Origin of the sequence: Psychromarinibacter sp. S121, assembly GCF_049801035.1 — a bacterium.
GTDB lineage: Bacteria > Pseudomonadota > Alphaproteobacteria > Rhodobacterales > Rhodobacteraceae > Psychromarinibacter.
Genome location: NZ_JBNAGE010000004.1, coordinates 222,243 through 337,585, shown reverse-complemented (window position 1 = coordinate 337,585; position 115,343 = coordinate 222,243). Strand labels below are relative to the sequence as shown.

96 protein-coding genes and 2 tRNA genes (1 of these 98 only partly in view) are annotated in these 115,343 nt (G+C 63.5%); 50 read left to right on the top strand and 48 right to left on the bottom strand.

The features are described 5' to 3' along the window. The 3 genes from ACP156_RS20125 to ACP156_RS20115 form a co-directional block, all read right to left on the bottom strand. Window positions 1-4,248 carry the 5' portion of a cadherin-like domain-containing protein gene (locus ACP156_RS20125; protein ID WP_425053167.1) on the bottom strand. It extends 1,731 nt beyond the left edge of the window, so the window shows 4,248 of its 5,979 coding nt (coding positions 1-4,248); it begins with the start codon at window positions 4,246-4,248; the stop codon falls past the left edge of the window. Window positions 4,249-4,861: 613 nt separating this feature from the next. Then, on the bottom strand, window positions 4,862-5,821 hold the full coding sequence (locus ACP156_RS20120) for a glycosyltransferase family 8 protein (protein ID WP_425053166.1): 960 nt from the start codon (window positions 5,819-5,821) through the stop codon (window positions 4,862-4,864). 297 nt (window positions 5,822-6,118) lie between these two features. Continuing rightward, complete coding sequence (locus ACP156_RS20115) at window positions 6,119-8,392, bottom strand: M10 family metallopeptidase C-terminal domain-containing protein (protein WP_425053165.1); 2,274 nt, start codon at window positions 8,390-8,392, stop codon at window positions 6,119-6,121. Window positions 8,393-9,196: 804 nt separating this feature from the next. On the opposite strand from ACP156_RS20115, the gene ACP156_RS20110 reads away from it, so the two are divergent. Together ACP156_RS20110 and ACP156_RS20105 are read left to right on the top strand one after the other, a co-directional pair. Then, the gene (locus ACP156_RS20110; RefSeq protein ID WP_425053164.1) at window positions 9,197-10,177 is read left to right on the top strand and encodes a glycosyltransferase family 2 protein; all 981 of its coding nucleotides are present in this window, start codon (window positions 9,197-9,199) and stop codon (window positions 10,175-10,177) included. A gap of 31 nt (window positions 10,178-10,208) precedes the next feature. Continuing rightward, the gene (locus ACP156_RS20105) at window positions 10,209-11,747 is read left to right on the top strand and encodes a hypothetical protein (protein ID WP_425053163.1); all 1,539 of its coding nucleotides are present in this window, start codon (window positions 10,209-10,211) and stop codon (window positions 11,745-11,747) included. Here the strand turns inward: ACP156_RS20105 and ACP156_RS20100 are convergent, their stop codons facing one another. Genes ACP156_RS20100 through rfbF form a run of 5 tightly spaced genes read right to left on the bottom strand, consistent with a single transcriptional unit; the run spans window position 11,748 to window position 18,125 of the window. Next, window positions 11,748-12,677, bottom strand: coding sequence for a glycosyltransferase family 2 protein (locus ACP156_RS20100; RefSeq protein ID WP_425053162.1), 930 nt, complete (start codon window positions 12,675-12,677; stop codon window positions 11,748-11,750). Next, on the bottom strand, window positions 12,678-13,847 hold the full coding sequence (locus ACP156_RS20095) for a class I SAM-dependent methyltransferase (protein ID WP_425053161.1): 1,170 nt from the start codon (window positions 13,845-13,847) through the stop codon (window positions 12,678-12,680). Continuing rightward, window positions 13,847-15,025, bottom strand: a complete 1,179-nt coding sequence (locus ACP156_RS20090; RefSeq protein WP_425053160.1) for a methyltransferase domain-containing protein — start codon at window positions 15,023-15,025, stop codon at window positions 13,847-13,849. Before ACP156_RS20090 ends, ACP156_RS20095 begins: the two co-directional genes overlap by 1 nt. Then, a complete protein-coding gene (locus ACP156_RS20085; protein ID WP_425053159.1) occupies window positions 15,025-17,346 on the bottom strand; it encodes an NAD-dependent epimerase/dehydratase family protein in 2,322 nt (773 codons plus the stop codon). Before ACP156_RS20085 ends, ACP156_RS20090 begins: the two co-directional genes overlap by 1 nt. Before the next feature lie 2 nt (window positions 17,347-17,348). Beyond that, entirely contained in the window at window positions 17,349-18,125 is a 777-nt protein-coding gene (gene rfbF / locus ACP156_RS20080) for a glucose-1-phosphate cytidylyltransferase (RefSeq protein WP_425053158.1), read from the bottom strand. Between the two features lie 325 nt (window positions 18,126-18,450). Here rfbF and ACP156_RS20075 point away from each other — a divergent pair, with 325 nt between their 5' ends. Beyond that, window positions 18,451-19,626: a hypothetical protein gene (locus tag ACP156_RS20075; protein ID WP_425053157.1), complete on the top strand. Its 1,176-nt coding sequence runs from the start codon at window positions 18,451-18,453 to the stop codon at window positions 19,624-19,626. On the opposite strand, the gene ACP156_RS20070 is transcribed toward ACP156_RS20075, so the two are convergent. Further along, entirely contained in the window at window positions 19,623-20,750 is a 1,128-nt protein-coding gene (locus ACP156_RS20070; RefSeq protein WP_425053156.1) for a glycosyltransferase family 4 protein, read from the bottom strand. The genes ACP156_RS20075 and ACP156_RS20070 overlap by 4 nt on opposite strands. Before the next feature lie 364 nt (window positions 20,751-21,114). On the opposite strand from ACP156_RS20070, the gene ACP156_RS20065 reads away from it, so the two are divergent. The 3 genes from ACP156_RS20065 (at window position 21,115) to xrtD (ending at window position 25,450) form a co-directional block, all read left to right on the top strand. Further along, window positions 21,115-22,449 carry an O-antigen ligase family protein gene (locus ACP156_RS20065; RefSeq protein ID WP_425053155.1) on the top strand — a complete coding sequence of 445 codons (1,335 nt, stop codon included), beginning with the start codon at window positions 21,115-21,117 and terminating at the stop codon, window positions 22,447-22,449. A 297-nt stretch (window positions 22,450-22,746) separates the two neighbouring features. Then, window positions 22,747-23,658 (top strand): glycosyltransferase family 2 protein, encoded by a 912-nt coding sequence (locus tag ACP156_RS20060; RefSeq protein WP_425053154.1) that lies wholly within the window; start codon window positions 22,747-22,749, stop codon window positions 23,656-23,658. 196 nt (window positions 23,659-23,854) lie between these two features. Beyond that, the gene (gene xrtD, locus ACP156_RS20055; RefSeq protein ID WP_425053153.1) at window positions 23,855-25,450 is read left to right on the top strand and encodes a VPLPA-CTERM-specific exosortase XrtD; all 1,596 of its coding nucleotides are present in this window, start codon (window positions 23,855-23,857) and stop codon (window positions 25,448-25,450) included. Between the two features lie 55 nt (window positions 25,451-25,505). Here xrtD and ACP156_RS20050 read toward each other — a convergent pair whose 3' ends face one another. Both ACP156_RS20050 and ACP156_RS20045 read right to left on the bottom strand, forming a co-directional pair. Then, window positions 25,506-26,789, bottom strand: coding sequence for a glycosyltransferase family 4 protein (locus ACP156_RS20050; protein ID WP_425053152.1), 1,284 nt, complete (start codon window positions 26,787-26,789; stop codon window positions 25,506-25,508). A gap of 5 nt (window positions 26,790-26,794) precedes the next feature. After that, on the bottom strand, window positions 26,795-27,082 hold the full coding sequence (locus ACP156_RS20045) for a hypothetical protein (RefSeq protein WP_425053151.1): 288 nt from the start codon (window positions 27,080-27,082) through the stop codon (window positions 26,795-26,797). A gap of 360 nt (window positions 27,083-27,442) precedes the next feature. Here ACP156_RS20045 and ACP156_RS20040 point away from each other — a divergent pair, with 360 nt between their 5' ends. The 4 genes from ACP156_RS20040 (at window position 27,443) to rpsD (ending at window position 31,815) form a co-directional block, all read left to right on the top strand. Then, window positions 27,443-28,789, top strand: coding sequence for an NAD(P)/FAD-dependent oxidoreductase (locus ACP156_RS20040; RefSeq protein WP_425053150.1), 1,347 nt, complete (start codon window positions 27,443-27,445; stop codon window positions 28,787-28,789). Between the two features lie 140 nt (window positions 28,790-28,929). Next, a complete protein-coding gene (locus ACP156_RS20035; RefSeq protein ID WP_425053149.1) occupies window positions 28,930-29,847 on the top strand; it encodes a lipid A-modifier LpxR family protein in 918 nt (305 codons plus the stop codon). Between the two features lie 86 nt (window positions 29,848-29,933). Beyond that, on the top strand, window positions 29,934-31,004 hold the full coding sequence (locus tag ACP156_RS20030; RefSeq protein WP_425053148.1) for a Hint domain-containing protein: 1,071 nt from the start codon (window positions 29,934-29,936) through the stop codon (window positions 31,002-31,004). Between the two features lie 190 nt (window positions 31,005-31,194). Beyond that, window positions 31,195-31,815 carry a 30S ribosomal protein S4 gene (gene rpsD / locus ACP156_RS20025; protein WP_425053147.1) on the top strand — a complete coding sequence of 207 codons (621 nt, stop codon included), beginning with the start codon at window positions 31,195-31,197 and terminating at the stop codon, window positions 31,813-31,815. Between the two features lie 78 nt (window positions 31,816-31,893). Here the strand turns inward: rpsD and ACP156_RS20020 are convergent, their stop codons facing one another. From ACP156_RS20020 to ACP156_RS20010, 3 genes are all read right to left on the bottom strand, one after another. Beyond that, on the bottom strand, window positions 31,894-32,667 hold the full coding sequence (locus tag ACP156_RS20020; RefSeq protein WP_425053146.1) for an ATP-binding cassette domain-containing protein: 774 nt from the start codon (window positions 32,665-32,667) through the stop codon (window positions 31,894-31,896). Continuing rightward, window positions 32,664-33,731, bottom strand: coding sequence for an ABC transporter permease (locus ACP156_RS20015; RefSeq protein WP_425053145.1), 1,068 nt, complete (start codon window positions 33,729-33,731; stop codon window positions 32,664-32,666). The genes ACP156_RS20020 and ACP156_RS20015 overlap by 4 nt, the downstream gene beginning before the upstream one ends. 79 nt (window positions 33,732-33,810) lie before the next feature. Beyond that, complete coding sequence (locus tag ACP156_RS20010; RefSeq protein ID WP_425053144.1) at window positions 33,811-34,833, bottom strand: sugar ABC transporter substrate-binding protein; 1,023 nt, start codon at window positions 34,831-34,833, stop codon at window positions 33,811-33,813. A gap of 170 nt (window positions 34,834-35,003) precedes the next feature. Here ACP156_RS20010 and ACP156_RS20005 point away from each other — a divergent pair, with 170 nt between their 5' ends. Then, complete coding sequence (locus ACP156_RS20005) at window positions 35,004-36,227, top strand: ROK family transcriptional regulator (RefSeq protein ID WP_425053143.1); 1,224 nt, start codon at window positions 35,004-35,006, stop codon at window positions 36,225-36,227. 2 nt (window positions 36,228-36,229) lie between these two features. Here ACP156_RS20005 and ACP156_RS20000 read toward each other — a convergent pair whose 3' ends face one another. Then, window positions 36,230-38,758, bottom strand: coding sequence for an ABC transporter permease (locus tag ACP156_RS20000; RefSeq protein ID WP_425053142.1), 2,529 nt, complete (start codon window positions 38,756-38,758; stop codon window positions 36,230-36,232). Further along, the gene (locus ACP156_RS19995) at window positions 38,755-39,450 is read right to left on the bottom strand and encodes an ABC transporter ATP-binding protein (protein WP_425053141.1); all 696 of its coding nucleotides are present in this window, start codon (window positions 39,448-39,450) and stop codon (window positions 38,755-38,757) included. The genes ACP156_RS20000 and ACP156_RS19995 overlap by 4 nt, the downstream gene beginning before the upstream one ends. Here ACP156_RS19995 and ACP156_RS19990 point away from each other — a divergent pair. After that, the gene (locus tag ACP156_RS19990) at window positions 39,419-40,126 is read left to right on the top strand and encodes an arylesterase (protein ID WP_425053140.1); all 708 of its coding nucleotides are present in this window, start codon (window positions 39,419-39,421) and stop codon (window positions 40,124-40,126) included. The two genes, ACP156_RS19995 and ACP156_RS19990, sit on opposite strands and share 32 nt — an antisense overlap. A 4-nt stretch (window positions 40,127-40,130) precedes the next feature. Here the strand turns inward: ACP156_RS19990 and ACP156_RS19985 are convergent, their stop codons facing one another. The 5 genes from ACP156_RS19985 to puuE all read right to left on the bottom strand — a co-directional run bounded on the left by ACP156_RS19985 (window position 40,131) and on the right by puuE (window position 45,346). Beyond that, window positions 40,131-41,051: a PHP domain-containing protein gene (locus ACP156_RS19985; protein WP_425053139.1), complete on the bottom strand. Its 921-nt coding sequence runs from the start codon at window positions 41,049-41,051 to the stop codon at window positions 40,131-40,133. Between the two features lie 96 nt (window positions 41,052-41,147). Next, window positions 41,148-42,575 (bottom strand): uracil-xanthine permease family protein, encoded by a 1,428-nt coding sequence (locus ACP156_RS19980; RefSeq protein ID WP_425053138.1) that lies wholly within the window; start codon window positions 42,573-42,575, stop codon window positions 41,148-41,150. 52 nt (window positions 42,576-42,627) lie between these two features. Beyond that, on the bottom strand, window positions 42,628-43,119 hold the full coding sequence (locus tag ACP156_RS19975) for an ureidoglycolate lyase (RefSeq protein WP_425053137.1): 492 nt from the start codon (window positions 43,117-43,119) through the stop codon (window positions 42,628-42,630). Next, window positions 43,116-43,937 (bottom strand): bifunctional allantoicase/(S)-ureidoglycine aminohydrolase, encoded by an 822-nt coding sequence (locus ACP156_RS19970; RefSeq protein WP_425053136.1) that lies wholly within the window; start codon window positions 43,935-43,937, stop codon window positions 43,116-43,118. Before ACP156_RS19970 ends, ACP156_RS19975 begins: the two co-directional genes overlap by 4 nt. Next, window positions 43,934-45,346: an allantoinase PuuE gene (puuE, locus tag ACP156_RS19965; protein WP_425053135.1), complete on the bottom strand. Its 1,413-nt coding sequence runs from the start codon at window positions 45,344-45,346 to the stop codon at window positions 43,934-43,936. Before puuE ends, ACP156_RS19970 begins: the two co-directional genes overlap by 4 nt. Window positions 45,347-45,508: 162 nt before the next feature. Between puuE and uraH the strand changes: the two genes are divergently transcribed. Further along, a complete protein-coding gene (gene uraH, locus ACP156_RS19960; protein WP_425053134.1) occupies window positions 45,509-45,862 on the top strand; it encodes a hydroxyisourate hydrolase in 354 nt (117 codons plus the stop codon). Between the two features lie 152 nt (window positions 45,863-46,014). Then, entirely contained in the window at window positions 46,015-47,244 is a 1,230-nt protein-coding gene (locus tag ACP156_RS19955; RefSeq protein ID WP_425053133.1) for a urate hydroxylase PuuD, read from the top strand. A 16-nt stretch (window positions 47,245-47,260) separates the two neighbouring features. On the opposite strand, the gene ACP156_RS19950 is transcribed toward ACP156_RS19955, so the two are convergent. Next, complete coding sequence (locus ACP156_RS19950) at window positions 47,261-47,851, bottom strand: TetR/AcrR family transcriptional regulator (protein WP_425053132.1); 591 nt, start codon at window positions 47,849-47,851, stop codon at window positions 47,261-47,263. 444 nt (window positions 47,852-48,295) lie between these two features. On the opposite strand from ACP156_RS19950, the gene ACP156_RS19945 reads away from it, so the two are divergent. Genes ACP156_RS19945 through arsB form a run of 4 tightly spaced genes read left to right on the top strand, consistent with a single transcriptional unit; the run spans window position 48,296 to window position 52,408 of the window. After that, window positions 48,296-49,141: a helix-turn-helix domain-containing protein gene (locus ACP156_RS19945; protein WP_425053131.1), complete on the top strand. Its 846-nt coding sequence runs from the start codon at window positions 48,296-48,298 to the stop codon at window positions 49,139-49,141. Further along, window positions 49,138-50,136: an ArsJ-associated glyceraldehyde-3-phosphate dehydrogenase gene (locus ACP156_RS19940; protein WP_425053130.1), complete on the top strand. Its 999-nt coding sequence runs from the start codon at window positions 49,138-49,140 to the stop codon at window positions 50,134-50,136. The genes ACP156_RS19945 and ACP156_RS19940 overlap by 4 nt, the downstream gene beginning before the upstream one ends. Next, complete coding sequence (gene arsJ / locus ACP156_RS19935) at window positions 50,133-51,401, top strand: organoarsenical effux MFS transporter ArsJ (RefSeq protein WP_425053129.1); 1,269 nt, start codon at window positions 50,133-50,135, stop codon at window positions 51,399-51,401. Before ACP156_RS19940 ends, arsJ begins: the two co-directional genes overlap by 4 nt. Beyond that, window positions 51,398-52,408 (top strand): ACR3 family arsenite efflux transporter, encoded by a 1,011-nt coding sequence (gene arsB, locus ACP156_RS19930; protein ID WP_425053128.1) that lies wholly within the window; start codon window positions 51,398-51,400, stop codon window positions 52,406-52,408. Before arsJ ends, arsB begins: the two co-directional genes overlap by 4 nt. On the opposite strand, the gene ACP156_RS19925 is transcribed toward arsB, so the two are convergent. The 5 genes from ACP156_RS19925 to ACP156_RS19905 form a co-directional block, all read right to left on the bottom strand. After that, window positions 52,405-53,337, bottom strand: a complete 933-nt coding sequence (locus tag ACP156_RS19925; protein ID WP_425053127.1) for an L-lactate dehydrogenase — start codon at window positions 53,335-53,337, stop codon at window positions 52,405-52,407. The two genes, arsB and ACP156_RS19925, sit on opposite strands and share 4 nt — an antisense overlap. Before the next feature lie 67 nt (window positions 53,338-53,404). Then, a complete protein-coding gene (locus ACP156_RS19920; RefSeq protein WP_425053126.1) occupies window positions 53,405-54,019 on the bottom strand; it encodes a lysozyme inhibitor LprI family protein in 615 nt (204 codons plus the stop codon). Between the two features lie 41 nt (window positions 54,020-54,060). Continuing rightward, window positions 54,061-55,383: an O-antigen ligase domain-containing protein gene (locus ACP156_RS19915; protein ID WP_425053125.1), complete on the bottom strand. Its 1,323-nt coding sequence runs from the start codon at window positions 55,381-55,383 to the stop codon at window positions 54,061-54,063. After that, a complete protein-coding gene (locus ACP156_RS19910) occupies window positions 55,380-56,849 on the bottom strand; it encodes a GumC family protein (RefSeq protein WP_425053124.1) in 1,470 nt (489 codons plus the stop codon). Before ACP156_RS19910 ends, ACP156_RS19915 begins: the two co-directional genes overlap by 4 nt. Window positions 56,850-56,958: 109 nt before the next feature. Beyond that, window positions 56,959-57,570: a response regulator transcription factor gene (locus ACP156_RS19905; RefSeq protein WP_425053123.1), complete on the bottom strand. Its 612-nt coding sequence runs from the start codon at window positions 57,568-57,570 to the stop codon at window positions 56,959-56,961. A 352-nt stretch (window positions 57,571-57,922) separates the two neighbouring features. On the opposite strand from ACP156_RS19905, the gene ACP156_RS19900 reads away from it, so the two are divergent. From ACP156_RS19900 to ACP156_RS19885, 4 genes are all read left to right on the top strand, one after another. Beyond that, window positions 57,923-59,329, top strand: a complete 1,407-nt coding sequence (locus ACP156_RS19900) for a WecB/TagA/CpsF family glycosyltransferase (protein ID WP_425053122.1) — start codon at window positions 57,923-57,925, stop codon at window positions 59,327-59,329. A gap of 23 nt (window positions 59,330-59,352) precedes the next feature. Then, the gene (locus tag ACP156_RS19895) at window positions 59,353-60,243 is read left to right on the top strand and encodes a UTP--glucose-1-phosphate uridylyltransferase (protein WP_425053121.1); all 891 of its coding nucleotides are present in this window, start codon (window positions 59,353-59,355) and stop codon (window positions 60,241-60,243) included. Between the two features lie 109 nt (window positions 60,244-60,352). After that, window positions 60,353-60,862, top strand: a complete 510-nt coding sequence (locus ACP156_RS19890; RefSeq protein ID WP_425053120.1) for a molybdopterin-dependent oxidoreductase — start codon at window positions 60,353-60,355, stop codon at window positions 60,860-60,862. 36 nt (window positions 60,863-60,898) lie between these two features. After that, entirely contained in the window at window positions 60,899-63,463 is a 2,565-nt protein-coding gene (locus ACP156_RS19885) for an ATP-binding protein (RefSeq protein WP_425053119.1), read from the top strand. Here ACP156_RS19885 and ACP156_RS19880 read toward each other — a convergent pair. After that, window positions 63,460-64,653, bottom strand: a complete 1,194-nt coding sequence (locus ACP156_RS19880; RefSeq protein ID WP_425053118.1) for a polysaccharide biosynthesis/export family protein — start codon at window positions 64,651-64,653, stop codon at window positions 63,460-63,462. The two genes, ACP156_RS19885 and ACP156_RS19880, sit on opposite strands and share 4 nt — an antisense overlap. A gap of 254 nt (window positions 64,654-64,907) precedes the next feature. Between ACP156_RS19880 and ACP156_RS19875 the strand changes: the two genes are divergently transcribed. The 4 genes from ACP156_RS19875 to ACP156_RS19860 are packed head-to-tail and all read left to right on the top strand — an operon-like array spanning window position 64,908 to window position 69,080. Beyond that, window positions 64,908-66,143 (top strand): oligosaccharide flippase family protein, encoded by a 1,236-nt coding sequence (locus ACP156_RS19875; RefSeq protein ID WP_425053117.1) that lies wholly within the window; start codon window positions 64,908-64,910, stop codon window positions 66,141-66,143. A gap of 1 nt (window position 66,144) precedes the next feature. After that, a complete protein-coding gene (locus ACP156_RS19870) occupies window positions 66,145-67,056 on the top strand; it encodes a glycosyltransferase family 2 protein (protein WP_425053116.1) in 912 nt (303 codons plus the stop codon). 12 nt (window positions 67,057-67,068) lie between these two features. Further along, entirely contained in the window at window positions 67,069-68,052 is a 984-nt protein-coding gene (locus tag ACP156_RS19865; RefSeq protein WP_425053115.1) for a glycosyltransferase family 2 protein, read from the top strand. A 23-nt stretch (window positions 68,053-68,075) separates the two neighbouring features. Beyond that, window positions 68,076-69,080, top strand: a complete 1,005-nt coding sequence (locus ACP156_RS19860; protein WP_425053114.1) for a glycosyltransferase family 4 protein — start codon at window positions 68,076-68,078, stop codon at window positions 69,078-69,080. Window positions 69,081-69,258: 178 nt separating this feature from the next. On the opposite strand, the gene ACP156_RS19855 is transcribed toward ACP156_RS19860, so the two are convergent. Both ACP156_RS19855 and ACP156_RS19850 read right to left on the bottom strand, forming a co-directional pair. Next, window positions 69,259-69,334, bottom strand: a tRNA-Ala gene (locus ACP156_RS19855). A 72-nt stretch (window positions 69,335-69,406) separates the two neighbouring features. Next, complete coding sequence (locus ACP156_RS19850; protein ID WP_425053113.1) at window positions 69,407-69,733, bottom strand: TIGR02300 family protein; 327 nt, start codon at window positions 69,731-69,733, stop codon at window positions 69,407-69,409. A gap of 170 nt (window positions 69,734-69,903) precedes the next feature. Between ACP156_RS19850 and ACP156_RS19845 the strand changes: the two genes are divergently transcribed. Continuing rightward, window positions 69,904-70,596 (top strand): M48 family metallopeptidase, encoded by a 693-nt coding sequence (locus tag ACP156_RS19845; RefSeq protein WP_425053112.1) that lies wholly within the window; start codon window positions 69,904-69,906, stop codon window positions 70,594-70,596. Window positions 70,597-70,627: 31 nt separating this feature from the next. Beyond that, complete coding sequence (locus ACP156_RS19840) at window positions 70,628-71,278, top strand: GntR family transcriptional regulator (protein WP_425053111.1); 651 nt, start codon at window positions 70,628-70,630, stop codon at window positions 71,276-71,278. Window positions 71,279-71,359: 81 nt separating this feature from the next. On the opposite strand, the gene ACP156_RS19835 is transcribed toward ACP156_RS19840, so the two are convergent. Beyond that, the gene (locus ACP156_RS19835; RefSeq protein WP_425053110.1) at window positions 71,360-71,833 is read right to left on the bottom strand and encodes a hypothetical protein; all 474 of its coding nucleotides are present in this window, start codon (window positions 71,831-71,833) and stop codon (window positions 71,360-71,362) included. Between the two features lies 1 nt (window position 71,834). Continuing rightward, a complete protein-coding gene (locus ACP156_RS19830) occupies window positions 71,835-72,314 on the bottom strand; it encodes an RNA pyrophosphohydrolase (protein ID WP_425053109.1) in 480 nt (159 codons plus the stop codon). Window positions 72,315-72,515: 201 nt separating this feature from the next. On the opposite strand from ACP156_RS19830, the gene ACP156_RS19825 reads away from it, so the two are divergent. Continuing rightward, entirely contained in the window at window positions 72,516-72,932 is a 417-nt protein-coding gene (locus ACP156_RS19825; protein WP_425053108.1) for a nuclear transport factor 2 family protein, read from the top strand. Next, window positions 72,929-73,822, top strand: coding sequence for a polysaccharide deacetylase family protein (locus tag ACP156_RS19820; RefSeq protein ID WP_425053107.1), 894 nt, complete (start codon window positions 72,929-72,931; stop codon window positions 73,820-73,822). Before ACP156_RS19825 ends, ACP156_RS19820 begins: the two co-directional genes overlap by 4 nt. Before the next feature lie 123 nt (window positions 73,823-73,945). Here the strand turns inward: ACP156_RS19820 and ACP156_RS19815 are convergent, their stop codons facing one another. Genes ACP156_RS19815 through gpmI form a run of 3 tightly spaced genes read right to left on the bottom strand, consistent with a single transcriptional unit; the run spans window position 73,946 to window position 77,940 of the window. Then, on the bottom strand, window positions 73,946-75,283 hold the full coding sequence (locus tag ACP156_RS19815) for a S41 family peptidase (RefSeq protein ID WP_425053106.1): 1,338 nt from the start codon (window positions 75,281-75,283) through the stop codon (window positions 73,946-73,948). Between the two features lie 15 nt (window positions 75,284-75,298). Next, window positions 75,299-76,423 carry a murein hydrolase activator EnvC family protein gene (locus ACP156_RS19810; protein WP_425053105.1) on the bottom strand — a complete coding sequence of 375 codons (1,125 nt, stop codon included), beginning with the start codon at window positions 76,421-76,423 and terminating at the stop codon, window positions 75,299-75,301. Further along, complete coding sequence (gene gpmI / locus ACP156_RS19805) at window positions 76,420-77,940, bottom strand: 2,3-bisphosphoglycerate-independent phosphoglycerate mutase (RefSeq protein WP_425053104.1); 1,521 nt, start codon at window positions 77,938-77,940, stop codon at window positions 76,420-76,422. Before gpmI ends, ACP156_RS19810 begins: the two co-directional genes overlap by 4 nt. A 181-nt stretch (window positions 77,941-78,121) precedes the next feature. Here gpmI and ACP156_RS19800 point away from each other — a divergent pair, with 181 nt between their 5' ends. After that, the gene (locus ACP156_RS19800) at window positions 78,122-78,712 is read left to right on the top strand and encodes a GNAT family N-acetyltransferase (protein ID WP_425053103.1); all 591 of its coding nucleotides are present in this window, start codon (window positions 78,122-78,124) and stop codon (window positions 78,710-78,712) included. A gap of 21 nt (window positions 78,713-78,733) precedes the next feature. Here ACP156_RS19800 and rlmH read toward each other — a convergent pair whose 3' ends face one another. Together rlmH and rsfS are read right to left on the bottom strand one after the other, a co-directional pair. Then, window positions 78,734-79,204: a 23S rRNA (pseudouridine(1915)-N(3))-methyltransferase RlmH gene (gene rlmH, locus ACP156_RS19795; protein WP_425053102.1), complete on the bottom strand. Its 471-nt coding sequence runs from the start codon at window positions 79,202-79,204 to the stop codon at window positions 78,734-78,736. After that, complete coding sequence (gene rsfS / locus ACP156_RS19790) at window positions 79,204-79,572, bottom strand: ribosome silencing factor (protein WP_425053101.1); 369 nt, start codon at window positions 79,570-79,572, stop codon at window positions 79,204-79,206. The genes rlmH and rsfS overlap by 1 nt, the downstream gene beginning before the upstream one ends. Before the next feature lie 258 nt (window positions 79,573-79,830). On the opposite strand from rsfS, the gene ACP156_RS19785 reads away from it, so the two are divergent. Then, window positions 79,831-80,724 (top strand): YihY/virulence factor BrkB family protein, encoded by an 894-nt coding sequence (locus tag ACP156_RS19785; RefSeq protein WP_425053100.1) that lies wholly within the window; start codon window positions 79,831-79,833, stop codon window positions 80,722-80,724. Here ACP156_RS19785 and ACP156_RS19780 read toward each other — a convergent pair. After that, entirely contained in the window at window positions 80,675-82,030 is a 1,356-nt protein-coding gene (locus ACP156_RS19780; RefSeq protein WP_425053099.1) for a mechanosensitive ion channel family protein, read from the bottom strand. The genes ACP156_RS19785 and ACP156_RS19780 overlap by 50 nt on opposite strands. Before the next feature lie 138 nt (window positions 82,031-82,168). Between ACP156_RS19780 and ACP156_RS19775 the strand changes: the two genes are divergently transcribed. From ACP156_RS19775 to ACP156_RS19755, 5 genes are all read left to right on the top strand, one after another. Beyond that, window positions 82,169-82,576 carry a VOC family protein gene (locus ACP156_RS19775; RefSeq protein WP_425053098.1) on the top strand — a complete coding sequence of 136 codons (408 nt, stop codon included), beginning with the start codon at window positions 82,169-82,171 and terminating at the stop codon, window positions 82,574-82,576. A 200-nt stretch (window positions 82,577-82,776) separates the two neighbouring features. After that, entirely contained in the window at window positions 82,777-84,186 is a 1,410-nt protein-coding gene (leuC, locus tag ACP156_RS19770) for a 3-isopropylmalate dehydratase large subunit (RefSeq protein ID WP_425053097.1), read from the top strand. A gap of 82 nt (window positions 84,187-84,268) precedes the next feature. Further along, window positions 84,269-84,874, top strand: a complete 606-nt coding sequence (leuD, locus tag ACP156_RS19765; protein WP_425053096.1) for a 3-isopropylmalate dehydratase small subunit — start codon at window positions 84,269-84,271, stop codon at window positions 84,872-84,874. Between the two features lie 727 nt (window positions 84,875-85,601). After that, window positions 85,602-86,333: a hypothetical protein gene (locus tag ACP156_RS19760; RefSeq protein WP_425053095.1), complete on the top strand. Its 732-nt coding sequence runs from the start codon at window positions 85,602-85,604 to the stop codon at window positions 86,331-86,333. Between the two features lie 47 nt (window positions 86,334-86,380). Further along, on the top strand, window positions 86,381-87,421 hold the full coding sequence (locus ACP156_RS19755) for an endonuclease/exonuclease/phosphatase family protein (protein WP_425053094.1): 1,041 nt from the start codon (window positions 86,381-86,383) through the stop codon (window positions 87,419-87,421). Here the strand turns inward: ACP156_RS19755 and ACP156_RS19750 are convergent. Continuing rightward, window positions 87,353-88,264: an epimerase gene (locus ACP156_RS19750; protein ID WP_425053093.1), complete on the bottom strand. Its 912-nt coding sequence runs from the start codon at window positions 88,262-88,264 to the stop codon at window positions 87,353-87,355. The two genes, ACP156_RS19755 and ACP156_RS19750, sit on opposite strands and share 69 nt — an antisense overlap. Before the next feature lie 204 nt (window positions 88,265-88,468). Between ACP156_RS19750 and leuB the strand changes: the two genes are divergently transcribed. The 3 genes from leuB (at window position 88,469) to ACP156_RS19735 (ending at window position 90,799) form a co-directional block, all read left to right on the top strand. Next, window positions 88,469-89,575 carry a 3-isopropylmalate dehydrogenase gene (gene leuB / locus ACP156_RS19745; protein ID WP_425053276.1) on the top strand — a complete coding sequence of 369 codons (1,107 nt, stop codon included), beginning with the start codon at window positions 88,469-88,471 and terminating at the stop codon, window positions 89,573-89,575. Between the two features lie 114 nt (window positions 89,576-89,689). Next, window positions 89,690-90,664 carry a DMT family transporter gene (locus tag ACP156_RS19740; protein ID WP_425053092.1) on the top strand — a complete coding sequence of 325 codons (975 nt, stop codon included), beginning with the start codon at window positions 89,690-89,692 and terminating at the stop codon, window positions 90,662-90,664. A gap of 58 nt (window positions 90,665-90,722) precedes the next feature. Then, window positions 90,723-90,799: transfer RNA gene (locus tag ACP156_RS19735), tRNA-Pro, on the top strand. A 218-nt stretch (window positions 90,800-91,017) separates the two neighbouring features. Here the strand turns inward: ACP156_RS19735 and ACP156_RS19730 are convergent. From ACP156_RS19730 to ACP156_RS19720, 3 genes are all read right to left on the bottom strand, one after another. Beyond that, window positions 91,018-91,542 (bottom strand): hypothetical protein, encoded by a 525-nt coding sequence (locus tag ACP156_RS19730; RefSeq protein ID WP_425053091.1) that lies wholly within the window; start codon window positions 91,540-91,542, stop codon window positions 91,018-91,020. Window positions 91,543-92,481: 939 nt separating this feature from the next. Continuing rightward, complete coding sequence (locus ACP156_RS19725; RefSeq protein ID WP_425053090.1) at window positions 92,482-93,318, bottom strand: hypothetical protein; 837 nt, start codon at window positions 93,316-93,318, stop codon at window positions 92,482-92,484. A 446-nt stretch (window positions 93,319-93,764) separates the two neighbouring features. Further along, window positions 93,765-94,088: a hypothetical protein gene (locus tag ACP156_RS19720; RefSeq protein ID WP_425053089.1), complete on the bottom strand. Its 324-nt coding sequence runs from the start codon at window positions 94,086-94,088 to the stop codon at window positions 93,765-93,767. Between the two features lie 3,722 nt (window positions 94,089-97,810). Here ACP156_RS19720 and ACP156_RS19715 point away from each other — a divergent pair. From ACP156_RS19715 to ACP156_RS19680, 8 genes are all read left to right on the top strand, one after another. Further along, window positions 97,811-99,070, top strand: a complete 1,260-nt coding sequence (locus ACP156_RS19715) for an ABC transporter substrate-binding protein (protein ID WP_425053088.1) — start codon at window positions 97,811-97,813, stop codon at window positions 99,068-99,070. A 90-nt stretch (window positions 99,071-99,160) separates the two neighbouring features. Beyond that, on the top strand, window positions 99,161-100,030 hold the full coding sequence (locus tag ACP156_RS19710; protein ID WP_425053087.1) for a carbohydrate ABC transporter permease: 870 nt from the start codon (window positions 99,161-99,163) through the stop codon (window positions 100,028-100,030). Then, window positions 100,020-100,844, top strand: coding sequence for a carbohydrate ABC transporter permease (locus ACP156_RS19705; protein WP_425053086.1), 825 nt, complete (start codon window positions 100,020-100,022; stop codon window positions 100,842-100,844). Before ACP156_RS19710 ends, ACP156_RS19705 begins: the two co-directional genes overlap by 11 nt. Before the next feature lie 37 nt (window positions 100,845-100,881). Next, on the top strand, window positions 100,882-101,649 hold the full coding sequence (locus ACP156_RS19700; protein WP_425053085.1) for a glycerophosphodiester phosphodiesterase family protein: 768 nt from the start codon (window positions 100,882-100,884) through the stop codon (window positions 101,647-101,649). After that, window positions 101,646-102,668, top strand: coding sequence for an ABC transporter ATP-binding protein (locus ACP156_RS19695; protein ID WP_425053084.1), 1,023 nt, complete (start codon window positions 101,646-101,648; stop codon window positions 102,666-102,668). Before ACP156_RS19700 ends, ACP156_RS19695 begins: the two co-directional genes overlap by 4 nt. 67 nt (window positions 102,669-102,735) lie before the next feature. Continuing rightward, window positions 102,736-103,605, top strand: a complete 870-nt coding sequence (locus tag ACP156_RS19690; protein ID WP_425053083.1) for a MurR/RpiR family transcriptional regulator — start codon at window positions 102,736-102,738, stop codon at window positions 103,603-103,605. A gap of 1,398 nt (window positions 103,606-105,003) precedes the next feature. Then, the gene (locus ACP156_RS19685; protein ID WP_425053082.1) at window positions 105,004-106,146 is read left to right on the top strand and encodes a cache domain-containing protein; all 1,143 of its coding nucleotides are present in this window, start codon (window positions 105,004-105,006) and stop codon (window positions 106,144-106,146) included. Between the two features lie 226 nt (window positions 106,147-106,372). Then, window positions 106,373-107,677: an amidohydrolase family protein gene (locus ACP156_RS19680; protein WP_425053081.1), complete on the top strand. Its 1,305-nt coding sequence runs from the start codon at window positions 106,373-106,375 to the stop codon at window positions 107,675-107,677. A 1,115-nt stretch (window positions 107,678-108,792) separates the two neighbouring features. Here ACP156_RS19680 and ACP156_RS19675 read toward each other — a convergent pair. Together ACP156_RS19675 and ACP156_RS19670 are read right to left on the bottom strand one after the other, a co-directional pair. Then, entirely contained in the window at window positions 108,793-109,494 is a 702-nt protein-coding gene (locus ACP156_RS19675; protein WP_425053080.1) for a glutathione S-transferase family protein, read from the bottom strand. Next, the gene (locus ACP156_RS19670; protein ID WP_425053079.1) at window positions 109,481-110,089 is read right to left on the bottom strand and encodes an NAD(P)H-dependent oxidoreductase; all 609 of its coding nucleotides are present in this window, start codon (window positions 110,087-110,089) and stop codon (window positions 109,481-109,483) included. The genes ACP156_RS19675 and ACP156_RS19670 overlap by 14 nt, the downstream gene beginning before the upstream one ends. Window positions 110,090-110,219: 130 nt before the next feature. Here ACP156_RS19670 and ACP156_RS19665 point away from each other — a divergent pair, with 130 nt between their 5' ends. Then, complete coding sequence (locus ACP156_RS19665) at window positions 110,220-110,597, top strand: winged helix-turn-helix transcriptional regulator (protein ID WP_109468857.1); 378 nt, start codon at window positions 110,220-110,222, stop codon at window positions 110,595-110,597. A 92-nt stretch (window positions 110,598-110,689) separates the two neighbouring features. Here ACP156_RS19665 and proC read toward each other — a convergent pair whose 3' ends face one another. The 3 genes from proC to ACP156_RS19650 all read right to left on the bottom strand — a co-directional run bounded on the left by proC (window position 110,690) and on the right by ACP156_RS19650 (window position 112,973). Beyond that, entirely contained in the window at window positions 110,690-111,484 is a 795-nt protein-coding gene (proC, locus tag ACP156_RS19660; protein ID WP_425053078.1) for a pyrroline-5-carboxylate reductase, read from the bottom strand. A gap of 3 nt (window positions 111,485-111,487) precedes the next feature. Next, on the bottom strand, window positions 111,488-111,871 hold the full coding sequence (locus tag ACP156_RS19655; RefSeq protein ID WP_425053077.1) for a nuclear transport factor 2 family protein: 384 nt from the start codon (window positions 111,869-111,871) through the stop codon (window positions 111,488-111,490). Window positions 111,872-111,947: 76 nt separating this feature from the next. Continuing rightward, window positions 111,948-112,973, bottom strand: a complete 1,026-nt coding sequence (locus ACP156_RS19650) for a zinc-dependent alcohol dehydrogenase family protein (protein WP_425053076.1) — start codon at window positions 112,971-112,973, stop codon at window positions 111,948-111,950. A gap of 140 nt (window positions 112,974-113,113) precedes the next feature. On the opposite strand from ACP156_RS19650, the gene ACP156_RS19645 reads away from it, so the two are divergent. Then, window positions 113,114-113,578, top strand: coding sequence for an Lrp/AsnC family transcriptional regulator (locus ACP156_RS19645; RefSeq protein WP_425053074.1), 465 nt, complete (start codon window positions 113,114-113,116; stop codon window positions 113,576-113,578). A gap of 678 nt (window positions 113,579-114,256) precedes the next feature. Here ACP156_RS19645 and ACP156_RS19640 read toward each other — a convergent pair. Beyond that, window positions 114,257-115,249: a tyrosine-type recombinase/integrase gene (locus tag ACP156_RS19640; RefSeq protein ID WP_425053073.1), complete on the bottom strand. Its 993-nt coding sequence runs from the start codon at window positions 115,247-115,249 to the stop codon at window positions 114,257-114,259. Between the last annotated feature and the right edge of the window lie 94 nt (window positions 115,250-115,343).

The following is a 115,343-nucleotide window of genomic DNA, read 5'->3' as shown; positions in this document are numbered from 1 at the left end:
ATCGACGCGCGCCTCGTAGCCCGACGACTGCGCCAGGTTGCCCGAGAACAGGCCAGCCGCATCGACAGTCAGCGCGTGCGTGACGGTGCCGATGGTGGTCCAGCTGTTGCCGTCCGTCGAGTACTGGTACAGCCAGCTGTCGTCAGTGCGCGTGACGCGCAGGTACGGCGCGCTGCCGCCCGTGATCTCGACCTGAAGCAGGGCAGAGGTCGACCCGTTCACGGTTTTGCCGACATAAGCGTACAGCTTGCTGCCGGACGAGAAGGTGTCGAAGCGCAGCCAGTTGCTAGCATCCTGTTCGATCAGGATCCCTTGCATCTGGTAGCTTCCCGAAGGCGTCGTCAGGAAGCGCGTCTCGATCTGGAAATCCACGTCGGCGGCGTCCTGCATAACGCGGGCGGTGGTATTGGTCTGCCACGCGTCGAAGGTGCCGTCCGGCGTGTACAGCGCCAGATAGGCATCGGTAGAGGTGCTGCCGAAGCTGACAGTCCCTTCCGCCGGCCCTTCAAGCCGCCAGTTCGACCCCAGCGTGCCAGAGGCGAAGTCATCCGACGCCAGCGGATTCTCGGTCGGCTCTGTCACTTCTACAGTGACCGTCACCGTCGCGTTCTCCGAGTCGACGCCGTCACTGATCGTGTAGGTGAACGTGTCCGTGCCGGTGTAGCCGGTGTTCGGAGTGTAGGTCCACGTGCCGTCCTCGTTGTCGACGACCGTCCCGTTTCCGGGCTGGCCGACTTCGGTGATGGTCAGGGTGTCACCGTCGGGATCGGAGTCGTTGGTCAGCAAGTCCGTGGCGCCGTCCAGCACCAGCGAGCCGTCGGCCTCGACCGTGAAGTTGTCGTCGGCTGCGATGGGTGTCTGGTTTGCAGGCGGTTCGGTCGGCGTGCCGTCCTCGTCGACGATGGGGTCGGACGAGACCTCGAAATAGTCGACCTGCGCCTCGAAGCCCGACGACTGGCCAAGGTTGCCCGAGAAAAGGCCGGCGGCGTCGACGGTCAGCGCGTGATTGACCGTGCCGACGGTGGTCCAGGTGCTGCCATCGGTCGAATACTGGTACAGCCAGCTATCGCCGGTGCGGGTCACGCGCAGGTACGGCGCGCTGACGCCGGTGATCTCGACCTCGAGCAGTTTCGAGGTTTGCCCGTTTACCGTCTTGCCGACGTAGGCGAACAGCTTGGTGCCCGCAGAGTAGGTGTCGAACCGCATCCAGTTCTGGGCGTCCTGTTCGATCAGGATACCCTGCATCTGGTAGCTTCCCGACGGGGTCGACAGGAAGTGCGTCTCGATCTGGAAGTCCTCGTCAGCGGCGTCCTGCATGATGCGCGCGGTGCCGTTGGTCTGCCACGCGTCGAAGGTGCCGTCCGGGGTGCCCAGCGTCAGGTAATAGTCCGTCTCGTCGCTGCCGAAGCCAACCGTGCCCTGCGACGGCCCTTCAAGCCGCCAGTTCGCGCCCAGCGTGCCAGAGGCGAAGTCGTCCGAGGCAAGCGGGTTCACCGTCGGCTCTGCCACGGTCACGGTGACCGTCGCGGTGTCCGTTTCGGTGCCGTCGGTCACGGTGTAGGTGAAGCTGTCGGTGCCCGAATAGCCGCTGTCCGGAGTATAGGTCCAGGTCCCGTCGCCGTTGTCGGTCAGCGTCCCGTTCGAGGGCTGGGACACGCCGGTGACGGTCAGCGCGTCGTCGTTCGGATCGCTGTCGTTGCCAAGCAGGTCATCCTCGGACAGCACCAAGGCGGTGTCCGGGTCGGTCTGGAAGTCATCGTCAACGGCCACCGGCGCCTGATTGGTCGCGATGGATCCGTCCTCGTCCAAGATCGGGTCGGCACTGGTCTCGAAATAGTCGAGCTGCGCGGTATAGCCCGGGGGCTGGTTGTTCTGGTAGGGCGCGGTGCCCGCGAAGGCGCCGACTTCCGTAACCGTCATTTCGCGGGTCAGGGTGTAATTCTGCACCCAGGTGACGCCATCTGCGCTTGTCTCAAAGACGAAGGTGTCGCCGGTCCGGGTGATCCGGAAGTCCGCCACCTGGCCGACGGCGATGCTGCCGTCGAACAGCGGATAGGTGGTCGACCCGTCCACGATCTGCCCAACGATCAGGGTCAGCCCGAGGTGCGTGTAGGCAAGGTCGAAGCGGATCCAGTTGCTTTCGTCCTGCACCACCAGCAGACCGTGTTCCTGGTACATCTGCTGCGGCTCGTTCAGGAAACCGGCGCTGATCTGGAAATCGCCGTCAGCGACGTCCTGCATCAGCCGCGGCGTGGTCATCACGTCCGAGGCAGACACGGCAACGCCGGCGGGCGACTCGATCAGCACGATGGCGTCCGTGCCCGTGGTCGCAAGCGAGGCCGACCCGGTGATGCCCTTGAAGGTCCAGCCGTCATCCAGCGACGAGGCCGAGAAGTCGTCAGAGAAGCCGTCGAAGACCGACGGCGGGCGAACCGTGACGGTGACCGTCCCGGTGTCGGTGACGGTGCCATCGGTGACGGTGTAGGTGAAGCTGTCGCTTCCCTCGAACCCGGCATCGGGCGCATAGGTCCAGGTGCCGTCGCCGTTGTCCAGAAGCACACCGTTTGCGGGCGTGCCAACAGACACGAGGGTCACAGCGTCGCCATCCGGATCGCTGTCGTTCGACAAAAGATCGGCGGTCGAGAAATCCAGCGCCGTATCGGTCTCGGTCGCGAAAGCGTCGTCGGCCGTGACGGGCGCCTGGTTCTCGGCGACATAGCCGCCGTCTTCGTCGGTCAGCGGATCGGTGGACACTTCGAAATAGTCGACGCGCGTCTCGAAACCCGAAGATTGCGCAAGGTTGCCGGAGAACAGGCCGGCGGCGTCGACCGTCAGCGCATGGGTCACGGTGCCGACAGTGGTCCAGTTGCTGCCGTCCGTCGAGTACTGGTACAGCCAGCTGTCGCCGGTGCGGGTTACGCGCAGATAGGGCGCGCTGCCGCCGGTTATCTCGACCTGCAGCATCGCAGAGGTCGACCCGTTCACCGTCTTGCCGATGTAGGCGTACAGCTTGTTCCCGGACGAGAACGTGTCGAAGCGCATCCAGTTCTGGTCATCCTGCTCGATCAGGATGCCCTGCAGCTGATAGCTTCCCGACGGTGTCGACAGGAAGCGCGTCTCGATCTGGAAATCCTCGTCGGTGGCGTCCTGCATGATGCGGGCGGTGGTATTGGTCTGCCAAGCGTCAAAGGTGCCGTCCGGCGTGGACAGGGTCAGATACGCGTCGTTCGCGTCCGATCCGAAGCCGACAGTGCCCTGCGAGGGGCCTTCAAGCCGCCAGTTGGCGCCAAGCGTGCCGGTGCTGAAGTCGTCCGACACAAGCGTGTTGGTCGACGGCTCGGACACGGTCAGGGTCACCGTCGCGGTGTCCGTGTCGGTGCCATCGGTCACCGTGTAGGTGAAGCTGTCGGTGCCGGAATAGCCGCCGGTCGGCGTGTAGGTGTACGTGCCGTCGCCGTTGTCGGTCAGCGTGCCGTTCGACGGCTGGGTGATGCCGGTGATGGTCAGCGCATCGCCGTCACCGTCCGTGTCGTTCGCCAGCAGATCGTCGGAACCGCTCAGCACAAGCGCGCCGTCGGTGTCCACAAGGAACGCGTCGTCGCCCGCCACGGGAAGCTGGTTCGCCGGGGGCTCTGTCGTGATCGTTCCGTCCTCGTCGACGATCGGGTCGGAGGCGACCTCGAAATAGTCGACCTGCGCCTCGTAGCCGGAGGATTGGCCAAGGTTGCCCGAGAACAGGCCGACCGCATCCACGGTCAGTTCATGGGTCACGGTGCCGACGGTCGTCCACGTGGTGCCGTCGGTCGAGTACTGGTACAGCCAGTCGTCGCCGGTGCGGGTGACGCGCAGGTAGGGCGCGCTGCCACCGGGCACGACGACCTCGAGCAGTTTCGAGGTCTGGCCGTTCACCGTCTTGCCGACGTAGGCGTACAGCTTGTTGCCAACAGAGTAGGTGTCGAAGCGCAGCCAGTTGTCGGCGTCCTGTTCGATCAGGATGCCCTGCATCTGGTAGCTTCCCGAAGGCGTCGTCAGGAAGCGCGTTTCGATCTGGAAATCCTCGTCGGTGGCGTCCTGCATGACGCGCGCCGTCGTGTTGGTCTGCCAGGCGTCGAAGGTGCCGTCGGGGGTCCCGAGCGTCAGGTAAGCCTCGTCGCCGTCGGACCCGAAGCCGACCGTGCCCTGAGAGGGGCCTTCAAAGCGCCAGTTAGACCCGAGCGCACCCGTGCTGAAATCGTCGGAATTCGACATGAAACCCTCAAAGATCCGCGGCACCCCGCCGCATGTAGCTGAAAATGGACCTACCGCTCGATCGCCGTCTGTCACGACTTGTCATTGCGGGCAGAATACCACCCCGAGACCGATTTGGCCTCGGAAAAAACATACTTCAGTTTCGGGGTGTTTGGACAGAGGCAGGACCGCCGAAGGAGCATGTACTTTTGGACAGGCACGCGCTGAAACGGGAAATATGATTGCAATTCGGGGTCTTCGCTGGGTGCCCCTTGGCGGCGGCGTGGCGGCGGGGACACGGTCGCCGGGCCGTGGACGATGTTGGGGCTGCGCCTGCGCCGCCTGCCAAATGCGGCCAGTTCTTGGCAAATTCTTGTCCGCCTTGGCATTGCGGCTGTGGCCGACGCGACTTGCGCAACTGGTGTGCTCTGCTTCGGGGCGGAGTATTCAACCGGAGGGCTGAGCCCTGCGATCAGTTGCGGCCCCAGCGCCCAGTTCCTCAGCACATCGATTTGGCGCGTGTATAATGTGGATCTGAAAGTATTGATTGTTTCCGAATAGGAATCTGCCGTCCCTTGCGGGTGCCGTTACTTGATTCGACGGCAGCGTTGGAAAGGCGGGCGCGGGCTGCCGATCAGGGCAGAAGCCGTCTGAGCTTCTTGCTAAGGACGCGCCGCACGCGCTGCGCCTTGTTGGACAGGCGCCGCAGGGGCGTGTCCTTCCATCCACGCCACGCCGACACGTCGCGCGCCTCGTTCCAGCGGTGGGCAAGTGCGTGGGTGCACCCGTCCTCCCATGGTTTCGGGCGGCCCGAGAAGTGGATGATGTAGGGATCCGACACCAGCGCCTCGAACAGGTCCCGATCGTAGGGGCTGCTTTCGGCCGCGCCGTCCCAGTAGACGGCGGCCATCTGGTTCCAGCGCGGATCGATCAGCCTGAACCGGGACCGGTAGACGATGTTCAGCGCGTCTTGGTCGGGGAAGGTCAGGTCGGGGTACTTCCTGAGGCAGTCGATCAATTCATCCACGCCGGACTTGCGCAGCGCCGCGAGGTCGAAGACCAGAACGCCGGACTGGAAATAGGGGACCGCGGTATCGATGCCGTAGCGTACGACGTCGTCCTGTCCCAGCGAGTTCTGAAGCCGTTCGACCTGATTGCTGTCGCTTGGCAGGTCGTGGACCGCAAGCAGCACGTTCCCGTCGAAGGGGAGGTTCCAGAGCTCCTGCAGATCCCGCGTAACGATGATGTCGGTGTCGAGATAGATCGCGCGGTCGACCTCCGTCAGCATGCGACCTATCAGAAGGCGCGCGTATGCCGCGGGGGGATAGGGGCGATTGGACGAGGTGAACAGGTCTTGCAGTAGCTGCATGTCCTCGCCCTGGATCTCGTGCCAAACAAGCCGGTCAGCGCGACCGTCGAACTGAGACGCGATCCTGGTCCGGTTCCCTTCCGAGATGCCGCACGACAGCACGTGCACATCGACGGGCGTATCGGCGTCGCGGGTGGAAAGGACCGATGCGATGGCGACGCCCAAAGGCATGGCCAGGACGTTGTCGGAGGCGAACGTTACGGCGATGCGCTGGTCTTCCGGCATGTTGGGCTGTCTTTTCCGTCGGCACTGTTTGGCGGACTATCGACCGATGCGCATGCCCAGTGCAATGGCAGCGTCGCCGGAGGCGGCCATATTGCTGGTCAGAAGGTCGAAGGCGCATCGCGCGGACCAGCCGTGTCCGGCGGGATAATCACCGGACTATTTGGCGCAACTGCAATCGGGCGCAGTTCCTTGGTTGGTCAGGCACAGCGATGTGCCACAAGACCGCAAGCTTGGAACGAGAAGGGCCGCGCAATCCGGTTTGGATTGCGCGGCCCTGATAGCTTCGGGTGAACGACCTTAGAGCAGGAAGTCGTCCGCTGTCAGTCCGGTCACATCGGCAAGGACGATCCGCATGTCCGACGACCGGTCGCCGTCGACGTCGATGCGGACAACGGTGTTGCCGTCCTTCTCGGTCGTGCGGATTGCCGGGCCGTCGCCGTTGTACCGCTCAAGAAGCCGTACATCGAGGGTGTCGCTGATCAGATCGGACACATCCAGCGTATCGACACCGACGGTGAAGTCCAGGATGAAGTCCGGGTTCGCGGCCTTGCTTTCGTTCACCTTGCTGAAGATGAACTGATCCGCGCCAGAGCCGCCCGACATGGTGTCAGAGCCTTTCCCGCCCTTGATCGAGTCGTTGCCGTCGCCGCCAAGGATGATGTCGCGGCCAACACCGGAGAACAGGAAGTCGTTCCCGGCCCCGCCGTCAAGGATGTCGGCACCCGAACGACCGGAGATGTGGTCGTTGTTGTCGCCGCCGCCAAGCTTGTCGTTGCCCTTGCCGCCGTCGATGGTGTCGTTGCCGGCATCACCGTAGATGGTATCGGCGCCGTTGGTTCCTCCCAGGCTGTCGGCGTTGATCGTGCCGACGATGGCGTCTTCGCCGTCACCCGACAGGTTGTTGCCGCTGCTGATGACGATATCCGAGATCGTACCGTCGAAGACCTGCGAGTAACCGGAGCCGCCCGACGAGCTGGACCAGCCGTTCGCACCGATTTGCAGGAACTCGGAGTTGTCCTCCCAGCTCATGTCGAAAGCAGCTTCGCCGACGACGATCCCGTCGAGCATCGCCACGACAGTGCCGTCACCGAAACCGATCTGCAGTTCGTAGTCGACATTCGCCTGAATGCCGCTGACGGTGAAGACTTCGCTGGTGCTTTCATCCTGGAAGCGGATGACCAGCGAGCCGTTGTCGATGTAGACGGTGAAGTGGCCGCCGTTTGCGAAGTACGACGCATCTTTCGAGATGATGCCGTGCTGACCCGAGACCGTATCGGCATTGAAGGTGAGCGAGATCGATGCCGAGGAAAGCTCCAGGCCTTCTTCGTGCTCGAACTCCATCGCCTGGTTGCCGCCGCTGAACTCGTAATCACCTTCCAGCTTGAAGCTGGCGGTCAGCGAGTCCCAGGACAGATCGGGATCTTCCGCGTCGGTCGTGTCGTCTTCCGGCTCCGTGACGACGGGTTCTTCCACCACCGGTTCTTCGACAACCGTATCGTCGGGTTCGTCATCGCTGCTCGATCCGGTGTCGCCGTTCAGCAGTTCGGTCAGGCGCGTCGTCGCACCGTAGCCGTTTCCGAAGTCGATCACCGAGCCGTCGACCGGAAGGAAGTCCGTCCAGTCCATGCCGTCGTTTTCGACCTGCAGGATGTTCTTGTAGTAGTTGGCGGCCGACGAGTTGGTCGAATAGACGTAGTTGTCCAGAACCGTCGCGTTGCCGTCGTTGATCAGGTAGTTGCTGACGTTGCCGTCGACGACCACACCGCTTGCGGTGTTGGTGACGCGGATGTTGCCGCCGCCGCCGCCGGGCCACGGCAGAACCGTGTTGTTCAGGATCTCGATGCCGCCAGAGCTGTTGGCGACGATGATCGCGTTCGGCGTGCCAGCCATCACGAGGTTTTCCTCGATCAGGATGTTCGTGCCGCCGACAGCGATGCCCTGCAGCCAAATTCCGGGGTCGCCAGTGCTCGGGTCGTCCCAGATCACGTTGCCGCGAATGACGATGTCGCTGGGCCAGCCAGAGGACTGGTTGTAGAACTGGATTGCGTCCGCGTGGGTATACGTGCCGTCGGAATTCAGCGTCGGCGACGCATCCATCAGGAAGTTGTTCTCGATCAGACCGTTCGTGGCATTGCCCGCGACAACCATAAGGTCGCCGTCGACGCCGCCGTCACGCCCGATCTCGTTTCCGGTGACAGTGAAGCCGTTCACTTCTTTGATGTAGAGCGTCGTCTTCATCTCGTTGTCGGTGAAGCTGACGTTCTGACCCTGCAAAGCTTCGACCCAGCTTTCGAGGTAGCTGTTCGTAACTTCGACGTTCGTCGCGCCGACCACGGTGAACCGGGCGGTCGAGGTGATGCCATCGAGGGTGATGTTGGAACCGGTGATCTTAATGACGCCGAAAGACGCACCCAGATCGTTGGCTGCTTGAATAGTTACGTTGGACGAGAAGTTCTCGTCGATCGTCAGGTCGCCATAGTTTCCGTTCTGAAGAACGATCGTATCGCCCCCAGTTGCGGAGTTTAGCGCAGCACTAAGCTGAGAAGAGTTGGATACGTTGATTGTCGCCATTGCGCCGATTTGCCCTATTAAGCGGCCGCAAGCCAAAAGAGTTCACGCTGGCAAAAGCGAGTGCTTTGCCACTGGTGATGCGCCAAAAGCGCATTCCGCGGTTACTGATCAACTGCCAGGCAGGGAGGAGTGGTTTTTATTCTCCTGCCGATTTACACTGTCACCGTTGCGTCAACTGTTTTCTGTCCGGCTACGCGCCCTCGGTTGTCCTCTGTCTGTATTTAGGCCCCTGTGATTTACAAAGCCCTAACATCGGGGCGATTCCTTGACAATTCGGGCCCGAATGTGCGGCGCAAACTCGCTTATTTCCGGAAAACTCCTTTGAAATCCAGATATTTGGCGGAAACCCGCCGGTCGGAGAAACAATGGGAACCAAACAGCGGTCGGCGTGGTTCCGCCGGTGATACCCACAGGCCCGATTGTTGCCACGACCTATGATGCGGATCTTGCGGGCTGGGTAGGCTGAAAACTGCCTTTTCAAAGGGCAAGATGAACAAACGGAAATCTTGAAAGCCGGAATCCTGCGTTTCTCGCCCTTGCGATTCGCCCGCGCGACCGTTGGATTGGCGCTTTGCGGTGGTCGAAACTCCCCGCGTCACGCGATTTGTTCGGCCGGGCGTCCGGGCCGGTTTCCGGAGAGAAACCGGCAATCGCGAAACGCCGATCCGGCAGCTTGGTTATTGTTGCGATGCCGGACGCGCTGCCTAGGTAAATCCGGGGGTGATCGGCCTTGGGTCTTTGCGGGTCTTTCCACCGGGGCAAACCGGCGTCATACCGTCCCTATCAAGGAGCCGACGGATTTCGATGACGGACTTGCAAAGCTTGCCGAAGCCCACGGTTTCAGTGGTGATCCCGGCGTATAACCGGGCCGGTTCGATCGGGCGCGCCGTGGCCAGCGTCGGTGGCAAGCCGGACGGAAGCTATGAACTGATCGTCGTCGACGACGGATCGACCGACGATACCGTGACCCGCGCGCGCGAGGCGGTCGAGATCCACCACGGGACCGCCGGTCGCGTCGTGGTGCAAGAGAACGGCGGCCCCGGCGCCGCGCGAAACCGGGGCGCTGCGGAAGCGGGCGGAGACTATCTTGCCTTCCTCGACAGCGACGACTTCTGGCTTCCGGGAACGCTGCAAACCTGCCTCGACGCGCTGCGAGAAGGTGAAGCGCCGGCGCTTGTGTTCCTGCAAACGGTGGATATCGCCGAGGGCCAACCGGTTGGCGAAGCGGGCGGGGCGGCCGAGCAAGTGCGAACCGCGGGCTTCCTTGAGGCGGTCCGGACCGTGCCCTCGACGCGCTATGGGTCCTGCAATGTCATCGTGCGGCGGGATGTGTTCGAGCGTCTGGGCGGGTTCACCCGCGATGTGACCTGTTCGGAGGACACCGATCTGTTCATGCGGGCGGCGGATGCCGGACCCTGCCTTGTCCTATCGGGCGCACCTTTGGTCGCGCATGTGCAAGGCGAAGGCGAACGGCTGACCGGTTCTTTCCCCGCCGTGCTTCGTGGGTTCGAGTTCATGCTGGATCAGGACCGGGCGGGTTACTATCCGGACCCGAAGACTGCGGGCGCCTTGAAAGACCGGATGCTGGCGCAGTGCGCCGTGCATACTGCGCTGGGCGCCTTCGCGGCCGGACGGGTCGGAACCGCATACCGGCTGTATCTGCAAAACCTGCCGCGCATGGTGCGTTCAGGTTACTGGCGCTGGCTGCTTCGGCTTCCGCTGGTTCCGGCGCTCGCGCTTCTGCGCCCGGCAAGCTACAGGATGCGCTGGAAGAAGGCCGGTTAGAACGGCCACCGAGCACCAAGACAGGACAGGCATGTCAGTTACTTCGACCAGCAAGGTACGCGTACTTATCAATTCGGCCAGCGGCGCGGTCACGCTGCTGATCAACGTCTTCTTTGTTTTCTGGCTGTACCAGTACCTGCTGGCGCGTATCCCGGCGGACGAATTCGCGATTTACCCGGTTCTGATGGTCATCATGATGCTGGGGCCAGTGATCATCTCGTTCTTCGCAAGTGCGATCAGCCGCGAGATCATCGTCGCCTATTCCGAGGGGCGGCGCGACGATGTCACGGTGCTGCATACCTCGATCGTGCTGGCGCTGGCCGGTTTTCTCAGCCTATTCGCCGCGGTCGGGTTCGTTGTCGCATCTCAGATCGATCACCTTCTCACCGTACCGGACAGCATGCTGGTCGAAGCGCGGCTGATGACGATGATGATCGTGCTGGAACTGTGCGTGGGGCTGTTTGCCGGCCCGTTCTCGACCGCGTTCGAAGTGCGTCAGCGGTTCCTTCAGCGTGACGTGGTCACGTTGATGGTCAACATCGGCAAGATCATCCTGACCGGCGCGCTTCTGTTCGGGCTGGGGCCGAACGTGGTCTGGGTGTCGGTCGCCTCGCTGGCCGCCAGCATCGCGAACGCAACCGTCATCATCACCATGGCGCGGCGGATGCTGCCCGAGTTCCGCATTCATCCGTCCCGGTTCACATGGGAAAAGGTGCGGTCCGTCCTGGGCTTCGGGGCGTGGACTTCGCTGGGCACCTTCTCGATGCTGTTCTACCAAAGCGCGCCGCCGATCCTGCTGAACCTTCTGTCCACTCCGGTTCACGTCACCACCTACTTCATCGGCAGCGTGTTCGAACGCCGGATCGCCAGCCTGATGACGGTGGCGCTGGCGCCGGTTCAGCCCACGATGGTCACGATGAGCGCGACCGGCGATTTCTCGCGGCTGGGCAGAACCTATCTGAGGGGCGGGCGCTATGCCCTTTGGGTCGCGATGGCGATTGCCTGTCCGATGTTTGTCTACGCGGACGATTTCATCGCGCTGTATCTGGGCGAGGGCTATCCCGACACGGCGGCGGTGATGCGTATTTTCTTCGCCGCCTTCCCCATCGTTTACAGCGATATCCTGCTGTCCCGCGTCGCGATTGCCACCGGCCACGTCAAAGGGTTCTTCACAGGGGCCATCGTTACCAGCCTGTCCGTACTTGTCCTGCAGTATCTTGTGCTGAAGAACACCGACTGGGGCGCGCTGGGCGCGGCGGCCGTGCTGTCCGGAGGCAACCTTGCCGCGCATGTCTTCTATTTCGTGCCGCTTGGCCTGAGGCTGGCCGGGGCCAGTTTCGGCGATTTCTTCCGTAAGGTTCTGGTGCGGGGACTGGCGCCGTCGGTCGGCGGGCTGCTTATCTGGCTGCCAAGCGAGCTTCTGGAACTGACCCACACGTGGGGCGGGTTCTTTGCCTGCGGTATCGCCGGCGGTCTGGTCTATATCCTGACGGGGATTTTGTTCTGCCTGTCGCCGGACGAGAAGCGCGGGCTTGATAACGTGTTGGCCCGGTTCCGGCGGTCCGCCTGATCAGGCGGGCTTCATGCGTTCGCGCAGAAGGATCTTGCACTCGCCGCCGATGACGCGCCAGTGCCGGGCAAGCCAACCTCCGGCGATGCGCATGCAGGCGAGCTTTTCGCCCAACGGCATCGGGGTCCGGGCCGCGGCACGGAAGTAGCCAAGGCCAAGCCGCGTTGCCGTGGCCGGGAACCGGCCCTTCTTGTTCGGGTCGAACCAAGCGGCAAGCAGCTTTTCGAGGTCTTCGCCCGAGGTCGCCGCCTTTTCGGCAGAGATGACCGAGCCGGAGTCATGCTCGCGGCGCAGAAACAGCGGTTGCGGAACCTCGATGAACCGGCCTTTCAGGCACAGTTCGACCAGAAGCAGGTGATCCGAGCGCGGCATGTTCGCAATCAGGCTCGTGCCTTCCAGTGCAGAGCGGCGCATCAGGCCGAAGACCGGAAAACACATGTGAAGATAGGATTTCAGGTGGTCGCCGGGTCCGATCATCCCGTCCAGCCGCGCCGAGGGGGACTCATCCGACTTCCGCGTCACGGCGTCGTAGACCCGCAGCGGCTTGGCGTTGCAGTCGATCATCAGCGTTTGCGGAAACGCTAGTGCCGCCGAGCCGTCGTCATCGTCCAGTGCCTTGACGCAGGCCGCAAGGTATCCGGGCGCGATCATGTCGTCATAGGCGGCCCAGCGGAAATAGGGGGCCGTGCTTTTGTGGAACACGAAGTTGAAGTTCCCGGCGGCCCCAAGGTTCTCTTTGTGCCGGAACGCCCGGATTCGCGGGTCGCGCCGGGCGTAATCGGCAATGATGTCGGGCGTTGAATCGGTGGACGCGTTGTCCGCGATCACCAGTTCGAAGTCCTCGAAGGTCTGTGCACGGATCGAGTCCAGCGCCTGCGTCAGAAACGCCTCGCCGTTCCAGACGGGCAGACCTATCGAGACGCGCGCCATTTACCCGGCCACCACTGCAAATTCGGGGTCCAGCCCCATCGCGCGGACCTGTTCGGTGATCTCGGCCTCGTAAAGCGCGTTCGAGATCAGGATTAGGTCGGGGCGCAGTTCTTTCAGGTCATCCGGTGAAACCACCGGAAGGGCAACGCCGGGAGCGTAAAGCCCGTGCTTGCGCGGGTTCAGGTCGACCAGCGCGGCGAGCGGGGCGGCAGCCTCGCCAAGCGCGTTGGCGAAGGTGATGCCTTTCGACCCGGCGCCCCAGATCACCGCCTTGCCGTCCAGCTTGGACAGCCGGCCGCGCCATTCGTCCAGCAGGCCGTTCGAGGCAGCCGAGAAGGCGGCCGCGTCCTGCAGGACACCGTTCACGTCGGGCGATACCCAGCCGGCCTCGGGCTCGGACGGGCGGGCCTCGATCATCAGGAACTGGCCGTCATAGCCTTCGGTGATCGAAACGGGCGTGAACCCGGCGCGGCGGAAGGCGGCCTCCATCGCGGGGGCCGTCCAGTAGCCGACGTGTTCATAGATCACGTCCCACATCGAGACCGCGCGCAGCATCCAGCCGGCGTTCGGAACCTCGAAGTAGACCGGAACGTCGCGGTCGCCGATCGCGCGCCGGATGTCCTGCAAAAGCGGCATCGGCGTGTCGAGGTGTTCCAGCACGTGACGGCACAGGATCGCGTCGAACGGGCGGTCCAACTGGTCGGACCGGAAGTACTCCGGCACGATCTCGACGCCGTCGCGGGCGGTGAAGGGCGTTTCCTTGCCTTCCATCGACGGGTCGAAGCCGGTCGCGGTGGCGGCGCCGTGCTTGGACATCAGGTCCAGCATGTGACCGTCGCCACAGCCGATCTCGAACACGTGCTTGCCCTTCAGGTCGAACCGGTCGACCAGACCTTTCGCGAGTTCCTCGGCAAAGGCCTGAAACTTGGGAGAGAAGTGCAGCGCGTTTTCATAGCCCGGCGCGTAGACCATGCGCTCGGGCTCGAAGGCGGCGTTCCAGATCATCGCCGTTTCGGGGCAGATGACCAGATCCACGTCGCCCGCAGGCGCGGCGCGGGCCGCGTCGGCGTCGGGCCACAGCTGGTTGCAGATTACCGGCACGTTGCCAAGCTTGAACACGGGTTTCAGGTCGGTCGATCCGCTGACCGGGCAGTTCGTCGCAAGGCTCATCAGACGGCCACCAGTTCGGGGTTCAGACCCATCTTCGCGAGGTCCGCGCCGATTTCCTTCAGGTAGATCGGGTTCATCACGATCACCGTGTCGGGCGGCGTGTCCTTCAGGCTTTCCGGGCCGGATACTAGGTGGCCGGTGCCGGGCAGATAGCGGCCCTGCTTGAACGGGTTGATGTCGATGACCTGCGCCACCTCCTCGCCCAGACCGTTGGTGGTCAGGAACGACACGCCTTTCGAGCCACCGCCCCAGATGGCGACGCGCTTGCCCTCGGCATGGCGCGACCGGACGAAGTCGGTCCAGTAGGCGCGGATCTCGGCGACCTTCTCGGGGAAGGATTTCGCCAGGGCGCGCACGGCGTCCAGATCGTCCTCTTCCGGCAGCGGCGGGCGGCCGGTGGACGGCTCGGCGTACTGGATGATGTACTGGTCGTCATAGGCCAGATACAGCTTGGTCACGTCCATCCCGGCGCGACGGAACAGGCGCGCGTGGCTGCCCAGCGTGAAGTACGAGCAATGCTCGTAATAGATGTCCCAGAACGCGCCTTCATCCAGCACCCGGCGCACGTCCGGGGTTTCGAAGAAGATGCCGACATCGGTCCGCCCGTCTATCGCGGTGGCGATATCGTCCATGAACTGACCCACAGCCGGAATATGTTCCAGCGTGTGGCGGCAGACGACGAAATCAGGCGTCTCGGCGATGGTCTCGGGGTCGAAATACTCGCGCTGGAACTTGATCTCGTGCCCGTCCGCGCCCGGCAGACGTTCCGGGATGAAACCCGGATCGACGCCCAGCCCCAACGTGCCGGTCTGTTCTGCAAGCTCTTGCAGGAACTCGCCCTTGCCGCAGCCGATCTCGAGCGTCTTCTTGCCCTTCAGGTCGTACAGCGAGGCGACTTCCGACGCGAGTTCCTTCGCGAAGCGATTGAACGTGCCCGAGAAGTGCTGGCTTTCCTCAGTGGTCGAGGCGTAGTCGACCTGCTCCAGCTCGAACACGGAATTGAAGACGAAGCCGCAGTCGTCGCAGAACTTCAGGACCAGAGGGCGGCGCGGGAAGTTCCGCGCCTCCTCTTCACTGTCCAAAAGGATGCAGCTTTGCACCGGGATCGCGTCCAGCCGATAGATTTCGGCCACGGATCCGGACCCGCAGGCGGGGCATTTGTGCAGTTCTTCACCCATCAGTTCGAGACGATCTCGAGGTCGGGGATCGGAACGACGAACTTGCCGCCGCGCGCAAGGAAGTCCTGCTGCTGCCGGATGATCTCGTCGCGGAAGTTCCACGGCAGGATCATCACGTAGTCGGGCTTGTCCGACTTCAGTTTTTCCGGGTCGTCGATCGGGACGCGGACGCCGGGCATGTACTTGCCCTGCTTGTGGACGTTGCGGTCCACCGCGTACTCGATCGCGCGCGAGTTCAGCTGAAGGAAGTTCAGCATGATCGTGCCCTTCGCCGCCGCGCCGTAGGCCGCGATGCGCTTGCCGTCGGCCTTGAGGTCGGCGATCAGCTTGCGCGCGTCGTCGCGAAAGGTGCGGACCCGCTGGCCGAAGCTTGCGTAGTAGTCGAACCGGTCAAGGCCAAGCTCGTGCTCTTCCGCAAGGATCTTGGTCACGGCCTCGGACGGCTCGTTCTTCTTGCCGAAGTACAGCCGCAGCGAGCCGCCGTGGATCGGCAGACGGCGCACGTCGTTCAGGTACAGTCCGTGGCGTTCGAACAGCGTTTGCGCCGAGCCAACCGAGAAGTAGCACAGGTGCTCGTGGTAGATCGTGTCGAACTCGATGAAGTCGATCAGGTCGCGGACATAGGGGAACTCGACCGAGATCACGCCGTCATCGGCCAGCAGCGTCGCCATGCCGGCGACCAGATCGTTCTGGTCAGCGACGTGGGCGACCACGTTGTTGGCGATGATCACGTCGGCCTTGCGGCCCTGCGCGGCAAGCTCGCCGGCAACGCGGGTGCCGAAGAAGTCGTTGATCGTCTCGATCCCCTTCTCCATTGCCGCGGTGGCCGGCTGAAGCGCAGGGTCGATACCCAGAACCGGAACGCCTTTTTCCTTGAAGTTCTGAAGCATATAGCCGTCGTTCGAGGCAATCTCGGCAACAAGGCTGTCGGCACCGAGGCCACGCATCTCGATCAGTTCAAGCGCGTTGTCCCGGCTGTGCTTCAGCAGGTCCTCGGAGAAGGACGAGAAGTACAGGTAATCGTCGCCGAACATCTCTTCGGCGGGACGCGTTTCCAGAAGCTGCACCAAGGTGCAGTCCGGGCAATAGCCAAGACGCAGCGGCACCAGCGACTCGCGACGATCAAGGATGCTGGGGTCCAGCAGGCCGTCCGAGCGGGGCATCAGACCCAGATCGAGGATCGGGTTCAGGCCCTTGTGACCGCAGGAGATGCAGCACACCTCTGCCGCGTCCGCTTCAAAGCCGGGCGCGATGGCGGCCTCGGGAGAGGCGGCGCGTTCGGCCAGCGCTTTCGGCGTGTGCTTCAGCGACTCGTCGATGATGCCGTCGGCGATCAGTTTCTTGATATGGCCGATGCGCTGGTAGCGCGGGCCTTCGAACTGCTCGAGCGTCAGGTCGACGGCCTTGTAGGCTTCATACAGCGACTCGGCGCCTTTGCGGGCGTCCCACTGCGGCTTGAACTGCGGCATCACGCGCTGGATCTTGTCGCAGTTCACGCGGTAGCTGCGCTTGTCCGGGCCGGCATCGTCCGCGAAGGTCACTTCGCAGCCGGGCACGACCGAGGCGACGATCTCTGCCAGTTCCTTGATCTGATAGTTGTGATCGGTGACGCCGACGTTGAACGCCTCGTTCCGGATCTTCTCGACCGGGGTCGACAGGGTCGACAGGAACGCGCGGCTGATGTCCTCGATGTGCGTGATCGGCCGCCACGGGGTGCCGTCCGATTTCATGTGGATGTTGCCGGTGGTCACGGCCCACGCCACGAGGTTGTTCAGCACGAGGTCGAAACGGATGCGCGGGCTGACGCCATAGGCCGTCGCCGAGCGCAGGAAGGTCGGGCAGAAGCCGTCGTCGGCCAGTTCGGCCAGCGCCTGCTCGGACCGGACCTTCGAGATGCCGTAGGGCGTCACCGGGTTGAACGCGCCGTTCTCGTCGATGAAATCCGGGCCGGACGCGCCGTAGTTGGAACAGGAGGACGAGAACACGAAACGCTCGACACCGGCCGCCTTGGCGGCACGGGCGACGTTCATGGTGCCGTCGAAGTTGATGTCATAGGTCGTTTCGGGGCGGAAATCGCCCAGCGGGTCGTTCGACAGCGCCGCAAGGTGCAGCACAGCGTCGAAGCCCAGAAGATCGGCCGGGGTGACCTCGCGCACATCTTTCAGAAGCGTCGGAATATCCGGCATTTCGCCGCCCGGCTCGAAGGTGCAGCGCTCGTAAAGATCGCTGTCGATCCCGGCAACGTCATGGCCGGCCTCCAGAAGCATGGGGGTAAGTACGGTTCCGATATAGCCACGGTGGCCGGTAACGAGTACGCGCATCGTCATTTTTCCCAAACAGCCCAGGGTCGATCCCCGGAGTCCCAAAGTTTTTGCAGTGTGTGCTTGTCGCGCAGCGTGTCCATCGCCGCCCAGAAGCCTTCGTGGCGATAGGCCATCAGCTGACCGTCACGCGCAAGGTTCTCCAGCGGCGCATGCTCGAACATCACCATGTCGCCTTCGATATAATCGAAGACCTGCGGTTCCAGCACGAAAAAGGCGCCGTTGATCCAGCCCTCGGCCGTCTGCGGCTTTTCTTCGAAGGCGACGACCTGATCGCCGTCAAAGCGCATGTGACCATAACGCGCTTGCGGCCGCACTGCGGTGATCGTGGCAAGCTTGCCGTGGCTCTTGTGGTAGGCAATCAGCTTTTTGATATCGATGTCCGACACCCCGTCGCCCCACGTCAGCATGAAGGTATCCTCGCCGACCCACGGCTTCAGACGCTTCACACGGCCGCCGGTCAGCGTCTCGTCCCCGGTTTCCACGAGGTCGATCTTCCACGGCGAGTGTTCCTTGTCGTGGCGCTTCAGCGGATCGGAGTTGTTCATGTCCACCGTCAGGTTGCCCGACAGCGTCCCGTACTCGACGAAATACCGCTTGATGTAGTCGCCCATATACCCCAGCGCGACGGCGAAATCGTTGAAGCCATAGTGGGAGTAGATCATCATGATGTGCCAGAGGATCGGCTTGCCGCCGATCTCGACCATCGGCTTCGGTCTGACGCTTGTTTCCTCTGCGAGCCGGGTTCCCTTGCCCCCTGCGAGAATGGCGGTCTTCATCAATAAACTCTCCGGTTTACGTAAGGATGACGAAATGACATCCACGTTTCACTAGTCAGCGGAATGCGCTTGTTCTGGGTCAATTGTGTGAAAATCGACGGTCAAAAAAATCCTGTGACACTCGAACAACATCCGCACGAGCGCAGGCCGGTCGGGGTCTTTTCCTCCCCCTCCGACCCACGCCGTTGAAACGGAAATACACCGAGTATCTCGCAGATGTTAAGATACTGGGGGTTGGTTCGCGCGAGTCCGGGCATATGGTTGGCGGAAGCGTCCTGATTGTGCGTCGGGCATCAACAATGTCACGTGGGGTGAGTAGATTCAGATGATCAATTTGCACGATAAAGTTGTACGGCATTCAACAGTCGAATCAAACGGGATTAACCGGGGCGGCCACGGTTGGCGGGGGATCGCGCTTTTGCTCCTGTTCTGCGCCGGTCATCTGGTCCTTTCCGTCAGCGGCGCTGCCGCCGATGACCGGGCCCGGCTGAATGCGGCGCTGGCCTCTGCGAAAGGTGGCGAGACCATCGTGCTTCCGGACGGCGACTATGGCCCGCTGACGATCAGTCAGACGTTCAGCAAACCGGTGACAATCAAGTCCGAGAACCCCCGCGGAGCCCGGTTCGGGGCTGTGAAGATCACCGGGGCGAACGTGATCCTGGACGGCGTCCTGACCTATGATCGTTTCACGCTGCACAACGCCTCTGGGATCGAGGTGCGCAACAGCCGGCTCGCCGGATGGGCCGAGGCAATCGGATCGCAAAGCATCAAGTTCCGGAACAACGAGATGGCAACGACGCTGATGCTTCAGAACGTTCTCGCCTTCGAAGTGTCGGGGAATTTCTTTCATGTCGAGGGCGGCATCAACGGTGACTACCTGACGATCGTCGACGAGACGCGAAGCGGCACGATCGCCAACAACACGATGGCGGATGCCGCGCCAGTCATCAACGCGGACGGGTCATACACACACGCTGACGCGATCCAGTTCTATACCACGCCGAGCGCGCGCGACTGGCCAAGCAGCATCGTGATCCGCGGCAACCTCATCTTCGACAATCCGGCAACGGGTGACGCCGGTGTGTGGATGCAGGGGATCGCCGTTGGGGGACGGGACATCCTGATCGAAGAGAACCTGGTAATGGCAGGTACTCCGAACGCCATAATCGTCGCGAACAGTCCGGGCGGCATTGAGATCAAGAACAACACTGTCCTTCCGTGGCCGAACGGCGGCGGCGGCAACATCCGGGTCAACGACACATCCAAAGGCGTGTACGTGGATGGGAACGTCAGCAACTCGCTGGTCAACGAGGGCACCGCCGTAGTGGGGGACAACTTCACCTATGCGGTCGAACCGCACGCCGTTTATTTCCGGAACCTGTTCGAGATGAAGAGGAACGGCATGGTCTGGACCGACTTCGTGCCGAAAAAGGGCTCTCCGATCGACATCGGCACCCGCTACGGTGCGCAGGAGCGGCTGAAAGAGCTGGCCGCGCGTTAGGGCGCGTCGGCGAGGTGGCGGACCAACTGGTCCGCCCTTCTGGCACCAACGTCCATCCAACCGTAGGCTTCGACCGCAGTCGCGCTGCGCGCGCCATAGTCCCGCATGGTGTCGGGCGAGGAGGTCAACGTGCGCAGCGCTTCAACGATCGACTCGGGCCGGTCTGGGTCCACGTCGAGGTTGCACCCGCTCTCTTCTCCGATCCGCCCCGCACCCATGGCGGATGCGATGATCGGCAGGCCATGCGCGGCGGCCTCATAGGTTACCAGCGGGTCGCCTTCCTCGTAGGACGGCAACACGAAGACGTCGGCTTTCTCGTACAGCGTTTCCACGTCGGTCACGAAACCCAGCGTCTCCACGTCGTCGCGGTTCAACTGATCCGCGCATAGCGTCTGGATCACCGGATCGATCGTTCCAGCCAAAAGAAGCCGCCCCTTGATCCCCGCCACGGCCCACGCGCGCAAAAGCTGGTGCAGACCTTTCCGGACGCTGCCGGACCCGACGAACAGGACGGTCGGCCCTTCTTCTGGCACCTCGCGCCGGGGAGGGCGAAGTTGGTCAAGCGCCACCCCGTAGCTGGCGGGCAGGATATGGGATTCATCTATCGCGCCCGCCAGCGAACGTTCGACTCCCGAACTCGGCGCGAAGATGGCGGTGGTCAGCTTCAGCTTTTCGTTTTCTTCGTCGATCCGGGCCTGAGTGATGCCGTGCGCCGGCTCCAGACCTTCTGCCGAATACACGGCATCAAGGATCGCGCGGGCATGTTCCATCCGCGTGTTGATGCCCTCGGCGATGATCGGAAGGCCCATGTCGTGGATCTTCTGATACACGTGAAGCGGTGCGGCGGGCCAAAGATAGGCAATATCCCCCTGCCGGATTTCGGACAGGTAACGGCGGTTGGTCCGGCGCGTGGCGCGGTCGGACACGACGCGATAAGGCGCGGCCGCAAGCGGCCCGGGTAGCGAGGCGCGGTAGTCGAGCCCCTCAAGCTGAGCCCGTGCGCGGTTCACGAACAGGGGACCTGTCAGGCCGCGCGAGGCCATGCCCTGCAACAGCCGGGTACAGGTGTAGCTTGGCCCGACACCGTCACAGGCCATTGGCAGCAGTGTAACCAGCCTTGCCAAGAACTTACCGTCACTCTCTTGCTTCAATGCGGCGCACCTTTCCGCAACGCAGAACGATTGGCAATAAATTGTTCCGGCTCAAACGCCTTAGCGCCACCCATCTTGGGGCGAAGGCTGGCCGTGGGCGCATCGGGCTTGGCTGACTGTTTCCAAACCCGCCAGTTGGGCACCGGTCCGGGCGTGGATTGTTGTCAGAGCCGAGTCGGCTTTGAGTGGCCGATACGGTAGGCATCGCCTTGCGCGCGGTTCTCAATTATGACCGCCCGAATTGACGTGAGTACCCACCGCCAGTTCTTTAGACAGGACGGTGAAGTTGCCCAAAGGGGATTCGGATCGCATGAACCGCATGACGGCAAACCCGGACATGAGAGACAGGCGGCGCGCGTCCGACCGCCCGTCGACGGGTGCCGCTACCAACGCCAACCCGGTCTGGGTGGCGGCGCTGATCGTGTCCTTCATCGTCCCGATCCAGATCCAGCTGGGCGATATCCGGCTGTCCTTCTACCGGATCGTCCTGCTTCTCGCGGTCATTCCGGTGATCCGCCAGCTTTCCGCACAACCGATCCGGTTTCGCTGGGTGGATTACGTGTTCATCCTGTTCTCGCTGTACGGGACGGTCGCGCTGGCTGCGACCGGCTCTTCGATACCGACGCTTGGCATCTTCCTTCTCGAAACCATCGGCCCGTACATGCTGGCCCGGGCGTTCATACGAAACGCCGACCAGTTCAGTACGGCGGCCCGCGTGCTGAGCACGACGATCATCGCGATGATTCCATTCGCGATTTTCGAGAACCTCACGCGGCAGCCGATCCTGTTGAAGATTCTCGATACGGTGTTTCCGGTGCTACCGAACGTGCCGCACGAGCAGCGGCTTGGTCTGGACCGCGCGCAGGTGACATTCGACCACCCGATCCTGTTCGGTATGTTCTGTGCCTTTGGCTTCGCCATGTCGATCTATGCGGCGCGGCGCCATTCACCGCCGAAACTGTCTTTGCGCCGTGGCTCGCTGGTCGGTCTGGCCACGTTCACATCGCTGTCCTCGGGCGCATTCGTGGCGGTCGGGCTTCAGATCGTGCTGATCGCCTACGACCGCATCCTAAGAAACGTGCCCAGACGGTGGTGGATGCTGTGCATCGCGATTGTCGTGACCTACGTCACGGTCGAATTGCTGTCGAACCGGACCGTGGCCGAGATTTCGATCGGTTTCCTTGCGCTGAACCCGGGCACCGCCTGGACCCGGCTGAACGTGAACGGCTGGGCGCTTGAAGCAATCATGGCGCATCCGTTCTTCGGGCTTGGCTTCAACTGGAGCTGGCCGGTTCCGTTTTACATCGTGACCACGTCCATCGACAATTTCTGGCTGGCGATGGGGTTCCGGCAGGGGCTGGTGACGATGGTGCTGCTAATCCTCTCGGTTTTCGGCGTCATGGTCACCGTCGCGTTTACCCGCCAGAAAGACGCGTTCGTGAATGCCTGTCGCGTCAGCTATATCGTGACCTTCGTGGCGCTCAGCCTGTCCGTCGTCACGGTTCACCTGTGGAATTCGGCTTATTGTACCTTCATGCTGCTTCTGGGCTGCGGGATGTGGATGACCGAAACACAGCCGGACTCGTCGGAAGAGGTCGAGCAAGAGCCAGAGGAGGAAAAGCCGGCCGGACTGAGGTTCAGCCGCGATTTGCATTCCAACTATCGCAGGTAGCGTCATGCGCGGTCCTGCGCCCGGGATCTTGAAAGGCTATCGTGCCGATTAACAACAGGGGCGGTAATTTCTGTATTGTCGACATGATGCAGCCGCAAATTCCAATAAAGACTGCGCCCGGATGGCGACTCTGTACGACGCGAGGGGCGCTGTCGACACTATGACTGAACGGCTTGCCAAAGCATGTGTCCGGGAGGCCCGGATTACCATCCCCGGCAAGCACGCCTACTTCGAACGAGACTGACGAATGCCCAACCGGAAGACCCCCACCGCCGGAAAACGGATCAAGAGCCTGTCATGACGGATGCTCCGACCGTTTCCATCGTGCTTCCGGTGCACAATCGCGAGGTGCTTGTCCGCCGCGCAATCGACAGCGTTCTTGCGCAGACCCGGCAGGATTTTGAGCTGATCGTCATCGACGATTGCTCGACGGACCGCACCGTCGAAGTGGTGCGCGAGTATTGCTCTGACCCCCGGGTGCGACTGGAACTCAACACCACGAACCTCGGCCCCGCCGGTGCGCGGAACCGGGGGATCGAACTGGCACGCGGGCGATACGTGGCGTTTCAGGACAGCGACGACCGGTGGTTCCCCGAGAAACTTGCGATGCAGGTTCAGGCGATGGAAGACGCGCCCGACTGTCGGGCCAGCTATTGCGGGGCGCTCTATTACTCGGCGGCGCAGTGCTATTATATCCCCCGGCTTAGCGTGTTCGACATCGGCGACGCCGCGCAGGGCGACATCTCGGAAGCGGTGCTGCACACCAATCCGACTACGCCGCAGACGCTGATGGCGGAACGTACGCTGTTCGAGGATGTCGGCGGGTTCGATACGTCCTTGCGGATCAACGAGGATTGGGAACTTGCCATCCGGCTGGCGCAAAAAGCGAAGTTCGCCTTCGTGGAAGAGCCGCTGGTGGTCATCTACCGGACCGCCAACAGCGTGTCGTCCGACAAGGTGGCGGACACCGCGTTCCGGAAGAAGCTGCTGACCGACTACGCGGACCTGTACGCGAAATATCCCGAAGCCCGCGCCCGGCAGAACTATATCATCGGCGGGCAAAGTATCGAGAACGCGGCAACCCGCGATGCGGTCGAGTACTTCCGCCGCTCTTACCGGGACTCGCCTTCGCTGAAGTCGCTGATCCAGATATGGCGGGCACGGCTATTGCGGCTGGGCGGGGCCAATTCGTCATCCGAGCCGCGCTGACTGCGCTTTGAACTATCAGGGCGGGATAGGGTGAATTGGTTACCTGTTGCTTTGTGGGCTGGGCCGGAAAAGCACCGGATTACACCCAAAACCCGATTGTGATGACCGTCCGGGCCGGCTGGCTTGACATGAAACGAGGGCGTTGCCACAGACTTGGCTCGCATTGCCGCAGAACACCGGATTAAGCCGAATGTCCTTGTCTGAACCGACCAAACACGTTGTGCCACTGTCGCAACGGATCAACGTCTCCGGTCTTCTCTGGTTCATCGCTCTGGTGCTGGTGCCGATCCCGGTGTTCTGGATCGGCTTCGTCTCGCTTGGCAAGGCGTGGATGACGGCCGAGTACAGCCACGGGCCCCTGATCCCGGCGATCTCGATGTACCTGTTCCTGCGCGAGCTTCGGTCACGCCCGGCAGCGCCCGACGGATCACCGGTAAACCGGCGGCCGGGTATATTGGTGCTGATGGCGGGACTGCTGATCGGCGTGCTGGGCAACCTGGTGCAGATCCCGGATATCGCGACCTACGGTCTGATCGTCTGGGTCGGTGGCGTCATGCTGGTGTGCATGGGCTGGATGCAGGGCAAGCACCATTTCCTGCCGGTCGTGCATCTTGTGTTCATGCTGCCGCTGCCGCAGTTCATCTATTGGAAGCTGTCGATCTTCCTGCAACAGGTGTCGTCGGTGATCGGCGTATGGTTCGTCTCGGCTGCCGGAATTCCCGTGTTCCTGGAAGGGAACGTGATCGACCTTGGCGTCTACAAGCTTCAGGTCGCCGAGGCCTGTTCCGGGCTGCGCTACCTGTTCCCGATCCTGTCGTTCTCGTACCTGTTCGCGATCCTGTATCGCGGGCCGATGTGGCACAAGGCGCTGCTGCTTTTGTCGGCGGCGCCCCTGACGGTGCTGATGAACTCGGTCCGGATCGGCATCATCGGCATACTTGTCGACCGCTACGGCATCGGTCAGGCCGAAGGGTTCCTGCACGTCTTCGAAGGCTGGGTGATCTTCGTCTGCTGCATCGCGATCCTGTTCCTGATGGCGATCCTGCTGCAACGGCTGACGCCGAACCCCAAGTCGCTGTCCGAGACGATCGACCTCGATTTCGCGGGGTTTGGCGGCGAAGCGACCCGCATCCTCGGCATCACCGCGTCGCGCGGCCTGATCGTGGCGACGCTTCTCAGCCTTGCCGTGTCCGCGGCGATGGTTCTGACGCCGAGGGCAGAGGGCATGGTGCCCGAGCGCGAGCCTTTCCAGCTGTTCCCGCGCCGGGTGGGCGATTGGTCGGGCTACACGCAAGAGCTTGATCCGGCGGTGGCCGGTGTTCTGGCGGCGGACGACTATTTCAACGGCACCTACATGGCGCCGGGCGAGGGGCAGTCGGTGAACTTCTTCGTCGCATGGTACCAGTCGCAGACGGACGGCACCGGCATCCACTCGCCCGAGGTCTGTCTGCCGGTCGGTGGCTGGGAAGTGTCAGCGATCGAGCCGCGGCAGGTCGACATGAGCGGCACGCCCTACGGCACGTTTACGGTCAATCGCGCGATCATCCAGAAAGAGCTGCAAAAGCAGCTTGTCTACTACTGGTTCGAACAGCGCGGCCGCCGGATGACGAACGACTATCTGGCGAAGATCAGCGTCGTGCGGGACAGCATCCAGCGCGGGCGCAGTGACGGTGCGCTGGTGCGGTTCGTCACCGTCATTGGTCCGGACGAGACCGAGGCAGATGCCGAAGTGCGGATGGAGCGGTTGATGGCGGAAGTCCTGCAGCGGCTGCCGCGGTTCGTCCCCGAATAAACGAAACGCCCGGCGCTGGCCGGGCGTTCGTATCCGTCATGGCACGCAGGGTCGGTCAGACTTCCGCCGGTTGCTCGACTTTCGTCAGGCCCTTCACGGCTGCCGGATGCCCTGCCTTCACGAAGACCCGTTCGTAGGCTTCCAGCAGCGGCGGAACCGAGTGCGCCCAGCTGAGTTCGCGCATCACGCGGCGGCGGCCTGTCTGGCCCATCGCCTTGCCCTTTTCCGGATCGTCCATCAGCTCGGCGATCTTGCGGGCGAAGTCCACGGGATCGTTGTTCGCAGCACAAAGCGCCGCGTCGCCGGCAGAGACCTTGCCTTCGGTCAGATCGAACTGCACCGACGGTTTTTCCAGCGTCATGTACTCCATGATTTTGTTCATCGTGGAGATGTCGTTCATCGTGTTCTTCGGGTCGGGCGCGACGCCGATGTCGATCGCGTTCAGCGCGTCCAGCAGATCGTCGCCGTACAGCGGGCCGGTGAAGGTGAAATGCTCGGTCAGGCCGCGCCGGGCGACGTCGGCTTTGACCTCTTCCAGATGCGGGCCGAAGCCCACGATGACCGAGTGGATGTCCTTGCGGTCCATCTCGTTCACAAGATGGTCGACGGCGGCCACCAGAAGATCCATCCCTTCCTGCTGACCGATCACGCCCACATAGCCCAGCACGGTGCCCGCGCCCTTGCGGTAGTCGGGGTTGCCGGGGCCGGGGCGGAACTTTTCGATCTGCGGGGCAGAGCGGACGACGAAGACGTCCTCGGGCTTCATCTTGCCGCGCCGGATCGCGATGTCGCGGAAGCTGCCGTTGGTGGCGATCGAGACCGAGGCGGTGGCGAAGGTCAGGCGCTCCAGCACCATCATAAGCCGCCACAGCATCCCGCGCTTGCCGAACTTCGCCTCGAACAGCTCCGGGCAGACATCGTGGTGGTCGAACAGGAAACGCACGCCGCGAAGACGGTGCCACCACGCCAGCAGGAACACCAGATCGGGCGGGTTGCAGCCGTGGATCACGTCGAAGCCGGCTTCGCGGCGCACCTTCGACGCAAGGCGGAACCAGTTCCAGATCGCGGCACCGTATTCGCGGGCATAGGCGACGGCGCCGGAATGCGCCTCGGGCGGCATGGGATGGCGCCAGATGCGGATGCCGTCGATTTCCTCGTACAGCTTGTCCCAGCCGCGACCGGTCGGGCAGATCACCGACACCTCGTAGCCTGCCTCTTTCAGCGTCGTGGCCTCAAGCCAGACCCGGCGGTCCAGCGGGACCGGCAGGTTCTCGACCACGATCAGAACCTTCCGGTCGGTGCTGAAGGTCGTCGTTTCCGCGTCGAAGCGTTCGTTCATCTGGGTCACTTCAATTCACCCCGAATGTAGGCCGGGGCAAAAGCGCGGCCCCGTGTCTTTGAATACGGATGCAAGTCTGCCCCGGAATGTGGCGGCAGGCTAACGGTATTAAGTCGCAGGACGACCTGTTTCCGCGACGCCTTGGCCGCGCGGCCAGAGATCCGTGCAAATATGCGGCTGTTCAGCAAGGCCACCGGCGCGAACAGACGGGCGGAGCCGACTTTCAGACGCCGCACCAGGCCTTCACTAAACGAGGACAATGCCGCCGATGCGGTGGTCTTTGTTTCTGTCATTCATCCAGCGCCCCCTCGGCGCGGTCTGGAAAGCAGAAGCAGAGGCCCGGCTGCTGACCGGGATTCGACATTCTACACGCCCTGCATGGCAGGGACTGGTACTGCAAACCCATGCTTGGCAACGCTTAAAACGGCCCGGCACAACTCGTCGCATGATCCGCACCACCCAGAGCGGAAACAAGCCTCGCGAGTGTCCCCAAGAACCACCGCGCAGGCAACCGCAACTTTCCGGCAATCGGGCCGACCGACCCGTGACGATGCCCGGACGACAAGGCGACGCGGCGCTTCGCCTTTTCGCCAGATGGCGTTCGTGATCTAGAGGTGCGGGCGCGGGGCCGCGCCAATCCAAGGAGCACGCGCATGATACCCTTCCCGATCGGTGAAACCTCGGAGATCGAGCACGGCGGGCCGCTGCCGGAGGCGACCGATGCGGTGATCATCGGGGCGGGTGTCGTCGGAATATCGGCCGCGCTGTTCCTGCGGGAACTGGGGCACAAGGTGGTCGTGCTCGAAAAGGGGCGGGTGGCCTGCGAACAGTCGTCGCGCAACTGGGGCTGGATCCGGCAACAGGGCCGCGACCCGCACGAATTGCCACTGATGATCGAAGCGCGCCGTCACTGGCTGGATTTCTCGCGACGGACGAACGAGGCGCTGGGCCTTGTCGAGGGCGGCGTCACCTATCTTGCCGAGTCGGAGAAGGACATGGCGTCGTTCTCTGACTGGCTGACCTATGCGAAGGACCACGATCTCGACACGCACCTGATGTCAGGGAGCGAAGTGGCCGAGATGATCCCCGAGATGGCGGGCCGCTATCACGGGGCGCTGCGGACGCCGTCGGACATGCGGGGCGAACCGTGGGTAGCGGTGCCGACACTGGCGCGGCTTGCGGCGCAGGAAGGTGCCGTCATCGCCGAGAATTGCGCCGCCCGGATGCTGGACATAGAAGGCGGGCGCGTGACCGGGGTCATCACCGAACGCGGCCGCATCCGCGCCGAACAGGTGCTTGTGTGCGGCGGCGCGTGGTCCAGCCTTTTCCTGCAGAACCACGGCGTCCGCATCCCTCAGCTTAGCGTTCGGGCGACAGCGGCGGCCACCAACCGGCTGCCCGAGGTCCATTCGGGCGGCGTGGCCGACAACGGCGTTGCGTTCCGGCGGCGGCAGGACGGCGGCTATACCATCGCGGCGGGCGCGTTCCACGACCTTTACATCGGGCCCGAGGCGTTCCGGAACCTGCCCAAGTATATCTACACGCTGGCAGAACACCCGTTCGGCACGCGTTATCACCCCATGGGCCCACAGCACTATCCCGACGCATGGGGGACGCCCCGGTCTTGGTCCGGCGAAGAACAAAGCCCGTTCGAGAGGATGCGGGTGTTGAACCCTGCGCCCAGCGAAGCGGCAAAGCGGAAATTCCTCAAAAAGTTCCGCGCGATGTTTCCGGGCTTTGGCGAGATCGGGCTGCGCGCGGTCTGGGCCGGTATGATTGATCTGATGCCGGACGTTGTGCCGGTGATCGACCGATGCGAAGCGATCCCAGGCCTTTGGATCGGCACCGGTCTCAGCGGTCATGGTTTCGGAATCGGCCCGGAAATCGGCAGGGTTCTTGCCTACATGATGATGGGCCAGCCGCCGAAACAGGATCTTGTGCGCTTCCGCCTGTCGCGTTTCACGGACGGCTCGAAAGTGCGTCCCGGTCCGGCGTTGTAATCCTTTGCGGCCCGGGCGCGCCCATATCGTGTGTCCAACCTGCCACGTGTCCGAAAATGGACCGCCTGCGCCTATGTGACGCCGGAATCTGTGCCTATAAGGCCAGTGTCGGGGGACACGTGGTTTTTTGGGGACCGAGAATGAAAGTTGCCGCTAAGGCGTTCCTGTCCGTACTTCTGGTATCGTTGATTCTGCTGCCGCAGACCGTGGCCGCGCAGGGACGCGAAACGATTGGCTGGGGCCGGTTGTTCACCAACGATTTTCTCGGCGACAATCAGGACCGCTGGCGCACCGGCGCCTATGTGGTCAGCAAGGTGATCGGCCCGCACTGGGTCGGCGAGCGCCCGACCCGCATGGGCGAGATGCTGGAATTCCGCTTCCGCTCGGAAACGATCGCGCCGTCCAACCTGTCCAATCCCGCGCCGGATGACCGCCGCTATGCCGGCGTCTTCTCGGCCGGCGTCCACACGCATTTCGACCGCAACGGTCTGGAGATGAGCCTTGGTGGCGATCTGGTTGTCGTCGGGCCCGTCACCGGCGTCGGCTGGTTCCAGACCGAGGTTCACAAGATCTTCGGCGCGCCGGTGCCCGACCTGTCGAACGAGCTTCCCAACCACATCTATCCGACGCTGCTGGCGGAAGCCGGTCAGTCGTTCCAGATCACGCCGTCGCTTAAGCTGCGCCCCTTCCTCGAGGCGCAGGTTGGTGTCGAGACCTATGCGCGGCTTGGTTTCGATATGCTGTTCGGCAACGTCGGCCAGCGCGATTTCTTCATGCGTGACGTCACCACCGGGCACCTGTACCGTGCGACAGAGACCAAGGGCAAAGGCTTCTCGGGCGTGCTCGGGGCGGACATCGCCTATGTCGAGAACTCGGCCTACCTTCCCGGCTACGATGGCTATGAGCTTACCGACGCACGGATGCGCGTCCGCGCCGGTATGCACTGGCAGGGCGAGCGGAACTCGATCTTCTACGGTGTGACGTGGCTGAGCGAGGAATTCGAGGCGCAGACAGAAAGCCAGATTGTGGGTTCTGTGCGACTCAACTTCAGATTCTGAATTAGCACCGTTCAAGTCCCTTCACAGGACGGCCCCGGTTTGCGAAGCTGCTGCCAATAAAAAATAAAATTGGCAGGCATACGGGCATGAAAACGGGCTTTCGCGGCACGTTTGTCATCTCTTGGACGCAGACCGAACTTGACGGTCTTGCGGCAGCTCCGCTGTCCTCGCTGGCCGTCGGTGCCAGCTGGCAGTGGCATGGCGAGCCGGAGCGGGTCGATGGACCGCGCGACGTGCTGGTCCTGTTCGGAGCGGAAGAGACGGCAAACCTTCACAAACACGCCAGTCGCGCGGTCGTCCGCGTGACGGGAATGAACGCACCCAAGGGCGCACCGGCAGCGGTGTCGGTGCCGGAAGAGCCGGTGACCGGCTCGGGGTTCGCGGTAACCGACGGGTTGCGGCGCTATGTGGCGACGCTGATCGAACGGACAGAGGGCGCACCGCTGTGCGTGTTCCACGATGATCTGCCTCCGCGCGACCGCGAGCTGTGGGTCACTCACGTCGCCAGCGGGGAACTGGCGCCGCACCGGACCGGCGACCTGGAGCCGTCGGTGATCTGTTTTACCCCGGACACGCGCATCGCCACGCCTTCGGGGCAGGTTGCGGTGCGGGAGCTGGTCGAAGGCGATATGGTGCTGACCAAGGACGACGGCCCGCAGGCGATCCGCTGGATCGGGCGGCGCCGGATGAGCGGGGCGCGGCTGTACACCATGCCGAACCTGCGACCGGTGCGGATCCGGGCGGGCGCCATCGGGATGGACGTGCCGGACGGTGACCTGCTGGTCTCGCCGCAGCATCGAATGCTGGTGAAGGGCGCGCTGGCGCAGTCGCTGTTCAACGAGCCCGAGGTGCTGGTAGCGGCGGCGGATCTGGTCAACGACCACTCGGTCCTGGTCGACCGGCGTCTGCGCGAGGTGACTTATGTGCACCTGCTGCTGGATCATCACTCGATCCTGTTCGCCAACGGGCTGGAATCGGAAAGCTTCCACCCGGCGACGATGGACCTTGACGCGATGGACGAGGCTTTGCGCGGCGACCTTGCACTTCGCGTGCCGGGCGTCGAACGCGACCCCAGCCGCTATGGCGCCTTTGCCCGGCGGATGCTGACACCGTCCGAGGCGGCAATCCTTCGTTACGGCATGGGACGCCGGCCCTGAGAAACACAGCCTTCCGGGCATTGACTCGGGGGATCGCGGCTGTATAAGCGCCCTTCATCCCGGCCTTCAGTGGCCGGGGTTTTCATTTGGTGTTGGTGGCCCCCGCAAGGGGATGCCTGTCTCCCGCAAGGGAAAGGACAACGCCCTTCATAGCCGCCCCGAGGCGGCGCACGAAAGAAGGAGATCAGAGGTGACCAAACGCACCGCTGCCAAGTACAAACTCGACCGCCGCATGGGCGAGAACATCTGGGGCCGTCCCAAGTCGCCGGTGAACCGCCGCGAATACGGCCCGGGCCAGCACGGCCAGCGCCGCAAGGGCAAGATGTCGGACTTCGGCACCCAGCTGCGCGCCAAGCAAAAGCTGAAGGGCCACTACGGCGACCTGACCGAAAAGCAGTTCCGCCGCATCTTCGCCGAGGCCGAGCGCCGCAAGGGCGACACCGGTGAGCTTCTTGTCGGTCTGCTGGAGCGCCGCCTGGACGCCGTCGTGTACCGCGCCAAGTTCGTGCCGACCATCTTTGCCGCCCGCCAGTTCGTGAACCACGGCCACGTGACCGTGAACGGCCAGCGCGTCAACATCCCGAGCTACCGCGTCAAGGAAGGCGACGTCATCGCCGTTCGCGACAAGTCGAAGCAGCTCGCCATCGTTCTGGAAGCCTCGCAGCTGGCCGAGCGTGACGTGCCGGACTACATCGAAGCGGACCACTCGAAAATGACCGCGACCTTCGTGCGTACGCCGGGTCTGTCGGACATTCCCTACGCCGTTCAGATGGAACCGCACCTGGTCATCGAATTCTACGCGCAGAACTAAGGTTCCGCGCCGATCCGATACGGAAAGGGCCGCACCCGAAGGTGCGGCCCTTTTTCGTTGCCGGAATGCGGTCTTCCGTCAGGCGGCGACACGCTCGGGTTCCTTGGCGCCGGTCATGAACGCCACGGCGTCGGACATGGTATAGTCGCCCGGATTGATAACCGTCAGCCGGCGGCCAAGCCGGTGGATGTGGATGCGGTCCGCCACCTCGAACACGTGCGGCATGTTGTGGCTGATCAGGATGATCGGAATGCCCCGCGATTTCACGTCGAGGATCAGTTCCAGCACCCGCCGCGACTCTTTTACCCCCAGCGCCGCAGTCGGCTCGTCGAGGATGATGACCTTGGATCCGAACGCCGCCGCCCGAGCCACCGCGACGCCCTGCCGCTGACCGCCCGAAAGCGTCTCGACCGCCTGGTTGATGTTCTGGATCGTCATCAGCCCGAGGTCCGACAGCTTTTGGCGCGCGAACTTCTCCATCGCCGGGCGGTCCAGCTTGCGCAGCCACTTGCCCATGAAGCCCGGCTTACGCAACTCGCGCCCCATGAACATGTTGTCGGCGATCGACAGGGCAGGGGACATGGCAAGCGTCTGGTAGACCGTCTCGATCCCGTTCTCGCGGGCGTCGATCGGGGACTGGAAGTGCACGCGCTTGCCTTCCAGCCAGACCTCGCCCTCGTCTGGGATCACGGCGCCGGACAGCGCCTTGATCAGCGTCGACTTGCCCGCACCGTTGTCGCCGATCACCGCAAGGATCTCGCCCGGCATCAGTTCGAAGTCGCAGTGGTCAAGCGCCGTGACACGGCCATAGCGCTTGACGAGGCCTTTGCCCTGAAGAATGGGTTCCGTCATGCCGACACCTTTCTGATCCACTGGTCCACCGCGACGGCGGCGATGATGAGGATGCCGATCAGCAGGTAGGTCCACTGTGCATCCGCACCGGCCATGCGAAGGCCCATCTCGAACACGCCGACGATCAGCGCGCCAAGGAACATGCCGATGATCGTGCCGCGTCCGCCAAACAGCGAGATGCCCCCGATCACGACAGCGGTGATCGCCTGGATGTTGCCCAAGACGCCGGTCGAGGCCGATGGCGAGACCGAGCCGAAGCGACCGATCATCACCCATCCCGCAAGGGCGCAGAACAGGCCGGCCAGCGCATAGACCTGGATCAGCATCCGGTCGCGGTTCACGCCGGCAAGCTCGGCGGCCTCTGGGTCATCACCCACCGCGTAGACGTGTCTGCCCCATGCGGTGTGTCGCAAGACGTAGGCCATGATCAGCACCAGCACGATCAGAAGGACCACGCCATAAGTGACCTGCGCGCCGAACAGCTGGAACCGTTCGCCCCAGAATTGCAGCGCTGCGGCCTCGGCCTCGATGTCCTGACTACGGATCGTCTCGTTCGCGGAATAGATATAGTTGGTCGCCAGCCAGATCTGCCAGGTTCCCAGCGTCACGATGAAGGGTGGAATCCGCATCTTGGACACCAGCCAGCCGTTGATAGCGCCCATCGCGGCGCCGCAAACCAGTCCAAGGACGATGGCGAAGGTCGGCGGGATACCATAGCGGAAGGCGAACTGGCCCATCAGCACAGAGCTGAGAACCGCCATCGCACCGACCGACAGGTCGATGCCCGCCGTCAGGATCACGATGGCCTGCGCGCATCCAAGGATGCCGACGATGCCGATCTGCTGGAAGATCAGCGACAGCGTGGACACACGCCAGAAATTCGGGTTGAGCAGTCCGAAGATCACGACCGCCACGACCAGCACGATCAGCGGCACGATGGCCGGTGTCTGGTGCAGGATGTGGTGGATGCGGCCGATCAGGCCCCGGTCGTGTTCGTCGAACTCTGCCAGCGCGTCTGCGCTGCCGCCTCTGGTCGAGGCTTCGTAGTTATCTGCGTTGGCCATGAATTCCTCCCATTCCGGCCGGGACGCGGGCGCGGACGCCCGCGTCATATCTCATACTCTGCCTAGGTCCGCGTACGGATCAACCCCAGCAGAGGTCCATGCCTTCCTCGACCGAGATCGACTCGACGCCGTCAGCGGGCTCGTCGGTCACCAGCGCGACGCCGGTGTCGAAGAAGTTCTTGCCTTCGGTCGGCTCCGGCTTTTCGCCGCTCATCGCGAAGGTGTGGATCGCTTCGATGCCCAGCGACGCCATCAGCAGCGGGTATTGCTGCGAGGTGGCGCCGATCACCCCGTCGGCGATGTTCTGGACGCCGGGGCAGCCGCCGTCGACCGACACGATCAGCACGTCGTTCTCGCGGCCCATCGCCTTCAGCGCCTCATAGGCACCGGCGGCGGCGGGTTCGTTGATGGTGTAGACGACGTTGATCTCGGGATCCTGCGCCAGCAGGTTCTCCATCGCGCGGCGGCCACCTTCCTGGTTGCCCTGGGTCACGTCGTTGCCGACGATGCGGTCGTCTTCCTCGTCGCCCCACTTGTTCGGGTCGCCCAGGTCGATGCCGAAGCCCTGCAGGAAGCCCTGGTCACGCAGCACGCCGACGGTGGGCTGGCTGATGTCGAGGTCCAGCATCGCGATGCGGGCATCGGCGGCAGCGTCGCCCAGCTTGGCGGCGGCCCATTTGCCGATCAGTTCACCGGCAAGGAAGTTGTCGGTGGCAAAGGTCGCGTCCGCCGCATCGATCGGATCCAGCGGAGTATCCAGCGCAATCACGAGGATGCCCGCTTCACGCGCCTGCTCGACCACCGGCACGATGGCCGAGGTGCTGGACGCGGTGATCAGGATGCCTTTGGCGCCATCGGCGATGCAGGTTTCGATCGCGGCGACCTGAGTTTCGTTGTCGCCATCGACCTTGCCGGCGAAGGTTTTAAGCTCGATGCCCAGTTCGTCTGCCTTGGCCTGAGCGCCTTCCTTCATTTTCACGAAGAAGGGGTTGGTGTCGGTCTTGGTGATCAGGCAGGCGCTGATGGTTTCGTGGCTGGCGGCATTTGCAGCGCCGGCGCATGCGATAAGGGCGAGCGCAGTGCCCGCAGCAAGTTTCTTCATGATCTCCTCCCAAAGGTGCAGAATGCAACTTGTGCGGCACGTGAAGAGCGGGCCGCTGCGTCAATCCTGCGCGATTCGCCACCTTTCTGTCAATTAATAAGTCCGCATGATTTATTTATTGACAGACTCACGCATTGCGGGAAAACTGAAAAGGCTTCGAGGAGGAGGCGATGCCTAAAGAAAATCCCAGCTCGATCCTCGGTACGTCTGACACGGGCATCCGCGGGTCGAACCAAGCGGGCATGCGCGCACATAACGAGCGTCTTGTCCTATCACTAATACGACGTCACGGCGCAACGGCAAAGGCCGATATTGCCCGGGCAACCGGGCTTTCGGCGCAGACGGTCTCGGTCATCATGCGCGCGCTTGAAGCGGACGAGCTTCTGATGCGCGGCGAACCGGTGCGCGGGCGGGTCGGGCAGCCATCGATTCCGATGTCGCTTGCGCCTGATGGTGCGTTCTTCTTCGGGTTGAAGGTCGGCCGCCGGTCACTAGAGCTGGTGCTGACGGATTTTCTTGGGAAAGTCCGTGCAAGGGTGCGACAAACGCACGACTACCCGATGCCGGAAGCGACCGTTCGTTTCACCCGCAACGCCCTGACGCGGATGCTAACGGCGATGACCCCCCGAGACCGCGACCGGGTGGCGGGGCTGGGGATCGCCATGCCGTTCAGCCTTTGGGACTGGGCCGACAACCTGTCCGCGCCGCACGAGGACATGGCAGCATGGCGGAATGCCGATCTCGGGCGGTCCATTTCGCGGGTCATCGACATTCCCGTGCTCGTTCAGAACGACGCGACCGCCGCCTGCGGCGCCGAGCTTGTCTTCGGGCGTGACGAAACGCCGGTCGATTTCCTGCACTTCTACATCGGTTATTTCATCGGTGGCGGGGTGGTGCTGAACGGAAGTCTCTACTCGGGGCCGGGCGGCAATGCGGGTGCAGTCGGCTCGATGCCGGTCCCGGCGCAAGAGCCGGGCGGCCGGGATCGCCAGTTGATCGACGTTGCAAGCCTTGGCGGGCTTGAGGAACGGTTGGTCGCGGCCGGGCTGGACACATCCGAGCTTTGGGATACGCCAGAGCAGCTTGAGATGCAGCCCGACGTTCTGTCCGACTGGATCGAAGACGCCGCCGCCGGCATCGCGCATGCCATCGCCTCGGCGGTCTCTGTGATCGACTTCGGAACCGTGATGATCGACGGCTGGATCACGCAGGACATGCGGCGGCGGCTGGTCGAAGCGACGACGACCCACCTGGAAAAGCGGAATATGGCGGGGCTTGCCACGCCCGATGTGCGCGAAGGCAGCATCGGGGCGGACGCGCGTGCGCTGGGCGCGGCGAGCCTGCCGCTGTCGGAACGCTACCTTGTCGAACGGCTCGCCTTTCAAAGCGCCTGACGCTACTCGCGCGCCCGCAGCACTCGCGCGGGTCGCGCAGCAAGGGGCCGCCATGCAAATGCGAGGCCGGCGAGCAGGGTGATGACAACGCCGCCCACGACGATCAGCACTGCCGAGACCGGCTCGAACACAAAGTCGGTCTCCATCACGAACCGGGTCACCGCCCAGCCGGCCAGCCCGCCGGTCGCGATGGCGACCAGCCCCGCGGCCAGCCCGAACACGGCGCTGCGCCAAGCGAAGTTCGCCAACACCATGCCACGCGTCGCGCCCAGCGTCTTGAGGATCGCCGCCTCGTAGGTCCGCGCCCGCTCGCCCGCCGCAGCCGCACCGATCAGCACGATGAAGCCGGTCAGCAGCGTCGCCAGCGCGCCATAGGTGGTGGCCGCCGCGATGCCCGCAAGGATCTCTGCCGCGCGTGCGATGGCGTTCCGGACCGAGATCATGGTGATGTTCGGCCACGTTCCGCCAATCTCTCGCAGCAGTCGCGCCTCTGCGTCCCGTGCGGCGTAGATCGTCGCGATGTGGCTGTGCGGCGCCCCGCGCAGGGCGTCCGGGTTCATCGAAAGGACAAAGCCCATTCCGGCGTTGGAGAAGTCGACTTCGCGGAAGCTGGTGACCTCGGCCGTCACGTCCCGGCCCAGCACGTTGAGGGTGATCGTGTCTCCGAGTTGCAGCCCGATCTCGGCGGCCTCTTCCGCGGCGAAGCTGACCTGCGGCGTCCCGGAATAATCCTCGGGCCACCATTCGCCGGCAGTCACCTCGTCCCCGGTCGGCGGCGTGGCGGAATAGGTGATGCCCCGGTCGCCGCGGACCACCCAGTGATCGCCTGCGACCTCTTCCGAGGGGCGGCCGTTGATCTCGGTGATCACGCCGCGCAGCATCGGTGCGGTCTCGACACGGCTGACCTCGGGGTCGTTCTCGGCAGCGTCTAGAAAGTCCTGAAGCTGGTCGGTCTGGATGTCGACGACGAAATAGCTGGGCGCGACTTCCGGCAGGTCCCGTGCAATCGCGCCGCGCAGGTTGCTGTCGATCTGACCCACCGCGGCCAGCACCGTCAGGCCAAGGCCCAGCGACAGGACGACCGAGCCGGCCTCGCTGCCCGGTCCGCCCGCTGCTCCCAGCGCCATTCGCAGCGACGAGCGTCCCCGCACCGCCCTCGACCGTCCGGCCGCCCGTGCGGCGCGGCGGGTCAGGCTTGCCACGCCCAGCAGCACAAGAAATGCGCCGAAGATGCCCGCCGCCGACCACATCGTCAGGGATGGCAGGCCGGACAGCGCAGAGGCCGATCCGACCAGCAAGAGCAGCAGGACAGCCGTCGCCGCGACATAGGGCCAGCGCGGCCACCCGGCGCCGCCCTGCGCGCCGTCGCGATACAGGGTCGCCGCGCGCACCTGTTCGGTCCGCGCCAGCGGCCACAGGGTGAACAGCGCAGCCGCGAGGATGCCGTACAGCGCGGCTTCCAACAACGGTTCGGGATGGATGCCGAACACGGCGGGAACCGGCAGTTGAGCAGAGATCAGCGGCTGGAAGACAAGCGGCAGCGCCGCGCCAAGGACAAGGCCGATCACCAGCCCCAAGGCTGTCAGCGCCGCGATCTGGAAGGCGTAGACCAGAAAGATCGTCCGGGTCTCCGCGCCCAGCGTCTTGAGCGTGGCGATGACGGATGTCTTGCGATCCAGATAGGCCCGCACCGCCGCCGCCACTCCGACGCCTCCGACCGCCAGTCCGGCAAGGCCCACAAGGACAAGGAAGCTTGCCAGCCGGTCGATGAACACCGCCGTTCCCTGTGCGGCGTTGCGGGTGTCGCTCCAGCGGTGGCCGGCGCCTTCCAGCGCCTCGCCCGCCTGCGCACGCAGCGCATCGAGGTTCGAGCCCGGCGGCAGAGCAAGGCGGTATTCGGTTTCGTACAGCGTGCCCGGCTGTATCAGGCCGGTGCTGTCCAGATCGGACAGGCGCACCAACGTACGCGGCCCAAGGGTGAAACCGCCCCCGGATGTGTCGGGCTCTCGCGTCAGCGCCGCCATCAGAATGAAATCGCCGGTGCCAAGCCGGAACCTGTCGCCGGGCTCCAGCCCCAGCCGCGCGATTAGGACCGGGTCCATCACCGCACCCGGTAGCCCGTCCGCCCCGTCAAACGCCGTCTCCAGCGGCATCGCCGGGTCCAGCACGGCCTCGCCATAGATCGGATAAGCGCCATCGACGCCCCGGATCTGTGTCAGGCTTCGGTCGTCGGCTTCTGGCACCACGGCCATCGACCGGAAGTCGACCGTCTCGGACACCTGCGTCGAGACGCTTTCCATCCACGCCCGCTCTGCTTCGGTGGCGAAGCGATAGGTCAGCTGGATCTCGGCGTCTCCGCCCAGAATGATCGCTGCATCTCGGGCGAGGCCCTGTTCGACCGAGGTGCGCACGCTGCCGACCGCCGCGATGGCGGCGACGCCAAGCGCGAGGCAGGCAAGGAAGACGCGAAAGCCACGGATACCGCCGCGCAGCTCGCGCCGCGCGATGCGGGCGGCGATGCGGGCGCTCATTCGGCGGCGGCCCGCTGTGCGTCCGCGGCCAGACGGCCGTCCACCAGTTCGATGACCCGGTCGCAGCGCGAGGCCAGTTCCGGCGCGTGGGTGACAAGGATCAGCGTCGACCCGTGCCGGTCGCGCAATCCGAACAGCAGATCCATGATCGCGCTGCCGTTGACCCCGTCGAGGTTGCCGGTCGGTTCGTCCGCCAGCAGAACCTCGGGCCTTGGCGCGGCGGCGCGGGCCAGCGCCACGCGCTGCTGCTCGCCGCCCGACAGTTGCGACGGATAATGCCCCGCTCGCGGTCCCAGCCCGACAGACTGCAGCTCGGCCTCGGCACGGTCGAAGGCATCCGCAACACCGGCAAGCTCAAGCGGCGTCGCGACATTTTCCAGCGCGGTCATCGTCGGAATGAGGTGGAAGCTCTGGAACACCACCCCCATATGATTGCGACGGAACCGGGCCAGCGCGTCCTCGTTCATCGCCGTCAGGTCCTGGCCCAGTACCTCGACCTTGCCGCCGGTGGCGCGCTCGAGCCCGCCCATGAGCATGAGGAGAGACGACTTGCCGCTGCCCGACGGACCCACCAGCCCCAGCGTTTCACCGCGCGCCACGTCCAGCGAGATGCCTTTCAGAATGTCGACCGGTCCGGCGTTCCCCGCCAGAGACAGGCGGGTGTCGGTCAAAGAGACGACGGGGTCGGGCATCGGCAAGGTCCTTTCGCTGCGCTCTATCGCATATGGGTCCGGGCGGTGGCTGCGCAACCTTGCTGTCGCGTTCGTCATCGGCACCGGTGCAGCCACGGCGCAGCCTGCCGTCGTGGCCGCTTTGGGCGACAGCCTGACCGCAGGCTACGGGCTGCAGAAAGACGCGGGCTTCGTGCCGCAGTTGCAGGCCTGGCTGGACGCGCAGGGCGCCGATGTCGAACTTCGCAACGCGGGCGTTTCGGGTGACACGACGGCGGGCGGCCTGTCGCGTATCGGCTGGACGTTAAGCGATGACGTGGACGCGATGATCGTGGCGCTGGGCGGCAACGACGTGCTGCGCGGGACAGAGCCCGAGGTCGCGCGCGCGAACCTTGCGGGCATCCTCGATGCGGCGCAGGCGGCAGGGGTCGAAGTGCTGATCTTCGGCATCGACGCGCCAGCGAACTATGGCCCCGACTACAAGCGCGATTTCGACGCGATCTATCCCGAATTGGCCGAGGAATACGATGCGGTGCTTGGCCCCGACTTTCTGCAACCGATCATCGAGACTGCAGGCGAGGGGCCGGTCGCGCAGTATATGCAGGCCGACGGCATCCATCCGAATGCCGAGGGCGTGCAGATCATCGTCGATGCACTGGGCCCCTCGGTTCTGGAACTTCTGGACCGGCTGGACTGAAGCGTCAGTCCAGCCAGATCGGGTTCGACCAAGCGCGTTTGCCCGCCGCGTCGATCACGGTGACGCGGACCCACGGCGAAGCCGCGAACTTGTGCAGCGGCAGGGACGAGCGGGTCATCGACAGCCCATGCACCGCCTTCGCCGTGTTGCCCTGCGCCTGCACGATCATCGATACGACCGCGCTGCTTTCCACGACGATCTCGTCATCCGTCACCACGATATTGCGCAGCTCCGGTCCCTGGCTGGAGTAGAACGCCCCCGCTTTCAGCGCGTCGACCAGCGCGTCGGGGTCGTTCTCGGTTGCCTTCACCATCACCCAGCCGCCGAAGTGATCCGGCTCGGTGAAATGGGCGTCGTCGGTTGCGATCAGGTTCAGGCGGCGCCCCTCGGCCAGCAGCAGGTCGAGCGTGTGGAACCCGTCCGGCCGGTCGGCGCCCGTCGCGCAGCCGTGGTTGTAGGTCTCGACCGCATGCGCGGCTTCAAGCGAGCGGGCGTCGTCCAGTGTCAGCCCCGACCACTGCGGGTGCGCGATCGAGACATAGGCCCCGGCGGCGACGGCGCGCGCGGCAAGCTGCGGGCCGGTCTCCTGATCGTCGGTGACGAAGAAATCCTTTGTGGCGGGCGGCTCGAACCCGGCGGGCAGGCCGACGGCGAGGATGTGCCACAGCTCTCCATTCGCCTGCGCGCCCGAATGCAGTTCGGCGCCGAGGATGGTGGTGAAGTCCGGCTTGCGGTAGGGCTCGGTGTCGGCGATGGGCCAGCCGTAGCGGCCAAGAAAGTGGTCGGTCAGCGAGATGAAGTCATAGCCTTCGTCGCGGTACCGGCGGCAGACTTCCTTCGGCTCCAGCGCGCCGTCGGACAGGGTGGAGTGTGTGTGCAGGTTTCCACGGTGGAACCGGCCGGGGGCGGTGAAGAAATCGGTCATTGTCGTCCTGTCAAAGCTGCGGCTTCGCCTTATCGCCGTGTACTCTGACAGCAACGTGACAGCCATGCCAAGGCATGGCTGCCTTGCGATTTTGCATCACTCGCCGGGCATGGCGCCCTTGCCGTGGCCGGATAACCCGCCCGAGACCTCTTCGGTCGACTCGTCGGACAACGGCACCGGCAGCACGAGGTTCAGGACGATGGCGATGGTCGCGGCGGGAAGGATGCCCGAGACCATCAGAACCCGCAGCCAGTCAGGCAGGTATTGCACCGCCTCCGGTTCCAGTTGCAGGCCAAGGCCCACCGAAAGGGCGACCGCGAAGATCACCATGTTGCGGCGGTCCCAAAGCACGTCGGACAGCATCGAGATACCCGAGGCTACGACCATCCCGAACATGACGATCACGCCGCCGCCCAGCACTTCGATCGGGACCGTGCGGATCACGCCGCCGATCTTCGGCACCAGCCCGCAGATGATCAGGAAGATGGCACCGAAGGTCACCACGTGGCGGCTCATGACGCCGGTCATCGCGATCAGGCCGACGTTCTGGCTGAACGAGGTGTTTGGGAAGCCGCCGAACAGGCCGGCCAGTGCCGTTCCGACACCGTCCGCGAAGGTTGCGCCCTGGATCTCTTTGTCGGTGGCTTCGCGTCCCGCGCCGCCCTTCACGATGCCCGACACATCGCCCACCGTCTCGACCGCCGAGACGAAGGCCATCAGGCAGAATCCCAGAACGGCGGCAGCCGAGAACTCGAAGCCGTATTTGAACGGCTCGGGCAGGGCGAAGGCCGCGGCGTTGTTCCACGAGCCAGCGATTGCCGAGGTGGGAAGCATACCGACGAGGATCGCGTAGACATAGCCGACCAGAAGGCCGATCAGCACCGCCGAGACCGCCAGCATTCCCTTGGCAAAGAACTTGAAGCCCAGCGTCACGAAGATCACCACCAGCGCCGCCGACCAATTCAGTAGCGAGCCATATTCCTCGGTTCCCTTGGCGGGCACGCCGCCTGCGGCGTACTGGATGCCGACCTGTACCAGCGCAAGGCCGATCATCGTGACCACAAGCCCGGTCACCAGTGGCGGCAGGGCAAAGCGGATCTTGCCGATGAAAAAGCCGATGCAGGCGTGGAACAGGCCGCCGATGATGACGCCGCCGAACAGCGCGGCCAGAGCATCGACGCCCTTACCGGCGACCAGCGGGATCATGATCGGGATGAATGCGAACGAGGTGCCCTGCACGATGGGCAGCGCCGCGCCGACCGGCCCGACCGTCACGGTTTGCAACAATGTGGCGATGCCTGCGAACAGCATCGACATCTGGATCAGGTACAGCAGTTCCGGAAAGTCGGGCGAGTTCGATCCAAAGCCGAAGCCCGCCGCCCCTGCGACGATGATCGCGGGCGTGACGTTGGCGATGAACATCGCCATGACGTGCTGGATGCCCAGCGGGATCGCCTGCCACACCGGCGGCGTATAGTTCGGGTCTTTCAGTTGTTCCGGGGTTCCGATGCTGGCCTCGGCCATGTCCCTGTTCCTTTCCGTGTGTGCGGGGAAGAGGGCCTTCTGCCGGGCCCGTTCACGGAAGCGTTACACGGAACGGCGTTTCAAACCAGAATTCTTCAAGGTTGGGCGTGTCGCCGATGCGGTCCACGACGGCAAACAGTCCGTTGCCTGCCACCGGCGTAAGCACACCGTGCCAACAGTTGCGCATATAGTTAACGCCTTGCCCCGGTGCAGTGACGAAGGCGCGGGGAGTACCCGGCTTGCCGTCTTCGTCTTCGGCGACGATCACAAGGAACGGCTCGCGGTCCAGAGGCAGGAACGCCTGACTGCCCTCGGGGTGGCGTTCGACCATGTCGAGCGTCAGGGGAAGGTCGCGCAGTTCGGCTTGAAACACCGAGATGCCGGCGCGTCCGCCGGGGCCGAAATCCATCCGCGCTCGGTCGTGGAACCGTCCGCACAGGCCCTGATTGATGATCTTGTCCGGCTCGCCCGCCGCCTCCAGCACATCGCCGAACGAAGCGAAGGCCGAGGCGGTCAGCGGCTGGGCGGTAATTGTCAGGCTCATTTCAGAGCCGTCAGCGACGGGTGCCTGTTGACGTCCTTGTACAGCAGATAGCGGAACGGCTCGTCGCCCGTGGCGATGCAGGCCTGCGGGCAGAACGCACGAAGCCACATGAAGTCGCCGGGGCCGACCTCGACCCAGTCCTTGTTCAGCAGGTACCGCGCGGTTCCCTGTAGAACGTAAAGGCCGTGTTCCATCACATGCGTCTCGGCAAAGGGGATGCGGCCGCCGGGCTGGAAGGTCACGATGTTCACATGGAAATCGTAAGACAGGTCCAGCGGATCGAGGAACCGCTGCGTCGCCCATCTGCCGTCGCATTCAGGCATCGGGGTAACCGGCACGTCGTCTTCGTGGATGATCAACGGCTCGGGGACGGACAGCCCCTGCGCGTGGACATAGCGCTTGCGGATCCAGTGAAAGCCGCAGGGCTCGTCGTAGATGTTCCACAACTGCCACGGCGCGGCGGCGGGCAGGTAGACGAAAGTGCCCTCGGTCAGTTCGTGATTGTCGGCGCCCAGCGTCAGTCGCGCCTTGCCGCGGGCGATGAACAGAACCGCTTGCGCGTCGCGGTCGGGCTCGGGGTCGGCGCTGCCGCCGCCGGGCAGGATCTCGACCGCGTATTGCGCGAAGGTCTCGGCGAAACCGGACAGCGGTCGGGCGAAGATCCATGCACGGTGGTTGTGCCACGTGGGCAGGAAACTGGTCACGATGTCACGATGGGTGATCGCGGGCAGGACCGCATAGGCGGTCGTGAAGACGGCAGTGCCTTCCGCACTGGCTGATTGATCCGGCAAGCCGCCGGACGGAAAGGCGTAACTCACGCCAACAGCTCCTTTAGTCGCAATTCCGCGATGCGTTCGACCTGTTTGCAGGCTTCGGCGAACTCGGTGTCCCGGTCGTTGCCGATCCGGCGCTTGAAAGCGGCCAGGATGCCCGGCTTGTCATTGTCACGCACGGCGATGATGAACGGAAATCCGTGCTTGGCTGTATACTCGGAGTTCAGACTCGTAAAGGTATTCCGCTCGTCATCGGTCAGCGCGTCAAGGCCGGCGCTGGCCTGTTCACTGGTGCTGTCGGCGGTCAGCTGTTTCGCCGCCGCCAGTTTGCCCGCAAGGTCCGGGTGCGCGTTCAGAACCGCCAGCCGCGCTTCGGGCGGGGCGGTGCGAAACACGCGGGCCAGCGCGCTGTGTACGCCGACCGGCGTATCGTGTGCCGGGCCAAGCTCTAGGTCCCACGCCTGTTCGGCGATCCACGGCGAATGCTCGAAGATGCCGCCGAACATCTCGACAAACCGGTCTTTCGACATTTGCGAGGGGCGTTCGACCCGCTTCGGCGGATGCGTCGCTTCCCAGTGGCGGGCGATGTCGATGCGGCGGGGCGTCCAAACGCCCTCGAACCCAGAGATGTACTCGAGAAAGCGCTTTAGCCCGGCGATCTTTCCGGGGCGGCCGATCAGGCGGCAATGCAGGCCGACGGACATCATCTTGGGGCTTTCGGCGCCTTCCTCGTAAAGCGTGTCGAAAGCGTCCTTCAGATAGATGAAGAAATCCTCACCCGTCACCCAGCCGGGCGATACGGCGAAGCGCATGTCGTTGGCTTCCAGCGTGTACGGGATGATCAGCTGGTCGCGGTCACCAACCTCCAGCCAATAGGGCAGGTCATCGTCGTAGGTGTCCGAGACATAGGCGAAGCCGCCTTCTTCCGACACCAGACGCACCGTGTTGGCCGAGCAGCGTCCGGTGTACCAGCCCAGCGGGCGCTCGCCCACGACTTCGGTGTGCAGGCGGATCGCCTCGGCGATAGAGGCGCGTTCCTCGTCCTCGGGCATATCCTTGTGTTCGACCCATTTCAGCCCGTGGCTGGCGATCTCCCACCCGGCGGACTTCATCGCGGCGACCTGTTCGGGGCTACGCGCCAGCGCAGAGGCGACGCCGTAGATCGTCAGCGGGATGTCCATGCCGGTGAACAGCCGATGCAGCCGCCAGAATCCGGCCCGCGCGCCGTATTCGTAGATCGACTCCATGTTCCAGTGCCGCTGTCCCTGCCACATCGCCGCGCCGGTGATGTCGGACAGGAACCCCTCGGACGCCGCGTCGCCGTGCAGGATGCAGTTCTCGCCGCCTTCCTCGTAATTCAGCACGAACTGCACCGCGACGCGGGCGCCGCCGGGCCAATTCGCCTGCGGAGTGTCAGGTCCGTGGCCGATCATGTTTCTGGGGTAGCGGTTCACGACACGGTCTCCGGTTGTTTCGGTCCCATGGTTTTTGCCCATCTGCCGGGAGGACGCAAATTTATGCGGCAATTGAACACGCTTTCGGCGCGTGCTGTCTGTCCTTTTGCCTTTGGATTGGGCAGGTTCTTCGCACAAGTCGAAACCGGACCGGAGACTGCGATGGGATATCTGACGACACATGTTCTGGACACTGCGAAAGGCGTGCCGGCGAAGGGGATCCGTATCCTGCTGTATTCGGTGTCCGGCAACAGCCATCGCAAGATCGCCGAGGCGGTGACAAACGACGACGGACGCACCGATGCGCCGATCCTGCCCGAGGGCAAGTTCAAGACCGGGACCTACGAGTTGATCTTCTTCGCGGGCGACTACCTGCGCGAGACGGGGCAGGGCGGTGACGAGCCCCTGTTCCTGGATCAGGTGCCGATCCGCTTCGGCATGAGCGACGGCGAGGCGCATTACCACGTGCCGTTGCTGCTGTCGCCCTATGGCTATTCCACCTACCGCGGCAGCTAGGCGGCCCGGCTTCGCCCAATCGGTGACCAGATGACCGCAAAATGCGCGCTGCGACGCCGGCGTGGATTGCCTGCGGCGGCGGGTTCGGGCGAGTATCGGTGTGAATATCAAGCAACGGGGACGCGAACCCCGGGCAAGACGGGGACAACGGAATGTACGACTGGGCGGTGATAGAGGCATGGCTGGAATTCGCCGTGCGTTGGACGCATGTGATTACTGCGGTCGCGTGGATCGGGTCGTCGTTCTACTTCATTGCGCTGGACCTTGGCCTGCGGCGGGACCGCGACATGGGGATGGCCGATGGCGAGGAATGGCAGGTCCACGGCGGCGGTTTCTACCACATCCAGAAATACCTTGTCGCGCCCGAGGCGATGCCCGAGCATCTGACGTGGTTCAAATGGGAAAGCTATTCGACATGGCTTTCCGGCGCGGCGATGCTGATCCTCGTCTACTGGCTGGGGGCGGAGCTGTACCTGATCGACCCCGAGAAGGCGGACCTTGCCGTGTGGCAGGGCATCCTGATCTCGGCCGTCTCGCTGACGATCGGCTGGCTGGTCTACGACACTCTTTGCAAGTCCAAGCTGGGCGAGCGGCCGACGACCCTTATGCTGTTGCTGTTCGTTTTGCTGGTGGTGATGGGCTGGGGCTATAACCAGATCTTCACCGGACGCGCGATGATGCTGCACCTTGGGGCGTTCACCGCGACCATCATGACGGCCAACGTGTTCTTCATCATCATGCCGAACCAGCGGGTGGTGGTGGCGGACCTGAAAGCGGGCCGCAAGCCCGACCCGAAATACGGCAAGATCGCCAAGCTGCGGTCGACCCACAATAACTATCTGACGCTGCCGGTCATCTTCCTGATGCTGTCGAACCACTATCCGCTGGCCTTTGCGACCCAGTGGAACTGGATCATCGCGGCGCTGGTGTTTCTGATGGGCGTCACCATCCGGCACTACTTCAACTCTCTGCACGCGCGGAAAGGCAACCCGCATTGGACATGGATCGTCACGCTGCTGCTGTTCATCGCCTGTGCGTGGCTGTCCACCGGCCCGCAGTTCCTTCCCGATGAGGACGCGAAAGAGGTGGAGTTGAAGGGCGCCGCATTGCGCTTCGCCAAGGCCGAAGGGTTCGAAGAGGTCCACGCCATCGTCATGGGCCGGTGCAGCATGTGCCATGCGGCAGAGCCGTTTTACGACGGTATCCTCTGGCCGCCGAAAGGTGTGGAGCTGGAAACCGAAACGCAGGTGGCCCGCTATGCGCGCATGATCTACCTGCAGGCCGGTCGGACCCACGCGATGCCGCCTGCCAACGTGTCCTACATGGAACCGGAGGAGCGGGCGAAAATCGTGGAGTGGTACGAGGCGGCCACCCGGGGGTAGGCCGCCTCGGACAAGTTCAGTGGCTCGGAAGGAACAGGTCGATGACAGTATCGACCGTCGCGTGCGCGCGTTCCCAACGGGCTTGGTCCGGACCTTCCAGCTGACCGTCAAGCGCGATCATGATGGCGCCATGCGTCGCGAACCAGATGGTCCGGGCGATCGCATCGGCGTTCTTGGCCGAACCGTTGGACAACACCGTTCGCACCCGATCCGTGATCGGGCCGATGGATTCGTCACACAGGTTGATCTCGTGCGCGCTGGCGTCATGCGACGGCGCGAAGATTAGCCTATACAAGGCCGGGTGCTCGATTGCGAAGTCGACCGCACCGTGCCCCCGCCGGCGGATCGCTTCGACGGGGCAAAGTGCTGCCTCGTCGATGTGGGTTTGCCGCATTTCGACCATCTCGGTGAAAACGCGCTCGCGTACGCGGTTCAAGAGATCGTCCTTGTTAGTGAAGTGTGCATACAGCGCCGGAGCGCTGCATCCGATCCGTTTAGCTAGTGAAGATAGTGATAGCCGGTCTGGAGCTTCACGCAGCAACGCGCTGGCTTCAACGATGGCTTTGCTTTTGATGTCTATTGCGTCTTGTTTTTTGGGCCGTGCCATGGCCGTCTCCCCTGGCGATCTTCATCCCTTCCGGCCGTATTCTCATGCTTTTGTCGCTCACCGCGGCCGGTTCGGTGTTATTCAAATAGTCAGATTCCCGTTAAACTAATAGGTTTGACGTGGCGTCTCAAAGTAAATGATCCTCAAAGGTCGGCTTTGGTGCAATTTGGCTTCATTTGTGCGCAGGATTAGTACACAGAATTTATCCTTTCGCCATTAATAGTTGGCATCTTGCGGGATTTCCTTTCCTTAAGGTCAATAAGTTTTCGACGTTACGTAAATTATTGGTAGATTTCCGTAGCGGAACTAAAGAGCCTAAAGTTTTATTTAAGTCTATTTAGATTTAATTCAGTGGCGGATTGGCGGGCTGCACCGGCCTTTGCGGCTCGAACCGCGCACATTTCGAGGGTTTTCGAATCAATGTATTTCCGATATTCGCGAAATATGGAAAAAGATGTTCCCAGTCAGCTGACCGCCCTTGGTCACCCGCAGCGCCTTGCGATCTTCCGGTTGCTGATGCGGCGTTATCCCGACGAGGTCCCGGCGGGCGAGATCGCGCAGGTCCTTCAGCTGAAGGCCAGCACGTTGTCGGCCTACCTGAACGCGCTGATGCGCGCCGGTCTGGTCGCGCAAAGCCGGTTGGGGACCTCGTTGCGTTACGCGATCGACATGAAGTCCGTGCAAGGCATGTTCGGCAACCTGATGCTTGATTGCTGTCGCGGGCGCCCCGACCTCTGCCCCCCTGTCAGTTCTGCCGAAATGGAGAAGGCAATGACCAACGCTGACCAGAAATACAACGTCCTGTTCATCTGCACCGGGAACTCTGCCCGATCGATCTTTGCCGAGACGATCCTGCGGGAAACCGCCGGGGACAAATTCAACGCCTATTCGGCCGGCACGCGACCGACGTCCGAGTTGAACCCGTTCGCCGTTGAACTGCTGGAATCGAAGGGCCACGACATCACGCCGCTGCGGTCGAAGAACATTCAGGAGTTCGCGGGCGAAGAGGCGCCGCAACTTGACTTCGTGTTCACCGTTTGCGACCGCGCCGCGAACGAGGAATGCCCGGCATGGGCCGGACAGCCGATCAGCGCGCACTGGAGCACGCCCGACCCGGTCAAGGTCGAAGGCACGGATGCCGAGAAGAGCCTGGCGTTCCAGCACGCCTATGGCGCGCTGCGCAACCGCATCCGCGCGTTCACTGCTTTGCCGATCGGGTCGCTTGACCGGATCTCTTTGCAGGCTGCCGTCGACGACATCGCCCGTGCGGGCGAAGGAGAGACCGCGTGACCGTCTATGCACTGAACGGACTGGGCCGCATGGGCAAACTCGCCCTGCGCCCGCTGCTGGAAAAGGGTGTGCAGATCGCCTGGATCAACGACGCGGTCGGTGATCCGGCGATGCATGCGCACTTGCTGGAATTCGACACCGTACACGGTCGGTGGGACGCCGCCTTTGCATCCGACGATACCTCGATCACCATCGACGGCACGCGTCTTCCGGTGCATTGCGAGAAGAAGATCGAGGACCTGCCGCTGGATGGCGTCGACGTGGTCATCGACTGTACCGGAGTGTTCAAGACCGAGGCCAAGATCGCCCCGTATTTCGCGGCGGGCGTGAAGAAGGTCGTGGTGTCCGCCCCGGTCAAGGACGGTCCGACGGCGAACATCGTGTACGGCGTGAACAACGACGTCTACGATCCCGAGGTGCATAGCATCGTCACCGCGGCAAGCTGCACCACCAATTGCCTTGCCCCGGTGGTAAAGGTGATCCACGAGAATATCGGCATCCGCCACGGTTCCATCACCACGATCCACGACGTGACCAATACGCAGACCATCGTGGACCGGCCCGCCAAGGACCTGCGCCGCGCGCGGTCGGCGCTGAACTCGCTAATCCCGACGACGACCGGCTCTGCCACGGCGATCACGCTGATCTATCCCGAACTCAAGGGCCGGCTGAACGGTCATGCGATCCGGGTGCCGCTGTTGAACGCGTCCATCACCGACTGCGTGTTCGAGGTCGAGCGCGAGACGACCGCCGAAGAGATCAACGCGCTGTTCAGCAAGGCCGCCGAAGGAGAGTTGAAAGGCATCCTTGGATACGAGGAACGGCCGCTCGTCTCGGCCGATTACGTGAACGATGCGCGATCCTCGATCGTCGATGCGCTGTCGACCATGGTGGTGAACGGCACGCAGGTGAAGGTCTACGCGTGGTACGACAACGAGATGGGTTATGCTCACCGGCTGGTGGATGTGGCCCTTATGGTCGGGGACAGCCTGTGACCGACAAGCCGGAAGGTCTTGCGGCCTACGTCGCGGTGACGGCGGCCTATTGGGCGTTCATGCTTACCGACGGCGCGCTGCGGATGCTGGTGCTTTTGCACTTTCACACGCTGGGCTTCTCGCCGGTGCAACTGGCCTATCTGTTCGTCCTGTACGAGATCGCGGGGATGGTCACCAACCTCTCTGCCGGCTGGATCGCGGCGCGGTTCGGTCTGACCGCGACGCTTTATGCCGGGCTCGGGGTACAGGTGCTGGCGCTGCTGGCCCTGTCGCAACTCGACCCGGCATGGACGGTCGGCGCCTCGGTGGCCTTCGTGATGCTGGTGCAGGGGGCGTCGGGCGTGGCGAAGGACCTCGCCAAGATGTCCTCGAAATCGGCGGTCAAACTGCTAGCGCCGAAAGAGGGTGGCGGGCTGTTCCGCTGGGTCGCGGTGCTGACCGGGTCGAAGAACGCTGTGAAGGGGCTGGGCTTCCTGCTGGGGGCGGCGCTGCTGGCGACGGCGGGCTTCGTCTGGTCGGTGCTGGCAATGGCGGCGGTGCTGGCGGCGATCCTTGTCGCAGTGCTGATCGCCATGCCCTCGGGCCTGCCCAAGGGACGCAAGGGGGCGAAATTCTCGGAAGTGTTCTCGAAATCCGCGAACGTGAACTGGCTGTCGGCGTCACGGGTGTTCCTGTTCGGGGCACGGGACGTTTGGTTCGTCGTGGGTATTCCGATTTACTTCTACGCCGTCCTGTCGGACGGCAGCGAAGAGGGCAACCGAGCGGCCTTCTTCATGATCGGCACCTTCATGGCGGTCTGGGTGATCCTATATGGTTTCGTGCAGGCCTCTGCGCCACGGCTGCTGCGCGCCAAGTCGCGACCGGAGGGCGAGTTGGTCCAAGCGGCGCGCGGCTGGGCATGGGCGCTGTCGGTTGTGCCCGCCGCGATGACCCTTGCCGTGATGATGTCGCCGGGGCCGGCGCCGTGGCTGACGGCCACGCTTGTGGCCGGGCTTCTGGCCTTCGGCGCGATTTTCGCGGTGAACTCTTCCCTGCATTCCTACCTGATCCTCGCCTTCACACGGGACGAGCGGGTCACGATGGATGTCGGGTTCTACTACATGGCGAACGCAGGCGGCCGGTTGATCGGCACTGTCCTGTCCGGCCTCACCTATCAATTGGGCGGACTGGCCTTGTGCCTTGGCACCGCGGCGGTAATGGTCGCCCTCAGCGCGCTGGCCTCGGGCCGGCTGCGCCCGGAAGAAAGACAGGAAGTCCCGGCTTGAGCATATTCGAACGTTATCTAAGCCTGTGGATCGCTCTGGCGATCGTCGCAGGCATCATCCTTGGTGCGGCCCTGCCCGGCGTCGTACAGGCCATCGCGGCGGCCGAGGTCGCAAGCGTCAATCTTGTTGTGGCCGTCCTGATCTGGGCGATGGTCTATCCGATGATGGTCGGAGTCGAGCCCAACGCGCTGAACGGCGTGTTGCGACAGCCGAAAGGTCTGCTGATCACCCTGGTGGTCAACTGGCTGATCAAGCCGTTCACCATGGCCGCGCTTGCCGTTCTGTTCTTCGAGGTGGTGTTCCGCCCGTGGATCGCGCCCGAAGACGCGCAGCAATACATCGCGGGTCTGATCCTGCTGGGCGCCGCGCCCTGTACCGCGATGGTCTTCGTCTGGTCCCAGCTGACCAAGGGCGACGAGGGCTATACCTTGCTTCAGGTCTCGGTGAACGACCTCGTGATGGTCGTGGCCTTCGCGCCGATCGTCGCGTTCCTGCTGGGCGTCACCGACATTGTGGTTCCGTGGTCGACGCTGATCCTGTCGGTGGTCCTGTTCGTCGCGCTGCCGCTGGCGGCGGGTATCTGGACCCGGCGTCGGCTGGGCAGCGAGGCGCGGATCGAGGCGTTCCGGGATAAGGTGAAACCGTGGTCGGTGATCGGGCTGATCGCGACGGTCGTCATCCTGTTCGGCTTGCAGGGGCAGGTCATTCTCGACCGCCCGATGGTCATTGTGCTGATCGCCGTGCCGATCCTGATCCAAAGCTATGGGATCTTCGCAGTGGCCTATGCCGCGGCCTTCGCGATGAAGGTGCCACACCGCATCGCTGCGCCCTGTGCCCTGATCGGAACGTCGAACTTTTTCGAACTCGCCGTGGCGGTCGCAATCAGCCTGTTCGGCCTGAACTCGGGCGCGGCGCTGGCCACCGTCGTCGGCGTACTGGTCGAGGTGCCGGTGATGCTGTCGCTGGTTGCTTTCGCGAACCGGACGCGGGCGCGGTTCCCGGCCTAGCCCTTAAGCTGCGAGGCGGTTTCCTTCAGCGTCTCGGCAGAGGCGCGGAGGGCGTCCGCCTCGCCGGACTCCAGCGCGGGCATCAGCGTGTGAAGCACGCCCGCCGCGCCGACGACGCGGGGCAGGGACAGGGCCACGTCCTTGACCCCCTGCACCTCGGGCGTGACGATCGAGACGGACAGAACCGTCCGCTGGTCGTCGCGCACCGCCTGAACGATCCGCGCCAGTCCCGCGCCGATGCCGTACCACGTGGCGCCCTTCCCCTCGATGATCTTGTAGGCGGCGCGGCGAACGCCCTCGTCGATCTTTGCCTTCACGGCTTCGGTCAGCGGGCGTCCGACCTGTGTGGCGAAGCCGTCGACCGTTTCGGACCCCGCCCGCGCCGACCGCCATGCCAGCACCTCGGAGTCGCCGTGCTCTCCCAGCACATAGGCATGCACCGACTGCGCGGCGATCCCTAGATGGCCCCCCAGCAAGCTGCGAAACCGGGCGGTGTCGAGGATCGTGCCCGACCCGATCACCCGCGCGGGGTCAAGGCCGGAGATCCGCAGCGAGACTTCGGTCATGATGTCCACCGGGTTCGAAGCGACAAGCAGCATCGCGTCGGGCGCTGCCTTCAGCACGCCCTCGATCACCTTGGCGAAGACATCGGCGTTGCGCGCCAGCAGGCTTAACCGGCTTTCGCCCGGCTTCTGCGCCACGCCCGCCGACAGGATGACGATCCCCGCGCCTTCAAGCGCCTCGTATCCGCCGGCGCTGACCTGACAGGGATGGGCGAACGGCACGGCATGGGCGACGTCTTCGGCCTGTGCCACGGCGAGCGCTTCGTTCAGGTCGACGAAGACCACTTCGCTTGCCCCGCCGCGCAGGGCCAGCGCATAGCCCGCCGCCGACCCGACCATGCCCGCACCCACGATACCGACCTTCATGCCTGCCTCCGTTGCCATGTTTCCATGGCAGGCTTGCATGGATCGGCAGGTCTGAACAGGGCGAAGCCTAGTTCGCCACGGTACAGGTCATTTCCGTGCCATCCGGATCGGGCTCGCGATAGGTCGCCTCGTCGCCCTTGATCCAGATATACCGCCCGAAGCTGCCATCATACCGAGAGCCGGACGCGGTCTCTGACAACATGCCGGTGTCGATCGAATCGCCGCGCTCGAAACGGATGCTGGGCAGGGCCGTGTCGAAGTACATGGTCACGACCTCGTTCGCCGGGTTTCCCTGACATTGCCAGAAGGTCGTGCCGGTCGGCTCTTCAAGGATGAACTGCGTCACCAGCTCCGCCTCGCGCCGTTGGTATTCGTACTCGACGCAGGCGCGCAGGTCGTCCGCCTTCCAGCAGTCGTCGCGGCCCTTGATCCACCCGCGCTGGTAGGCTTTCAGGTTGGCCTCTGCCTCCTCGGCGCCGAAGTCCAGATTGCGCGCGGCCTCAAGGGCAGCGGCGTATCGTTCGGCGATCAGCCGGTCGAGCGCGGCAAGATCCGCGTCGGCGCAGACAAGCTCTTCGGCAGAGCTTTGTGCCTTGGAGCAATCGAAAGAGGGACCTTCCTGCGCGGCCAGCGGCAAGGCGGGCAGGGCAAGAGCGACACACAGGGCGTATGGAATACGCATGGGGTTCACCATCGTGTGGTTAAGGGTGCCGCTAAGTCTGTTCAGTTCGCCGCACAAGGCAACATCTTTCCGGTCGCGGTCCGCTGTCGGCTGTCCTGCGCGACCTCTGCCGCGTGGATGCCAAGGATCATCAATCCGGGCCACAGCATGTAAGCCTCGATCTCGATATTCTCGCCGAAGGACAGAAGGATCATGGTCATCACGATGCCCAGAGGCAGGTGCCCGCGTTTCGACCGCGTGGCGTCGACCAGCGCGATCAGCGTCTGCCAGACCAGCGGCACCAGCAGCGCCAGCATTCCCACCAGACCCTTCACGAACAAAAGCCCCCACCACGTGTGGTGACTGCCGATGGGCATGTATTCCACCAGATGCGGGCCGGGATGCACGGTGCCATGGCCGAACCAGAACGCCTCGTTCCGCCAGCGCTCGCCCGCGATCCGCTGCAACGTCTCGCGGACGCGGGTGCTGTCGGCCCGTGCGCCCTTGAAGGTGGCGACCGCGTCTTTCGCGGCCTGCGCCAACGCCGCGCCGATCACGGCAAGCGACGCGGTCGCGGCAGCCAGAGCCTTCCACGCCCAGCCGCGCAGGATCAACGGCAGCAGACGGGGGCCGACGGTGCAGGCGACCAGTCCGACCAGCCCCATGCGGGATTTCGAGAACAGGATCATCGCGGCGCCTGCGGCAAGTCCGATGCTGCGCCAGCGGATGTTCTTCTCTTCCAGCGCGAAGCAGACCTGCACCACGCCCAGCAGCGCGGCAAAGGGAGACCACGGCGCGTAGAACTGCCAGCGCGGCGTCCAGCTGGCCGGGTCCCACGTGAAGAAATAGACCGAGAAGTATTCGGGCCCCGGGCCTCCGACCGCCTTCAGCGGCGAGGTGAAGATCTTCTCGGGAAGCCCGGCATAGGGCGCGGCGACGAGGATCGGCAAAAGCGCCAGCGTCCAAAGCCCGATGATGCACTGACCGCGGACAAGGATCTCGCGCCGGATCGGCAGCACCGCGCCCACGAAGGGGAACAGCGCCAGCAGCGCCCAGCCCTTGGCCCAGCCGATCGAGGACTTGATCGTCTGTTTCAGGCCCAAACCCCAGTCAACGTGCCCGACCCACAGCGCCACCAGCATCACCGCCATCCCGGCGATCCATGCCCAGACGACCGGCGGGATCGTTCCGCGCGGGCGAAGATCGGGGCGGATCGCTTTGCCAAGGTATAGCGACAGCGCCGCCAATCCCCCCAGCACCCACGCCAGCACCGGGCCTACGACGTACAGCGCGCCGACGAAGTAGAAGGGCCAGGTCAGGCGCAGCGTCTTCAGCACCAGCGCCTCTGCCGGGTTCTGCGGCGCGATGTCGGCGGCGCGGCTCATTCGGCGGGGACCATCACAAGATCGTCGTCGCCCTTGGTCAGCAGGCGGTCGATCAGCGGGCGGCGGATCCAGCCCAGCGTCAGGCCGACCAACAGAAAGAACGTGGCGGCGATCCCGGCGGCAACGGCCAGCTTGCGCTTGGGCGAGGTCGGGTCGACCGGCAGGCTTGGATCTTCCAGCACCTGAACCAGCGGGTACGAGGCATAAAGGTCGGTTTTGGTGGTCTGCGTCCGCGCCATCGCAGAGGCGAAGACGGCCTCGGCCACGGCGAAGTCGCGTTGCAGATCCTCCAGCCGGGCGGCCGGTTCGATCAGTTCGACGCGCCGGGCCTCGGCTGTCTGAAGGCGGGCCGTCAAAGCTTCAAGCTCTGCAGCCAGACCGGCGCGCTGGGCCTCGTAGGTGACAAGATCGCTTAGCAGCGCGGCGCGGTTGCCGACGTGGGACAGGTCCAGCGCCGACAGTTCCGTGTCGGTCAGCCCGGTCAGCATGGCGGCGCGGCGATGCGCCTCTGCGCTGGCGGCTTCGTGCCCCTCGCGAGCGGTCAGCACCTCGGGGTGCGCCTCGCCGTATTTCGAACGGGCCTGTGACAGGTCGGCGGCGCGTTCGGACATTTCCTTCACCAGTGCGGCGAACTCGATGTCGGCATGCAAACGCAGCGCGGCTGCGGCAAGGCGCGGGGTCAGGCCCAGCGACGTCTCCAGCGCCCGCACGGCGTTGGCGCGTTCTTCCAGCTTCACGCCAAGGTCGCGGACCCGCTGCGCCAGCGCGTCGGTCTCGGCGACCAGCGCTTCGTATTGGGTGGTCGAGATCAGGCCGTTCTCGCGTTGCAGGCGAGAAATCTCCTCGCGCGTGGCGAGGACAGAGTTGCGGTATTCCTCGATCGCGGTGCTTGCGCTGGCCTCGCGTGTCGTCGCCTCGTCGGTGCGCAGGGCCTCGATTTCAGCGAAGAACGTGGCCAGCAGCGCCTCGCCCCGCGCGCGGGCGTCGTCCGGGGCGCCACCGACGATGGACACGTGGATCAGCCCGGTCTGATCGACCAGTTCAACGCGCGGCTGGCCGAAGTCGCGCCGGTGCATCGACATGGTCTCGGCCGCGGCGGCGACGATGCGTTCGGCAGCCAGCAGGCGCTTGTAGGTCTCTGTCGGGCTGACCGACGAACTGGCGAAGGGAGAGTTCGCGAAGGACGACGCCTGCCCGATGCTGTCGAGGTTTACCGAGGCCGACGCGCCCGAGCCGGGCAGGATCAGCGAGAACGACGAGGTGTACTTCAGCGGCGCCGTCGACAGGTAGCCGTAGATCGGAGCCCAGATGCAGGCCGCGCCAACCGCGAAGATCCCGGCGTATCGGGGCAGGCGGCCAAGGTCGCCCAGCCGTCCGCCGCGCAACAGGCGGGCAAAGGAAAGCTGGCGCAGCGGCAGCCGCATGAGGGCGGGAACTTTTAGGGCTTTTGGGGCAATCTTGGGCATGGGCAAATCTCCTTGCCCGTGTCCTATCTTCTACCGCGCGCGGAAGCTTCTGCGCGGCCGGATCGCCTTTGGTCGAATTGGTGCAGGTCGGCCTATCCGGACGGATAGTTCAGAACAGACCCTCGTCCTTCGCGATCATCGCTGCCTGTGTCCGGTTGGCGGCGCCGATCTTGCGGTACAGCGTCTTGACGTGCAGCTTCACCGTCGGCTCCCGGATATCGAGGTCGCGGGCGATTTCCTTGTTCGACTTGCCCTCGGTCAAACCCTTCAGAACGTCGTGTTCGCGCCGGGACAGCTTTTCTGCCAGCGGGTGCGTGGGTTCGTCCTCGGCGGCGCGCATGAAATCGAGCGGAGCGTACTGCTCGCCCATCGCCATGAACCGGATCGCGTTGACCAGCGAGCGGGCGGACAGGGTCTTGGGAAGGAACCCGGCGGCGCCCGCGGCCAGCGCGGCCTCGGCGACCTCGCGGCTTGCGGTGCCCGAGATCAGCGCGACACGGTGGCCGCCGTCCATGCCAAGCACCCGTTCCAGACCGCCCAGGCCGTTCATGCCGGGCATCGTGTAGTCCAGCAGCACAAGGTCATAGGGCGTCGCGGCGACCTTGCCGGCGGCCTCTTCGAGGTTGGTGGCGGTGTCCGTTTCGATGCCGTCCTCGGAATCGAAGAACATCACGAGGGTATCGCGCAGCAGATCGTGATCGTCAGCGATGAGTATGCGCATTGGTCCTCCAAACTCGTCTCAACCGATGGTGCAGACGCCCTGATGCAAGTCCTACCAGAAAAGCCCGGCACTTATAATCTTCAGGTTGTCCGCATCCGAAATCACTTCGGAAATCGGACAATTCTTACACCACGTAACTGCGGCGAATGAAGGGCAATACCGGTTAACGCACCCATCCGTTCGGATAGCCGCTGGCTGTCCGCGCGGATCGTCTTCATGCCGGTCGGGCAGCGGATTCCCTCGATAGAACAATGGTTAATACGACCGAGGGCGTCACCTGTCCGGCCGTTTCGTTGCTGTGAAAGGGGCGCGTCGGGCAAGCCAGGGGCAGACAAATTGAAGGACTGCGCCCATGACTTTCGCTCATCACGCCCTTGCCGGTTTCGCTGACCGCCGTACCGCTTCCGCCCTGTCCGCTCCCGTCCGCGGGATCGACAAGATCAACCTGTTCGGCCTCGACGTCGTGTCCGCCGACGCGCAAAGCGTCATAGACGAACTGCTGGTTCCCGGACGCCGCAGCCGCGTGGCGTTTCTGAACGCGCACTGTGCGAATGTCGCCCGCCGCGATGCCGCTTACTACGATGCGCTTGCGACGGCGGACATGGTGCTGCCGGACGGCATCGGCGTGGAACTCGCTGGCAAGATGCAGGGCCGCCGGTTCGTCGCGAACCTGAACGGCACCGATTTCACCCCGGCGCTGCTGCGTCAGGCGGCGACGCGGGGTCTGACCGTGTTTCTGCTGGGCGGTCAGCCGGGCGTCGCAGATGCTGCGGCCGACACCCTGTGCCTGAAGATCCCGGGTCTGCGTGTCGTCGGCACGCGCGACGGGTTCGGCGGCATGGCCAACGACCGCGCCGCGATCGCTGCGATCAACGCGGCGCAGCCGGACATCCTGCTGGTCGCGATGGGTGTGCCGAAGCAGGATCTTTGGCTTGCGCGCAACGCGCACCGGCTGGACGCCCGGATCACCCTGGGCGTCGGCGCGCTGTTCGATTTCCTTGCGGGCCGCGTTGCGCGCGCGCCGCTTGCCGTGCGCAAGGCCAAGTGCGAATGGATCTGGCGGCTGGCGATGGAGCCGCGCCGAATGGCGGGCCGTTACGTCGTCGGCAACGCAACCTTCCTGGCGCACGCGGCGAAAGCGGCGGCAGGCAAGGCGGATCGCGACATGATCCTGCGGCGGATGCTGGACCTCGGTTTCGCCGGTTCCGCGCTGGTGATGCTCGCGCCGCTGCTTCTGCTGCTGGTTCTTGCGATCAAGCTCGACAGCCGTGGGCCGGTGCTGTTTCGCCAGACGCGTGTTGGCAAGGACGGCACGCCGTTCACGATGTTCAAGTTCCGGTCGATGCAGATCGACGCCGAGGCGCGCCGCGCTGCGCTGCTGGCGCAGTCGGACCGCGAAGGCGTTTGCTTCAAGTCGCGCAACGATCCGCGCGTCACCCGCGTCGGGCGCCTGCTGCGCCGGTTCTCGATCGACGAACTGCCGCAGATTCTGAACGTGCTGCGCGGCGAGATGTCGATTGTCGGCCCGCGTCCGGCGCTGCCGGAAGAGGTCGCGGCCTATCCGGCTCGCGCTTTGGGCCGTCTTGCGGTGCGGCCTGGCCTCACCGGCGTCTGGCAGGTGTCGGGGCGGGCCGAGATCGGGTTCGACAAGATGATCGACATGGACCTTGCCTATGCCCGCTCGCGCACCGTCCTGCTGGACCTGCTTCTGATCACCATGACTTTCCGCGCCGTTCTTGGCGGCCGCGGCGCCTACTGACCATCAACTCAAGGAGATTTGAAATGACCCATGTGAAAGTTGCCGTTTTCCCCGTCGCCGGACTTGGCACTCGCTTCCTGCCCGCGACCAAGTCGGTTCCGAAAGAGATGCTTCCCTTGGTGGACCGGCCCCTGATCGAATACGCCGTCGACGAGGCGCGCGAAGCCGGGATCGAAGAGTTCGTGTTCATCACCTCTGAAGGCAAGGCGGCGCTGGAAAGCCACTTCGATCCGGCGCCCGAGCTGGAGGCGCGGCTGGAACAGGCCGGCAAGACCGGCCCGCTGAACGCGATCCGCCACGGTTGTCTGCCGCCCCGGTGCCGCAGCTTCATCCGGCAGGACGCTCCGCTGGGTCTGGGCCATGCCGTCGGTCTTGCGGCCAAGGCTGTCGGCAACCGCCCCTTCGCGGTGCTGCTGCCCGACGACGTGATCAGCGCGCCGAAAGGGTGCCTGTCGCAGATGGTCGAGGCGCACGCCCGCTCGGGCGGCCACCTTGTCGCCGCGATGGAGGTCGCGCCGCAGGCGGTGAAGTCCTACGGCATCCTCGACGTGTCCTCGCAGCAGGGCCGCGTCGCGCGGGCGCGCGGGCTGGTCGAGAAGCCCGCCCCGGAAGATGCGCCGTCGCGGCTTGCCGTGGTGGGCCGCTACATCCTCGATCCGGTGGTCTTCGAGCGGCTGCGCTCGCTTGCGCCGGGCGCTGGGGGCGAGATCCAGCTCACCGATGCGATCACGGCGGATGCCGGGCGGATGCCGGTCTCGGGCTTCCGGTTCGAGGGTGAGCGGTTCGACTGCGGCTCGGTCCCCGGGTTTCTTCAGGCGAACATCGCCTTCGCGCAGGACCGCGCGGATCTGCGGGCAGAGGTCGACGCAGCGCTGCATCAAGCCGCTCCGGTGCCCCTGCGCAGCGTGGCCTGACACGTGGCTCCTATCCGAACGGATAGGGGCGTACTTCCGATGCCCAAGTGTGCCGCAACGCGTTTTGTGGCACACATGGTGCACAAGCCAGCCCCCGAGGAGGACTTCCATGCTTTCCTTTCTGACCCGCGCGATCCTTGCTGTGACCGTTCTTCTGCCGGTTGCGGCGGTCGCTCAGGACCTGCCGTCGCCCGAGGGAGAGGTGATCCTCACCGTCTCGGGCGCGATTGCAAACACCAACGACGGCGACACCGCCACCTTCGACCTTGCGATGCTCGAGGCGATGGAGACGGTCACCGTCGAGACCACGACCATCTGGACCGAAGGCGAGCAGACCTTCACCGGCGTTCCGCTCGGCGCGCTGATGGAAGCGGTCGGTGCCGAAAGCGCGATGCTGAACGCTACCGCGATCAACGATTACTCGGTCGAGATTCCGGCCGAGGATTGGGTCGAGGGGGGCGCCATCGTTGCCTACATGAACAATGGCGAGGCGATGTCGGTCCGCGACAAGGGCCCGCTTTGGGTGGTCTACCCCTTCGACGACGACGCAAAGTATCAGACCGAAGTCACCTACTCGCGCAGCATCTGGCAACTCGACCGGATCGTCGTCGCGGAGTAATCCATACAGAATGGCCAACCCGTTTCGGAGCGCCACGTGGCAGTGACAGGCACGACAGAGCAGTTGGGGAGGCCGTGGCGTCGGAGGGGCGCCACGGTCTTCGCGCTTGCGTGCTGCATCGGCATGATCGCGTTCATGGCGTGGGTGCTTCTGCGCGAGATCGAAGAGGTCTCGACCGCGAATTCCGACAACCTGCAATGGAGCCTTGCCCAGGCGGACGTGGAGTTCCTGCGGTTCGAACTGGCGATGCAGCGGGCACAGGTCGATCCGACACGCGTCGACCAGGTGCGGCGGCGGTTCGACATCTTCTACAGCCGCATGGACACCATCGAGAACGGCATCGTGTTCCGCGCGCTGCGCCGCGATCCGACCTACGATGAACCCCGCGCAATCGTCCGCGCGTTCCTGCAAGACGCGATCCCGCTGATCGACGGCGACGATAAGACCCTGATCGCGGCGCTGCCGGATCTGTCGGAGCGGGCGCAGGCGGTTTCGGACGAAGTCCGGCGCTTCTCGCTTGCGGGTCTGGCGGCTTTTGCCGAGGTCTCGGATGCACGGCGCGAGGACCTGGTCCGCACGCTGATCCTGCTGGCTATCGTGCTGGGGGCACTGCTGGGCGGTCTGGTGCTTGTCGCGCTCGCGATGTTCCGGCTGTCGCAGATTGCGATCCGCCGCTCGGACGAGGTGCGGCGCACGTCCGCGCGGATGCGCACGATTGTCGAGACGTCGCAGGACGCGATCATCGTGGCGAACACGCGCGGGCTGATCCTTGAATTCAACCCGGCGGCCCAAGAGATCTTCGAGATTCCGCGCGAAGAGGCTTTGGGCGAACGGCTGGCGGAACTGGTGCTGCCTGAACGGTCCCGAAGCAAGGCGCGGGATACGTATTTTCGGTTCATGAATGACGGCAGCCGCGACGGCACCGGTGCGTTGCAATTCGAGGTGACGGCCAAGACGCGTGGGGGCCGCGAGTTTCCTGCCGAGGTCGCCGTAAACCATGCCGAGGACGCAAGCGGGCGGCAGGTCCACGTCGTGTACATGCGCGACATCTCGCGCCGCCGCGCCGCCGAGAACAACCTGACCGAAGCCCGCGACCGCGCGCTTGCCGGTGAGCGGGCAAAGGCGGAATTTCTTGCCGTTATGAGCCACGAGATGCGGACGCCGCTGAACGGGCTTCTGGGATCGATGCAGCTGATGCGGGACCAGGACGTGTCAGACCGGCAGCAGGAACTGCTGAGCCGGATGGAGTTCTCGGGCCGACTTCTGCTGTCGCTGGTGAACGATGTGCTCGATCTTGCGAAATACGAGGCGGGGCGCATCGACATCGTCCGCAAGCCGTACTCGGTGCCGCGCCTGCTGGATGGCGTGATCGAGACGACCGCACCGTTGGCGTCCAAGAACGGGAACGTGCTGGAATGGCGGTGGGAAGGCACGCCGGCAGAGGGCGCGGTGGGCGATCCGCGCCGATTGCGGCAGGTGCTTTTGAACCTTGTGGGCAACGCGGTGAAGTTCACGCGTTCAGGGACGGTCGAGATCGAGGCAGAGGTCGTCGGAACCGCCGATCCGCAGCTGGAATTCCGCGTCATCGACAGCGGCGTCGGTATCGCGTCAGAGGATCTGGACCGCATTTTCCGCGACTTCGAAACGCTCGATTCATCTTATGCACGGCAAGCCGGCGGCACCGGCCTTGGCCTTGGTATCGCGCGCCGCTTCGCCAAGCTGATGGGTGGAGAAATCGGCGTAGAAAGCGAGCCGGGGGAGGGGAGCCTGTTCTGGCTGCGCCTGCCGTTCGAGCCTGTCGACCTGTCCGAGCCAGAGCAGACCGGCACCAAGGCCGAACCCGCCCCTTCGATCCGGCCGCTGGACATACTGCTGGTCGAGGACAACGAGATCAACCGGCTGGTGGCGCGTGAAATCCTTGAAGCAGACGGGCACTCGGTCACCGAGGCCGTCAACGGGCGCGCCGGGGTCGAATGGGCGAATGCCAGACGCTTCGATGCCATCCTGATGGATGTTTCGATGCCGGTGATGGACGGGCCGGAAGCGGCGCGGACGATCCGGTCGGGCACAGGCCCGTCGGCAGCGACGCCGATCATCGCCGTTACCGCGCACGCGCTTCCCGAGGAAATCGCAGAGTTCCGGAAGGCGGGCATGCCCCACTGTGTCAGCAAGCCGCTCGACCGCAATGTGCTGCAACAGACACTGGCCGAGGTTGCTGGCGCTGCGCCGCCGGTGGCCGAGCCTGTCGCGGCTGTGGCGCCAGAAGCCAAGGACGACCCGCTGCTCGACGCCGAGAACCTTGCACGCTTCGCAAGTGGCAAGTCCACGGGGCTTCTCGACCGCAGCGTCGCCGAGATCAACTGGGACATTGACCGCATCGCCGAGGCGACGCTGGCCCCGACCGATCTGCAGCAAGTGGTCCACAAATGCGCGGGCACCTGCGGCGTTTTCGGTTTTACCGCTTTGCGCAGCGCGCTTGCCGCCGTCGAGACGGATCTCAAGCGCGAAACGGCTGTCGAGCCGGAAAGGCTGGCCGCCTTGGCCGTGCTGTGGGAAGAGACCCGCGAGGCCCTGCAGGACTGGCGCGCGGCACAGCCCTAGGGGATCGCGACCGCCAGTCCGACCAGACCCACGACTTTCGCGATCTCGGACAGGTTGGTGACGCCGCTGTCGTAGCAGGCGATGGCGTCGCCGGGCAGCAGGTAGGGGTCATAGTCGTCGCGGTCCGCGCGCTGGCGCATCACCTCGACCTTGCGTTCGATCACCACCGACACATCCGTCATCGGGTTGCGCGAGAACAGCGCCGCCGAGCGGTCGGCGCTGGTGGCCCGCGCGCCGCCGACGCAGTTGGCGTCGATCACGGCCTGTGTGAACCGGGTACCATAGGGCACTTCGCGCACGGTCTGTCCAATGGCCGAGGGCGCGTTGCCTGTGGCGGGCACGGTGAGGTTCGACAGGTACAGCGAGATGCCCGGCGGGCTGATCGGGCTGGGGACCATCAGGTCGTCCTGAAAGCAATGGCGCGACGGTACGAACAACTCGTCTCCGCCGATCATCAGCACGTCGTCGAAGCCAAACCCTTTCAGCGCGGCGCGCAGGTCCAGCGTGTAGGTCACACCGTTCCGCGTCAGTTGCACGGCGGACAGGTCCGCGTCGGGCCGGATGCCACCGGCATTGCGCAGGGCGACGGTCAGGTTCCGCGTCTCGGTCGACGCGCCAAGCGCGGCCTGCCGCAGGGTGTCGACCTGATCGCCGGGCACGCCGCCGATGGTGACGGTCTGCGGCTCGAACACCGCGCCGGACACGGCCACGCGCACCGGCGCGAAGTCTTTCACCAGAAGCGAGACCGAAGGCGTCGTGGTGTAGTAGCCGCCGGAGATCAGCGCCGAGACGGCGTCGTTGATGACCTGTTGCGTCGTGCGCCCCTGCGCCGGGATCGGCGCGATGAACGGCAGCTTCAGCGTGCCATCGCGCGAGATGACGTAGTCGCCGGAAAAGGTGTCGTCGCCGGGCAGCAGAAGCTCCACCAGATCGCCGCGCGACAGGACCTCGCCGCGCAGGGCTTCGGGCAGATAGCCACCGTAGCTGCCCTTGGTGCCGGTGGGGGAGTCGCCGCCGTAGGGTTTGCATTTCGACGCGTTCATCTGCGGAGAGACCAGAACCGTCGAAACCGCGTCGCGGGTCGTGTCGATATCGCGGTACTGCGCCTGATAGGCGCCGCCGACCGAGGCCGGCTCGATGTTGGATGCGTCCCGCGGCGTCGCGCAGGCCGAAGCCATCAACAGCGACATGACGCTTAGTCCAAGGTGGCCTCTGCGGGCAATCATCACGCGCGCCCCGGCGATTTACGACAACTTCGGTCCTGAATAGCGCGGGGCAGAGTCACCGGTCCATCCCTTCGCGGGGATCGGCCGCTAATCCAATCGGATAGGTTGCATATCAAACGCACCGCCCCGCTGTCCCCCGGTGCCCGAGACCGGCATCCGCGCGTCCAGTAAAACCAACATCAATGCCAGCGCGGCAGCCATACTCACGGAACCCGGTCATGCGTCACATTCTCGAACGTGTCCCCTTCGCGCGGAACCTGCTCGCCTATTGCTTGTCCGAAGTGGCAGCGAAGGCGTCACGGCTGATCGTCGTGGTTGCAGTCGCGCGGACGATGGATGTGGCCGCGATCGGTGTCGCCGCCGCCGCGCTGGCAGCCTCTGACATCCTGAAGGCCCTGACCGAGAACGGTGTCGGACAGCGGATCATTGCCGCCTCCGACGCCGACCTCGACGCCACCTGCCGCACCGCGCGGCGGCTGTTCTGGGCGTGGTGCCTTGGCCTGTTCTCGCTGCAGCTTGCCGTGGGCGGTGTGATCCTTGCCGTCAGCGGCGATGTCGGCCTGTTCGCGCTGATCGCGATCCTTGCGGGCGAATACCTGTTCATGCCCGCCGGGCTGGTGCAATGCGCGCTGGCGATGCGGGCGGGCAAGATGCAGCAGACCGCCGCCATTGCGGGCGGGCAGGTCGTCGGCGCAAACATGCTGTCGGCCCTGCTGGCCGTCGTCTTCCCGTCGCCCCTTGCGCTGGTGTTGCCGCGCCTGCTGGCCGCGCCGATCTGGCTGGTCGCGATGCGCCGCCTGCATCCCTGGACCCCGACATCCGGCCCCCGCGCACCCCTTGCGCCCTTCATCCGCTACGGCTGGGCCGTGTTGGGGGTCGAGGTCGTGAAGGCGCTGCGGTTGCAGGCCGACAAGCTGGTGATCGGCCTCATGCTGGGGGCTGAAACGCTGGGTCTGTACTTCATGGCCTTCAACGCCGGTCTTGGCCTTGCCACCTCTTTCTCGCAGGCGCTGTCGGTCGCCCTGTTTCCGCACCTGTGCAGCGCCGAGGATCGCACCGCCGCCCTGCGTCAGGCGCTGATGCTGAGCGTCGCGCTGATCGGCCCGGTCGTCGTGCTGCAAGCGCTTGCCGCGCCCTACTATGTGCCGGTGCTGTTCGGGGACGGGTGGGACGGCATCGCCGAGGTCGTCTCGATCCTCTGCCTCGCCGCGATCCCCTCGGTCATCTGGTCCGCCGCCGCGCAATGGCTGCGCAGCAACGAGCGCCCGCAAGTCGAGTTCTGGGTCACCGTTCTGCTGACCGTTGCACTAGTTGCGAACACCGCGCTGCTGGCCCCGCACGGACTGACCGCCATCGCCATAGGTTATCTCGTGATTGCCACCGTGGTGCAGGTCGGCGCGGCGCTGCCCGCTCTTGTCCCTCCGTTCCGCCGCCCCTTGCCGAAGGTCGCCTGACATGCCCCGTTTTTCTATCGTCATCCCCTGTTTCAACGCCGCCGCGACCCTCGCCGAGACCGTTCGCAGCCTTGAGGCGCAGACGGTCCGCGACTGGGAGTGCCTGCTGGTCGACGACGGCTCGACCGACGCGACGCCGGAACTTGCGGCTGCCTTCGCCGCGCGCGACGCGCGGTTCCGCCTGCTGCGTAACCCCGGCAAGGGGCCAAGCGCCGCGCGGAACCATGGGGTCAGCCGGGCACGGGGCGGGATCGTTTCGTTCTGCGACGCGGACGACCTGTGGCTGCCGACCAAGCTGGCCGAGGCAGGGCGTGCGATCCGCTCTGGCGCCGACGCAAGCTTTGGGCGGATCGTCTTCTTCGACGGCGACGCGGGCCGTACACAATCCACCGTGCCGCATTGCGACGTCACCGTGCCGATGCTGCTGGCCGAGAACCCGGTCTGCACAATGTCGAACCTGTCGATCCTGCGTCACGTCTTCCTTGCGAGCGGCGGCTTTGACAATCGCATCGTCCACAACGAAGACCTTGAATGGCTGATCCGCCTTGTCGGCGGCGGCGCGGTGCTGCGCGGCGTGGACAGCCTGCAGGTCTGCTACCGCACCAGTCCGACCGGCCTGTCTTCGGACCTTGCCGCGATGCGCGCCGGGCGTGCCGCTGCCCTCGCCACCGCCGCCGGGCTGGGCCACCAGCCGGACGCGCGGGCCGAGGCGATCCACCTGCGCTATCTCTCGCGCCGCGCGCTGCGGGTCGATGCCCCTGGGCTCGAAGCCCTGCGCCTGGCGCTCGCGGGCCTGTACACCAGCCCGCGCGGCTTTCTGTCCGACCTCCGCCGCGGCGGGCTGACGCTGGCCGGCGCGATCACCGCGCCCGTGCTGCCGCGCGGTCTGCGCCAGCGCCTGTTTGCTTCCTGAAAGGACTTTTCCATGCCCAAGGCTTCCATCGTCGTCCCCGCCTTCAACGCAGCCGAGACGCTGCCCGAAACGCTTCGCAGCCTGCTTGCCCAGACGTTCCCGGATTTCGAGATCGTCGTGGTCGACGACGGCTCGACCGACCGCACCGTTGCCGTGGTCCGCAGCTTTGCCGACCGCCGCATCCGCATCGTCCAGCAACCGAACCGGGGTCTGCCGGGCGCGCGCAACTCTGGCATCGACGCGGCGCGGGGAGAGTTCATCGGCTTTTGCGACGCGGACGACCTGTGGCGGCCGACCAAGCTGGCTGCGCATGTCGCGCATCTGGAGGCGAACCCGCAGGTCGGCCTCAGCTATTCCGGCTCGGACCTGATCGACATGGAAAGCCGCCCCCTGAAGGTCGCGATGCGCCCGCGTCTGCGCAATGTCACCGCCGCGCACGTGTTCCTGCGCAACCCGGTCGGCAACGGCTCTGCCCCCGTGTTCCGCCGCGCCGCGCTGGACGCGATCCGCTGGCGCCCGGCGCAAGAGACCGTGCGCGACTGGTGGTTCGACGAGACGTTCCGCCAGTCCGAGGACATCGAATGCTGGCTGCGCTTCGCCCTGACGACCGATTGGGAGATCGAGGGCGTCCCCGGCCAACTGACCCGCTATCGCATCGCGCCCGGCGGGCTGTCCGCCAGCCTCCACAAGCAGCTCGCGGCGTGGGATCGCGTGGTCGAGAAGCTGCAACCGCTGGCGCCGGACTTCTTCGCCCGCCATGCGCCAGTCGCGCGCGCGTATCAGCTTCGCTACCTCGCCCGCCGCGCCTTCAGCATGGGCAACGGCCCCGAAGCCGTGCGCCTTGTCCGCGCGTCGCTTGCATCGTCGCGCCGTCCGCTTGTGGCGGAACCTGTGAAAACGCTGACCACGATCGGCGCGTCCCTTGCGCTGAATATGTTCGGGAAAGCCGCAGGCTCCGCGCTGCTCGCCCGCCTGAAATCCGCACACCGCACCTGACCGCCAAAGACCGGAGAGACACCATGCTGCGCATCGCCCATCTCGTCGACGACACCAATCCCGGCGGCGTGACCCGCTATCTGGACTTCCTTGCCAGCGATCCCGCGATGGCGGCGCTGGCCCGGCACGAGATCGTCGTCGTGCCCCGGAACCGCCCGGCCAGCGTGCGGGGCGCAGCGGACGTCATCGTTTCGCATCTCGCGATCTCGTGGCGCGGTCTGCCGGGGTTGATGGCGCTGCGCGCCCGCCACACCGGAACGCCGCTGATCCATGTCGAGCATAGCTATTCCGCCGGTTTCGTTGCCGCCAATGTCACGGCGCGCCGTCGGTTCTTCACCCTGCTTCGGACGGCCTACGCCCTGTTCGACCGCGTCGTCGCGGTTAGCCACGCGCAGGGCAGGTGGCTTCTCGCCCGCGATGTTGTCCGGCCAAAGGCATTGACCGTGATCCAGCCGCAGGTCGACCTGTCCCGCTTTCGCGCGATACCGCGTCCGTCGGGGCCGATCCGCTGCTTCGGCGCCATCGGGCGTCTGGACGGTCAGAAGGGCTTTGAACTGCTGGTGCAGGCGTTCCGCGCACTGGAGGGCCCGGAGCTTTTGCTGAAGGTCTTCGGCGACGGACCCGAACGCACCCGGCTGGAAGCACAGGCCGCCGGCGACCCCCGTATCGTGTTCGAGGGCTTCGCGCCCGATCCCTCACAAGCCTACGCTGCCTGCGACGCGGTGGTGATGCCGTCCCGGTGGGAGCCCTACGGCCTTGTCGCACAAGAGGCGCTTGCCGCCGGACGCCCGGTGCTGGTCTCGGGTGTGGACGGTCTGACGGACCACGTCGCATCCGGCGCGATCCCGATGGCGGGCACGGGTGTCGCCGCGCTTACCGTGGCGATGCAGGAGATGTGCGGAAAGATGTCCGCAGAACTACTGCCGGCGCACCAGCCCGCCCGCCCCGCGCTTGCCGATCAGTGGGGCACCTTGCTTGGCGGCGTCTTGCAAGACACCGTGTCCGACAAAGTCGCACAGGCGGCGTGACCTCGAGAGTCCGGACCGGAAACTTCGGTTCGGACAGTTCGCATCGACTCGAGGCTGTCAGTCTCAGGCGTCCGAAAGCAGCACGCCGCCGGGCGTTCCAACGCCCGCGCAGGCCCGCGAATGCCAACCCGGTCCCCGGCCCAAAGCCGTTCCCGTCACCGCACTGTCAAAGGGGATTTGGTGGAGCCAAGGGGAGTCGAACCCCTGACCTCTTGCATGCCATGCAAGCGCTCTCCCAACTGAGCTATGGCCCCATGTGCTGCGGTCCTTGCCGGACCGCTCGCGGGTATTATGACCTTGCGCCGGACAGCGCAAGGGGAAATTCGTCAGTTTTCGTCGTCTTCGTTGGAAACGTCGGCGATGTCATCCAGCGAGACATTATCGTCGTCATCGTCGTCGTCGAGGATATCGTCATCGATATCCACATCCGACGAATCGTCGTCGTCATCCAGATCGACATCATCGTCGTCGACCAGTTCCATTTCCTTTTCCTTCTCCGCCTTGTCAGCGATCGAGGTCCGGGACTTGGTGCCGGTATCCAGGCTCACGACCTCGCCCGTGTAGGGGCTGACGATCGGCGTCCTGTTCAGATCGTAGAAGCGTTTGCCTGTCGTCGGGCAAACCCGCTTGGTACCCCATTCTTCCTTGGGCATGCGTTTCCTCTCAAGAGCTCGGTAGCAGCGTGTCGTTGAATTGCGGTCCCCTGCCACAGCCGGGGGCCACTGTCAAAGCCTTTTCGGACCAAGCGCGCAAGGCCTTTTTGCGATGGTCAGCCGGGGGCGGCGCGCGTTATTCTGGCCGAAAGGCAGATCGAGGCAGAGATATGGGTCAGGCGGTGCTTCCCGGCAACCCCCCGGTGGAAATCACCCTGCGCCGTTCGGCGCGGGCGCGACGGGTGTCTTTGCGCGTCTCGGCGCTGGATGGCCGGGTCACCCTGTCGATGCCGCATTACATGGACGAGGCAGAGGCGCTGAACTTCGCGCGCGAGAAATCCGGCTGGATTCGCGGCCACTTGGCAAAGCAGCACGCTCCGGTCGATGTGGGTCTTGGCGCGACCGTGATGGTGCGCGGGCAAGAGGTGGCGGTGACGGGCGCCCAGGTACGGCGCGTGAGCCTGCAGGACGGCGCGCTGCTGGTCCCGGACAACGCCGGGATGGCGGCGGCGCGGGTCAAAGCGTGGCTGAGATTGGATGCGAAGACGCGATTGGCCGAAGCGGTCGACCGATACGCCGCCTTGGCGGGCCGCAAGGTCGGGCGCGTGACCCTGCGTGACACGCGGTCACGCTGGGGGTCCTGTACCGCCACCGGCAACCTCAACTTTTCGTGGCGTCTCGCCATGGCGCCGCCCGAGGCACTGGACTACGTCGCGGCGCACGAGGTCGCGCATCTGGTCGAGATGAACCACTCCCCCGCTTACTGGCGCGTGGTCGCCCGCATCTGTCCGGACTACGAAGCGCCGAGGCGATGGCTGAAGACGCAGGGTCACCGCCTGCACCGCTACCGCTTCGGCGATTGACCGCACCCGCACCGAGCCGCACGATACCCGCATGCTGATCCAGACACGCCCCGGCGAAACCTCGCAATCGGCCCATGAACGGGTCTACCGGCATCTCCGGTCGCGGATCATGCATGGCGAGCTTGCCCCCGCGACATCGCTGACCCTGCGCGGAATCGGCAAGGACTATGGCGTGTCGATGACCCCGGCGCGCGAGGCGGTGCGCCGGCTGGCGGCGGAAGGCGCGCTGATGCTGTCGTCATCGGGCCGTGTCTCGACCCCCGAACTGTCGAACGAGCGGATCGAGGAACTCGCGGCGCTGCGGGCCCTGATCGAGACGGAACTCGCCAGCCGCGCCCTGCCGCGCGCGCATATCGCGCTGATCGACCGGCTGAACGCGATCAACGGGCAGATCGCCGAGGCGGTCGCGAAGCACGACGCGGTGGCCTACATCCGCACCAATCTCGAGTTTCACCGTACCCTTTACCTGCGCGCGCAGGCGCCGGCGATGCTGGCGATGGCGGAAACCGTCTGGCTGCAACTCGGCCCCACGATGCGAAAGCTATACGGGCGGCTACAACGGACCGAAGTGCCGCAGCAACACAAGCTGATCGTCGCCGCGCTCCGGGCAGGGGACGAACCGGGATTGCGGCTGTCCGTCCGGACCGATGTCACGCAGGGTCTCAGGATGCTGGTCGCCTGACGCCCCAGCTTCTTCTTCTGTCCTAAAATATCCCGGGGGGAGGCCGAAGGCCGGGGTGCAGAGCCCCCGATCCACTTCGGTTCAGCTTGCGGTACAGCCCTTGGCGAAGCAGGTGGTGATCGCTTCCATCATCGCCTCGGTCGGCTCGGGAAACAGGTTGCCCTGGCAGGCGTTCAGCACAAGCGTCGGCTTGCCGCCGTCGGGGTCGCGCTGCAGGAAGGTCAGGACTTCGGTGTCCATCGGCAATTCCGCGCACCATTCCGCGGTGCAGGTCTCGAAGACGCGGACCGGCTCGTTGATCCGTTCTTCCGGGCCGTTGGCGAAGATCGTCCAGCCGGAAAAGAACGCCTCGTAACTGCGTGGCTCGCCGCCGGTGGTGCCGCCGTCACGGGGGCCGGGACCGTCCGAGAAGCGGCCCGAGACGATGACATATACCTCGTCCGCGGCGGCGGCGTCAGAAAATGCGGCGACGATGTCCGGCTTGAGACAGGACAGGGCCGACGCGGGGCCGGCAACCGCAAGCGACAGGGCAGCGGCGATCAGGGCTTTCGGCATTTCACAACTCCTTCCGGAAGGTGGAGATGACTTTCTCGTAGACGGTGCGTTTGAACGGCACGATGGAGGCGACAAGATCGTCCGGCCCCATCCACTGCCAGCGCGAGAATTCGGGATGCTCGGTCTGGATGTTGATCCCATCATCGGCGCCGTTGAACCGCAGCAGGTACCAAAGCTGTTTCTGGCCGCGGTACTTGCCTTTCCAGACCTTGCCCAGAAGGTCTGGCGGGAGGTCATAGGTGATCCAGTCGGGCGTGACGGCCTCGACCTCTACCATGTCGCGGGTCACGCCGGTTTCTTCCCACAATTCGCGCAGCGCGGCGTCCTCGGGGTCTTCGCCCTTGTCGATTCCGCCCTGCGGCATCTGCCATGCGCCGGGTGTGTCGATCCGCTCGCCCGCGAACAGCAGGCCGGCCGGATTTGCAAGGACGACGCCCACGCAGGGGCGATAGGGAAGGCGGGCCTTGTCTTCGGGGGTCATGTCAGCCTCGGCAACGTTTCAACCCCAAGTTAGGGCAGCCGGGCTGCGAGTAAAAGCGCACATCACGCAAGTCTGAGCGCCCGAAATTTCGCCGAAAATTCGATGTCCGGCGGGTGTCTGCGTGAAAGCGCCGGGATACGGTTGTGTACCGGCGGAACACGGGCTTAGGACCGTTCGGAACCATGAACAAGGAGATCCGGGATGACGGACAAGACAGCCGAGGCGCGGCAGATCGTCGAGGCCTATCTCGAGAGAAGCATGATACCCGATCCCGAAGGCGCCGCCGCCTATCTGTCTGCGGATTTCGAGATGACCTTCACCGGGGGGCGCAAGCTGGGCGGTCCCGCCGGAAGCGCCGCCTTCAACGCCAAGCGCTATGCGTGGGTCAAGAAGCGGTTCCTGCGCACCGACGCGGCGCTTGATCCGGCGACGGGCGATGTTCTGGTGTTCAACACCGGCCACCTGTACGGCGAATGGCCTGACGGCACCCCGTTCGACGGCAACCGCTATATCGACATCTTCACCGTGCGTGACGGCAAGATCGTCTCGACCGATGTCTGGAACGACAGCGCCGAGATCCTGCTGGACCGCGCCGGTCTGTCGGAGGCGCCGCTGTGACGCTTGCCGGACATGACCGCTACGACTATGCGCCGATCACGCGGCGTCAGTCCTTCGACTGGCCGGGTGGCCGCAAGCTGGCGGTCTACGTCGGGCTGAACCTTGAGCATTTTGCGTTCGGCGAAGGTCTGGGGGCCGAACTTGCTCCCGGAGGGCCGCAACCCGATGTGCTGAACTACGCCTGGCGCGACTATGGCAACCGGGTCGGCGCGTGGCGGATGCTGGAACTGCTGGACGAACTCGACCTGCCGGCGACGGTTCTCGCGAACAGCGCGATGTACGGCTATGCGCCGGAGTTGATGGCGGAACACCACGCCCGCGGTGACGAGATCGCGGGCCACGGTCGCACCAACAGCGAGCGGCAGAGCGTGCTTGATCCCGACGCAGAGCGCGCGCTGATTGCCGAGGCGACGGCGGTGCTGACCGACGCTGAAGGGGTCGCCCCGCGCGGATGGCTCAGCCCGTGGATCGCGGAAAGCCGCGTCACGCCGGACCTGCTGGCCGAGGCTGGCTATCGCTATACGCTCAACTGGTGCATGGACGACCAGCCGGTCTGGATGCGCACGGATCACGGCCCGCTTCTGGCGATTCCGTATCCGCAAGAGGTCAACGACATCCCGGCGGTGGTGGCGCGCAAGGACGGGGCGGCGCAGTTCGCGGACATGATCATCGACAACTTCGACGAGATGCTGGAGCAATCGGCGCGGCAGCCGCTGGTGATGGGGATCGCGCTGCACCCCTACATCGTTGGCCAGCCCTATCGCCTGCGCCACCTGCGCCGGGCGCTCGCCCATATCGCTGCACATCGCGACGACATCTGGATCACCACGGCCGGGGCCGTTTTCGACCGCTTCGCCCGTCTTGTGCCGCCGCCGTCTCGAACGGAGTGACAGCGCTTTCCGCCTGCCGGCTGTGATCAGCGCGGTAGCTGAGGCCTGGAACGGCCACGAAAAACCCCGCCGGATCGCTCCGGCGGGGTCGGTTTTCGGGGTGCTGTCGACAGACGGCGGAGCTTATTGCGCGGCGTCGATCGCGGCGAGGCCGTGCAGCAGGTCGATGGCGTAGCTAAGCTGGAAGTCTTCCTCGCGTAGCTCGGCCGACGCTTCGGCGCGGGCCTGTTCCTCTTCGATCTGCCGGCGCTCGTCCTCGGTCAGCGAGTCGTTGTCGAGCGCGCCGCGGAGGTCGGCTTCGGACCGCAGCGGACGTGCGGTGTCCTCTTCGCTGGTCTCCTCTTCCGGACGGCTTGGCGGCTGGGCCACGACGATGTCGGGCGACACGCCAAGCGCCTGGATCGAGCGACCGGACGGCGTGTAGTAGCGCGCGGTGGTCAGACGCATCGCGCCGTCGCCCCGCAGCGGCATGACCGTCTGGACCGATCCCTTGCCGAACGACTTTGTGCCGACCACGATGGCGCGGCGGTGGTCCTGCAGGGCGCCTGCGACGATCTCGGACGCAGAGGCAGAGCCGCCGTTGATCAGCACCACCATCGGCAGGCCCTCGGCCAGATCGCCCGGCGTGGCGTTATAGCGCTCGCCGTCCTGCGGATCGCGGCCACGGGTCGACACGATCTCGCCCGCGTTCAGGAACGCGTCGGAGACCTTGATCGCCTGCGTCAGCAGGCCGCCCGGGTTGTTGCGAAGGTCAAGGACGAAGCCATCAACGTTCTCGAAGCCGCCCAGTTCCTCGACCGCTTCCATCAGGCCGGATTCGAGGTTGGGGTATGTCTGGTCGTTGAAGGTCGAGACGCGCATGACGACCGTCTTGCCCTCGACGCGGGTGCGGACGGCGGTCAGCTTGATGGTGTCACGGATGATCGAGACGTCGAAGGGTTCTTCGGTGCCTTCGCGCACGACGGTGATGATGATCTCGGACCCGACCGGGCCGCGCATCATCTCGACCGCTTCGTCCAGCGTCAGGCCGAGGACCGACTCGCCATCGACGTGGGTGATGAAATCACCCGCCTCGATGCCGGCATCGTCCGCGGGTGTGTCGTCGATCGGCGACACGACTTTCACGAAGCCCTCTTCCTGCGTGACCTCGATACCCAGCCCGCCGAACTCGCCCCGGGTCTGCACGCGCATGTCGGCGGCGTCGTCGGGCGACAGGTAGCTGGAGTGGGGGTCAAGCGACGTCAGCATGCCGTTGATCGCGGCTTCGATCAGTTCGCCCTCGTCGACTTCCTCGACATACTGGGCGCGGATACGTTCGAAGATGTCTCCGAACAGGTCGAGCTGTTCATAGACGGAATTGTCGCGCTCGCCTTCCTGGGCCAGCAGGGGTCCTGCGATCTGCGTGGTGGCGATAACCCCCGCAAGGGTCCCCGCCACGGCTGCCATCACGAATTTCTTCATACGGTCCTCGTGTTCTCAATCAATGGCGAACCACTGGCCCGGGTTGATCGGGTCGTCGCCCTGCCTTGCCTCTATATAAAGCGTTTCCGTGCGGTTTACGCCACCGAGTTCCGGCGCGCCCGCGGCAAACGCAGCTTCGTCTGGTGCATTTCCACCCATGAGGCCCACGGGAGCGCCGGCTGGCAGCACCTCTCCCAGTTCCCCATACACCTCTTCCAGCCCGGCCAGAACAAGCAGATAGCCGCCTCCGGGCTCAAGGATCATCACATTTTTGTAGTCCAGCAAGGGCCCGAGGTAGCGGATCGTTGCCGGCCAGGGGGTCGTGACCAGTGCGCGCGGCTCGGTCGCGACCACGATGCCGGGCCGGACGATGCCCGCCGCGTCAGCCTCGTTCGCGCGCCGCAGGACCGATCCGGCAACCGGCAGCGGCAGGCCGCCGCGTGAGGGATCGAACTCGGGAAGGTCGGGACCCTCGTCGCCCAACTCGGTCAATCCAGAGGCAAAGCCCTGCAAGGTCTCGGCGCTGTCAATCAACCGGGCCAGCGCCTCGGGATCGGTCAGGAAGCGCTGGGGCAGGTCGACGCGGTTCTGGATCGCCTGACTAAGCGCGGTCCGCGCCTCCTGCACCCCGGCAAGCCCCTCCTGCACCGTTTCGGCGGCGCTTTCCTGCAACGCCCGCAGCAGCGCGATTTCCTCAAGGTGCTTGCGCAACACCTCCGCCTCGCGTTGCAGCGCGGGCGTGACGGAACTGACCATCATCCCCGAGCGCGCGGTTCCGACGGGGCCGGAGGGGTGCAACAGCAGCAGCGGTGTCGGCGAGGTCTCGATGGACTGCAGGACACCGACAAGGCGCATCACCTTCTCGCGCTGCGCCTCGAACTGCTGCCGCATCGCGTTCTCGCGGATGGCGGCGCGGCGCAGACCTTCGCGCAAAGCGATCAGCCCGTTCTCGTAGGCGCGGATCGTCATGGTCAAAGCGCGCACGCGGTCGTCGGCGCGCTCGGCGGCGGCCAATGCGTTCTGCGCCGCCTCAAGCTGGCCCGCGGCGCGGCGGGCGACCAGCTCCAGATCCTCAAGCGGCTGCGCCGCACCCAGCGCAGGCCAGAGGATAAGCAGCGGCAGAAGGCGCAGAAGCCTCATTTCTTGAGAAGGCTCACGCCGGTCATTTCGTCGGGCAACGGCTGTCCCATCAGGTCCAGCACCGTCGGCGCAAGATCGCACAACCGTCCGTCGCGCAAGCTGGCGCCGTTGGGGCCGCCGTAGACGATGACGGGCACAAGGTTCGTCGTATGCGCCGTGTGCGGCCCGCCGGTTTCGGGATCGACCATCGTTTCGCAGTTGCCGTGGTCGGCGGTCACGACGATGGCGCCGCCGGCCTTTTCCAGCGCGTCGATGGCGCGGCCAAGCCCATGATCCACCGCCTCGCAGGCCTTGATCGCCGCGTCGAGGTCGCCGGTGTGGCCGACCATGTCGGGGTTGGCGAAGTTCACGACGATCAGGTCATAGCCCTTCTCGATGGCTTCGACGAACTTGTCCGACACCTCGGGCGCGCTCATCTCGGGCTGCATATCGTAGGTGGCGACGTTGGGCGATTTCGGCATGAACCGGTCCTCGCCGTCGTAGGGCGTCTCGACACCGCCGTTCAGGAAGAACGTGACGTGCGGATATTTCTCGGTCTCGGCAAGGCGGAACTGGGTCAGGCCTTGTTTCGACACCCATTCGCCCAGCGTGTTGACGATCTTCCGCTTCGGGTAGGCCGTCGTCATGTAGTCGTTGTGGCCGTCCGAGTACTCGACCATCCCCAGCAGGGCGGCATAGTCCGGACGGTCGCCGGTTTCGAAGGCGTCGAACCCCGGCTCGCCGATGGCGCGCAGGATCTCGCGGGCGCGGTCGGCGCGGAAGTTGATGAAGAAGATGCCGTCGCCGTCCTTGATGCCGTCGAACCCGTCGACGACGGTCGGTGCGATGAACTCGTCGGTCTCTCCCCGCTCGTAGGCGGCGGCGATGGCGGCGTCGGCGCTGCCGGCGGTCTCGCCCTTGGCGTTGACCATCGCGTTGTAGGCCTTGCCGACCCGGTCCCAACGGTTGTCGCGGTCCATCGCGAAATAGCGTCCGGTGACCGAGGCGACGGTCACACCGTCCGGCAGATCGGCGGTGAACTTGGCGATCTGCTCGCGGGCGGACTTGGGCGGCACGTCGCGCCCGTCGGTGATCACGTGGACCATCACCGGCACGCCCTTGTCGGTCAAAAGCTTCGCCGCCGCGACGATGTGATCCTGATGGGCGTGGACGCCACCGGGCGAGGTCAGGCCCATGAGATGCGCAGTCCCGCCGGACTTCTTCAGCGTCTCGGCGAAAGCGCCGATGGCTTCGTTGTCGAAGAAGCTGCCGTCTTCGATGGCAAGATCGATCTGGCCAAGATCCATCGCAACCACGCGTCCCGCGCCGATGTTGGTGTGCCCGACTTCCGAGTTGCCCATCTGGCCCGTCGGCAGACCGACGTCGGGGCCGTAGGTCACAAGGAAGGCGTGCGGGCAGGTGGACCACAACCGGTCGAAGGTGGGCGTATTGGCGAGCGCGGGGGCATTTGCCTCGCGATCCTCGCGATAGCCCCAGCCGTCGAGAATGCACAGAACCACGGGTTTCGGATGGGTCATGACGGTTCTCCTGCCTGTCCTGTGGGGTTCTACGCCCGGAACGGGGGGAATTTGAACCGCTTTTTCCCGGATGCCGGCGCGTCACCGCGCGGTGATCCGCTAACGCGGTCACAAATTGCGCGATCGGGCTGCACTTCGGGCCGGGCCGGTCTAGGTAGGCGGCACCACTCGAGGACAATCCATGCACGCGATCGAAACCAAACGCCTGATCCTGACGCGGGCGGCGCCGGCCGATGCGGCTGCGCTGGCCCGCTATTCCGCCCGGAATGTGGACCATCTGACCAGATGGGAGCCTGCGCGGCCCGAGGGCTATTATTCCGAGACGGCGTGGCACAACCGCCTGACGGCCTACGCGCCCGACATCCGCGCGGGCCGCTACCTGCCGTTGGTGCTGCGGTTCCGGGACCGGCCAGAGGTGGTCGGCACGGCGAACCTGTCGAATATCGTGCGCGGCGTATTTCAAGCCTGCCACCTTGGCTATGCGATTGATGCGGAACAGGAAGGGCAGGGCGTGATGTCCGAGGCGCTGCGGGCGGTGCTGGATCACGCGTTCGGCGCGATGAGCCTCAACCGTGTGATGGCGAACTACCTGCCCGAAAACATGCGGTCGGCCGCGCTTCTGGCGCGGCTGGAGTTCGAGCGGGAAGGCTATGCCAAGCGCTATCTCAAGGTCGCCGGCGCATGGCGCGACCACGTCCTGACCGCAAAGCTGGCGCCTCAGCCGGAAGACCGGGCAGACCAGACCGAGACGCCGGGCGCGGTCGGAGCCTAGGCCAGCCCACTCCTCCCGGCGCTAGGCGCGGTGGTACGGGCTGTTCGCGAGGATCGCGGCGGCGCGATACAGCTGTTCGGTCAGCATCACGCGAACCAGCATGTGCGGCCAGACCATCGCTCCGAAGCTCAGGGCAAAGTCGGCCTCTGCGCGAAGCGATGGGTCAATCCCGTCGGCGCCGCCGATGACGAAGGCGGCATCCTGCACACCCTCGTCGCGCCAGCGGGCGAGGTGATCGGCGAATTTCGGGGACGTCAGCACGCGGCCGCGCTCGTCGAGCACCGCGATCTTGCCGCCCTTCGGCAGCGCGCGGCGCAAAAGCTCGGCTTCGGCGGCCATGCCGCCGCCCTTCCGGTCTTCCACCTCGGTCACGCTTGCCGGGCCAAGACCCAGTGCGCGCCCGGTCCGGTCGAACCGGGTGAGATAGTCATCGACCAGCGCGCGCTCGGGGCCGGTACGAAGCCGGCCCACGGCGCAAATGGAAAGACGCATCAGAGCTTGGCGACGACCGCTTCGCCGGGGCTCATCCACATCTTCTCGAGCTGGTAGAACTCGCGGACCTCGGGGCGGAACACGTGGACGATGATATCGCCCGCGTCGATCAGCACCCAATCGCCGGCGTCCTTGCCCTCGATCTTGCAGGCCACACCGAACTTCTCCTTGAGACGCTCGGTCAGCTTTTCCGAGATCGACGCGACCTGACGCGACGACCGCCCGGAGGCGATCACCATGAAGTCCGCCATCTCGGACTTGCCGTGCAAGTCGATCGAGACCACGTCCTCGGCCTTGTCGTCTTCGAGTGAGGAAAGGATACCTTCAAGCAGCATGTCGCTTGAAATCTGCTCCGGAATGTCGGTCATCGGAGCACCGCTAACGGACCGTGCATCGTCCGTCGTTGCCGTGTAAGACAGGACATCGTCCTCCTTCGCTGCGCGCCGTCAAAACCCCGACGCCGGGCATGGTTCCAAGGTAGCACCGGTCGGGCGCCATCTCAACTTTTCCGGCCCTTGGTCGGAAAACCGTGGTGGAAATCGCACGGTATTGCGGCAAATAGGTATCGCAGCGTTAACAAACAAGCCCGCCAAGACGGCGGATGGTAGTCGGGGCGCATGCCAGTAATGCGGTACATCAAGCCGGTGTGGAAGGTCGGTGCAGGCGTCGCGAACGGGATCGCGGAGCGCAATCTCGACCTGATCGCGGCGGGTGTCGCCTTCTATTCCATGTTTGCGATCTTCCCGGCAGTCGCCGCCGTTATCGCGCTTTGGGGCTTTCTGGCGAACCCCGACGTCGTCGAAGAACAGCTTCTGATGCTGAAGGCTTTCGTGCCGCCCGACGCCTATTCCCTGCTGTCGGGACAACTGGACCGGCTGATCATCGCGAACAACAGCACGCTGGGCTGGGCCACTCTGATCTCGACCGCAGTCGCGTTGTGGTCGACGCGGGCCGGGGTGGCGGCTTTGACGCGCGGGCTGAATACGGCCTACGGCACCATCCCTCGCGCCGGTTTCTGGGGCTTTGCATGGGCGCTGGTGATGACCGGGCTTCTGGTCTTGGTGGCGCTTCTGGCGCTGGCATCGATTGTCGTGCTGCCGGTGGTGCTGGCGATCTTCCCGCAGGGCCGGTTTACCGAAGCGACCCTGACGGTGGCCCAATGGACCCTGACGGGCGGCGTGGCGCTGGGCACAATCGGACTTTTGTATCGCTATGCACCGAACCACCGGGGCCGACGCCCGCGCTGGCTGTCGCTTGGGGCGATCCTTGCGCTGACCGCATGGGCGCTGGCCTCTGCCGCCTTCACGATCTACCTGCGCAACTTCGGCAGCTATAACGAGGTCTATGGCTCTATCGGCGCGGTGATCGCGCTGCTGATGTGGTTTTTCATCTCGGCGTTCTCGGTCCTGCTGGGCGCTGCCATAAACGCCGAGATCGACGAGCGGTACCCGCGCGAACGGGCGCGCCGCTTCAATCGCCTGCGAAACCGCTTTCCGACGAAGCGCGCGCCGGAGCCGTAACCAGCGTGCTGCCTTCCAGAACTTTCACCTCGCGCTGCGGGAAGGGGATCGAGATGCCGTGTTCCTTGAAGGCGTCCCAAAGCGCCAGATAGACGTTGCCCCTGATATTCGTCAGTCCGCCGGTCGGGTCGGTGATCCAGAAACGCAGGATGTAATCGACGCTGCTGTCTCCGAAGCCGACGATGTGGCAGACGGGCGGGCGGTCTTTGAGCACCCGGTTGACCCCCATCGCGGCTTCGATCGCGACCTTGCGGACCACGTGGGGGTCGTCGGCATAGGCGGTGCCGAAGAAGATATCCAGCCGGACGAAATCGTTCTGGTGCGACCAGTTCACCACCTGCCCGGTGATCAGGTCCTCGTTCGGGATCAGGTATTCCTTGCCGTCCCGCGTGGTGATCGAAACATAGCGTGCCCCAAGCGCGGTGATCCATCCGAAGGTCTCGCCCAACGAGATCACGTCGCCGGGCTTCACCGACTTGTCCAGCAGGATGATCACGCCGGACACGAGGTTGGACACCACCTTTTGCAGGCCAAAACCAAGCCCGACGCCGACCGCGCCCGACAGGACCGCAAGCCCGGTCAGGTCGAAGCCCACCGCCTTCAGTCCGATAAAGAATGCGGCCGAGAACAGGACGATCTGGACGACCTTGACCAGCAGGACCTGCATCGAGGGCGAGATGTCGTCGTTGCGCCGGATCCGGGCCGAGGTCGTGCCTGCCAGCATCCGCGCCAGCGTGAACAACAGCGCCGTGACCACCAGCGCTTTCAGGATTGCCAGAGCCGAAAGCCGGAAGTCGCCGAACTGGATGGCAAGCCCGTCGAGGATCTCGGACGCCTCGTCGGTCAATCCTAGGAAGTAAAGCGTCACCCAGATCCACAGCCCCCAAGAAACGAAACGCCGCAGAAGCGGGTTGCGCACAAGCCGGGTGGTCAGCGACACGATAAGCCACGCCGTCGCGATGCTGGCGATCAGGGCGAGGATATAGCGGCGGGACGGGAACGTCGTGATCATCCGCATCACCGCGACAGAGAGCCACGACAGCAGGATGAAGTAGATCAGCCACAACCGCTTTTCGATCAGAAGCAGGAACCGCAGGCGCCACTTTGGCCAGCCTTCAAGCTCGCGCATCCATGCCCGCATCCGAGGCGAGGTAGCGCGGCCCAGCCCCCAAGCGACCACGGCGCAGACAAGCAGGATGGCGATTTGTGTCAGCCGGGACGGCAAAAGCAGGTTGCGCGATTGTGCGACCAGCATCGTCCACAGCTCGGTAAGCATCGTGACGAAGCTTTGAAATTCCTGTTCCATCGCGTCCTCCTGATGGAAAACTGGCGCGGTTACGGCGCTTCGGCAAGTTTTTCCGTGGGTTGCGCGCGACATGGCGGGCAGAAGCGTGTCGAACCGCACGCCCTTTGCCCGCGCGCTTAAGCGCGTTAGACTTTCCGCATGCGCCTTTCACTCATCGCTGTTCTTGTGCCGGATTACGACGAGGGCATCGCCTTCTTCGATGCGCTGGGCTTCGGTCTGGTTCAGGATGAACCGCGCGGTCCCGGCAAGCGCTGGGTGGTCATGCGGCCACAGGGCGGCGGCTCGGATATCCTGCTGGCGCGCGCAGTCGAGGATCAGCGCGCCGCGATCGGGCGGCAGGCGGGCGGGCGCGTCGGGTTCTTTCTGACGACGACCGATTTCGCCGGCGACGCAGAGCGGATCGAAGCGGCGGGCGGCACGTTCGAGGAACGGCCGCGCGACGAGGAGTACGGCCGCGTCGCCGTGTTCCGCGATCCGTGGGGCAACCGGTGGGATCTGATCGAGCCGTTCATCCTGATCGCGGGCGACGGCGGCGGGCGCGCCTGAAGGTCAAATGCCGCGCTACTTGATTGCGAATTGGACTCGCTATAAATCCGCCGCATGACTTTGGTTTTCGATCTCGGCGACCGCGTGCGTCTGCGCGAACGGTTCCACGGCGCCACGCGGACGGTGCTCGCCCGCCTATGAGGCGGCCCCCGACCCGTACCTGCACCTAGACGAAGACACATCCACGGAGAGAGGAACCAATGACCACTCCGAAGACACTCTATGACAAGATCTGGGACGCCCACCTGGTGGACGAGGCCGAGGACGGCACCTGCCTGCTGTATATCGACCGCCACCTGGTTCACGAGGTGACCAGCCCGCAGGCCTTCGAAGGTCTGCGCATGACGGGCCGCACCGTGCGCGCGCCGGACAAGACCATCGCCGTGCCGGACCACAACGTGCCCACCACGGCCGGCCGCGAAGACCCCAAGAACATGACCGAGGATTCGGCGGTTCAGGTTGCCGCGCTCGACAAGAACGCCAAGGATTTCGGGATCAACTACTATCCCGTGTCCGACGTCCGTCAGGGCATCGTGCATATCGTGGGCCCCGAGAACGGCTGGACCCTGCCGGGCATGACCGTGGTCTGCGGTGACAGCCACACCGCGACCCACGGCGCCTTCGGTGCATTGGCGCATGGCATCGGCACGTCCGAGGTGGAACACGTTCTGGCCACCCAGACGCTGATCCAGAAGAAGTCGAAGAACATGAAGGTCGAGATCACCGGCAAGCTCCGCCCCGGTGTGACCGCCAAGGACATCACCCTGTCCGTCATCGGCCATACCGGCACCGCCGGCGGCACCGGCTATGTGATCGAGTATTGCGGCGAAGCGATCCGCGACCTGTCGATGGAAGGCCGGATGACCGTCTGCAACATGGCGATCGAGGGTGGCGCCCGCGCCGGTCTGATCGCACCGGACGAGAAGACCTTCGAATACGTCAGGGGCCGTCCTCACGCGCCGAAAGCCGGCCAGTGGGAAGCCGCGATGGAATGGTGGAAGACGCTGTATTCCGACGATGACGCGCATTGGGACAAGGTCGTGACCATCAAGGGCGAGGATATCGCCCCGGTGGTGACCTGGGGCACCTCGCCCGAAGACGTCCTGCCGATCGACGCGCTGGTGCCGTCTCCGGACGACTTCAAGGGCGGCAAGGTCGAAGCGGCCCGCCGCTCGCTGGAGTACATGGGGCTGACCCCGGGCCAGAAGCTGTCGGACGTCCAGATCGACACGGTGTTCATCGGGTCCTGCACCAACGGCCGGATCGAGGACCTGCGCGCTGCCGCAGAGATCCTGAAGGGCAAGAAGATCAAGGACGGTCTGCGCGCGATGGTCGTGCCGGGCTCGGGCCTTGTCCGTGCCCAGGCCGAGGAAGAGGGTCTGGCCCAGATCTTCCAGGACGCCGGTTTCGAGTGGCGTCTGGCAGGCTGTTCCATGTGCCTTGCGATGAACCCGGACCAGCTGGCCCCGGGCGAGCGCTGCGCCTCGACCTCGAACCGCAACTTCGAGGGCCGTCAGGGCTATAAGGGTCGCACCCACCTGATGTCGCCCGCGATGGCGGCGGCAGCGGCGATCACCGGTCACCTGACCGACATCCGCGAACTGAGCTGAAACGGCGCGGCGGGGGAAACCCCGCCCTGCCTTCACCCGTAGGATGGGGTTTCACCCCATCGCCCGTTTCAAGGAGACGAACATGGACAAGTTCACCACCCTGACCGGCATCGCCGCGCCGCTCGACCTGATCAATGTCGACACCGACATGATCATCCCCAAGCAGTTCCTGAAGACCATCAAGCGCGAGGGTCTGGGCGCCAACCTCTTCGACGAGATGCGCTTTGACCGCCAAGGCAACGAGATCCCCGATTTCGTGCTGAACAAGCCGCAGTACCGCGAGGCCGAGATCCTCGTCAGCGGCGACAACTTCGGCTGCGGGTCCTCGCGCGAGCATGCGCCGTGGGCGATCAAGGATTTCGGCATCCGCTGCGTTATTGCGCCCAGCTTCGCCGACATCTTCTTTAACAACTGCTTCAAAAACGGCATCCTGCCGATCCCGCTTCCGCAAGAGCAGGTCGACATCCTGATGAAGGACGCCGAGAAGGGCGCCAACGCCCGGATGACGATCGATCTCGAGGCGCAGGAGATCACCACCTCTGACGGTCAGGTGATCCCGTTCGAGGTCGACGCGTTCAAGAAGCACTGCCTGCTGAACGGTCTCGACGACATCGGTCTGACGCTGGAGAAGGCCGCGGCGATCGACAGCTTCGAGGCGACGCAGAACGCACAGCGTCCGTGGGTCTGAGCCTGACGGACTGAATATTCCCGGTCGCGTCTTCGGGCGCGGCCGGTTTCCCGGGCATACCGCCCGGATGGACACAGCGCGGGATGCCGCGCCGCTTGTACGAACCTTCCCGATTTGCAGTCCAGACGTTGCGGCACGAACGGCTTCGTGAGCCGCGTTAAGCAAATTCGGGCTAAAAATCGCCGATAAGATGCGTTAAATGTGATCAATACATCTTATGATTGATTCCCGTCAGGGAGGTTTGTATGACACCCGAGCCGATCAACAGAGGTCATCGCACGCCCCTCGCGTCTGCAATACGAGACCGGTCGCTCGAATACGCCAAAACTTCGGGCATTCGTCGCAGAAACGTCTCAGACTTGTCCTTGGGGCTGCCACAATTGCCCGCCACTACATGTGGTGTGAACCGCGCGAAGCGGCAGCCTTCTGCTTTTAAATTGATGCAGAAGCGCACCACTTGTTCCACGAAAACGCCCGAATCTTTTTGTTATCTTTTCCAGAGACTTGCTGGCCAAACTGAAAGTAGGCAAAAATTGGGCAAAGTTGAGGCAACCCGCCATCAAAGGCGGGATCAAGTTGGGACAAGGGGGCGGCATCGTACCGCGTCCGGCCAGTTTGAGGGAAAAGAGCGGTGATTTCGCGACTTGCAGGCGCCATCGTGCGCGCGGTCCTTGTGGTGTTGCTGATTGCAACCCCGTCCCTCCTGTTGCCAGGAGTGACGTCGGACGTGACACAGATCGTGGCGCTCGTCTCGATCTTCGCCGCGGCCCTGACAATCTTCGAATACGCCTCTGTCTACCCCGGCATTGTCGAGTTCCGAAACGCTCCGCCGTTCAATCGGCTGCGTTTCCTCGCATTGTTTCTGATTGTGTTCATGATTTCCGTGGTCATCCGCGGCGAAACCGCGCCATCGGCACTGACCGAAATGATCACCAACTTCGGCACCGGCATCGGCGCCGCGATAGACTTCCCCTACAGCCCGGTGCGTCAGATCGTGCTGCTGCTGCCAGAGGACACGACGCTTGCCCATGTCGACCGGGTGCGGACCGCGGCGGGGATCAGCTACTTCTTCTCGATGCTGACGCTCGCGATCTTCTACTTCTTCGTCCGTGTGAAAAACTGGCCGCTGCATCGCGGCCCTTTCAATGTCTGGGTGAACCTGCCCACCTTCGACCCGACCTCGGGCGGCGACGTGGTGCAACGACTGGAGCGCGACGCGCGCTTTAACATCGTGGTAGGATTTACCATGCCATTCTTCATCCCGGCTGCACTGAAAGCGTCGGAGAACCTGTTCGGTCAGGTCACGCTGGAGAATCCGCAGTCGATGGTATGGATCGTTGCGGCATGGGCCTTCCTTCCCTCCAGCCTTCTGATGCGCGGCCTTGCAATGGGCCGGATCGCGGCCCTGATCGAGCGCAAGCGCGCCATCGCCGGGCGCGACGAAATGCAGCCGGCCTAGTCCTTCTATTCCTGTCGTTGCTCCCCGCCGCCGCAGAGCCCCTGCGCGTGGCGACTTGGCATGTCGAGATGCAGCGCCGGGGGCCGGGGCTGTTGCTGCGCGATATCCTTGCCGCGGAGGACCCCGACATCGCGGCGGTCGTCGCCGTGATTGCCGAGGTGTCGCCAGACATTCTGCTGCTCACTGGTTTCGACTGGGATCTCGACCTTGCCGCCGCCCGCGCGCTGGAGGCGCGGCTGGCGGAAGCCGGGGCGGCGTATCCGCACCTCTTTGCGCTGCCGTCGAACGCGGGGCTCGCCACGGGGCTGGACATGGACGGTGATGGCCGCACCGGCGGGCCGCGTGACGCGCAGGGCTACGGCTGGTTCGCGGGGCAGGGCGCGATGGTGCTGTTGTCTCGATTGCCGGTGGATGCCGACGGGGTGCGCGACTTCTCGGGGTTGCTGTGGGCGGACCTGCCCGGCGCAAAGCTGCCCGAGGTTGACGGACAACCATTTCCATCGGCAGAGGCTTTGGCGGCCCAGCGGTTGTCGTCCACCGGCCACTGGGATGTCCCGGTGATCCTGCCGGATGGCGGGCGGCTGCACATGCTTTGCTTCGCGGCGACGCCACCGGTGTTTGACGGGCCGGAAGACGCGAACGGCCTTCGGAACCATGACGAGGTCGCCTTGTGGTCGGTCTATCTGGACGGCGGGCTGGGATCGGCGCCGGACGATCCCGTGATCGTGTTGGGCAATGCGAACCTCGATCCGTCAGATGGTGACGGGCGCGGCGCGGCGATCGCGAACCTGATCGGGCACGCGCGTCTCCGCGACCCAGGACCCCGTAGTGCCGGAGGCACAGAGGCCGCAGACCGACAGGGCGGCACGAATGGCGACCACAGGGGCGATCCGGCTTTCGACACCGCCGACTGGTCGGACGACCCCGGACCGGGCAACCTTCGCGTCAGTTACGTTCTGCCGGATCGGGCTTTGACCGTGCTGGACGCGGGCGTGTTCTGGCCCGCGGCCGACGATCCGCTACGCCCGCTGATCGAGGGCGAGGGCCTGCCGCGCCACCGGCTTGTGTGGGTCGATATCGACCCGTAGCGCTGAGGCTAGCGCTGTCGCGGGCGCGGTATGTCGGAAGCCCGGAAGCAGTTCGTTGAAGCGTTCCGCGTCCAATTGGTGCGGCATGGACCAAAGATACCGCATCTCGACAAGGTGGCGGGCAAAGGGCCACACCGGCGCCATGGCCCGCAATGGAAGCCACGACATCCGGCCCGCCCTGATACGACGGTCGAGCGCGACAGAGACTTCTTCCGCCAGTTCCTTTCCGGTCAGCGTGTAGCCCGGAAACAGAACCTCTTCGAACGGCCGCAGCCGCCGGCGCATCCCAGCCAGTTGTACGGCGGCGCGGGCAAGGTCGGGCAGCCAGGCCCAGGCGTGCGCGGCGTCAAGCGGACCGGGATAGGTCAGCCGCCCGCGCGAAAGCCCCTTGATCATCACCCGGTCGAACCAGTTGCCGCTAGCCCGGTCGTCAAGGAAGTCTCCCGCCCGCAACAGGATCACACGCACGCCCGAGCTGCGCAGCGCCATCTCAGCGGCCTTCCGGGCGCGCGCGAGCGGATTGGTCGCGGTATGGGGGGTCGTTTCCCGCAGAACGCGGGGCGACCCCGGCCCGTAGACATAGACGTTCGCCGGCGCCAGAACCGTCGCGCGCGCCTGCTTGGCCGCTGCGATGATCTGTTCGGTCTGATCGGGAAGCTCGGCTTGCCAGCGCGCATAGGGCGGGTTCCACCCGTTCACGATGACATCCGCACCACGCGCCGCGCGCACAAGGTCGCCGCCACGGTCAAAACATCGGACCTGCCATCCGGCGGTCTTGAAGGCCTGTTCGGCATGTCTGCCGAACCGTCCGGATGCACCTAGAACCAGAACCTTCCCGTTCATCGCATCCTCCTTTCGTCAAAGCCTCCCACCCTCGATATGGCGCGCCGGTCCGGCCGCAGTAGACACGTTCGCGCCATCCCGTCATGCGCTGCCGATATGGCTTGCCGCAACGCGGCGGAACCCCAAGGTTTCTTGACCCCCCGGCAAGGCCGGGATAGGCGATGCCCGACCCGTGAGAACGACACAAAGGAAGGGAACTTGTCCATGTCCAACCCCTCGCTTCTGATCCTGCCCGGCGACGGCATCGGCCCCGAGGTGATGGCCGAGGTCCGCAAGGTGATCGACTGGTTCGGCGCCAAGCGCGACATGGCTTTCGACGTCAGCGAGGACCTCGTCGGCGGCTGCGCCTATGACGCGCACGGCACGCCTCTGACCGACGAGACCATGGCCAAGGCTCAGGAAGTCGACGCCGTCCTGCTGGGCGCCGTGGGCGGCCCCAAGTACGACACCCTCGATTTCAGCGTGAAGCCCGAGCGCGGCCTGCTGCGCCTGCGCAAGGAGATGGACTTGTACGCGAACCTGCGCCCGGCGCAGTGCTTCGACGCGCTGGCCGACTTCTCGTCGCTGAAAAAGGATGTGGTCGCCGGCCTCGACATCATGATCATCCGCGAGCTGACCTCGGGCGTCTACTTCGGCGAGCCCCGTGGCGTGTTCAAGGAAGGCAACGAGCGCGTCGGCATCAACACCCAGCGCTACACCGAATCCGAAATCGCCCGCGTCGCCCGTTCGGCTTTCGAACTGGCCCGCAAGCGCGGCAACAAGGTCTGCTCGATGGAGAAGGCCAACGTGATGGAATCGGGCGTGCTGTGGCGCGACGTGGTGCAGGAGATCCACGACGCCGAATACCCGGACGTCGAGCTGTCGCACATGTACGCCGACGCGGGCGCCATGCAGCTTACCCGCTGGCCCAAGCAGTTCGACGTGATCGTCACCGACAACCTGTTCGGCGACCTGCTGTCGGACCTTGCCGCGATGCTGACCGGCTCGCTGGGCATGCTGCCCTCGGCCTCGCTTGGCGCGCCGATGGCGAATGGCCGCCCGAAAGCGCTGTACGAACCGGTCCACGGCTCGGCGCCCGATATCGCGGGCACCGGCAAGGCGAACCCGATCGCCTGCATCCTGTCGTTCGCGATGGCGCTGCGGTACTCGTTCGACAAGGGCGACGAGGCGACCCGGCTGGAAGAAGCGGTGAACGCCGTGCTGGCCGACGGCCTGCGCACCGCCGATCTGCTGGGCGAAGACGGCGTTCAGCCGGTGTCCACCGCCGAAATGGGCGACGCAATCGTTGCGAAACTCGACGCCTCGCTTTGACGCGGTGATCGAAAGCCCGTCAATCGGGCTGAAATATCGTGCAAAACCGGCGGCATGCCTTGACGCTGTCGCCGGTTAACACATTGTCGACGGCAACCACCTTAGGTTTGCCGAATGTCAGCATCAAAATCCAACATCAAGGGCGCGCTCTTCGCGCTCGCCGGTTTCGGTCTGTTCTCGACTCACGACGTGGTCGTGAAGACGCTGGGCGCGACCCTGTCGACCTTTCAGATCATCTTTTACAGCGTGCTTCTAAGCTTTCCGCTGGTCATGCTTATGCTTATGCGCGACCGCACGGCGGACACGCTGATCCCGAAACACCCGTGGTGGACGGCACTGCGCACCGGATGCGCGGTGATCACCGGCCTGTGCGTGTTCTACGCCTTCGCGACCCTGCCGATGGCCGAGGTCTATGCGATCATCTTTGCGCAGCCCTTGCTGATCACGGTGCTGTCGATTCCGATCCTTGGCGAAACGGTGGGCCGCCACCGCTGGGCCGCTGTCGTCGTGGGCCTGATCGGTGTCGTCGTGGTCCTGCGCCCCGGCGCGTCAGAGTTCACGCTGGGCCACCTTGCCGCCGTCGTGGGGGCGTTCACCGGGTCGCTGGTGTCGATCATCGTCCGCAAGATCGGGCAGGATGAACGCAGCGCGGTGCTGCTGCTGTACCCGATGATGGCGAACTTCGTGGTGATGGCGCTTGCGCTTCCCCTGGTCTACACGCCGATGCCGCTGATCGATCTGGGGCTGGTGGGTCTTATGGCGTCGCTGGCGTTCATTGCCGGCCTGCTGATGATCCAGGCCTACAAGAACGGCGACGCGGCCATCGTCGCGCCGATGCACTATTCCCAGATGATCTGGGCCGCGATCTACGGCAGCCTTTTCTTCGATGAAGTGCCCGACAAGGTGACGTGGATCGGCGCGGGAATCATTATCTCAAGCGGGGTCTACATCGTGCTGCGCGAGAGCCTTGGCGGCATGTCCCGTGTCACCCCGGTGCTGCGCACGAAGTCGCGCGCCGAGACAGGCACCACCCCCCGCGTTTCCGCCCTTGCACGTATCTCGCGCCGCACACCGGCGCGGGCGCAATAAAGGTGGCAGAAGGGGTATTGCAAATGCCGCGGCGAGGGGATACTGCACCCGCCACGGTCGGAGTGTAGCTCAGCCTGGTAGAGCACTGTCTTCGGGAGGCAGGGGTCGTAGGTTCGAATCCTGCCACTCCGACCAATTTTTCAGTATCTTAGCTGAATCGCGTCGCCCCCCAAGTGGGGTGGCGGTCCCGTTTCGGTCCTGTTTGCGCCAGAAACAACTACAATGTGGATGGTGGCGGTGCATGTACGGGCCCGTCAGCGGCTTCTCTATGCTCCGATTGAGACGAGGTTCGCAGACATCAAGCTCGCGATCCGACCGGCAGCCCGTTGGTGCGATTGGTAGCCCCTGTGGCGTCAGGATCTCCGGTTCATCGCGTCGACGGCCGTTTTCTGAAAATCCGGGCTGTGATGGCCATAGACACGCTCGATGGTATCGATCGAGGTCGAAAAATAGCCTGCGGCGTCCCATGTGGTCGCGCCTTTTTGGAGCGCCCATGTGATTGCCGTATGTTTGAGTGTATGGGGCGTGACGCCGGTGAGATCGATGTCTATCCCCTTTGCCGCTGCAAGCTCTCGGGCTAGGACGATCGCGCTGGACCAAGAGTTCTTGATGCTCCCTACCCGGCGCCCTTTGTAGTCCTCGACGACGTATTTGCGGCCGTTCCTCGCTTGGATGCGGAGGTATGCGAGATACCGAGCAGGAAGGCGCGCTGGTCGCTGGCGTTTAAGTGTCTCTCGTTTGCCCTGCGGTTTGCGGTACAAGATGCCCTGCTCGGTATCGACATGTCCTCCGACGATAGACGGCGTATCGAAATGCATCCCCAGAATCGTGGCTTTCCTAGATCCCGTGTAGAGTCCGTGCAGGATGAAATCGGCCAAGTGGTTGCCCCTCGCGGAGCTTCTGCGAGCTGCACGCAGGAGCCAGGACGCTTCCTGCCGTGTGAGCCATCGCTCCTTAGGTTCCGGCTTGGGTGGCAGGGTGACCTTCACTGGCGTTGTGAGATAGCCCTCGCGATGGCAATGGTTGACCGCCGCCTGAAGCACGTTCAGCTCTCGCCGGACCGTCCCATCGCTGGCGCGGGTTCCGTGCTTTGTCACTCTATTTCTGGCATATTCCCGACATGTATTGCCGGTGATTGTCGAGACTGGCCGGTCCGCCCAGAATTTATCGAGTGCGATTATCGCGTGTCCGATTCTCACCGGATCGGAGACGTGAATCGCGTGCTCCTCGCCATAGAGGGAGAGACATGTGGATATCGGCAGGTCCTGCGAGTTCGTTGGACCGGTGGGGCGATACTTCTGCTCGAGATACTCTGCGAGCGCAGTCTCCGCCTGCTGACGGTCCGCTGTGCCCGTGGAGAGCCTTACCGACCCATCGCGAATTTCCCAGACCGAGTTCCCATCGTTGCGCTCCCTCCAGTGAAGGCGAGCCATCTTTCTCTTGCGCGGCAAAGGTAGTCTAGCTCCCGGTTGGGCTCCGATTGCAGTCAGTGAACGCGACTGGATCGGAGGCTGACACCCCTAACATACTGGCCGTCCGCAGGAGACTGTCAACGTGGATCGCGGACAGCAGTTATCTGCCGAATATGACAGCATTCTGGGAACTCTGGCGGTGAAGCTTCGGTGAAGGGGTCGAGCGCCCTCTATTGTGAATCTTCTCGCCACGTTCGGGGGCAGGCTTTCGTCTGGGCGTTGAGATTGGGCAGTTGGTGATGGCCCGAGGCTCACGTAATCTGTAGCACTTCGGGAAGGGCGGAACCTTAAACCTAACTTTGGGATATCGGCGCCTTCCGACTAAAGACGGCCTAAAGGCTAACCCTACTTGTTCATCGCGAGCTGCACCACGTTCGATGCGATGTTCGACGCAGGCACGATGAACGACCGGATCACGATGGTCTGCTTCGCCACCGACACACCCGTCTGCCACGCCTTCTCAGCGGTCACCAGATAGCGATAGGCATTCCGACCCAGGAGGAAAGTGGCCGTGTCTGCAATCGCCTGACGCACCTCCTGCTTCATCCGGCTGGCCCCGTCCCAGGCATCAGACACCGACGCACTCCGATAGCCCACCGCGTTCGGCACCATGTCCCTGCGGACCATGAACCCATCATCCCCGAATATTTGGCGAATGTAGTCCTTGGTCTCGCGCGGGATGATCGCCCATGCGTCCTTGAACACCTCGTCTTTCAGGGTCTCATCCGAGAGATCGACGAATTCGCCTTCGCGTCCCTCCCGCTCGCCCTTGTCCCAGGCCTCCTTCAGCCGGTCGATCAGCATGTTGTTGTAGCTCTGCGCCAGACGCTCTTCGGTCTGACGGCCTGCCCATGCCCCCAGCATCTCGCCCAGGTGCTCATTGCGCCGGAGCATCATCGCCTTCGCTGGATCAATCGACCGCTCATAGGCCACGACCTGGAAGTCCTCATCGTAGATCGGCATCAGCACCTCGCCCGACTGACGGTTCTGACGGTAGTTCCCCGAGGAGATCGCATCCCGGATTGCGATGACCTCGTCGCTGTCGGTGATCACCCCGGCGACCCGGCCATTCAGCGTGCGCCCGGTCTTCGGATCGACCCCGTTCATCGACGTCTGGACCGTCTCCATGGCCCCCTGATTGAACATCGAGTTGCCACCGACCGAGCTGTAGTAATAGCCCATCCGCCCGCCTTCGATGTCGTTGCCCTCGTAGTTGCCGACCCGCGTATAGCCCAGGGTCTCCAGCCGGACCTGCTCAGAGTCGCTCCGGACGACCAGAGAGGCCCCTTCCGCCTTCTCGGCGGGGACAACCCCTTGTACCCGTTGATGCGTCCACGGTCGCTGTCCGTGCGTGTCAGCTCCTTGTTCCGGAGATCCCGCAGGTAGTGGACCAGGAAATCCACCCCGGCCACTTCCTCCTGGCTCAGATCCGCCAGCGTCGCCCTGGTTCCATCATCCACCCGGTCGAGGGCATAGAGCGTGGTCAGCTTGTCGATCATCGCCACACGGGCAGAATCGACTTCCCCGTCCCGCGTATTGGCATGGAGGTAGCCGATGGCATAGGCGTTCCGCTTGAAGCTCATGTTGTTCGGGTCGATCTGACCATCCACCATGAACTGCGCAAGCTCCTAGGCACGACGCTCGTACTCGGCATAGGACCGGGGAGCGGCTGCCCTCAGCTCTGCTTCCGCATCCCGGATCGCCTGTGCCCGCACGCTGTCATCCGCCAGCATCGCCCGAATATCATCCGGCGACATCGTGTCCAGCAGCACCGCGAGATCGGTCTGGGCCAGCCCTTTGTGCAGCTTCGCCCATTCATCCTTCGCAAGCTCGCGGCTGAACTGCTCGGCAAACACCTTCGGCAGCGTCTCCCGGTGATCCTGACGCATACTCGACACGGCGTACTTCACCTTGTTGACCATGGCATAGACGGCCCTTGTGTCGTCGGTCATACCAAACACTTCCGACATCAGCTCCCGAACCTAAAGGCAGCCTAAAACCTAGCCGCGATCCTGATACGAGCGCCGTGAATATCAAAGGAAATGGCCGCAATATCATACAACAAGACCATCGACGTTTGGCGGCTAGGACAAGCCTGAGTGCGATTGGTTTTCATTTCGGGCCGGCGTGCGGCTTCTGAATTTTGTCTCAGCGCCTGCGACGGTTGGCGGGGTGGTCAGATCTAGATTTAGAAAATTTTCCGATGAATGAAGATTTTTATTGACGGATTCTGATAAGTGGGTATAACTGGCGTCACCCGCCAAGGGGGCCATGGTATCGGCCCGAGCTTGGAAAATTTTCGGCGAGTTCCCGAGGTCTTCTATCCGGCAATATGCGTCGGCATGCTTTGAAAGCGGGGAGGGCAGACCATCCCTACATTCCCCCAATATTGCAGAAATCTACGGCGACGCGCCGATGGCCACCCTGACCGTTAATCCGAGCGATGCCCCCCGTCCGCTGTAAGCGTTTAGTCAAGGGTCAGGCGTAGCGGTAGTTCTTCCCGGGCAAGGAACACAATGCTCCTAGCCACGCGGCCTTCCTCCCTGGTTCCTGAAGCCTCTGTAGAGCCCTCGTGGAGATGCTACGGCCAGGCGCGGATCTGGCTCCCCATGCCTTCTGGATCCAATACATCCAAACGCCGCTGGCCTGAAGGCTCAGCGCCAAAATCGCCGGCTCCAGGCTAGGCACTAGATCCGGCTTTCCTTGGTTCGTATTTCGGATGTTGTGCGTGTGTCGCTGTATCGGGGGGGGCGTGTCGCTTGGGAACCAGATCAGGTGGAATCCTGAGGGCGCGCCCAAGAGGCTCTGGAAGGGCGCTAGAATGCGTGCCGCGACTCCGAGGTCTGTTGAGGTGCGGTCCGGTGTAGGGGCTCTCTGACGGGCGTGGAGAGGCGCTGTGAACGTTGTCACCTGAGGAGGCTAGTGCAGGTCGGATAGCGAATGGCCTCCTAGGACCTATCGCTCTGCCTCACGTCCCAAGTCCTTGTCCGCGCCGTTGGCATCACACGGCTCCCAGCGCTTCTTAACTTGGTCCTGGTTCAATCCTGAGGCGTGACAGGAACGAAACGAGCCATGCGCAACGCTCCTTCTTGCAGGGCCTCACATCTGAAGGCCCGGGGGGTAGGGCAGCTTGAGCCAGAAGCGGTGGCGATACGTAGGTGGTGCGAGGCGCGCCGTGAATGGCCTTGCATTGGCCCTCTTCTGGGAGGCCAGCATAGCTAGTCGCTCAAGCCGGAGAGCTTCCGGCAGCACTCATGATCCAGCGGGCGAAACGGCCGGGAATTGGAATGACGCCCTTTTTTTGATCCGGGCGGCTCATACCTGCCGGGACCCAGAAGAGGAACTGCTAACTTTCAAAATTCGGGGAGGGGTGCGGAAATCGGGTTATCTGGGCGTCGACCCTCACCCCCACGCTGCGGCGCGACAGATTCTGATCCAAGGGGGGAGGACACCCAGACGATGAGACGTGATGCAGGGCTTGCGTTGGAGAGCATGCCTCGCTGGCGCCTGATAGCATTGGTGGGAAGCCGTGGTTCTGCACTCAAGGATGCGGCCAGGGCAAACTTGATCGATGCCGACCTACTGCGTGTCAGGCCGGCGGCCGCCAGGCAAGCCGGCCTGACACGCAGTAGGGTGCTTGTTCGTAACCCACACGTTTTCGATGTTGCTGCCCTCGCCTGACATGAGAACCACGACGCCCAGTTACATCCACGATCGGTCTGAATAATGTGGGAGGGACAGCTCACTCATTTTCGAAAAAGCTACTTCTTGCCGGGTGCAGTTGGAGAGTTGGCCAGTACGATCCAGTGCATTTCGTTGCTACATACATTTCAGAAATATATCTCAAATGTAGTCTGAGGGGATATGTTTTCAGATTTGATATCATTTCAATTTTGAGAATAATTTTTTAGGTATATCTAATACTTTATGTATTGATTCCTATATAAACTTAGATTACCCTAATGGGAGGAGGCGGCGTCGATGGAGGTTTTTTATATATATACTGATTTCGCGCGCGAAGGGGGGGTGCGGAGCTCGCGCTTCGCAATTCAGCTCTGCGCCGGGGCTAATGTTGGTGTGCGCGGCGTAGGTGGATATGCCGAATATTCGTGAAATGTAGTTGCTGACTGCGCCGCCGATTAGCCGACCGCTGGGTCGCGCTTCAATGTTAAGGAAAGCGCGTTCTCAAGCGCCGCCTACATTTCAAAGATATTCGAGGAATGTAGCCTCCAGATAGGAGCGACCTCTGACCCTCGTGGGTGCATTCCGCCCCTGGTTCATTGCGGGGCGCCGTTCGTGCCGGATCCCCAAAGCGGTGAGCGAAGTCGACCGGGGCGGCTTCTTAAACCCGTCTACGGGGATGAGACGAACGAGGTGGAAGCTAAATGACGGCTACGAAATCGCGCCTTATCTCAACGACACTTGGAAGCGCTACCTCGTCAAATTACGCTACCGACAAGGCAATTCCCGGCGGCGCATAGTGGAAGCAATTTGCGTCGCTGACGGCGGTGCGGAGTCGGTGTCTCAATCCGCTGAAGTCGACACGCGCACCATTTGGCGGCAGCGCGCCCGAAGGCAGCCATTGGCTATTCAGGCTTGATCAGTTGCCACATCTGGCGTTCGATCATGCATTCGATTTCGAGGGGTGAAAGCGATCTCACGAATTTGGTTAGCAGATTTGGGATAACGAAATCGGTAAGCAAGGAGTTCAGCCATCCGACAATGTATCTTACCCGCAGTCGTCCTCGCATTGGCATTACAGGCTGCATTTCTAAAAGCGGCGGGGGCCGACGTTAAAATAATTCCTAGAGGGCAGACCTTTGATTGCACCCCAACGCATGTCTGGGACGGAGACGGACCGATCTGGTGTGAAGAAGGACCGAGGGTACGCCTAGCCGGAGTTGCAGCGCGTGAGATAGACGGCACGTGTTCGCCCGGTCATCCATGTCCACAGGCTGGCGGCGAAGATGCAAGAGATGCGTTGGTGGCTCTGTTGGGCGTTGCCGTTGGCGTGGGTAATCACGGACATATTCTTGTCTCCGGAGCGACATTGAGGTGTCTGTCGGATGGCTCCGCTGGTGGTAACCGGACGGCTTCATGGTGCAGCTCACCGACAGCGGGAGACGTGAACTGCGCGATGATAAATGGCGGCTGGGCGTTGCGCTGGGATCGGTATTGGAAGGATCACGGTTGCTAGACTTGGTCGCTTACGGCCGGTTGCCGTCATTCGCCAAGTTGGGCCACGATGCAGTACAGCTTCCCCGAACCCGCCATTGGCGCCATCGTGGAGTATGGTCTGGCAAGCACAGGTCAGCTCTGTAGGCAAAGTTGACCTTAGCCGCCCAATCCGACTTGTATGGTTCCGCACTATATCCGACGTCCGTCACGCAATTGCGATGCTGCACCGCTGCCGGCACGATACTGTGGGACTGCAAAAAAGCCGGGGCAAACCAGCCGATGGATACCTGCAAGTTTCATTGCAGGAACTGGAATTTCGCGGTCATCTTCGCTGCAATCACAGCCCACCGCGCACCTCCAACCCTGACCTCGCGGGAGCTGTGATACAGGGAGACCGTCAAGAAACCTTAATATATCGTTCGGTTTCCCGTCACATACCGCGTCTATCCCGGCCACCGGAAAAACGTGCAACCTGAATTGCAAAAAGGTGGTCCCCATGGACAAGAAACTTACCCGTATCGCCGGGCTGGGCTTTGCAGGCCTGCTTGGCTCGACCTCTCTCGCAGCAGCGGAGGTCACCGTCGAATTCTGGCACAGCTTTGGCGGCTCGTCCGGCGATGCTTTGGCCGAGATCATCGCCAACTTCGAAGAGGCCAACCCCGGCATCACCATCGAAGCCGAACATGTCGGCAACTACAACGACATCGTCGCCCGCCTACAGGCCGCCATTCCCGCCGGTCGTGAACCCGACGCCGTCATCATGGAAGTCACCCGCTACGGTCTGTTCGCCGACCGGGGCGTGCTGATGGATCTGACCGACTATCTCGAAGCAGATCCGCTGAAGGACGAACTGTTCGATTTCGCCCGCGAGGTCGGGGTCTACGAAGGCAAAAACTATATCGTGCCCTTCAATAGCTCCACCCCGGTGACCTACTTCAACAAGGAAATCTTCGAGCGTGCTGGCCTATCGGAAGACACGCCGCTGACGACCTACGACGAGATCCTTGCCGCCGCGCAACAGATCCAGAACGAGCTGGGCGACGAAGGTATCTACGGCATCGCGGCGCCGGGCCAGTTCGCGCGCTGGGGCCTGATCATGGACAACGACAGCGACCTCATCGACAGCGTTTCCGGCGAGATCCTGATCGACGCGCCGAACACCATCGAGGCCTACGAGTGGATGGCGTCGCTGGTGCATGACCACGGCGTCGCCTCGGCCGACAACGTCACCGAAGAGAACTCGGGCCGTGACGCGTTCCTGGCCGGCAATGTCGGGATCATGCTGAACTCGACCGGAAACTACCGCCAGTCCAAGGCGTCGCTGGGCGACAATCTGGTCGTGCGGCCCCTGCCCTGCAACAAGGTCTGCGCGGCGCCGATCGGCGGGGCCGGGATCGGCATCCTGTCGACGGCGGACGCCGAGGTGCAGGATGCCGCCTACCAGTTCATCAGCTTCGCCGCGTCGGCGGAGTCGAACGCAATCTGGTTCGCGGGCACCGGCTACATGCCGATCAACCGCAACACCGCCGAGCAGCCGCTGGCCGCCGAGACGCTGGAGAACGAGCCGGGCATCCGCGTGTCGATCGAGCAGCTGGACGTCGCCCGTGGCCGTCCGCGCCCGCCGGTCGTGACCTGGATGCGCGCCACCGAGTACGACATGTGGCAGGCGATGGCGCTGGGTCAGCGCGAGGTCGAGGACGTTCTGACCGATTTCGCCGACCGGACCCGCAACGAAGCCGGCCGCATGGGCCAGTAAGCCCGTCCGAGCCACCGGTGAGGGGCCCCGCCCTTGGGGCCCCTTGCCTGTCCGATCCCACGGACCCGCGCCCAAGGCACAATACCCGACATGTTTCGCAAACTGACCCCATACCTGTTCGTGTTGCCGCTTCTGGGCTTCATGGCGGTCTTCACCTACATCCCGATCCTGCAAAGCGTGAACCTATCGTTCCGCGAGTGGGATTTCATGTCGCCGACCAAGCCCTGGGTGGGGCTCGACAATTACCGGCTGCTGCTGACCTCGCGCGATTTCTGGAACTCGCTGAAGGTCACCGCGGTCTTCGCGCTGATCTCGGTGCCGCTGCGGTTGGCGCTGGCGCTGGCGGTGGCGTCCTTCCTGATCCGCGAGACGCCGGTGTCCCGCATCACGCGCGGCGCGATCTTCCTGCCCGCCGTCACCTCGACCGTGTCGATCGCGGTTGTGTTCTCTTGGGTGTTCTCGACCGATTACGGCGCGATCAACGGCTTTCTGCAGATGCTGGGCTTCGACAAGGTGCCGTGGATGCAGGACCCGCAGCTGGCGCTCTACGTGATCATCTTCGTGAACACGTGGAAGCAGCTTGGCTATGACGTCATCATCTATACCGCCGGTCTTCAGGCCATCTCGATGGAATACTACGATGCGGCGGCGGTGGACGGCGGACGCCGGTTCCACGTGTTCCGGCGGGTGACCTTCCCGCTGGTGATGCCAACCACGTATTTCCTTCTGGTGATCTCGGTGATCGACGCCTTCCAGGTGTTCACCATCGTCGACGTGATGACGCGCGGCGGGCCTGCCGGCGCCACCGACATGATCGTCAACATGCTGTACCGCGTCGGCTTTACCCTGTTCGACATCGGCACCGGGTCCGCGCTGGCCGTGCTGCTGTTCATCTTCCTGATTGTGCTTGCCATTCTTAAGGCCCGCGTGATCGGCCGGAGGGTCCACTATGACTCGTGAAACGTCCGCCCGCACACTTTGGATCATCAACGGCCTGACCCTGTTGGCCGCCGTGATCTTCCTGTCGCCTGTGCTGTATTCCATCTGGATGAGCTTCCAGACTTCGAACGCCTACTACGCTGGCGGGGTCGAGTTCACGTTCCGCAACTACGACGTGGCGGTGGGCCAATACAACTTCGCCCGTTACCTGCTGAACTCGGTGATCGTGTCGGGGATCGTGACGTTGTTGGGCATCGCGTTCGCCACGATGGCCGCCTTCGCCTTCGCCCGGTTCGAGTTCCGGGGTGGCAACCTGATGTTCGGCGCGGTGGTGGCGACGCTGATGATCCCCAGCCACATCACACTGATCCCGAACTACCTAACGCTGGCGCGCGCCGGGCTGCTGGACAGCTACGCAGGGCTGATCCTGCCCGCGATCTCGTCGGGCTTCGCCGCCTTCTTCCTGCGCCAGTACATCCGCGGCATCCCCCGCGCACTTGACGAGGCGGCATACATGGACGGCGCGACACCGCTCAAGGTTCTGTGGCGGGTGATCGTGCCGATCTCGAAGCCGGCGATCTTCTCGATGGGGCTGCAATTGTTCATCGCGGAATGGAACAACTACATCTGGCCGCTCGTCGCGATCAGCGAAAGCGACCTTTACACCCTGCAGATCGGGCTGGCACGGCTGTACCGAGTAAACCCGGGCGAGGACGTAATCGACTGGCCGCTGGTGATGGCGGCGTCGACCATCACTATCCTGCCGGTGTTGCTGGGCTTCGTCCTTGTCGAACGTCACCTCGTGCGCGGCATCACGATGGGGGCGGTGAAATGAGCGCCCCCACCCCGAATATCAAGAAGAAGAAATCGCAATGACTGACCTTTCCCCCGTTACCCGCATCGCCTCGCACCGGGGTGGCACGCTGGAGTTCGGCGACAGCACGCCGCATGGCTTCCGCACCACCGCAGCGATGCCAGTGGACGAGGTCGAGTTCGACGTCCACCCCACTGCCGACGGCGCGATCATGGTGCACCACGACGCCACGCTGGACCGCACCACCGACGCCACAGGCGCGATCCGCGACCTGACCGAGGCAAAGGTCCGCGCCGCCGTCATCGACTATTCCGGCGGGCAGCACCCGATCTCACTGGCCGAGCTTTGCGCGATCTACGCCGAAAGCCACGTCACCCTGCGCTGCGAGATCAAGCCGGGACCTGGCGGCGTGGCCTATGCTGATTTCGCCCACCGCGTCGTGGCCGAGATCGACCGCTGCGGGATGCTGGCGAAGACCGGCTTCACCTCGTTCCTCGTGCCCACGCTGGACGAGCTACGCGATGTCACCGATAGACCCCTGTTGTGGCTGGTTAGCCCACCGGTCCTGACGCAGCTTGGGCCCGACGCCGTGGCGGAACTGGCGAAAGCGCATTGCATCCCCGAGATCGGCGTGAACGTCGATACCGCATCGGAAACGTTGCGCGATCACATCCGAGGCGCGGGGCTGGAGTTCGGCTGCTGGGCCGCCCACACCGCGGCGCAGATCGACCACGCCCTGGCCCTTGGCGCCAAGGTGTTCACCACCGACCGCCCCAACCTTGCCATCGCCCGCCGTGACGCGTTCCAGAAGGAGACGGCAGCATGAGCTCGATCACCCTTCGAGAAATCCGAAAAAGCTATACCAACGGCCCTCGGGTCCTGCATGGCGTCGACCTAGACATCGGCGACGGCGAGTTCGTCGTAATCGTCGGTCCCTCGGGCTGCGGCAAGTCCACTTTGCTGCGCCTGATCGCCGGGCTGGAACGCTGCGAAGAGGGTGAGATCGTTATCGACGGCCGCCGCGCGAACGAGTTGCCTCCGCAGGATCGCAACATCGCGATGATCTTCCAGAACTACGCGCTGTATCCGCACATGTCGGTGCTGGAAAACATCGCTTTCGGGCTGGAGCTGCGAAAGATCCCCCGCAAGCAGCGCGAGGCCCGCGCCCGCGAGGTGGCCGAGACGCTGCAGCTGACGCCTTTCCTCGACCGCAAGCCCGGCGCGCTGTCGGGCGGTCAGCGGCAGCGGGTGGCGATGGGTCGAGCGATGGCACGCGACACCTCGACCTTCCTGATGGACGAGCCGCTGTCGAACCTCGACAACGCTTTGCGCAACGCGATGCGTACCGAGATCAAGTCGATCCACCAGCAACTGGGCGCGACCATCGTCTTCGTCACCCACGACCAGACAGAGGCGCTGTCGCTTGCCGACCGGATTGCGGTGATGAAAGACGGCCACCTACAGCAGTTCGACACGCCGGCCGCCATCTACGACCGCCCCGCCAACCGCTTCGTTGCGTCCTTCCTTGGCACGCCAAAGATGAACTTCGTCACATCCGACGCGGTCACGGGCTGGACCGGGCCACGCGGGGTCGAGGTGGGGCTTAGGCCGGACACACTGCGGCTACACCGCAAGAAACCGGGCGCTGCGTCAATCGAGGCCCGGCTGACCCTGACCGAGATGACCGGCTCCGAGGTGGTGCTGCACTGCCAGACCCAGTTGGGCGCCATGTCGGCCATAGCCCACCGCGCGCAGGAGCTGCCCGCCCCGGGTGACAGGATCTGGCTGGAATACGACTTAGCCGCCGCACACCTGTTCGACATGCAAAGCGGCGCGCGTGTCTGAGACCTCCCAATCCGGGCCGCCATACTGAGCTGGACTGCGCGGCCCGTTCAAGAGACCATCCCTACCGATGCAAAGCCACGACGCCACGTTCCTGGACGACCTCATCATCCGCCACTCGGACCAGTTGACGGAGGCGGATACCCGCATCCTCGACGTGATGGTCCGCGACCCGATCCGCGCGGCGATGGAGAACGGCAAAGAGGTCAGCTTTCGCGCCGGGGTGCATCCCGCCTCGGCGGTGCGGCTGGCGCGGCGGCTGGGATTCAAAGGCTACCCCGATTTCCGGGCCTTCCTTCAGCAGCGGCTGGTCGAGGGCAACGGCGAGTTCGAGGACCCCACCGCCCGCATCGCCGCCCGGCTGGCCAAGGCGGGGGACAGTGGCCTTCTGGCCTCGGTTCTGGACAGCGAGATCACCGCACTGGAACACCTCCGCGCCAGCGTGACCGATGCCGACATCCGCAGCTTTTCCGAGGCGTTACTGGAAGCCCGGCGGATCTTCCTGTTCGGGCAAAGCCACGCCGCCACATTGTGCCATCTGGTGGCACTGCGGTTGCGGCGGTCGGGCTATGACGCGGTCGACCTGTCGCTGATGCAGCACCAGTGGCTGGAACAGGTAGCAGGGATGACCGGTGAAGACGTGCTGTGGCTTATCAATTTCCGCAAGGTACCGGCGGCGGCGGCGCGGATCTTGCAGGTCGCAACGGCGCGCGGCGCGACGACGCTAGCGCTGACCGACAAGCGGGGCGCCGCGCTGGACCCTGTCCCCGACCGCCATATCGCGGTGTCCCGTGGCGAGGCGGGCGAGTCGCAGAGCCTGGTCGTACCGATGACCGTGACGAACACTGTGATCCTGGACCTGGCGACCATCGACGACGGTCGCACGATGCGCGCGCTGGCCGAGTTCCGCGACATGCGCGAGCGACTGGCGCCGTATTGACCAGCAGTTTCGCTGCTCCTTAGCACAATGCAATAGCGGCTTTTCCCGCGAAAACGTACGGATGCGTCCCATTCACTACGGTGTACTGTTGGGAAACTTGCAGCAACACGAATATCCGGCAAATCTAGCGGTAGGTCGAACCGGCGATTGATCTGTCGCTGAGCCTCCCTCTTGTCTCCGCCCAGAAGCGATACCTGTTCGCATGCGCAGCCTACATTTCTGGGATATCGGGCGAATGTAGCATGAGTGAAACGGGGAGTTTCAAGAGGTGCTGTGGTGCGTTTCTTCTCTGGTTCGCAGTTGAGAAAACGTTTGCTTCGGGTTCTAGGCTGGGGTGTCCTTTCGCTGAGTGCGCGATCCCCCAGTATCCGAGACAGCGCGTCCGTCTTGGCCTTGGCGCTTCGAGGTGATCAGCTGCTGTCGGTCGGCAAGGCGTAGCTCGGGCAGGTCAAAACTGGCCCCGCGAAAGCCTGCTTCCGGCCCTTACCTGCCATTTGAAGTAACTGCAGGTGCGGCACCGCAACATCACCGAAGCGGACTGCCCTAGCCCAAAAGGCCCATTCTATGTTTCATGCGGGCTGCCTCTTTCGTCAATTTGTATGCCCGGCCAAGGAGGGGTGCCGCTGATAAGCCTCCGCACTGCGAGCGCGGCTTCCTTGGGAGTACAATCGTGAGGGGCGTTGGTTGGATCAAACAGCTCGTGCCCGCAATCCCATTGGGGGCCATTGTCGACGGCCTCTAGGCCAAGCAGCGCTAGTGCCCGTGCAAGTACCATGGGGTAGAGGTCAGATGGAAAAATAGGAAACTCAGGATCAAAAATCTGAACCGTCGCTCCTGCTATGCAGCAACAGATGTCGTGATCGCCGAGTTCCTTCTGCACGCATTGACGCTTGATTGCCGGGGTATCACAAGGGTCGCCGTCAGGTCCAAGTGCTTCTGCGACGGTGGTACGCCAAACGCCGATACAAAATGCGGCATTCGGAGCGCCACGCTCAAGCCAGTGCGCAAGCTGTGTGAGTCTTCCGATATTCAACGTGTTCACCTATAGCTTGCGGCCCCATCCAGCCGAAAAACGTGATGTCCAAAGTCGGAGCTTCGGTTTGATAGTCGGTCTCATTTCTCGGCTTAACCATTTCAATATATGGCCTTAGGCCAATTAGCGGTCAGAAACCATGAGTTCGGTTTTGGGTTCTATCTCCCGGTTTCCAATTCATGCCTGCGTGGACTGGCCTTCTCTCATACAGTTGAGGCAACCGACGCCAATTATGGTGACGTAGCAGAAATACGGCACTTGCCCAATTCCGACCACAATCGCCCCGCATCTAGGTCACCCTATGGGTGAACAATAGGCTCCGCTTGTTCGCTATAGGCTGAATTCCTCCACAGTAAAGGTAGACGATGTCACAACTCGCGCGCGCCCACAGCCCACGCATCGAGGCCGCCTTCTTCGGATTGCTGGTCTTCTTTATCGTGATCACGGCAGTTTCGGTCGCTTTGGCCGTTCACTCCAAGGCAAGAGAATTCGAAGACAGGGTGGAGAACGAGCTTGTTCTACAGAGCGCGAGGGCGCTCTCCGTTCAGTTCAACACCTCGCTTGAGCGAGAGTGGGACAGTATCCGCGCCGTCGCCGAGAGTATCGGAGGAGCCCCCAAAGCCGAGCTAGACGACTTTATGGATGCGGTGCCGGCCGCAGGCGGGCGTATTCAGTGGGCAGGCTTCGTCGATGTCGCCGGCGTCGTGGTCTCTGGATCGGGCCGGATCTGGGAAGGTCGGGACTTTAGCGGGAGGAGGTTTTTTCGGGAAGGGCTTTCAGGAGAAGGCGTTGGGAACGTGTTTGAGACATCTGCTTTCTCGAGCGCCGAGGTCCCGGAGCCAGCCAAATTGGTGAATTTCTCAATGCCAGTTATGGGAGAAGACGGCGAAATCGAAGGTGTCCTCGTATACTCCGTTCGTATTGCGTGGGTTGAAGCATTACTTGGCCGTCTTTCCGGCGAGATGGGCTTGCAAATCGCTGTTCTGGACCAACGGAATGAATTTGTCGTCAACACGTTGGCGACTACGGGCCAATCAATCCCCGACGCCGTCAAAAGCAAACTGCAGCTCCGATCTTTTGACGCGATCTCGCTCGCCAGCGAGGAAACTGCGGATCGTAGATTCGCCGTAGTGCCAAGCTTCACTTTGCAAAGCATGCCGTCGTTCGGCTGGGACTTAGTTGTCGCCCTCAAAAGCGACGGCGTTTCGACAGCATTGCCCGAACTGCGGAATGCGGTCTTTGTCATTGTCGCCTTTGCTGCAGGCTTTGTTATCACGGTCATCTTTGCTCTGTTTCGGTTCTTGGTTTGGCCGTTCAAGAGATTGTCCGGGGATGCCTACGCCCTCGCCAAAGGGACAATAGTCTATCCTGTTTACCACCGGTCTAGTCGCGAGGCGGAGACCCTCTCAGAAGCGCTTGCGCTTCTTCAGACGCGGCTAGAGGTAGATCAAGTCAAGCAGAGGAAGTCGCAGTTCAAAATCGTACCTCACTCGACCCGCGCTGGTTGAGCGGCAAGCGGCGCTTTGCGCCCGCCCTTGGGTGGTTCGCGCAAGCTCCGAGCAAGTGTGGCGCACGGTGCAAAGTCCGCATAAGTCGGGTTCATGATATTGGGTTGCTTGGATCGTTGGTCTGCAGCAGAGTAGCGTTGTGAGTTTATTGCTATTGTCGCTTCGAACGCTTCTGGGGGGACGCGCTTCAATGCACTTTACAATTCGTATGCCAATAGCAGCTTTGTTGAGCGCTCTGGCTTCATCGCCTGCTTGGGCTCAAGACCAGGCCTCGATCCTCATCACCAACGTTAACGTCTTTGACGGCGTCAATGAGACCCTTATCGAGAACGCAAATGTCGTCGTAACCGGCAATCTCATCTCGGCGATTTCGACTGAGGAGCTTGTTGTTGCCGGTGGCACGGTGATCGACGGTGGCGGACGCACCATGATCCCGGGCCTTATTGATGTCCACTGGCACACCTCATACTGCTGCGCCGCGCAAAGCACCGTCGTCACTGGTGACATTCTCGAGGTCGCGATTCGCGGTGCGATTGGCTCCGAGGCCACATTAATGCGCGGCTTCACTACAGTGCGCGACGTCGGCGGAAACCCGTTCGCAACCAAGAAGATGATCGACGCCGGCGAGATACCCGGCCCGCGCATCCTCCCCTCCGGGCCTCCCATCGGGCAGTCTGGCGGCCATTTCGATTACCGCCCCTATCAAGCGGTGCCCACCAACCCGGCGGACTCACAGTGGTACTGGTACAGCGTCGGGCTGATGGCAATGGCCGACGGGGTGCCGGAAGTGACCAAGCGCGCCCGAGAGGTAATGCGCATGGGCGCCTCCCAGATCAAGATCTCCGGCGGTGGCGGGGTGTCCTCGGTCTACGACCCACTCGATGTACGCCAATACACGTTTGATGAACTCAAGGCATTCGTCGAAGTCGCAGACACCTATAATACCTATGTCGCTTCACATCTTTTCACGGACGACGCGGTTCGGCTCGCCATCGAGGCAGGCGTGAAATCGGTCGAGCACGGGTTTCTCGTCAGCCGCGAGACGATGGAGATGATGCGCGACAACGACGTGTGGCTATCGATCCAGCCGCTACTCGATGACGAAGACGGTTTCACCTTCGACGATCCCTTCAGCCAGGCGAAGTGGATCGCGGTCACCAACGGCACAGACATTGCCTACAAGACTGCCAAGGAGGTCGGTGTAAAGGTCGCATTTGGTACTGACATCCTGTTCGATCCGGCTTTGGCCGAACGACAAGGTGCTTTCCTCGCAAAGCTGCAGCAATGGTACACGCCCTACGAGGTGCTGAAGATGGCGACCTCAACCAATGCCGAGCTTCTTGAGCTGGCAGGCCCGCGCCATCCCTACCAAGAGGGTCCGCTTGGCGTGCTCGAGCCCGGTGCCTACGCGGATCTGATTCTTGTCGATGGCAACCCGTTGGAAGAAATCAACCTCGTGGCCGATCCCGAAGGCAACTTCGACCTCATCATGAAGGATGGAAAAATCTACAAGAACACGCTCCACGATTGAACCTGTCGGCGGCGCTGTCCGAGGTGAATGCTGGATCGCGAAGTATGAGGCGCCCAGGAAGTATGCAGTGACAGACAGGAAGCTGCGAGCGGAAGATTCGACCTGTCGGGGTTTTGAAAAGGGCTCGAAGCGGCCAAGCGGGAGCGCGGCAGGCTCGAGCCGCAGAATCGACACGCGGCGCAGCAGGTTTTTTGTGCTCGACCGTCGGCATGGTGTCGATGATGTAGCGGGCGTGGCGGATCGGAGAGACCACCATGCAGACCGCAAACCTGCCAGCCATCCGCGCCTGCTGCCTGAGATACGGATTGTAGCTAACGTCGTCTCCCCGCCCTCTATTCCAAAGCGCGACGTGTGCCGGTTTGGCAATCGCGCGATCAGAAACCACTATTTAGAAACTGCTGCTTGCAGTCCGAGTGAGTGGCGAGCCTAATGATAAGTACGCAAGGCAGGTGGCCGAACTTGCTTCTGGTTTTGCGTGACCGAACTGAGATGTTGTCGTGGGACTAACCCTAACACGATGTGCGAGTGATCCGATCCACTGCGCTCCCGAACTGGAGCCGCTGGAAGACGCGGCGGAGCTATTGACTGCGATCGACGTGGGTAGATCTGTCAAATATTCGTCAAATCTAGCGGTAGGTGGAACCGGCGATTGGTCTGTTGCTGAACCTCCCTTTTGTCTCCGCCCCTAAGCGATACCTGTTTGCATGCGCAGCCTACATTTCTGGGATATCGGGCGAATGTAGCATGAGTGAAACGGGGAGTTTCAAGAGGTGCTGTGGTGCGTTTCTTCTCTGGTTCGCAGTTGAGAAAACGTTTGCTTCGGGTTCTAGGCTGGGGTGTCCTTTCGCTGAGTGCGCGATCCCCCAGTATCCGAGACACCGTGTCCGTCTTGGCCTTGGCTCTTCGAGGTGATCAGCTGCTGTCTGTCGGCAAGGCGTAGCTCGGGCAGGTCAAAACTGGCCCCGCGAAAGTCTGCTTCCGGCCCATTCCCGACCTTCAAAACGGATCGGATGTTGCGTCGCAGTATCTACGAGCTGACATTGGTCTGAGCCTTTCGTTCTCAGGGAAATATGACGCGCTGACCAGACCAACCCCAGTGACATCGCGTCAGGTGTTCAGCGGAACCTGGCGGCGTTCTCCGAGGCAGCCGCTTCTGTGTCGCCCTGACCGAACGCCGACGGTCGCGGCTCCGGCAGTTGCAGCGCCTCTTGAACCCGCGGCATGGCGTCGATGCGGTTGAACCACGCTTGCAGGTTCGGTAATCCGTCAACGCTCACCGTGGCCCAGAAATAGCTGCGTGCCCAAGGGTAGGTCGCAATATCCGCGATGGACATCGCATCACCTACCAGCCACTCGCGCTCAGCAAGCCGCGCGTCCAGCACCTCCAGCAGGCGGCGGCTCTCGGTCACATAGCGGTCGATGGCGTAGGGCACCTCGTCGCCATTCGGCTTGGCGATCCGCTGGAAGAACATCGCCTGGCCCATCATCGGGCCGATCCCGCCCATCTGGAACATCAGCCATTGCAGCGTCTCCGAGCGCTCCTTGGGGTCGTGGCTGAGGAACCGATCGTATTTCTCGGCAAGATACCACAGGATCGCGCCGCTCTCGAAAACCGCGAAGTCACCCGCGCCGCGATCCACGATGGTCGGAATGCGCCCGTTTGGATTCAGGAGCAGGTAATCGGGCGCCTTCTGCTCCTTCTTGCCGAAATCAATCGGCACCAGTTCGTAGTCGATCTGCGCTTCGTGCAGGAAGATCAGGGGCTTCCAGCCGTTCATGGTGTTGGCGGTGTAGAGAACGATATCAGGCCGCGTCATTGCTGAGCTCCCCGAAGGTCATTGCGAGATGGGCGTCGAACCGGGCAAGGTCGGAGGCCACGTCGGGGTTCTTCATCACGTCGAAGGCCCCGAAGGTCGGCAGCGGCGTCATGCCGAAGAACTTGGCGTTCAGGTGGACCGGACGCAGGAGGTCATCCAGCGACATGCCCTCGAAGAAGGGCTCTGCCGGGTCGTCGAAGGCTTCAGCCGGGGCGTTCAGCGTGGCCGAGATCATGTAACGCGTGCCTGCCAGCTTGCCGCCCATGCCGTAGTTGGCCTTCGGTGCGGCAGCGCTGCGACCGTCGCCGTTGCTGAGCTGTCCGCCCATCCCGACCGTGTAGACCTCATCCATGTATTTCTTGAACGACCACGGCACGCCCATCCAGTTTACCGGGAATTGCAGGAGGACCACGTCCGCCCAGAGGTGACTGTCCACCTCGGCCTGCACGTCGTATCCGGCCGCGACCGTGGTCAGGCGAACCTCGTGACCCTGCGCCTCAAATGTAGCTTTGGCGCGCTCCGCGAGCGTTTTGTTGAGTTTACCGGGGGCAAATTCATAAGGCTGCGCGCCGTTTAGGATGTGGATCTTGCTCATATCGTCTCTTCCGTTGCTGCGCCCGCTTGACTTCGGCGGGGTCCGGGATGAGATGACCATGGTAGGAAGTAAAAGCAACCAGTATACTTTTTGTAACCTAATCCAGCGCGGACCAGCGGAGCTTAAAACGATGGATGCAAAGATCGAAGTGGACGGTGCCGGCCGACGGAGCGCGGCTAATGCCTGCACCGAGCCCTGCGCCATCGAGCGCGGGATGCGGATCATCGGAGGGAAATGGACTGGCTCCATCCTCTGGCACGTCAAGGATGGGCCGGTGCGCTTCAACGACCTCGCCCGGATGATCGGCGGCGCATCGAAGAAGATGATCACGGAACGATTGCGGCAACTCGAAGAGCAGGGGCTGGTCAGGCGTGAAGTCTGCGACACCGCCCCGATTACCGTCGTCTATGAGATTACAGATTTCGGGCGAACAGCCTTGGGTTTCTTGGATGAGCTGCGGAAATGGAGTGAGGGGCTTCCGAAGAGTTTGACCGCTGAAAAGCGATAGTCTGTCGAGAGCGCTACCGGCCCAAAGCCGCCATTGCTAACCCACGCGGCGAATGGCGGTTTTCAGGTTCGATAGCAATCTGGGCGGCCGGGTCAGCCCAGCCCTAATTCGACGGCGCGGTTGCGGCAGGCGGTCATGGCCGTTGCGATAACCGCACCGAAGCCGTTCTCTTGCAAAGCCTCGACGGCCGCGTGGGTGGTCCCATTGGGGGACGTGACTCGGCCCCTTAGGCCTTCTGGTGCGTCGCCTTGAGATGCCATGGTGGCAGCGCCGAGTGCCGTCTGAAGTGTCAGCACCTTGGCATCCTCAGGAGACAAACCAAGAGCGATTCCGGCACGGATCATCTCCTCGATCATAAGGAAATAGTAAGCGGGGCCGCTGCCCGACACGGCCGTGACGGCATCCAGAAGCTCTTCGCACTCGACCGTGACGCAAACGCCGAAGGCCTCAACGATGCCTTTCGCCACTGCGCGCTGTTCTTCGGACGCGTGCTCGTTGGCGTAAAGCCCCGTCGCCCCGAGACCGAGCAAGGCTGGCGTGTTGGGCATAGTGCGTACAAGGGATGCCCGCCCGAAGAGACCTTCGAGTGTAGCAACCGTTACCCCGGCGGCAATGCTCAGGATCAGCTTACCAGACAGGTCCGCTTCCATCTGTTCGGCCACTGCAGCAATGACCTGAGGTTTGACGGCCAGCACGATGATGTCAGCGATGGCCGCATCGGCCACGTCGTCTGTCGTGTGAATGCCGTGATCTGCTGCCAGCCGGTTCCGCCTATCTGCGTTCGGATCAAAGACCGTGATCCGGGACGGCTCCCAACCGCTGGCGATCATGCCTCCGATGATGGCCGAGGCCATGTTGCCTCCGCCGATGAATGCTACGTTTCCCATGGCTCAGAACATCGTGTTGTCATGCGCCATTTCGTCGGGAATGGGCTGTATGACGTCCCAATGCTCGACGATGCGGCCGTTTTCGAGGCGGAAGATATCCATGACCGCGGTTCCGCGATCGTTCTTGTGCTGCGTCCAATGGGCGTGAACGGTCACATGGTCACCTTCGCAGAACATGCGTTTGATGTCGAAATGCGACTCGGGGTTCTCCGAGAAGGCCTTCTTGAAATTCTCCCTGAACGCCTCGACGCCATCGGCGACGCCGGGATTGTGCTGGGTGTAGGTGTCTCCGACGTAAGCATCCATGCCCTCGTCGACTTTGTGCTGGTTGAATACGGTCTCGAGAAAAGCCCTGACGATACGCTTGTTTTCTTCCTGGGTGCTCATGGCAGACCTTCCAATCTGTATCCGGTGTTTACGGTTGCGCTCGTGCGCCGCGCAGGAATGCGGCGCTGTCAAAGGCTCAGAAGCTCGTGATCACGGTTGCGCCGATGGACTGGAATTTGTCCATGTTCATCAGGGCCTCGGGCGCTTGCTCCAGGCTGATCTTGTCGCCGACCAGCCGCGCGGGGTCGAGCTTGCCGTTCTTGACCATATCCAGCATCGCATCATACCGATGCGCCTGCATACCATGAGAGCCGAGCAGCTCGATCTCTTGGCCGACAATCTTGGCCATCGGCACCACAGGGGTCGCGTGATCGCCCAGCATGAGGCCGACCTGAATATGTTTGCCCCGTGGCCGCAGGCAGAGAATGGAGTTGGTCATCGTCGCCGGATGCCCAAGCGCATCGAGCGAGACATGCGCGCCGCCTTTGGTGATTTCCTTGATGGCTTCGACCACGTCACCCTTGCCATCAATAGCCGCGACCGCGCCAAGGTCTTTGGCCAGCGCCAGTTTGCCCGGATCAAGGTCCACCCCGATTACATTCGCCCCAGCCGCGCTGGCGATCATCACCGCCGACAGGCCGACGCCGCCGCAGCCATGCACGACGACCCACTGACCCGCGCTCACCTTGCCCTGGTCGATCACGGCCCGGTACGACGTGGCAAACCGACAGCCCAGACTTGCGGCTGTGGCGAACTCCATGGTTGCGGGCAAGGCGACCACGTTCAGGTCCGCCTGATGGATCGGCACATATTCCGCGAAGCTGCCCCAATGCGTGAAGCCGGGTTGTTCCTGATGCAGGCACACCTGCTGATGACCTGCATGACATTCGCTGCACGATCCGCAGCCGCAAATGAATGGCACGGTGACCCGATCGCCGACCTTCCAGTTCTTCACATCCTTGCCGACGGCCTCGACTACGCCCGCCAATTCATGGCCGGGGATATGCGGCAGGTCGATGTCGCTGTCGTGCCCCATCCAGCCGTGCCAATCGCTGCGGCAGACGCCGGTGGCCTCGACCTTGAGCACCACACCATGCGGCTCGGGTGTCGGGTCCGCGACGGTCGCGACTTCTTGGAATTTCTCAAACAGGACAGCTTTCATGACAGGATCTTTCGGTTGTGGGGTCTGTTTGAGACGAAGCTACCGAGTGGACATGAAATTACCTTGCTATTCTGCCCTTCAGTGTAATTATTTTGGGCAGAAACCCCTACGCGTGAAAAGATGATGAGAGGACTCTTCCCATGTCAGGCATCGACACAGTCAACGCTCAGATTCTCGAACTGCTTCAAAGCGACGGGCGCATGACCAACGCCAAACTGGCTGAGCACCTGAACATGAGCGAAACCCCGTGTTGGCGGCGGCTCAAGAAACTGGAAGAGGCGGGCATCATCGAGGGCTACCAAGCCCAGCTCAATCGGCGAAAGCTGGGGCTTGGGGTCATGGCTTTCGTTCAACTGAGCTGCTCGGAGCACGATCAGACGGCCACAGCCGAATTTCAACGTATTGTCGAGGTGACACCCAACATCCTCGCCTGCCACAACACCACCGGCGCGGACGATTTCCTGTTGATCGTGGTCGCCCGCGATCTGGACGACTACAGCGCCTTCGTTGACAGCACGCTGCGACGGTTACCTGGCGTGACCAGTATTCGCTCCAACCTGTCACTCAAAGAGATGAAGGCTTCAAGCAAGCTGCCTGTGCGTTAGGGGTATCGAGCAACTCCCGCCGGCCGAAGCTGCCGTTCGTCCATGACGCAGCGAAAGCCCGCTCTCCGCCCCTTCCAGTCCTTTCGCGGCCCCACTAGGAAACACCTAATCGTCGTCCTTTCCGGCCCATATTGAGTGCTTTGGCGTATGCTGCGAAAGGGGCGCCGGTGAACCCTGCTCTTAGCTCCAACGATTTACGGCTTTGATCTTCGACGATGGCACCCGACTTAAGGCTTTTAGCAGCACTTCTTGATATGCCGATGCAATTTCGCAAAGCCCTAAGGCTTCGTTTGTTAGATTTCCCCGGAAGATCGTTTCTCGCCGGAGCCGGCCGTGGCAATCTTCCACAATAAGGTGCAATTCTCCATGCTCCCGGCGGCGTGAAAACTGAGATCCAACCGCGACGCATACTATCAAGTCGCCATTTTGAAGATTATACACGTGATCTCCTTTAACAATTTAATAAGAATATATAATACGACTGGTCGCGATCTAACTAAACAATTTTAAATCTACTGCATGTAAGTTTGCTGAGTCGAGCGCGGCGTCTATTTGCACTGGGTAACTTGCGCAGTCGAGGCGTGATCTTGTAACGTTCCATGAACAAAAGGTTAATGATCTTTCGAACGCTTCAAGAACATTCTGCATCGTAGTTGGCGGCCGGGGCTGGCGCTTGGCTTAGGGTACGGTGGCGCGCTCTAGTTCAAAAGCCCGCGATACCTGTGCTGCAGCCGACTGACTGGCGAGGATCCGACGCGCATAGCGAGCCGGCATTTCCGGTGAGGACCATCGACCCGCAACCATGATGGAAGAAAGGTCACACCCAATGCGAAAAGCATCTTGCACCCCACCAACACGCATACTGTGAGCAGAGACATCATCGCGCCCAATGCACTGCTTTATGATGCGTGAGACGGTGGCCGGATTGAGTGGCGTTCGACGACCGCCTACCTGCGATTTTGTGATTATGGGGTCGTCGAGTTTGAGGCCGACCACTTCTATCCATCTTAGCGTGGCTCGCGTGCCCTCCGCCGATAAGAAAGCGTAGGCTCCTTCCCCATAGGGATCGGTCTTTGATCGGGTGACATATAGTAGGCTGGATCCGTCGTCCTGACGAAGCAAATCCTTCACCTTGAATGCGACGACTTCCGATGCGCGGCACCAACTGTCGGTCAATATCCAGAGCAAGGCTTTGTTGCGAAGATCCGCGCGGCTATCGCTTAGCCGCGAGATGGCGTCACAAACCTCCTTCTTGCCAAGTGCCGGCGCCTGTCGCACGGCTGCACCATATTTTCTTTTGACTGATTTCAGAGCCAGTTCAACGAGACGGTGGCGGCATGGGGAGACCTCAAAGCTCGCCCGATGCATCTCAGCAATTGCCCACAAGCGCGTCTCGATGGTTGTCGAGCGGATCTGCCCTCCTAACCAGTCGACGTACTCAGCGACGACGGAAGGGCTGATTGGCGGTTTTGGAGAATATCCCATACCATCACACCAAGCGGAGAACGCCCGCACAATCTGGTGGTAGCACCGGCGAGTTTCAGGAGCATATGCCTCTTCGGAGCGTTTGCGATACTCCTCGATCAACGCGGCTCGGGTTGGCATGGGCGCGCCAGCTAGTTGGGCCAAAACTTCGAGGCGTTCTTCTTCTCGGTTGAACATAGCTTTCATGACAAGCATCCTCCCTCGGTCCGAAAGCATCTGGCTGCGAATTAACCAAACGTTAACCAATTCCGTTCAGAGTCCGCTCAGGATACCGCACATA

What these genes read in the sequence shown, in the direction of transcription:
- ACP156_RS19905 (WP_425053123.1), bottom strand. Translation starts at nt 57,570, where the DNA reads ATGCGCATACTCATCGCTGACGATCACGATCTGCTGCGCGATACCCTC.
- ACP156_RS20120 (WP_425053166.1), bottom strand. Translation starts at nt 5,821, where the DNA reads ATGCCGGAAGACCAGCGCATCGCCGTAACGTTCGCCTCCGACAACGTC.
- ACP156_RS19750 (WP_425053093.1), bottom strand. Translation starts at nt 88,264, where the DNA reads ATGAACGGGAAGGTTCTGGTTCTAGGTGCATCCGGACGGTTCGGCAGA.
- ACP156_RS20035 (WP_425053149.1), top strand. Translation starts at nt 28,930, where the DNA reads ATGAAAGTTGCCGCTAAGGCGTTCCTGTCCGTACTTCTGGTATCGTTG.
- ACP156_RS20000 (WP_425053142.1), bottom strand. Translation starts at nt 38,758, where the DNA reads ATGAGCGCCCGCATCGCCGCCCGCATCGCGCGGCGCGAGCTGCGCGGC.
- leuC (WP_425053097.1), top strand. Translation starts at nt 82,777, where the DNA reads ATGACCACTCCGAAGACACTCTATGACAAGATCTGGGACGCCCACCTG.
- ACP156_RS19665 (WP_109468857.1), top strand. Translation starts at nt 110,220, where the DNA reads ATGGATGCAAAGATCGAAGTGGACGGTGCCGGCCGACGGAGCGCGGCT.
- ACP156_RS19725 (WP_425053090.1), bottom strand. Translation starts at nt 93,318, where the DNA reads ATGGGCTATTACTACAGCTCGGTCGGTGGCAACTCGATGTTCAATCAG.
- ACP156_RS19670 (WP_425053079.1), bottom strand. Translation starts at nt 110,089, where the DNA reads ATGAGCAAGATCCACATCCTAAACGGCGCGCAGCCTTATGAATTTGCC.
- ACP156_RS19875 (WP_425053117.1), top strand. Translation starts at nt 64,908, where the DNA reads ATGCGTCACATTCTCGAACGTGTCCCCTTCGCGCGGAACCTGCTCGCC.
- rfbF (WP_425053158.1), bottom strand. Translation starts at nt 18,125, where the DNA reads ATGAAGACCGCCATTCTCGCAGGGGGCAAGGGAACCCGGCTCGCAGAG.
- ACP156_RS19715 (WP_425053088.1), top strand. Translation starts at nt 97,811, where the DNA reads ATGGACAAGAAACTTACCCGTATCGCCGGGCTGGGCTTTGCAGGCCTG.
- leuB (WP_425053276.1), top strand. Translation starts at nt 88,469, where the DNA reads ATGTCCAACCCCTCGCTTCTGATCCTGCCCGGCGACGGCATCGGCCCC.
- ACP156_RS19810 (WP_425053105.1), bottom strand. Translation starts at nt 76,423, where the DNA reads ATGAGGCTTCTGCGCCTTCTGCCGCTGCTTATCCTCTGGCCTGCGCTG.
- ACP156_RS19880 (WP_425053118.1), bottom strand. Translation starts at nt 64,653, where the DNA reads ATGTCGCTGTTGATGGCTTCGGCCTGCGCGACGCCGCGGGACGCATCC.
- gpmI (WP_425053104.1), bottom strand. Translation starts at nt 77,940, where the DNA reads ATGACCCATCCGAAACCCGTGGTTCTGTGCATTCTCGACGGCTGGGGC.
- ACP156_RS19645 (WP_425053074.1), top strand. Translation starts at nt 113,114, where the DNA reads ATGTCAGGCATCGACACAGTCAACGCTCAGATTCTCGAACTGCTTCAA.
- ACP156_RS19640 (WP_425053073.1), bottom strand. Translation starts at nt 115,249, where the DNA reads ATGAAAGCTATGTTCAACCGAGAAGAAGAACGCCTCGAAGTTTTGGCC.
- ACP156_RS20040 (WP_425053150.1), top strand. Translation starts at nt 27,443, where the DNA reads ATGATACCCTTCCCGATCGGTGAAACCTCGGAGATCGAGCACGGCGGG.
- ACP156_RS20030 (WP_425053148.1), top strand. Translation starts at nt 29,934, where the DNA reads ATGAAAACGGGCTTTCGCGGCACGTTTGTCATCTCTTGGACGCAGACC.
- ACP156_RS19690 (WP_425053083.1), top strand. Translation starts at nt 102,736, where the DNA reads ATGCAAAGCCACGACGCCACGTTCCTGGACGACCTCATCATCCGCCAC.
- ACP156_RS19740 (WP_425053092.1), top strand. Translation starts at nt 89,690, where the DNA reads ATGTCAGCATCAAAATCCAACATCAAGGGCGCGCTCTTCGCGCTCGCC.
- rsfS (WP_425053101.1), bottom strand. Translation starts at nt 79,572, where the DNA reads ATGACCGACATTCCGGAGCAGATTTCAAGCGACATGCTGCTTGAAGGT.
- ACP156_RS19870 (WP_425053116.1), top strand. Translation starts at nt 66,145, where the DNA reads ATGCCCCGTTTTTCTATCGTCATCCCCTGTTTCAACGCCGCCGCGACC.
- ACP156_RS19780 (WP_425053099.1), bottom strand. Translation starts at nt 82,030, where the DNA reads ATGGAACAGGAATTTCAAAGCTTCGTCACGATGCTTACCGAGCTGTGG.
- ACP156_RS20050 (WP_425053152.1), bottom strand. Translation starts at nt 26,789, where the DNA reads ATGAACGAACGCTTCGACGCGGAAACGACGACCTTCAGCACCGACCGG.
- ACP156_RS19985 (WP_425053139.1), bottom strand. Translation starts at nt 41,051, where the DNA reads ATGACCGATTTCTTCACCGCCCCCGGCCGGTTCCACCGTGGAAACCTG.
- ACP156_RS19710 (WP_425053087.1), top strand. Translation starts at nt 99,161, where the DNA reads ATGTTTCGCAAACTGACCCCATACCTGTTCGTGTTGCCGCTTCTGGGC.
- ACP156_RS19845 (WP_425053112.1), top strand. Translation starts at nt 69,904, where the DNA reads ATGGGTCAGGCGGTGCTTCCCGGCAACCCCCCGGTGGAAATCACCCTG.
- ACP156_RS19995 (WP_425053141.1), bottom strand. Translation starts at nt 39,450, where the DNA reads ATGCCCGACCCCGTCGTCTCTTTGACCGACACCCGCCTGTCTCTGGCG.
- ACP156_RS19720 (WP_425053089.1), bottom strand. Translation starts at nt 94,088, where the DNA reads ATGACCGACGACACAAGGGCCGTCTATGCCATGGTCAACAAGGTGAAG.
- ACP156_RS19785 (WP_425053100.1), top strand. Translation starts at nt 79,831, where the DNA reads ATGCGGTACATCAAGCCGGTGTGGAAGGTCGGTGCAGGCGTCGCGAAC.
- ACP156_RS20100 (WP_425053162.1), bottom strand. Translation starts at nt 12,677, where the DNA reads ATGGCGCGCGTCTCGATAGGTCTGCCCGTCTGGAACGGCGAGGCGTTT.
- rlmH (WP_425053102.1), bottom strand. Translation starts at nt 79,204, where the DNA reads ATGCGTCTTTCCATTTGCGCCGTGGGCCGGCTTCGTACCGGCCCCGAG.
- ACP156_RS19655 (WP_425053077.1), bottom strand. Translation starts at nt 111,871, where the DNA reads ATGAGCACCCAGGAAGAAAACAAGCGTATCGTCAGGGCTTTTCTCGAG.
- ACP156_RS19910 (WP_425053124.1), bottom strand. Translation starts at nt 56,849, where the DNA reads ATGCCCAAGATTGCCCCAAAAGCCCTAAAAGTTCCCGCCCTCATGCGG.
- ACP156_RS19900 (WP_425053122.1), top strand. Translation starts at nt 57,923, where the DNA reads ATGACTTTCGCTCATCACGCCCTTGCCGGTTTCGCTGACCGCCGTACC.
- ACP156_RS19825 (WP_425053108.1), top strand. Translation starts at nt 72,516, where the DNA reads ATGACGGACAAGACAGCCGAGGCGCGGCAGATCGTCGAGGCCTATCTC.
- ACP156_RS20115 (WP_425053165.1), bottom strand. Translation starts at nt 8,392, where the DNA reads ATGGCGACAATCAACGTATCCAACTCTTCTCAGCTTAGTGCTGCGCTA.
- ACP156_RS19650 (WP_425053076.1), bottom strand. Translation starts at nt 112,973, where the DNA reads ATGAAAGCTGTCCTGTTTGAGAAATTCCAAGAAGTCGCGACCGTCGCG.
- ACP156_RS19815 (WP_425053106.1), bottom strand. Translation starts at nt 75,283, where the DNA reads ATGAAGAAATTCGTGATGGCAGCCGTGGCGGGGACCCTTGCGGGGGTT.
- ACP156_RS19685 (WP_425053082.1), top strand. Translation starts at nt 105,004, where the DNA reads ATGTCACAACTCGCGCGCGCCCACAGCCCACGCATCGAGGCCGCCTTC.
- ACP156_RS19865 (WP_425053115.1), top strand. Translation starts at nt 67,069, where the DNA reads ATGCCCAAGGCTTCCATCGTCGTCCCCGCCTTCAACGCAGCCGAGACG.
- ACP156_RS19695 (WP_425053084.1), top strand. Translation starts at nt 101,646, where the DNA reads ATGAGCTCGATCACCCTTCGAGAAATCCGAAAAAGCTATACCAACGGC.
- ACP156_RS19955 (WP_425053133.1), top strand. Translation starts at nt 46,015, where the DNA reads ATGTACGACTGGGCGGTGATAGAGGCATGGCTGGAATTCGCCGTGCGT.
- ACP156_RS20090 (WP_425053160.1), bottom strand. Translation starts at nt 15,025, where the DNA reads ATGGGTGAAGAACTGCACAAATGCCCCGCCTGCGGGTCCGGATCCGTG.
- ACP156_RS19890 (WP_425053120.1), top strand. Translation starts at nt 60,353, where the DNA reads ATGCTTTCCTTTCTGACCCGCGCGATCCTTGCTGTGACCGTTCTTCTG.
- ACP156_RS19830 (WP_425053109.1), bottom strand. Translation starts at nt 72,314, where the DNA reads ATGACCCCCGAAGACAAGGCCCGCCTTCCCTATCGCCCCTGCGTGGGC.
- ACP156_RS19840 (WP_425053111.1), top strand. Translation starts at nt 70,628, where the DNA reads ATGCTGATCCAGACACGCCCCGGCGAAACCTCGCAATCGGCCCATGAA.
- ACP156_RS19975 (WP_425053137.1), bottom strand. Translation starts at nt 43,119, where the DNA reads ATGAGCCTGACAATTACCGCCCAGCCGCTGACCGCCTCGGCCTTCGCT.
- ACP156_RS19850 (WP_425053113.1), bottom strand. Translation starts at nt 69,733, where the DNA reads ATGCCCAAGGAAGAATGGGGTACCAAGCGGGTTTGCCCGACGACAGGC.
- ACP156_RS19915 (WP_425053125.1), bottom strand. Translation starts at nt 55,383, where the DNA reads ATGAGCCGCGCCGCCGACATCGCGCCGCAGAACCCGGCAGAGGCGCTG.
- ACP156_RS19950 (WP_425053132.1), bottom strand. Translation starts at nt 47,851, where the DNA reads ATGGCACGGCCCAAAAAACAAGACGCAATAGACATCAAAAGCAAAGCC.
- ACP156_RS19920 (WP_425053126.1), bottom strand. Translation starts at nt 54,019, where the DNA reads ATGCGTATTCCATACGCCCTGTGTGTCGCTCTTGCCCTGCCCGCCTTG.
- ACP156_RS20085 (WP_425053159.1), bottom strand. Translation starts at nt 17,346, where the DNA reads ATGCGCGTACTCGTTACCGGCCACCGTGGCTATATCGGAACCGTACTT.
- ACP156_RS19835 (WP_425053110.1), bottom strand. Translation starts at nt 71,833, where the DNA reads ATGCCGAAAGCCCTGATCGCCGCTGCCCTGTCGCTTGCGGTTGCCGGC.
- ACP156_RS19800 (WP_425053103.1), top strand. Translation starts at nt 78,122, where the DNA reads ATGCACGCGATCGAAACCAAACGCCTGATCCTGACGCGGGCGGCGCCG.
- ACP156_RS20060 (WP_425053154.1), top strand. Translation starts at nt 22,747, where the DNA reads ATGACGGATGCTCCGACCGTTTCCATCGTGCTTCCGGTGCACAATCGC.
- ACP156_RS19945 (WP_425053131.1), top strand. Translation starts at nt 48,296, where the DNA reads ATGGAAAAAGATGTTCCCAGTCAGCTGACCGCCCTTGGTCACCCGCAG.
- ACP156_RS20110 (WP_425053164.1), top strand. Translation starts at nt 9,197, where the DNA reads ATGACGGACTTGCAAAGCTTGCCGAAGCCCACGGTTTCAGTGGTGATC.
- ACP156_RS20005 (WP_425053143.1), top strand. Translation starts at nt 35,004, where the DNA reads ATGCCTAAAGAAAATCCCAGCTCGATCCTCGGTACGTCTGACACGGGC.
- proC (WP_425053078.1), bottom strand. Translation starts at nt 111,484, where the DNA reads ATGGGAAACGTAGCATTCATCGGCGGAGGCAACATGGCCTCGGCCATC.
- ACP156_RS20105 (WP_425053163.1), top strand. Translation starts at nt 10,209, where the DNA reads ATGTCAGTTACTTCGACCAGCAAGGTACGCGTACTTATCAATTCGGCC.
- ACP156_RS19675 (WP_425053080.1), bottom strand. Translation starts at nt 109,494, where the DNA reads ATGACGCGGCCTGATATCGTTCTCTACACCGCCAACACCATGAACGGC.
- ACP156_RS19860 (WP_425053114.1), top strand. Translation starts at nt 68,076, where the DNA reads ATGCTGCGCATCGCCCATCTCGTCGACGACACCAATCCCGGCGGCGTG.
- ACP156_RS20075 (WP_425053157.1), top strand. Translation starts at nt 18,451, where the DNA reads ATGATCAATTTGCACGATAAAGTTGTACGGCATTCAACAGTCGAATCA.
- leuD (WP_425053096.1), top strand. Translation starts at nt 84,269, where the DNA reads ATGGACAAGTTCACCACCCTGACCGGCATCGCCGCGCCGCTCGACCTG.
- ACP156_RS20015 (WP_425053145.1), bottom strand. Translation starts at nt 33,731, where the DNA reads ATGGCCAACGCAGATAACTACGAAGCCTCGACCAGAGGCGGCAGCGCA.
- ACP156_RS19705 (WP_425053086.1), top strand. Translation starts at nt 100,020, where the DNA reads ATGACTCGTGAAACGTCCGCCCGCACACTTTGGATCATCAACGGCCTG.
- ACP156_RS19895 (WP_425053121.1), top strand. Translation starts at nt 59,353, where the DNA reads ATGACCCATGTGAAAGTTGCCGTTTTCCCCGTCGCCGGACTTGGCACT.
- ACP156_RS20065 (WP_425053155.1), top strand. Translation starts at nt 21,115, where the DNA reads ATGAGAGACAGGCGGCGCGCGTCCGACCGCCCGTCGACGGGTGCCGCT.
- ACP156_RS20010 (WP_425053144.1), bottom strand. Translation starts at nt 34,833, where the DNA reads ATGAAGAAACTTGCTGCGGGCACTGCGCTCGCCCTTATCGCATGCGCC.
- ACP156_RS19775 (WP_425053098.1), top strand. Translation starts at nt 82,169, where the DNA reads ATGCGCCTTTCACTCATCGCTGTTCTTGTGCCGGATTACGACGAGGGC.
- ACP156_RS20045 (WP_425053151.1), bottom strand. Translation starts at nt 27,082, where the DNA reads ATGACAGAAACAAAGACCACCGCATCGGCGGCATTGTCCTCGTTTAGT.
- ACP156_RS20095 (WP_425053161.1), bottom strand. Translation starts at nt 13,847, where the DNA reads ATGAGCCTTGCGACGAACTGCCCGGTCAGCGGATCGACCGACCTGAAA.
- ACP156_RS20020 (WP_425053146.1), bottom strand. Translation starts at nt 32,667, where the DNA reads ATGACGGAACCCATTCTTCAGGGCAAAGGCCTCGTCAAGCGCTATGGC.
- ACP156_RS19980 (WP_425053138.1), bottom strand. Translation starts at nt 42,575, where the DNA reads ATGGCCGAGGCCAGCATCGGAACCCCGGAACAACTGAAAGACCCGAAC.
- uraH (WP_425053134.1), top strand. Translation starts at nt 45,509, where the DNA reads ATGGGATATCTGACGACACATGTTCTGGACACTGCGAAAGGCGTGCCG.
- ACP156_RS19700 (WP_425053085.1), top strand. Translation starts at nt 100,882, where the DNA reads ATGACTGACCTTTCCCCCGTTACCCGCATCGCCTCGCACCGGGGTGGC.
- ACP156_RS19925 (WP_425053127.1), bottom strand. Translation starts at nt 53,337, where the DNA reads ATGAAGGTCGGTATCGTGGGTGCGGGCATGGTCGGGTCGGCGGCGGGC.